Annotated in this window: 108 protein-coding genes and 2 tRNA genes (2 of these 110 cut by a window edge); 59 read left to right on the top strand and 51 right to left on the bottom strand. The window is 62.8% G+C overall.

Going from position 1 to position 113442, the window contains the following annotated elements; all coding sequences use genetic code 11:
* The 3 genes from tilS to BGO80_RS06520 all read left to right on the top strand — a co-directional run.
* Positions 1–875: the 3' portion of a tRNA lysidine(34) synthetase TilS gene (tilS, locus tag BGO80_RS06530; RefSeq protein WP_286720172.1), read on the top strand. It extends 397 nt beyond the left edge of the window; only the last 875 of its 1272 coding nucleotides appear in the window; its start codon lies beyond the left edge, outside the window; its stop codon occupies positions 873–875.
* Positions 876–1020: 145 nt separating this feature from the next.
* On the top strand, positions 1021–1923 hold the full coding sequence (gene argB, locus BGO80_RS06525) for an acetylglutamate kinase (protein WP_126149844.1): 903 nt from the start codon (positions 1021–1023) through the stop codon (positions 1921–1923).
* Between the two features lie 68 nt (positions 1924–1991).
* On the top strand, positions 1992–2771 hold the full coding sequence (locus BGO80_RS06520) for a sulfite exporter TauE/SafE family protein (RefSeq protein WP_286720168.1): 780 nt from the start codon (positions 1992–1994) through the stop codon (positions 2769–2771).
* Positions 2772–2892: 121 nt separating this feature from the next.
* On the opposite strand, the gene BGO80_RS06515 is transcribed toward BGO80_RS06520, so the two are convergent.
* Positions 2893–4383 carry an MFS transporter gene (locus BGO80_RS06515; RefSeq protein ID WP_286720166.1) on the bottom strand — a complete coding sequence of 497 codons (1491 nt, stop codon included), beginning with the start codon at positions 4381–4383 and terminating at the stop codon, positions 2893–2895.
* Between the two features lie 21 nt (positions 4384–4404).
* Entirely contained in the window at positions 4405–4998 is a 594-nt protein-coding gene (locus BGO80_RS06510) for a TetR/AcrR family transcriptional regulator (protein WP_286720164.1), read from the bottom strand.
* Positions 4999–5145: 147 nt separating this feature from the next.
* On the opposite strand from BGO80_RS06510, the gene ilvA reads away from it, so the two are divergent.
* From ilvA to BGO80_RS06490, 4 genes are all read left to right on the top strand, one after another.
* Positions 5146–6696 carry a threonine ammonia-lyase, biosynthetic gene (gene ilvA / locus BGO80_RS06505; protein ID WP_286720162.1) on the top strand — a complete coding sequence of 517 codons (1551 nt, stop codon included), beginning with the start codon at positions 5146–5148 and terminating at the stop codon, positions 6694–6696.
* A 144-nt stretch (positions 6697–6840) separates the two neighbouring features.
* Complete coding sequence (locus BGO80_RS06500) at positions 6841–8067, top strand: aq_1923 C-terminal domain (protein ID WP_286720159.1); 1227 nt, start codon at positions 6841–6843, stop codon at positions 8065–8067.
* Positions 8068–8185: 118 nt separating this feature from the next.
* Positions 8186–8890 (top strand): pyrimidine 5'-nucleotidase, encoded by a 705-nt coding sequence (locus tag BGO80_RS06495; protein WP_286720156.1) that lies wholly within the window; start codon positions 8186–8188, stop codon positions 8888–8890.
* Between the two features lie 85 nt (positions 8891–8975).
* Positions 8976–9965 (top strand): potassium channel beta subunit family protein, encoded by a 990-nt coding sequence (locus BGO80_RS06490; protein ID WP_286720153.1) that lies wholly within the window; start codon positions 8976–8978, stop codon positions 9963–9965.
* A 624-nt stretch (positions 9966–10589) separates the two neighbouring features.
* On the opposite strand, the gene BGO80_RS06485 is transcribed toward BGO80_RS06490, so the two are convergent.
* Positions 10590–11021 carry a MerR family transcriptional regulator gene (locus BGO80_RS06485; RefSeq protein ID WP_286720151.1) on the bottom strand — a complete coding sequence of 144 codons (432 nt, stop codon included), beginning with the start codon at positions 11019–11021 and terminating at the stop codon, positions 10590–10592.
* Between the two features lie 67 nt (positions 11022–11088).
* Between BGO80_RS06485 and BGO80_RS06480 the strand changes: the two genes are divergently transcribed.
* Entirely contained in the window at positions 11089–13308 is a 2220-nt protein-coding gene (locus tag BGO80_RS06480; protein ID WP_286720148.1) for a heavy metal translocating P-type ATPase, read from the top strand.
* Between the two features lie 23 nt (positions 13309–13331).
* On the opposite strand, the gene BGO80_RS06475 is transcribed toward BGO80_RS06480, so the two are convergent.
* Positions 13332–14207: a LysR family transcriptional regulator gene (locus BGO80_RS06475; protein ID WP_286720145.1), complete on the bottom strand. Its 876-nt coding sequence runs from the start codon at positions 14205–14207 to the stop codon at positions 13332–13334.
* A gap of 95 nt (positions 14208–14302) precedes the next feature.
* On the opposite strand from BGO80_RS06475, the gene BGO80_RS06470 reads away from it, so the two are divergent.
* Entirely contained in the window at positions 14303–15799 is a 1497-nt protein-coding gene (locus BGO80_RS06470) for a CoA-acylating methylmalonate-semialdehyde dehydrogenase (RefSeq protein WP_286720143.1), read from the top strand.
* A 311-nt stretch (positions 15800–16110) separates the two neighbouring features.
* On the opposite strand, the gene BGO80_RS06465 is transcribed toward BGO80_RS06470, so the two are convergent.
* Entirely contained in the window at positions 16111–16632 is a 522-nt protein-coding gene (locus tag BGO80_RS06465; RefSeq protein WP_126149855.1) for a heme-binding beta-barrel domain-containing protein, read from the bottom strand.
* Positions 16633–16879: 247 nt separating this feature from the next.
* Between BGO80_RS06465 and BGO80_RS06460 the strand changes: the two genes are divergently transcribed.
* The 3 genes from BGO80_RS06460 to BGO80_RS19450 all read left to right on the top strand — a co-directional run bounded on the left by BGO80_RS06460 (position 16880) and on the right by BGO80_RS19450 (position 20869).
* Positions 16880–17620: an ABC transporter ATP-binding protein gene (locus tag BGO80_RS06460; protein ID WP_286720138.1), complete on the top strand. Its 741-nt coding sequence runs from the start codon at positions 16880–16882 to the stop codon at positions 17618–17620.
* Complete coding sequence (locus tag BGO80_RS06455; protein WP_286720136.1) at positions 17620–20175, top strand: ABC transporter permease; 2556 nt, start codon at positions 17620–17622, stop codon at positions 20173–20175. The genes BGO80_RS06460 and BGO80_RS06455 overlap by 1 nt, the downstream gene beginning before the upstream one ends.
* A 112-nt stretch (positions 20176–20287) precedes the next feature.
* The gene (locus tag BGO80_RS19450; protein WP_502686546.1) at positions 20288–20869 is read left to right on the top strand and encodes a transglycosylase SLT domain-containing protein; all 582 of its coding nucleotides are present in this window, start codon (positions 20288–20290) and stop codon (positions 20867–20869) included.
* A 55-nt stretch (positions 20870–20924) separates the two neighbouring features.
* Here the strand turns inward: BGO80_RS19450 and BGO80_RS06445 are convergent, their stop codons facing one another.
* The gene (locus BGO80_RS06445; RefSeq protein ID WP_286720133.1) at positions 20925–21140 is read right to left on the bottom strand and encodes a hypothetical protein; all 216 of its coding nucleotides are present in this window, start codon (positions 21138–21140) and stop codon (positions 20925–20927) included.
* A gap of 509 nt (positions 21141–21649) precedes the next feature.
* Between BGO80_RS06445 and BGO80_RS06440 the strand changes: the two genes are divergently transcribed.
* The gene (locus tag BGO80_RS06440) at positions 21650–22696 is read left to right on the top strand and encodes a LacI family transcriptional regulator (RefSeq protein WP_353744196.1); all 1047 of its coding nucleotides are present in this window, start codon (positions 21650–21652) and stop codon (positions 22694–22696) included.
* A 20-nt stretch (positions 22697–22716) separates the two neighbouring features.
* Here BGO80_RS06440 and BGO80_RS06435 read toward each other — a convergent pair whose 3' ends face one another.
* Together BGO80_RS06435 and rirA are read right to left on the bottom strand one after the other, a co-directional pair.
* Positions 22717–24528: an ABC-F family ATP-binding cassette domain-containing protein gene (locus tag BGO80_RS06435; protein ID WP_286720132.1), complete on the bottom strand. Its 1812-nt coding sequence runs from the start codon at positions 24526–24528 to the stop codon at positions 22717–22719.
* A gap of 256 nt (positions 24529–24784) precedes the next feature.
* Complete coding sequence (rirA, locus tag BGO80_RS06430; protein ID WP_126149862.1) at positions 24785–25261, bottom strand: iron-responsive transcriptional regulator RirA; 477 nt, start codon at positions 25259–25261, stop codon at positions 24785–24787.
* 197 nt (positions 25262–25458) lie between these two features.
* Between rirA and BGO80_RS06425 the strand changes: the two genes are divergently transcribed.
* Positions 25459–25755, top strand: a complete 297-nt coding sequence (locus BGO80_RS06425) for an integration host factor subunit alpha (protein ID WP_286720129.1) — start codon at positions 25459–25461, stop codon at positions 25753–25755.
* A 317-nt stretch (positions 25756–26072) separates the two neighbouring features.
* Here the strand turns inward: BGO80_RS06425 and BGO80_RS06420 are convergent, their stop codons facing one another.
* Positions 26073–27065, bottom strand: coding sequence for a complex I NDUFA9 subunit family protein (locus BGO80_RS06420; protein WP_286720126.1), 993 nt, complete (start codon positions 27063–27065; stop codon positions 26073–26075).
* A 293-nt stretch (positions 27066–27358) separates the two neighbouring features.
* On the opposite strand from BGO80_RS06420, the gene BGO80_RS06415 reads away from it, so the two are divergent.
* Positions 27359–27443, top strand: a tRNA-Leu gene (locus BGO80_RS06415).
* 75 nt (positions 27444–27518) lie between these two features.
* On the opposite strand, the gene lnt is transcribed toward BGO80_RS06415, so the two are convergent.
* A complete protein-coding gene (gene lnt / locus BGO80_RS06410; RefSeq protein WP_286720124.1) occupies positions 27519–29135 on the bottom strand; it encodes an apolipoprotein N-acyltransferase in 1617 nt (538 codons plus the stop codon).
* 194 nt (positions 29136–29329) lie between these two features.
* Here lnt and tsaB point away from each other — a divergent pair, with 194 nt between their 5' ends.
* The 5 genes from tsaB to BGO80_RS06385 all read left to right on the top strand — a co-directional run bounded on the left by tsaB (position 29330) and on the right by BGO80_RS06385 (position 32060).
* A complete protein-coding gene (gene tsaB, locus BGO80_RS06405) occupies positions 29330–29956 on the top strand; it encodes a tRNA (adenosine(37)-N6)-threonylcarbamoyltransferase complex dimerization subunit type 1 TsaB (RefSeq protein WP_286720121.1) in 627 nt (208 codons plus the stop codon).
* Positions 29953–30432, top strand: coding sequence for a ribosomal protein S18-alanine N-acetyltransferase (gene rimI / locus BGO80_RS06400; protein ID WP_286720119.1), 480 nt, complete (start codon positions 29953–29955; stop codon positions 30430–30432). Before tsaB ends, rimI begins: the two co-directional genes overlap by 4 nt.
* An 88-nt stretch (positions 30433–30520) precedes the next feature.
* Positions 30521–30913, top strand: a complete 393-nt coding sequence (locus tag BGO80_RS06395) for a Fur family transcriptional regulator (RefSeq protein ID WP_286720745.1) — start codon at positions 30521–30523, stop codon at positions 30911–30913.
* A gap of 2 nt (positions 30914–30915) precedes the next feature.
* On the top strand, positions 30916–31734 hold the full coding sequence (locus BGO80_RS06390) for a lysophospholipid acyltransferase family protein (RefSeq protein ID WP_286720117.1): 819 nt from the start codon (positions 30916–30918) through the stop codon (positions 31732–31734).
* An 80-nt stretch (positions 31735–31814) separates the two neighbouring features.
* On the top strand, positions 31815–32060 hold the full coding sequence (locus BGO80_RS06385; protein WP_286720115.1) for a hypothetical protein: 246 nt from the start codon (positions 31815–31817) through the stop codon (positions 32058–32060).
* Positions 32061–32067: 7 nt separating this feature from the next.
* On the opposite strand, the gene BGO80_RS06380 is transcribed toward BGO80_RS06385, so the two are convergent.
* The 4 genes from BGO80_RS06380 to infC form a co-directional block, all read right to left on the bottom strand.
* Positions 32068–32331: a hypothetical protein gene (locus BGO80_RS06380; RefSeq protein WP_286720112.1), complete on the bottom strand. Its 264-nt coding sequence runs from the start codon at positions 32329–32331 to the stop codon at positions 32068–32070.
* 257 nt (positions 32332–32588) lie between these two features.
* The gene (gene pncB, locus BGO80_RS06375; RefSeq protein WP_286720109.1) at positions 32589–33896 is read right to left on the bottom strand and encodes a nicotinate phosphoribosyltransferase; all 1308 of its coding nucleotides are present in this window, start codon (positions 33894–33896) and stop codon (positions 32589–32591) included.
* Between the two features lie 66 nt (positions 33897–33962).
* Complete coding sequence (locus BGO80_RS06370) at positions 33963–35111, bottom strand: winged helix-turn-helix domain-containing protein (protein WP_502686548.1); 1149 nt, start codon at positions 35109–35111, stop codon at positions 33963–33965.
* Between the two features lie 119 nt (positions 35112–35230).
* Positions 35231–35767: a translation initiation factor IF-3 gene (infC, locus tag BGO80_RS06365; RefSeq protein WP_126149872.1), complete on the bottom strand. Its 537-nt coding sequence runs from the start codon at positions 35765–35767 to the stop codon at positions 35231–35233.
* A 156-nt stretch (positions 35768–35923) separates the two neighbouring features.
* On the opposite strand from infC, the gene BGO80_RS06360 reads away from it, so the two are divergent.
* Positions 35924–36688, top strand: a complete 765-nt coding sequence (locus BGO80_RS06360) for an alpha/beta hydrolase (RefSeq protein ID WP_286720103.1) — start codon at positions 35924–35926, stop codon at positions 36686–36688.
* Between the two features lie 15 nt (positions 36689–36703).
* Here BGO80_RS06360 and BGO80_RS06355 read toward each other — a convergent pair whose 3' ends face one another.
* The 4 genes from BGO80_RS06355 to BGO80_RS06340 all read right to left on the bottom strand — a co-directional run bounded on the left by BGO80_RS06355 (position 36704) and on the right by BGO80_RS06340 (position 40158).
* Positions 36704–37357, bottom strand: a complete 654-nt coding sequence (locus tag BGO80_RS06355) for a GNAT family N-acetyltransferase (protein ID WP_286720100.1) — start codon at positions 37355–37357, stop codon at positions 36704–36706.
* Positions 37354–38229 (bottom strand): SDR family oxidoreductase, encoded by an 876-nt coding sequence (locus BGO80_RS06350; protein WP_286720097.1) that lies wholly within the window; start codon positions 38227–38229, stop codon positions 37354–37356. The genes BGO80_RS06355 and BGO80_RS06350 overlap by 4 nt, the downstream gene beginning before the upstream one ends.
* The gene (gene queG / locus BGO80_RS06345) at positions 38229–39362 is read right to left on the bottom strand and encodes a tRNA epoxyqueuosine(34) reductase QueG (RefSeq protein WP_286720094.1); all 1134 of its coding nucleotides are present in this window, start codon (positions 39360–39362) and stop codon (positions 38229–38231) included. Before queG ends, BGO80_RS06350 begins: the two co-directional genes overlap by 1 nt.
* Positions 39363–39480: 118 nt before the next feature.
* Positions 39481–40158 carry a glutathione S-transferase family protein gene (locus BGO80_RS06340; protein ID WP_126149876.1) on the bottom strand — a complete coding sequence of 226 codons (678 nt, stop codon included), beginning with the start codon at positions 40156–40158 and terminating at the stop codon, positions 39481–39483.
* Positions 40159–40264: 106 nt separating this feature from the next.
* Between BGO80_RS06340 and BGO80_RS06335 the strand changes: the two genes are divergently transcribed.
* Positions 40265–41077 carry an undecaprenyl-diphosphate phosphatase gene (locus BGO80_RS06335; RefSeq protein WP_286720092.1) on the top strand — a complete coding sequence of 271 codons (813 nt, stop codon included), beginning with the start codon at positions 40265–40267 and terminating at the stop codon, positions 41075–41077.
* Between the two features lie 68 nt (positions 41078–41145).
* Here the strand turns inward: BGO80_RS06335 and BGO80_RS06330 are convergent, their stop codons facing one another.
* On the bottom strand, positions 41146–41598 hold the full coding sequence (locus BGO80_RS06330) for a DUF2852 domain-containing protein (protein ID WP_286720089.1): 453 nt from the start codon (positions 41596–41598) through the stop codon (positions 41146–41148).
* A gap of 142 nt (positions 41599–41740) precedes the next feature.
* Between BGO80_RS06330 and BGO80_RS06325 the strand changes: the two genes are divergently transcribed.
* Positions 41741–43069 carry an ActS/PrrB/RegB family redox-sensitive histidine kinase gene (locus tag BGO80_RS06325; RefSeq protein WP_286720087.1) on the top strand — a complete coding sequence of 443 codons (1329 nt, stop codon included), beginning with the start codon at positions 41741–41743 and terminating at the stop codon, positions 43067–43069.
* A gap of 26 nt (positions 43070–43095) precedes the next feature.
* On the top strand, positions 43096–43647 hold the full coding sequence (locus tag BGO80_RS06320; RefSeq protein ID WP_126149880.1) for an ActR/PrrA/RegA family redox response regulator transcription factor: 552 nt from the start codon (positions 43096–43098) through the stop codon (positions 43645–43647).
* 6 nt (positions 43648–43653) lie between these two features.
* Here BGO80_RS06320 and BGO80_RS06315 read toward each other — a convergent pair whose 3' ends face one another.
* The 9 genes from BGO80_RS06315 to BGO80_RS06275 all read right to left on the bottom strand — a co-directional run bounded on the left by BGO80_RS06315 (position 43654) and on the right by BGO80_RS06275 (position 53389).
* Complete coding sequence (locus BGO80_RS06315) at positions 43654–44907, bottom strand: TIGR03862 family flavoprotein (RefSeq protein ID WP_286720083.1); 1254 nt, start codon at positions 44905–44907, stop codon at positions 43654–43656.
* Between the two features lie 114 nt (positions 44908–45021).
* Positions 45022–45930 carry a TIM barrel protein gene (locus BGO80_RS06310; protein ID WP_286720080.1) on the bottom strand — a complete coding sequence of 303 codons (909 nt, stop codon included), beginning with the start codon at positions 45928–45930 and terminating at the stop codon, positions 45022–45024.
* A gap of 16 nt (positions 45931–45946) precedes the next feature.
* Positions 45947–47059, bottom strand: a complete 1113-nt coding sequence (locus tag BGO80_RS06305) for an ABC transporter ATP-binding protein (RefSeq protein ID WP_286720078.1) — start codon at positions 47057–47059, stop codon at positions 45947–45949.
* A gap of 7 nt (positions 47060–47066) precedes the next feature.
* Positions 47067–47984 (bottom strand): ABC transporter permease subunit, encoded by a 918-nt coding sequence (locus BGO80_RS06300; protein ID WP_126149884.1) that lies wholly within the window; start codon positions 47982–47984, stop codon positions 47067–47069.
* Positions 47985–47994: 10 nt separating this feature from the next.
* Complete coding sequence (locus tag BGO80_RS06295; RefSeq protein ID WP_286720073.1) at positions 47995–48879, bottom strand: ABC transporter permease subunit; 885 nt, start codon at positions 48877–48879, stop codon at positions 47995–47997.
* A gap of 71 nt (positions 48880–48950) precedes the next feature.
* Entirely contained in the window at positions 48951–50288 is a 1338-nt protein-coding gene (locus BGO80_RS06290; protein ID WP_286720072.1) for an extracellular solute-binding protein, read from the bottom strand.
* A gap of 165 nt (positions 50289–50453) precedes the next feature.
* Positions 50454–51239, bottom strand: a complete 786-nt coding sequence (locus tag BGO80_RS06285) for an ATP-binding cassette domain-containing protein (protein ID WP_126149887.1) — start codon at positions 51237–51239, stop codon at positions 50454–50456.
* The gene (locus tag BGO80_RS06280) at positions 51236–52294 is read right to left on the bottom strand and encodes an ABC transporter permease (protein ID WP_126149888.1); all 1059 of its coding nucleotides are present in this window, start codon (positions 52292–52294) and stop codon (positions 51236–51238) included. The genes BGO80_RS06285 and BGO80_RS06280 overlap by 4 nt, the downstream gene beginning before the upstream one ends.
* Before the next feature lie 81 nt (positions 52295–52375).
* A complete protein-coding gene (locus BGO80_RS06275; RefSeq protein WP_386849556.1) occupies positions 52376–53389 on the bottom strand; it encodes a sugar ABC transporter substrate-binding protein in 1014 nt (337 codons plus the stop codon).
* 185 nt (positions 53390–53574) lie between these two features.
* Here BGO80_RS06275 and BGO80_RS06270 point away from each other — a divergent pair, with 185 nt between their 5' ends.
* Positions 53575–54768, top strand: a complete 1194-nt coding sequence (locus tag BGO80_RS06270) for an ROK family transcriptional regulator (RefSeq protein ID WP_126149889.1) — start codon at positions 53575–53577, stop codon at positions 54766–54768.
* Between the two features lie 65 nt (positions 54769–54833).
* On the opposite strand, the gene BGO80_RS06265 is transcribed toward BGO80_RS06270, so the two are convergent.
* From BGO80_RS06265 to BGO80_RS06245, 5 genes are all read right to left on the bottom strand, one after another.
* A complete protein-coding gene (locus tag BGO80_RS06265; RefSeq protein ID WP_286720066.1) occupies positions 54834–56738 on the bottom strand; it encodes a glycoside hydrolase family 127 protein in 1905 nt (634 codons plus the stop codon).
* A 176-nt stretch (positions 56739–56914) separates the two neighbouring features.
* Positions 56915–57922, bottom strand: a complete 1008-nt coding sequence (locus BGO80_RS06260) for a LacI family DNA-binding transcriptional regulator (protein WP_286720064.1) — start codon at positions 57920–57922, stop codon at positions 56915–56917.
* A 137-nt stretch (positions 57923–58059) separates the two neighbouring features.
* A tRNA-Met gene (locus BGO80_RS06255) sits at positions 58060–58136 on the bottom strand.
* Positions 58137–58197: 61 nt separating this feature from the next.
* Positions 58198–59661: a UdgX family uracil-DNA binding protein gene (locus tag BGO80_RS06250; RefSeq protein WP_286720061.1), complete on the bottom strand. Its 1464-nt coding sequence runs from the start codon at positions 59659–59661 to the stop codon at positions 58198–58200.
* A complete protein-coding gene (locus BGO80_RS06245; protein WP_502686545.1) occupies positions 59661–60908 on the bottom strand; it encodes a putative DNA modification/repair radical SAM protein in 1248 nt (415 codons plus the stop codon). Before BGO80_RS06245 ends, BGO80_RS06250 begins: the two co-directional genes overlap by 1 nt.
* 244 nt (positions 60909–61152) lie before the next feature.
* Here BGO80_RS06245 and BGO80_RS06240 point away from each other — a divergent pair, with 244 nt between their 5' ends.
* Entirely contained in the window at positions 61153–64320 is a 3168-nt protein-coding gene (locus BGO80_RS06240; protein WP_286720058.1) for an AsmA family protein, read from the top strand.
* A 141-nt stretch (positions 64321–64461) separates the two neighbouring features.
* A complete protein-coding gene (locus tag BGO80_RS06235; RefSeq protein ID WP_286720056.1) occupies positions 64462–65412 on the top strand; it encodes a ring-cleaving dioxygenase in 951 nt (316 codons plus the stop codon).
* Between the two features lie 124 nt (positions 65413–65536).
* Here the strand turns inward: BGO80_RS06235 and BGO80_RS06230 are convergent, their stop codons facing one another.
* Together BGO80_RS06230 and BGO80_RS06225 are read right to left on the bottom strand one after the other, a co-directional pair.
* Entirely contained in the window at positions 65537–67378 is a 1842-nt protein-coding gene (locus BGO80_RS06230; RefSeq protein WP_286720052.1) for a vWA domain-containing protein, read from the bottom strand.
* A gap of 197 nt (positions 67379–67575) precedes the next feature.
* Positions 67576–68142: an RNA polymerase sigma factor gene (locus tag BGO80_RS06225; RefSeq protein WP_223214134.1), complete on the bottom strand. Its 567-nt coding sequence runs from the start codon at positions 68140–68142 to the stop codon at positions 67576–67578.
* A 98-nt stretch (positions 68143–68240) separates the two neighbouring features.
* Here BGO80_RS06225 and BGO80_RS06220 point away from each other — a divergent pair, with 98 nt between their 5' ends.
* A complete protein-coding gene (locus BGO80_RS06220; protein ID WP_126149896.1) occupies positions 68241–68426 on the top strand; it encodes a hypothetical protein in 186 nt (61 codons plus the stop codon).
* Positions 68427–68499: 73 nt separating this feature from the next.
* On the opposite strand, the gene mnmA is transcribed toward BGO80_RS06220, so the two are convergent.
* The gene (gene mnmA / locus BGO80_RS06215; RefSeq protein ID WP_286720048.1) at positions 68500–69651 is read right to left on the bottom strand and encodes a tRNA 2-thiouridine(34) synthase MnmA; all 1152 of its coding nucleotides are present in this window, start codon (positions 69649–69651) and stop codon (positions 68500–68502) included.
* A 253-nt stretch (positions 69652–69904) separates the two neighbouring features.
* On the opposite strand from mnmA, the gene BGO80_RS06210 reads away from it, so the two are divergent.
* The 14 genes from BGO80_RS06210 to BGO80_RS06145 all read left to right on the top strand — a co-directional run bounded on the left by BGO80_RS06210 (position 69905) and on the right by BGO80_RS06145 (position 85898).
* Positions 69905–71398: a flagellar hook-length control protein FliK gene (locus BGO80_RS06210; protein ID WP_286720045.1), complete on the top strand. Its 1494-nt coding sequence runs from the start codon at positions 69905–69907 to the stop codon at positions 71396–71398.
* Between the two features lie 10 nt (positions 71399–71408).
* Entirely contained in the window at positions 71409–72104 is a 696-nt protein-coding gene (locus tag BGO80_RS06205; protein ID WP_286720042.1) for a flagellar hook assembly protein FlgD, read from the top strand.
* A gap of 202 nt (positions 72105–72306) precedes the next feature.
* Positions 72307–72585 (top strand): CtrA inhibitor SciP, encoded by a 279-nt coding sequence (gene sciP / locus BGO80_RS06200; RefSeq protein WP_035085775.1) that lies wholly within the window; start codon positions 72307–72309, stop codon positions 72583–72585.
* Between the two features lie 690 nt (positions 72586–73275).
* A complete protein-coding gene (fliF, locus tag BGO80_RS06195; RefSeq protein ID WP_286720029.1) occupies positions 73276–74880 on the top strand; it encodes a flagellar basal-body MS-ring/collar protein FliF in 1605 nt (534 codons plus the stop codon).
* Positions 74881–74891: 11 nt separating this feature from the next.
* On the top strand, positions 74892–75947 hold the full coding sequence (gene fliG / locus BGO80_RS06190; protein ID WP_386849559.1) for a flagellar motor switch protein FliG: 1056 nt from the start codon (positions 74892–74894) through the stop codon (positions 75945–75947).
* Positions 75948–75949: 2 nt separating this feature from the next.
* Positions 75950–76645 carry a FliH/SctL family protein gene (locus BGO80_RS06185; RefSeq protein ID WP_286720019.1) on the top strand — a complete coding sequence of 232 codons (696 nt, stop codon included), beginning with the start codon at positions 75950–75952 and terminating at the stop codon, positions 76643–76645.
* Entirely contained in the window at positions 76642–76986 is a 345-nt protein-coding gene (fliN, locus tag BGO80_RS06180) for a flagellar motor switch protein FliN (RefSeq protein WP_126149903.1), read from the top strand. The genes BGO80_RS06185 and fliN overlap by 4 nt, the downstream gene beginning before the upstream one ends.
* A 12-nt stretch (positions 76987–76998) precedes the next feature.
* Positions 76999–78366, top strand: coding sequence for a sigma-54-dependent transcriptional regulator FlbD (gene flbD / locus BGO80_RS06175; protein ID WP_286720016.1), 1368 nt, complete (start codon positions 76999–77001; stop codon positions 78364–78366).
* 58 nt (positions 78367–78424) lie between these two features.
* Positions 78425–80578 (top strand): flagellar biosynthesis protein FlhA, encoded by a 2154-nt coding sequence (gene flhA / locus BGO80_RS06170; RefSeq protein WP_286720014.1) that lies wholly within the window; start codon positions 78425–78427, stop codon positions 80576–80578.
* Positions 80579–80615: 37 nt separating this feature from the next.
* Positions 80616–81362 carry an SDR family oxidoreductase gene (locus tag BGO80_RS06165; protein WP_126149906.1) on the top strand — a complete coding sequence of 249 codons (747 nt, stop codon included), beginning with the start codon at positions 80616–80618 and terminating at the stop codon, positions 81360–81362.
* A 137-nt stretch (positions 81363–81499) separates the two neighbouring features.
* Positions 81500–82444 (top strand): Fe2+-enterobactin ABC transporter substrate-binding protein, encoded by a 945-nt coding sequence (fepB, locus tag BGO80_RS06160; RefSeq protein WP_286720010.1) that lies wholly within the window; start codon positions 81500–81502, stop codon positions 82442–82444.
* Positions 82445–82564: 120 nt separating this feature from the next.
* A complete protein-coding gene (locus BGO80_RS06155) occupies positions 82565–83533 on the top strand; it encodes a FecCD family ABC transporter permease (RefSeq protein ID WP_286720007.1) in 969 nt (322 codons plus the stop codon).
* Positions 83530–84591, top strand: a complete 1062-nt coding sequence (locus BGO80_RS06150; RefSeq protein WP_286720004.1) for a FecCD family ABC transporter permease — start codon at positions 83530–83532, stop codon at positions 84589–84591. Before BGO80_RS06155 ends, BGO80_RS06150 begins: the two co-directional genes overlap by 4 nt.
* Before the next feature lie 8 nt (positions 84592–84599).
* Entirely contained in the window at positions 84600–85898 is a 1299-nt protein-coding gene (locus BGO80_RS06145; protein WP_286720001.1) for an NtaA/DmoA family FMN-dependent monooxygenase, read from the top strand.
* Between the two features lie 10 nt (positions 85899–85908).
* On the opposite strand, the gene BGO80_RS06140 is transcribed toward BGO80_RS06145, so the two are convergent.
* On the bottom strand, positions 85909–86595 hold the full coding sequence (locus BGO80_RS06140) for an alpha/beta hydrolase (RefSeq protein WP_286719998.1): 687 nt from the start codon (positions 86593–86595) through the stop codon (positions 85909–85911).
* Positions 86596–86780: 185 nt separating this feature from the next.
* On the opposite strand from BGO80_RS06140, the gene BGO80_RS06135 reads away from it, so the two are divergent.
* The 3 genes from BGO80_RS06135 to BGO80_RS06125 all read left to right on the top strand — a co-directional run bounded on the left by BGO80_RS06135 (position 86781) and on the right by BGO80_RS06125 (position 89699).
* Complete coding sequence (locus tag BGO80_RS06135; protein ID WP_286719996.1) at positions 86781–87884, top strand: zinc-binding metallopeptidase family protein; 1104 nt, start codon at positions 86781–86783, stop codon at positions 87882–87884.
* A 31-nt stretch (positions 87885–87915) separates the two neighbouring features.
* Positions 87916–88374 carry a GNAT family N-acetyltransferase gene (locus BGO80_RS06130; protein WP_286719993.1) on the top strand — a complete coding sequence of 153 codons (459 nt, stop codon included), beginning with the start codon at positions 87916–87918 and terminating at the stop codon, positions 88372–88374.
* Positions 88375–88724: 350 nt separating this feature from the next.
* Entirely contained in the window at positions 88725–89699 is a 975-nt protein-coding gene (locus tag BGO80_RS06125) for a PRC-barrel domain-containing protein (protein ID WP_286719991.1), read from the top strand.
* Between the two features lie 71 nt (positions 89700–89770).
* Here the strand turns inward: BGO80_RS06125 and fliJ are convergent, their stop codons facing one another.
* Positions 89771–90184 (bottom strand): flagellar export protein FliJ, encoded by a 414-nt coding sequence (gene fliJ, locus BGO80_RS06120; RefSeq protein WP_126149915.1) that lies wholly within the window; start codon positions 90182–90184, stop codon positions 89771–89773.
* A gap of 64 nt (positions 90185–90248) precedes the next feature.
* The gene (gene fliI, locus BGO80_RS06115) at positions 90249–91577 is read right to left on the bottom strand and encodes a flagellar protein export ATPase FliI (RefSeq protein ID WP_126149916.1); all 1329 of its coding nucleotides are present in this window, start codon (positions 91575–91577) and stop codon (positions 90249–90251) included.
* A gap of 452 nt (positions 91578–92029) precedes the next feature.
* Between fliI and ctrA the strand changes: the two genes are divergently transcribed.
* A complete protein-coding gene (gene ctrA, locus BGO80_RS06110) occupies positions 92030–92737 on the top strand; it encodes a response regulator transcription factor CtrA (protein WP_086470550.1) in 708 nt (235 codons plus the stop codon).
* Positions 92738–92867: 130 nt separating this feature from the next.
* Positions 92868–94142: an RNA polymerase sigma factor gene (locus BGO80_RS06105; RefSeq protein WP_286719986.1), complete on the top strand. Its 1275-nt coding sequence runs from the start codon at positions 92868–92870 to the stop codon at positions 94140–94142.
* A 58-nt stretch (positions 94143–94200) separates the two neighbouring features.
* Here BGO80_RS06105 and rpoH read toward each other — a convergent pair whose 3' ends face one another.
* The gene (rpoH, locus tag BGO80_RS06100) at positions 94201–95073 is read right to left on the bottom strand and encodes an RNA polymerase sigma factor RpoH (RefSeq protein WP_126149918.1); all 873 of its coding nucleotides are present in this window, start codon (positions 95071–95073) and stop codon (positions 94201–94203) included.
* A 261-nt stretch (positions 95074–95334) separates the two neighbouring features.
* Positions 95335–96360: an RluA family pseudouridine synthase gene (locus BGO80_RS06095; RefSeq protein ID WP_286719984.1), complete on the bottom strand. Its 1026-nt coding sequence runs from the start codon at positions 96358–96360 to the stop codon at positions 95335–95337.
* Here BGO80_RS06095 and BGO80_RS06090 point away from each other — a divergent pair.
* Entirely contained in the window at positions 96359–96709 is a 351-nt protein-coding gene (locus tag BGO80_RS06090) for a DUF6476 family protein (protein WP_126149920.1), read from the top strand. The two genes, BGO80_RS06095 and BGO80_RS06090, sit on opposite strands and share 2 nt — an antisense overlap.
* A gap of 15 nt (positions 96710–96724) precedes the next feature.
* On the opposite strand, the gene BGO80_RS06085 is transcribed toward BGO80_RS06090, so the two are convergent.
* Entirely contained in the window at positions 96725–97744 is a 1020-nt protein-coding gene (locus tag BGO80_RS06085; RefSeq protein ID WP_286719981.1) for a hypothetical protein, read from the bottom strand.
* Positions 97745–97919: 175 nt separating this feature from the next.
* Positions 97920–98489 (bottom strand): DUF1134 domain-containing protein, encoded by a 570-nt coding sequence (locus tag BGO80_RS06080; RefSeq protein ID WP_126149922.1) that lies wholly within the window; start codon positions 98487–98489, stop codon positions 97920–97922.
* A gap of 126 nt (positions 98490–98615) precedes the next feature.
* On the opposite strand from BGO80_RS06080, the gene BGO80_RS06075 reads away from it, so the two are divergent.
* The 7 genes from BGO80_RS06075 (at position 98616) to denD (ending at position 105906) form a co-directional block, all read left to right on the top strand.
* A complete protein-coding gene (locus BGO80_RS06075; protein ID WP_126149923.1) occupies positions 98616–99083 on the top strand; it encodes a YHS domain-containing (seleno)protein in 468 nt (155 codons plus the stop codon).
* A 74-nt stretch (positions 99084–99157) separates the two neighbouring features.
* Positions 99158–99847: a histidine phosphotransferase ChpT gene (gene chpT / locus BGO80_RS06070; protein ID WP_126149924.1), complete on the top strand. Its 690-nt coding sequence runs from the start codon at positions 99158–99160 to the stop codon at positions 99845–99847.
* Between the two features lie 81 nt (positions 99848–99928).
* The gene (locus tag BGO80_RS06065; RefSeq protein ID WP_126149925.1) at positions 99929–100294 is read left to right on the top strand and encodes a response regulator; all 366 of its coding nucleotides are present in this window, start codon (positions 99929–99931) and stop codon (positions 100292–100294) included.
* A gap of 159 nt (positions 100295–100453) precedes the next feature.
* Complete coding sequence (gene ftsH / locus BGO80_RS06060) at positions 100454–102385, top strand: ATP-dependent zinc metalloprotease FtsH (RefSeq protein ID WP_126149926.1); 1932 nt, start codon at positions 100454–100456, stop codon at positions 102383–102385.
* Between the two features lie 111 nt (positions 102386–102496).
* The gene (glmM, locus tag BGO80_RS06055) at positions 102497–103840 is read left to right on the top strand and encodes a phosphoglucosamine mutase (protein WP_286719973.1); all 1344 of its coding nucleotides are present in this window, start codon (positions 102497–102499) and stop codon (positions 103838–103840) included.
* Between the two features lie 151 nt (positions 103841–103991).
* Entirely contained in the window at positions 103992–104753 is a 762-nt protein-coding gene (locus BGO80_RS06050; RefSeq protein WP_286719970.1) for a hypothetical protein, read from the top strand.
* 166 nt (positions 104754–104919) lie between these two features.
* Complete coding sequence (gene denD, locus BGO80_RS06045; protein WP_126149929.1) at positions 104920–105906, top strand: D-erythronate dehydrogenase; 987 nt, start codon at positions 104920–104922, stop codon at positions 105904–105906.
* A gap of 7 nt (positions 105907–105913) precedes the next feature.
* Here denD and BGO80_RS06040 read toward each other — a convergent pair whose 3' ends face one another.
* The 6 genes from BGO80_RS06040 to BGO80_RS06015 all read right to left on the bottom strand — a co-directional run bounded on the left by BGO80_RS06040 (position 105914) and on the right by BGO80_RS06015 (position 111121).
* The gene (locus BGO80_RS06040) at positions 105914–107263 is read right to left on the bottom strand and encodes a putative bifunctional diguanylate cyclase/phosphodiesterase (protein ID WP_286719967.1); all 1350 of its coding nucleotides are present in this window, start codon (positions 107261–107263) and stop codon (positions 105914–105916) included.
* Positions 107264–107460: 197 nt separating this feature from the next.
* On the bottom strand, positions 107461–108048 hold the full coding sequence (locus BGO80_RS06035) for an SCO family protein (RefSeq protein ID WP_286719964.1): 588 nt from the start codon (positions 108046–108048) through the stop codon (positions 107461–107463).
* Between the two features lie 11 nt (positions 108049–108059).
* Positions 108060–108581, bottom strand: coding sequence for a copper chaperone PCu(A)C (locus tag BGO80_RS06030; protein WP_286719961.1), 522 nt, complete (start codon positions 108579–108581; stop codon positions 108060–108062).
* Positions 108582–108692: 111 nt separating this feature from the next.
* Positions 108693–109082, bottom strand: coding sequence for a hypothetical protein (locus tag BGO80_RS06025; RefSeq protein WP_286719959.1), 390 nt, complete (start codon positions 109080–109082; stop codon positions 108693–108695).
* 166 nt (positions 109083–109248) lie between these two features.
* The gene (locus BGO80_RS06020; RefSeq protein WP_286719957.1) at positions 109249–109983 is read right to left on the bottom strand and encodes a DUF1013 domain-containing protein; all 735 of its coding nucleotides are present in this window, start codon (positions 109981–109983) and stop codon (positions 109249–109251) included.
* A gap of 115 nt (positions 109984–110098) precedes the next feature.
* Positions 110099–111121, bottom strand: coding sequence for an NAD(P)H-quinone oxidoreductase (locus BGO80_RS06015; protein WP_286719956.1), 1023 nt, complete (start codon positions 111119–111121; stop codon positions 110099–110101).
* 106 nt (positions 111122–111227) lie between these two features.
* Here BGO80_RS06015 and BGO80_RS06010 point away from each other — a divergent pair, with 106 nt between their 5' ends.
* The 3 genes from BGO80_RS06010 to rcdA all read left to right on the top strand — a co-directional run bounded on the left by BGO80_RS06010 (position 111228) and on the right by rcdA (position 112574).
* The gene (locus BGO80_RS06010) at positions 111228–111410 is read left to right on the top strand and encodes a DUF1192 domain-containing protein (protein WP_286719953.1); all 183 of its coding nucleotides are present in this window, start codon (positions 111228–111230) and stop codon (positions 111408–111410) included.
* Between the two features lie 107 nt (positions 111411–111517).
* Complete coding sequence (locus tag BGO80_RS06005) at positions 111518–111736, top strand: hypothetical protein (protein ID WP_286719951.1); 219 nt, start codon at positions 111518–111520, stop codon at positions 111734–111736.
* Between the two features lie 313 nt (positions 111737–112049).
* A complete protein-coding gene (gene rcdA / locus BGO80_RS06000) occupies positions 112050–112574 on the top strand; it encodes a protease adaptor protein RcdA (protein ID WP_223214137.1) in 525 nt (174 codons plus the stop codon).
* 6 nt (positions 112575–112580) lie between these two features.
* On the opposite strand, the gene BGO80_RS05995 is transcribed toward rcdA, so the two are convergent.
* Entirely contained in the window at positions 112581–112901 is a 321-nt protein-coding gene (locus tag BGO80_RS05995) for a YnfA family protein (RefSeq protein WP_126149937.1), read from the bottom strand.
* Positions 112902–112967: 66 nt separating this feature from the next.
* Positions 112968–113189 (bottom strand): 50S ribosomal protein L31, encoded by a 222-nt coding sequence (rpmE, locus tag BGO80_RS05990; protein WP_126149938.1) that lies wholly within the window; start codon positions 113187–113189, stop codon positions 112968–112970.
* A gap of 213 nt (positions 113190–113402) precedes the next feature.
* On the opposite strand from rpmE, the gene BGO80_RS05985 reads away from it, so the two are divergent.
* Positions 113403–113442: the beginning of an ABC transporter ATP-binding protein gene (locus BGO80_RS05985; protein ID WP_286719945.1), read on the top strand. The gene runs 1778 nt beyond the window's last position; 40 of the gene's 1818 nt are visible here — the first part of the coding sequence; it begins with the start codon at positions 113403–113405; its stop codon lies beyond the right edge, outside the window.

Raw genomic sequence — 113442 nt, 5'->3', positions numbered from 1 at the left:
GCGCCGACCAGGCCGAAACCGTGTTGATGCGGCTCGCCCATGGCAGCGGCCTCGAAGGGCTCAAAGCCATGTCGCCGCTGTCCCGCGTCGAGGGCGTCCCCCTCTTCCGCCCGCTGCTCGATTGCGACCCGGCTTCGCTGGCCGCGCTGGTCGCCGAGGCCGGGCTCATCCCCGCCGCCGATCCCTCCAATACCGATCCGGCCTATGAGCGGGTGCGTTGGCGCCAACTGCTGCCCACGCTTGCCGCCGAGGGCCTCGACGCCGCCACCCTCTCCCGTTTCGCCACCCGCATGGCCGAGGCCGATGCGGCCCTCACCCAGATGGCCCACGCCGCCTTCGACGAACTGGTTCGCCTCGATGGCTTTGGCGCTGCCAGCCTGCCCCGCGCCGCCTTGACCGAGCTCAGTCCCGCCATTGCCCAGCGGGTGCTCTCCCGGGTGCTCAACATCGTCGGCGGCCGCCAGAAGCCGCGCGCACTCGGGCAGGTCGAGCGCCTGCATGAGCAGATCCTGGGTGGCATCAGCAAGCCGCTGACCCTGCTCGGCGCCGTCATTCGCCCGCGCGCCGAGAGCCTCGTGATCTCGCGCGAACCCGGTCGCATGCTGCCCGAAGCCCAGACCCTGCTTCCCGGCGCCGATCTGGTCTGGGACCAGCGCTTCCTGATTTCTAATCTCTCCGGCGAAGCCGGCATTCAGGCGGGACCCACCGATTTCCTGCCCCGTCATCGCCTCGAGGCCTTGCTGGGCTTCAAGGTCACCAGCCCCGCCGAGGCCATCCGCACCGCCCCCATCGTCCACGACAGCGCCGGGCAATTGCTGGCGCTGGGCGGCTGGTCCTTCGATGAGCGGGTTAAAGTGGAACTGCTGATCGACTGAGACGCTCGGCGACGCCCCTATCCAACAACTCTGCGGACAAATCCGCCCCCGCCTTGAAAATGTCGGCAAAGACGATTTCATCGCTGGTGAAAATCGACTAGACCCTTAGCCCGATTGCAGGCCTTGCCAGGGAGCCACCCCACTCATGTCGACCGACGCCTCCGCTACCGAACGGTTCAGCCACGACGCTGGCATTCTCGCCCAGGCCCTGCCCTATATGCAGCGCTATGAAGGCAAGACTGTCGTGGTCAAGTATGGTGGCCACGCCATGGGCGATCTCAAGCTCGGCCAGGCCTTTGCCCGTGACATCGCCTTGCTCAAGCAGTCCAAGGTCAATCCGATCGTGGTCCATGGCGGCGGACCCCAGATCGCCTCCATGCTGAAAAATCTCGGCATCGAATCCAAGTTTGAAGGCGGACTGCGCGTCACCGATGCCCGGACCATGGAAGTGGTCGAGATGGTGCTGGCCGGCTCCATCAACAAGGAAATCGTCGCCCTGATCAATGCCGAGGGCGAGTGGGCCATTGGCCTGTGCGGCAAGGACGGCAACATGGTCTTTGCCAAGAAGGCCGAAAAGACCGTCAAGGACCCCACCTCCAATATCGAGCGCGTGCTCGATCTCGGCTTTGTCGGCGAACCGGTAGAAGTCGACCGCACCCTGCTCGACCTCTTGGCCCGTTCGGAAATGATCCCGGTCATTGCCCCGGTGGCCCCCGGCCGCGACGGCAATACCTACAATATCAATGCCGATACCTTTGCCGGCGCCATTGCCGGCTCGCTCGGCGCCAAGCGCCTGCTGTTCCTCACCGACGTGCCCGGCGTGCTCGACAAGGACGGCAAGCTGATCCCCGAATTGAGCGTACGCGAAGCCAAGCAGCTGATCGCCGACGGCACCATTTCGGGCGGCATGATCCCCAAGGTCGAGACCTGCCTCGAAGCGCTCGACAATGGCGTCGAGGGCGTGGTCATCCTCAACGGCAAGCAGCCGCACGTGGTTCTCGTCGAACTTTTCACCGAGTTCGGTGCCGGCACGCTGATCGTCCGCTAACGGAACAAAGCGCCTTCGGGCGCTTTGTCTACTATTGGCAACGGTGCCGCACGGGGGCAGGGAACCGCTTGGGAACAGAGTTTTTCATTTTTGCGGCGATCGGTTTTTTCGCCCAGATCGTCGACGGGGCCCTGGGCATGGCCTATGGCGTCGTCAGCTCCACCATGCTGCTTTCCTTCGGTGTTTCCCCCGCCGCGGCTTCCGCCAGCGTCCATGCCGCCGAAATGTTCACCACCGCGGCCTCCGCTACCTCCCATGTCAGCCACCGCAATGTGAACTGGCGCCTGTTCTGGCGCCTCGCCCCGGCCGGCGTGCTGGGCGGCATTCTGGGCACCTATGTGCTCACCGCCATTGACGGCGCCGTGCTCCGCCCCTTCGTCACCGTCTATCTCGGCCTTTTGGGCATCTATATTCTCTATCGCGCCTTCCGCATCCGCGCCGCCTTCAAGGAACCCAAGACCGGCATGGTGCTGCCCCTGGGCGTCGCCGGTGGTTTCGTCGATGCGGCCGGCGGTGGCGGCTGGGGTCCCATCGTCACCTCCAGCCTGATCGGCTCGGGCGGCGCCCCGCGCTATGTCGTGGGCACGGTCAATACCGTCGAATTCTTCGTCACCACGGCAGTGTCGGTGGCGTTCATCACCGCCCTGCTCACCGGCCATTGGGAAGAGGCAGAGGGCATCGATCGCTATATCTGGTCGGTCGCCGGCCTCGTGGTCGGCGGCGTCCTCGCCGCGCCACTTGCGGGCTTTGTCGTGCGCATCATCCCGCCCCAGCGGCTGATGATGCTGGTCGGCGGGCTCGTGGTCTCCCTCGCCTGCTTCCAGACCTGGCAATTGTTGAGCGCATGAAAGAGGCCGCCCGAGGGCGGCCTTCAGATGTATTTGACGCGGCTTGGAACAGCGTACCAATAGGCGCGATGCGGCTCCTCCCCCTTCTTCAGGGGGAGGTTGGGAGGGGGTCTGCAGCGCGCTACACCTCCACCACCGTGGCATGCTGCGCTTGGGCAGCGGCGGGGCCGGAAGGCGACTTCTTGAACACAAAGGCCATGGCCAGGACGATGCCGAACGCCACCACCTGATACCACAGCGCCAGGGCCGCAGCTTCGGCGAAGGCGATATTGGGCGTCGCGCCGCTGGCAAAGCTGCCGGCGAGATGGGTGAAGAAGATTTCGCCGACCAGCGCGATACCGAGCGCCCCACCGACCTGCTGGAAGGCCTGCAGAGCCCCCGAACCGGCACCGGCATCGCGCGGCGGCACATTGCGCAACACCAGTTGGAACAGCGAGGAGAAGCCCAGACCCAGCCCGATGCCGGCGATCAACAGCGGCGGCAGGAAGGTCCAGCTGTCGATGGAGGTTGTGACGCCGGCAATGATGAAATGCAGCCAGCCGATACCACCGGCCAGGAGCGCCCCGGCCGCAGCCAGCCGGGCCCGCAGGTAACGTGCACCGAACCGGCCGGCAATGGCCGAGGCGATCAGCACGCCCACCGAGAACGGCGTATTGGTCAGGCCAGACTGCAGGGGCGAGAAGCCGAAGCCGGACTGCAGCAACAGCGAAATCACCATGAACATGCCCGGAATGCCCGAGGCAAACACCGTCACCACGAAGGCGCCGAACATATAGTCCTTGTTGCGCAACAGGTCATAGTTGAGCAATTGCGGCTGCCCGGCGGCGGCGCGCTTGCCCTGCCAGATATAGAACAGCCCCAACAGCACCAGGCCGGCACCGATCATGCCGAAAGCCCAGACCGGCCAGCCATAGGCGCGGCCCTCGACGATGGGAAACACCACCGCAACGATGCCGAGGCCGAACAGCCCGATGCCGACATAGTCGTTCCTGAGCTCCTTGTGGCCGGGCAGGCGGGGGATCAGCATCCAGCCGGCGATAATGGCACCAATGCCGATGGGAATGTTGACGAGGAAGATGGGCTGCCAGTCGAGCCCGAACAGCTGCGCATCGATCAGCAGCCCGCCCAGGATCGGCCCGCAGACCGAGGCAAGGCCGGCCGAAAGCCCGAACAGCGAAAAGGCCTGACCGCGCTCATGCGGGGGGAATGTCACCGTGGCGATGGCCAGGACCTGCGGCGTCATCATCGCGCCGCCAATGCCCTGCAGGACGCGGGCAAAGATCAGCATTTCGATATTATGCGCCAGGCCGCAAAGCGCCGAGGCGGCGGTGAAGGCGGCAACGCCCCAGAGGAACATCTTGGTGCGACCGACAATGTCGCCGAGCCGGCCGAAAGGCAAAAGACCCAGCGCGAAGGCCAGCACATAGGCGGCCACGACCCATTCGATCTGGTTGTCGGTGGCGCCAAGATTTTCCCGCATCGAGGGCAGCGCCACATTGACGATGGTGACGTCGATCAGATTCATGAAATTGGCGATCAGCAGGATCACCAGCGACAGCCAGCGACGCGGATCGGGCGGAGACGCGGCCTCGGCCGCATAGGTGGTAGACATTATCGGTGCCTCGGGGACGGTTTAGGGACGAGCGGTAAAAGCGCGCTCGAATTCAGAAAAAACCGCGAGCATATGCTCACGGTTCGACTTGATGCTGCGCGTGCCGGCGATCATGCCGATGAAAATATGCGCAGCGGACGCGGGGTCGATGTCGGCACGGAGCGTGCCGTCAGCGGCGCCTTGTTCAAACATTTCGGCCAGCATGCCGTGCCAGTGTGCACGCATGGGCAACATGATGGCGGCAATCGCCGGATCACGGCGGGCGCGCTCGACCAGCTCGGCCATCACAGCAATGCGCTCCGGCGCCTTCTCCTGGGATTCGAGGGCGTCTTCGAATTCCATATGCAGCAGTTCGATGCCGGTCTTTCCCTGCCGGGATCGGGCGAGACCCTGGGCGCGAAATTCGTCCTTGATGCTCTGCGCCACCAGCGCAATCAGCGCTTCCTTGCTCGGCACATGGTAATGCAGGGTCGCGATATTGATGCCGACGCGGGCCGCGATGTCTCGCGTGCGCAGGCCTTCGAGCCCTTTCTCGACAATCAGGTCGCGCGCTGCCGCGGCAATAGCGGCGCGCCTGTCATCGGTGCTTTCGCGTTTTTGACTATCCTGTTCCATGGCGCCCCAATACGCCTGTCACAGGAATTAATCAATCACTTGATTGATGAACTTTTGCGACAATCCCATCTATCGATGGCGTGCCACGCGCGGTTGACATTTGCTGTCAGCAGGCGTCCATCACCGCAGTTGTTTGTGGAGCGCACCATGACCGATTATGTCCGCAAGATCCTGACCTCTTCCGTCTATGAGGTTGCCGAGCAGACCCCGCTCGAGCCCATGGAATTGCTCACCGCCCGCCTCGGGCGCGATGTGCTGGTCAAGCGCGAGGACATGCAGCCGGTCTTTTCCTTCAAGATTCGCGGCGCCCATAACCGCATCGCCCACCTCACCGCCGAGGAGCGCGCCCGCGGCGTCATCTGCGCCTCGGCCGGCAATCACGCCCAGGGTGTCGCCCTCTCCGCTACGCGGCTGGGTATCCGCGCCGTGGTGGTCATGCCGACCACGACGCCCGCCATCAAGGTCAATGCCGTGCGTCGCCTTGGCGGCGAGGTCGTCTTGTTCGGCGACGGCTTCGACGCCGCCCGCGCCCATGCGTCGGGCCTTGCCGAACGGCATGGTTATGTCTTCGTCCACCCTTTCGATGATCCCGATGTCATTGCCGGTCAGGGCACGATCGGGCTCGAATTGCTGCGCCAGCATCCCGGCCCCATCGGCGCCATCTATGTGCCGGTCGGCGGCGGCGGCCTGGCCGCGGGAATTGCCAGCTTCGTCAAGTTCCTGCGCCCGGAAATCCGCGTCATCGGCGTCGAGCCTGAGGAAGCGGCCAGCATGAAGGCCGCCATTGCCGCCGGCCATCCGGTGGCGCTCGACCAGGTGGGGCTCTTCGCCGATGGCGTCGCCGTGCGCCAGGTCGGCGAGGAGACCTTCCGCCTCTGCCGCGACCTGCTCGACGATATCGTCACCGTCAGTGCCGACGAAATCTGCGCCGCTATCAAGGACATTTTTGACGATCACCGCGCCATCACCGAACCGGCCGGCGCCCTGGCTCTGGCCGGGCTGCGTCGCGATGTCGAGAACGGCAATGCGCCCCAGGGCGCGCTCATCGCCATCAATTCGGGCGCCAATGTCAATTTCGACCGCCTGCGCTATGTCGCCGAGCGGGCCGAGATCGGCGAACGCGCCGAGGCCCTGCTCGCCGTCACCATTCCCGAGCGCCCCGGCTCCTACCGCGCCTTCATCCGCCTCGTCGGCCAGCGCGCCATCACCGAGTTCAACTACCGCTATGCCCAGGGCAGTTCGGCCCGCATCTTCGTCGGCATCAAGCTGGCCGGTGGCGATGCGGAAAAGCGCGAAATCATCGACCTGCTCGAGCGCGCGGGCCTCGCCGTCACCGACATGACCGACAATGAAGTGGCAAAGCTGCATGTCCGCCACATGGTGGGCGGGCGCGTCGCCGGTCTGGGCGATGAAATGGTGTTTCGCTTCCAGTTCCCCGAACGGCCGGGCGCCCTGCTCAAATTCCTCGAAGGGCTCAACGACGCCTGGAACATTTCGCTGTTCCACTACCGCAATCACGGCGCCGACTATGGCCGCGTCCTGGTCGGCATCGAAGTTCCGCCAGAAACGCGCGCCGACTTCTTCGCCCATATCGACGCCATCGGCTTCCCGTACTGGGACGAAACCGAAAACCCGGCCTATCGACAGTTTCTCGATATCAACGAGACCACCCCAAAACCGGGTTCGACATCAACCTGAAATATACCGCAACTACATCGGCTGACGTATTTCCGCCCACAAGCCATTGCAATTGAACGGGCAAGGGGCGATCTGCTGCTTTCAACGCGCGAGCCGGGGTGCATCGGGCGCGCAATTCTTGAACCATATCCGAGGGATAAAAACATGATGATGAGCCTGTCCAAGACCACCAGCCTGATGCTTGCCAGCGGGCTCGCGACCCTGGCCCTGCTGCAGCCCGCCATGGCGCTGGATGCCGAGACCTTCGTCAACCGCATCGAGACCGTCTACAAGGTTATGGGCTATGACTTCAGCTTCGGCCCGGCCACGCTGGACGGCGACACCATCACCGTCGATGGCGGCACCCTGGGCATTGTCGGGCTGGGCGAAGAGCCCATGACGTTCGACACCACCCTCACCTTCTCCGGCGTTGCCGAGACCGAAGATGGCGGCTTCACCGCCGACAGCCTGACCATTCCCGACATCGACACCGACTTCTCCGCCGACCCGGTCGGCCACCTGTCCCTCACCGATATCCGCGTCGAGAACATCGTGCTGCCGCCCGAAGGCGTCACCGGTTCTGCCGCGCTGATGCAGACGGCCGGCGTCGTGGCCACCGGCCCGCTGTCGGTGACCCGCGATGGCGCCGAAGTCATCTCCATCGACAGCATGGACATGACCTCCGAGTTCACCCATGACGCTGCCGGCGCGCTGGAAAGCCTCGTCACCACCACCTCGATTGCCGGCCTCTGGGCCGATCTGTCCACCGTCAAGGACGAAGAGCCCGACGCCGGTGCCATGATCGAAGCCCTCGGCCTGACCGAAATCAATGGCGACTTCAACCAGACCATGACCTGGTCGATGGGCGATGGTCACCTCGTGCTCGAAGAGTCCAAGCTCGACCTCGCCGATGCCGGCGCCATCGACTTCAAGCTCGACGTGCTCGGCTTCACCCCGGCCATCCTCGACAAGATCTACGCCATGCAGGGCGAAGGCCTCGACGCGACCAGCGAAGAAGCCCAGGCCAAGCAGATGATGGTCGGCATGGAACTGCTCCAGGCCCTTTCCATCTCCAGCGCCTCGATCCGCTATGACGACGCTTCGCTCGCCGGCAAGCTGCTGGATGTGTTCGCCGCCCAGTCCGGCACCGACCGTGCTGCCTTCGTCGAAGGCCTCAAGGCCACCCTGCCCGGGATCGTCGCTCAAAGCGGCATTCCGGCGCTGACCGATCTGGTCGTGCCGCCGGTCTCCGCCTTCCTCGACGATCCGCAGAGCCTTGAAATCTCGGTCAAGCCGCCGCAGCCGACCAGCCTCCTGGTCCTCACTGCCGCCGCCTCCAACCCGGCCGGTCTCATCTCGGCCATCGGCCTGGCCGTTACCGCCAACCAGTAATCCAATCGCCCGAAAGGCCCCTCTCCGGAGGGGCCTTTTTATGCCTGCCCATCTCCCACCAGGAACTGTCCCCAAAAGGTGGGATGAAGCATCAACGCTTTTCTGCGATACTGCCGCCATGACCCTTGCTGCTTCGATCCCGCCGAAAAACCTCGACCACGTCACCGATTGGGTGTTCGACCTCGACAACACCCTCTATCCGCGCGAATGCAATCTCTTCGCGCAGATCGATGTGCGCATTACCCGCTATGTCATGGACGTGACGCAGCTCGAATTCGACGCCGCGCGGACCCTGCAGAAGGAATACTATCGGGATTTCGGCACCACGCTGAACGGACTGATGACGCGCCATCGCATCGATCCCGACCATTTCCTCAACACCGTGCACGCCATCGACTATAGCCCGGTGACAGCTCATCCCGAGCTGGTGGCTGCCATCCGCGACCTTCCCGGCCGCAAATTCATCCTCACCAATGGCGATACCGGCCATGCCCGCTCCGTGCTGTCCCGGCTGGGCGGCGACGACCTGTTCGAGGATGTCTACGACATCCGCGCCATGACCTATGTGCCCAAGCCGCACCGCCAGGCCTATGATGGCTTCCTCGCCCGCCAGGGCATCGATCCCGCCCGCGCCATCATGTTCGACGACCTCGAAAAGAACCTCGTCGTGCCGCATGAGATCGGCATGGCCACCGTGCAGGTGGTCGCCGCCGACGACTATAGCCATGATCAGGTCGACGCCTGGGAGCTGGGCCGCACCACCGGTCCGCATGTGCATCACATCACCGGCGACCTCGCCGGCTTCCTCCGCAACCTTCCCTGACCCCGCGCCTTTAGCTTACGGGCCTGCCCCGGGTCGGCCCCATTCTCCTGCGGCCCTGCCGCCATGCATTACGGGAATCCCAAACATGGAATATCGTCGCCTGGGCAAATCCGGCCTCAAGGTCAGCGAAGTCTCGCTCGGCAGCTGGGTCACCTTCTCCAAGCAGGTCGATCAGTCCGACGCCATTGCGCTGATGCGCCACGCTTATGACGCCGGCATCAATTTCTTTGACAATGCCGAGGGCTATGAAGCCGGCGAGTCTGAAGTCTTGATGGGCGAAGCGCTCAAAAAGCTCAATTGGGGCCGCGATACCTATTCGGTCTCCTCGAAAGTCTTCTGGGGCGGCTCCAGGCCGACGCAGAAGGGGCTTAGCCGCAAGCATGTGACCGAGGCCGCCCACGCCGCGCTCAAGCGCCTGCAGGTTGATTATCTCGATCTCTATTTCTGCCATCGCCCCGACGTCGATACCCCCATCGAGGAAACCGTCTGGGCCATGCATAACCTCGTGACCCAGGGCAAGATCCTCTATTGGGGCACTTCGGAGTGGAATGCCCAGCAGCTGACCGAGGCCTGGGGCGTCGCCCGCGCCAATCACCTCACCCCGCCCACCATGGAACAGCCGCAATACAATCTGTTCGTGCGCGAAAAGGTCGAGGCCGATTATCTGCCGGTCTATGAACTGCTCGGCTTGGGCACCACCATCTGGTCGCCGCTGGCCTCGGGCCTCTTGACCGGCAAATACAATGACGGCATCCCCGCCGACAGCCGCCTCAGCCTGCCCGGCTATGAATGGCTGCGCGACCAGTGGACCAGCGAGGCCGGCAAGGCCAAGCTCGACAAGATCCGCCAGCTCGCCACCCTTGCCGGCGATATCGGCCTGTCCATCACCCACCTGGCGTTGCTCTGGTGCCTGCGCAATCCCCATGTCTCGACGGTGATCCTCGGCGCCTCCAAGCTCGACCAGCTCAAGGACAACCTCGCCGCCCTCGAGCACAAGGACAAGCTGACCCCAGACGTGCTCGAGCAGATCGAAACCATCATGGCCAACAAACCGGCAGGTCCGCAGCGATATTAGGAGCACGAGGCCGTCCCGAACGGCCATCGCCCTTGGCACCATCCGCCCCCAAACGCGGTGCAGCTCCTCCCCCTGCTTCAGGGGGAGGCTGGGTGGGGGTGGGCAACACGCTCCCAACCATGTGCGATAACGCTGCCGCTTGATCGCCCCCCACACCCGGCTGTCATCCACCACCGGCCGTCACCCTCGGGCGAAGACCCGAGGGCTCTGCACTTGCCGACATCTCCACAAACAAGACCCCTCGGCTCAAGGCCGAGGGTGACGGCTGGTTGGTAACTGTTTCAGCTCTGCCTGCTGACACACAACCGCCCCCCACCAGCCATCCCCCTTGGCACCATCCGCCCCCAAACGCGATGCAGCTCCTCCCCCTCCTTCAGGGGGAGGCTGGGTGGGGGTGGGCACCGCGCTCCCAACCATGTGCGATAGCGCTGCCGCTTGATCACCATCCACACCGGGCCACCCCCACCCGGCAGTCACCCTCGGGCGAAGACCCGAGGGCTCTACACTTGGCGACATCTCCACAAACAAGACCCCTCGGCTCAAGGCCGAGGGTGACGGCCGGTGGGTAACTGTTTCAGCTCTGCCTGCTGACACACTACCGCCCGCCACACCAGACCCCAAAACCTAAGCCACCTCGCCGTGATATTGGCACTGGCCGTGGTCGGCGAGGATCTCGATCACCCGACAGCTTTCGACGCGGCCGTGGGAGCAGCCTTCCACCATCCGCTCCAGCTCGTGCTGCAGGGCCTGCAGGCTGGCGATCTTGGCCTTGACGGCCACCAGATGTTCCCTGGCGATACCGTCGGCCTGCTCGCAGGATTGCTCGGGCTGGTCCTGCAGTTTCAGCAGCGTCTTGATCTCGTCGATCTCGAAACCCAGCTCGCGCGAATGGCGGATGAAGGTCAGTCGCTCCATGTCCTTGCGATCATAGCTGCGGCGCCCGCCATCGGTGCGCGGCGGCACCGGCAGCAATCCGATCTGCTCGTAATAGCGGATGGTGGGCACCTTGACCCCACTGGCCTGTGACACTTTGCCGATAGCGACACCAATGCTCATTTCGCTCTTGCTCCTCTAGCCACTAGAGAATGTAGGCCTGTTTCCAGAAATACAAGGAGCAGTCGCCATGTCAGCAGAAATCGAAACCACACGTTTCCGTGTCGAGGGCATGGATTGCGCCAGTTGTGCCGGTAAGATCGACATTGCGGTGCGCCGCCTGCCTGGCGTCGAGGATGTCTCGGTCTCCGTCGTCGGCGGCACCATGACGGTCCGCCATCGCGACGCAGAAACCGAAGCCATTGCCGATAAGGTCACGAGCCTCGGCTACAGGACCGAACCGCTTGCCGCCAACGCCCCCGCACCAACCCCTGCCTCCGACCATGATCACGACCATGCCGGGCATGCCGGGCATGATCACGCCAAGTCAGGCGATGCCCTGGCCGGCATGCATGGCCACGACCATAGCTTTGAATCCGGCCCCTGGTGGCAGACGACCAAGGCCAGGCTCACGCTGCTCAGCGCGCTGGCCGTCGTCCTGGCCTTTGCCGCCGGCCAGTTTTTCCCGGCGCTGGAGCAATGGGCCTTCGTGCTGGCCATGGTGGTCGGCCTCGTGCCCATTGCCCGCCGCGCCTGGATGGGTGCGGTCAATGGCAGCCCCTTTTCCATCGAGACGCTGATGACCGTCGCGGCCATTGGCGCCGTGTTCATCAATGCCGCCGAGGAAGCCGCCATCGTCGTCCTGCTGTTCCTGATCGGCGAATTGCTCGAGGGCGTGGCCACCGGCCGGGCTCGCGCCAGTATCAAGGCGCTTGCCAATCTCGTGCCGCGCATGGCCCTGCGCGAGAGCGGCGAAACCATCATCGAAATCCCGGCCGAACAGCTGGCCGTGGGCGATATCGTCCTGGTCCGCCCCGGCGACCGCATTCCCGCTGATGGTCTGGTGGGATCGGGTGAAAGCGCCGTCGATGAAGCGCCGGTGACAGGCGAATCCGTGCCAAAGCGCAAGCAGGCCGACGATCCGGTCTTTGCCGGCACCATCAACCAGGACGGCGCTTTGCGCATCCGGGTGACTGCGGCCGCCGCCGACAATACCATTGCGCGCATCATTGCCCTGGTCGAGGAAGCCCAGGAATCCAAGGCGCCGACCGAGCGGTTCATCGACCGGTTTTCGCGCTATTACACGCCCGGCGTCATGGTGGTTGCCGCTCTCATTGCCATCCTGCCGCCGCTGCTGACGGGCCAGCCCTGGGACGAGTGGGTCTATAAGGGCCTCGCCGTGCTGCTGATCGGCTGCCCCTGCGCGCTCGTCATCTCGACGCCCGCCGCCATTGCCGCCGCGCTCTCCGCCGGTGCCCGCCGTGGCTTGTTGATGAAGGGCGGCGCCGTGCTCGAGCAATTGGGCAAGATCGACATGGTGGCGCTCGACAAGACCGGCACGCTGACCGAGGGCAAGCCAAAGGTCACCGACATCATCGCTATCGGCAAGACGGAGGCCGAAGTGCTGTCGCTTGCCGCGGCGCTCGAAACGGGCTCCAGCCACCCGCTCGCCCTCGCCATTCTCAACCGGGCCAAGGCAGACGGCATCGTGCCGCCACCGGCCGAAAACGCCGGCGCGGTTGGCGGCAAGGGCGTTGTCGGCACGGTTGCAGGCGTATCGCTCTTCCTCGGCTCGCCCAAGGCCGCCGCTGCCACGACGCCGCTTGCTCCTGAACTTTCGGCGCGAATTGCTGCCCTCAACGACGAAGGCAAGACCGTCTCGGTACTTCTGGCTGACAATGCCATTGCCGGGGTCATCGCCATGCGCGACGAGCCGCGTGACGACGCCCGGTCCGGCCTGGCCGAACTCAAGCGCCTCGGTGCCGACGTCATCATGCTCACAGGCGATAATGCCCGCACCGCCAAGGCCATCGCCGCCGATCTCGGCATTACTCCACGCGCCGAGCTGCTGCCGGAAGACAAGCAGCGCATCGTCGGCGAGCTCAAGGCCGCGGGCAAGACCGTGGCCAAGGTGGGCGATGGCATCAATGACGCGCCCGCCCTCGCCGCCGCCGATATCGGCATCGCCATGGGGGGCGGCACCGATGTGGCGCTCGAAACCGCCGATGCCGCAGTGCTGCACGGCCGAGTGGGCGATGTCGCCAATATGATCAAGCTGTCGCGCGCCACCATGGCCAATATCGGCCAGAACATCACCATCGCGCTGGGTTTGAAGGCGGTGTTCCTCGTCACCACCATTATCGGGGTTACCGGACTATGGCCGGCCATCCTCGCAGATACCGGCGCCACCGTGCTGGTCACCGCCAATGCCATGCGCCTTCTCGCCTGGAAGGGTAGCAACCAGGCCTGATCATTTTCGGCCGAGGCGCCGGGTCAGAAAAACCCGCGCGCCTCGGCCACGATCTCGGACAAAAACTCCGACACCAGCGCCACCCGGCGAATGGCCCGCAAATCCTCGTGCACCACGGTCCAGTAGCTGCGCGTCAGCTTGTGTTCCGGCAGGATCGGCACCAGCCGGTCATCGCCCTTGGCCATATAGGTGTGCAAGATACCGATCCCGGCCCCCGCCCGCACCGCCTCGGCCTGTCCCATGGCCGATGAAATGGCCAGGCTCGACCTCCACTGGCGCGAGAATTCGCCGGTATAATCGAGCCAGGGCGAAAAGATCAGGTCTTCGACATAGCCCACCAGCTGGTGCTCGCCCAATTGCTCCAGCGAAGCCGGCATGCCGCGCTCGTTAAGATAATCCCGCGCCGCATAGAGCCCCAGCTGATAATCGGTGAGCTTGCGCGCCACCAGCCGCCCCTCGCGCGGCCGCTCGATGGCCACCGCGATATCGGCCTCCCGTCGCGACAGCGAAAAGGCCCGCGGCACCGGAACCAGCTCCACCCGCAGCCCCGGATGCCGCCGCGTCAACCGCCCCAGGCGCGGCGCCAGGAACGCCACCCCGAAGCCGTCCGGCGCGCCCACCCGCACCGTGCCAGCAATCTGGCTGTCGGCGCCCGCCGCTTCCTGTGCCGCCAGCATGGCGCTTTCCATCCGCTCGGCATGGATCAGAAACCGCTCGCCCTCGCCCGACAATTCCGTGCCATTGGTGCGGCGGATGAAAAAGGTGCTGCCCAGCGCCTGTTCCAGCGCATTGAGCCGTCGCGCCACTGTCGCATGGTTGAGCCCCAGGCTCCGCGCCGCACCCAGCAATTGCCCCTGCCGCGCCACCGCCAGGAACACCCGCACGTCGTCCCAGTTCATCGGGCTATATTCTGCGCACATCGGATGCGATTTTTCTGCCGTTGCTTTGCATGGATTATAGCTGCATCTCGACAGCACAACAAGGAGGACGCCCCATGCGCACCATCGGCCATTTCATCGACGGCACTGAGACCACCGGCCAGAGCGGCCAGTTCCAGGACGTGTTCAACCCCGCCACCGGCGATGTCCAGGCCCGCGTTGCCCTCGCCGATGCCGCCGATCTCGAGGCCGCAGTGGCCTCCGCCGCCGCTGCCCAGCCGAAATGGGCGGCCACCAATCCGCAGCGTCGCGCCCGCGTCTTCTTCAATTTCGTGGCACTGATCAATCGCGACATGGACGAGCTGGCCCAATTGCTCAGCGCCGAACATGGCAAGACGGTCGAGGATTCCAAGGGCGACATTCAGCGCGGCCTCGAAGTCGCCGAATTCGTCGCCGGCGCCCCGCATCTGCTCAAGGGTGAATTCACCGATGGCGCCGGCCCGGCCATTGACATGTATTCCATGCGCCAGCCGGTGGGCATCGGCGCCGGCATCACCCCATTCAACTTCCCCGCCATGATCCCGCTCTGGATGCTCTCCCCGGCCATTGCCGCGGGCAATGCCTTCATCCTCAAGCCGTCCGAGCGCGATCCTTCAGTTCCGGTGAAACTGGCGCAGCTGGCCATCGAGGCCGGCCTGCCCAAGGGCATTCTCAACGTGGTGCATGGCGGCAAGTCGGTGGTCGACGGCATTCTCGACCATCCCGCCATTGGCGGCATCAGCTTTGTCGGCTCCACCCCGATTGCCCGCTATGTCTATGGCCGGGCTGCGGCCGAGGGCAAGCGCGTCCAGGCCTTTGGCGGCGCCAAGAACCACATGATCATCATGCCCGATGCCGACATGGACAAGGCCGCCGATGCGCTGATGGGCGCCGGCTTCGGCTCTGCCGGCGAGCGCTGCATGGCCGTGTCTGTGGCGGTGCCGGTGGGCGCCGAGACCGCCGACCGCATCATCGCCGCCCTCAAGCCGCGCATCGAAAAGCTCAAGGTCGGCCCCGCCACCGATGCGAGCTCCGAAATGGGTCCGGTGATCACCAAGGCCAGCCAGGACCGCATCAAGCACCTGATCGGCATGGGCGTCGAGCAGGGCGCCGAACTGGTGGTCGATGGCCGCGGCTTCAGCCTCCAGGGTTATGAGAACGGCTATTTCGTCGGCCCGACCCTGTTCGACCGGGTCACCGCCGAGATGGATATCTACAAGGAAGAAATTTTTGGCCCGGTGCTGAGCGTCGTGCGCAGCCAGAGCTACGAAGAGGCGCTGAAGCTGACCATGGACAACCCCTATGGCAATGGCACCGCCATCTTCACCCGCGATGGCGACGCCGCCCGCGATTTCGCCGCCCGCGTCAATGTCGGCATGGTGGGCATCAACGTGCCTGTGCCGGTACCGCTGGCCTATCACAGCTTTGGCGGCTGGAAGGCCAGTGCCTTTGGCGACCTCAACCAGCACGGCATGGACGCGATCAAGTTCTGGACCCGCACCAAGACCGTCACCGCCCGCTGGCCATCCGGCATCAAGGACGGTGCCGAATTCCAGATGCCGACGATGAAGTAACGGGCGCCGCTGCCTGCATCCAATTGCAGCCCCCCTTGAGCGAAGTGTTCACTTTTAGCGCGTTGGGAGGCGCTTAGGCTTCGCCTCCTGCTTTCCCTCCCCCTTCTCCAGGGGGAGGGAGACGGACCGGTTATTTTGACTGACTCTTACCCACAACGCGATGCGGCTCCTCCCCCTTCTTCAGGGGGAGGTTGGGAGGGGGTGTGCAGCACGCTCAAGCCCGGATGCGATAGCCCTGCCCTCAAGGGGGAGGGAGGCGAAGGAACAGAAAGTCGCAGATAATCTCAGCGCAGCAACCCGCTTGCAGCTCCCTAGCGCGCGAAGGGGACGCTGGCGGTCATGACCTTGCCGGAATCGTTGAATTCCACCTGGAACTCGACGATGATCGTGTCATCGACGAGGAAAATCTTGGAGCCGATCTGCACGTCATTGCCGCCGCGATCGCGCTGGCGCTCGGTCAGATCGAACCCGATCTGATTGCCGTTCTTGCGGCCCACGGCCAGGCCCGAAAAGCCGGCATTGGATGTCATCACCGCCTCATAGCGCGCATTGGCCTCCGAAAAGGCGATGGTGCCGCTGACCGACAGGTTCATGTTCACCAGCGTGCAGCGGCCGGTATAATTGATCTTGGACTGGTTGCCCTGGCTCACCGACAGGCGGCAGCGGAAGGGCTCCGGCTTGTCGCTGCCCACCAGCGTGCTCTCGCCGCGCCAGCTGCCGATATATTGCGCCAGCAATTGCTGTTCGGCAGGGCCGGCATAGGCCGCTCCTGCGCCCATCATGCCGATGGCAAGCGCTGCTGCCCCCAAACGCGTCAACGCACCCTTCACCACGTCAATCCACTCCTCGTTTCAGCCGGGGCGTTCCAGCGCCGCCTGCCGTCTTGTTGCTGCCGCCCTTGGCACCGGACGGAAACGGCCGATGCAGAGGCTGTGTTCCCACCAGTTTTCATTGTCGAAAACGAATTTAGGACTTCATCCAACAATGCCATCTTAATACTGAGACTCAAATATAACGCTGTCACCGATTTCGATACGCAAAAGCGGAGTTCCCGTGCTTCCTCCTGAACACATCCCCGTCATGCAGGAAAATTCCGCGCCCCGCGCCCCCCACTCCGGGGGTTCAACGCCGATTATTGGGGTCAGCGGTGTCGACTATGTCGTCGACATGGCCGGCAAGCCGCTGCAGATCCTCAAGGGTGTCGATCTCGCTGTGACGCCGGGCGAAGTGGTGGCCATTGTCGGTCCCTCCGGTAGCGGCAAGACTTCGTTGCTGATGCTGCTGGCCGGGCTCGAACGGGCAACCGCCGGCCGCATCACTATTGGCGGCACCGACATCACCAATCTCGATGAAGACGCCATGGCGGTATTCCGCCGCAAGACGCTCAGCATCGTCTTCCAGAGCTTCCACCTCATCCCCTCGCTCAGCGCCCTCGACAATGTCGGGCTGGCGCTCGAGATCGCCCAGCCCGACCTGCCGCTGGCCAAGGTGCGGGAAGCCGCCGCCGCCGCGCTCGACACCGTGGGCCTGGGCAAGCGTCTCGATCATCGCCCCGCCGCCCTCTCGGGTGGCGAGCAGCAGCGCGTCGGCCTCGCCCGTGCCCTGGTCACCAAACCGCCGCTGCTCCTGGCCGACGAGCCCACCGGCAATCTCGACCAGAACACCGGCGCGGTGGTGGTCGATCTGATGTTCGACCTGGCCCGGCGCAACAACACCACCGTGGTGCTGATCACCCATGATCCCAATCTCGCTGCCCGCGCCGATCGCAGCTTTACCATGACGCAGGGCCAGCTCAGCGAAAACACCGGCGGAGCGCATTGATGCGCGCCATGATTGCTGCAGCCCGCGTTGGGCTGATCGAAATGGCCGGCGACTGGAAGCGCTTCTGGCTGCTGATCCTGTGCCTGGCCGTCGGCACCGCGCTGATTGCCGGCGTCAGCTCGGTCAGCGGCGCCATCACCCGCGCCGTCGACCAGAATGCCGCCGTCCTGATGGGCGGCGATCTCGAACTCTCCCGCTCCGACCGCGCCGCCAATGCCGATGAACTGGCCCTGTTCGAGCGCTTCGGCCGCGTCGCCGCCCTCACCGAAACCAATCTCAGCGCTGAATCCGACACCAGCGAAGCCTTTGTCGATCTCGTCGCCGCCGGCCCCGGCTACCCCCTTCTCGGCCAGCTCGACACCAGCGCCACCGACGCCGCCACCACCCCCTTCGCCGCCCTGGGCGAGGTCGAGGACACCTTTGGCGCGCTGGTCGATCCGGTCATGCTCGACCAGTTGGGCCTCAGGACCGGCGACATCATCCGCATCGGCGGCACTAATTTCGAGGTGCGCGGCACGCTGGGCGCCCTGCCTGACGGTCCGGTGCGCGGTTTTCGCCTGGGGCTGACCGCCCTCATCAGCAGCGATGGCTTCGCCAAGATTTCCGACCGCACCTCGCCTTTGCCGGGCCTCGGCACCAATTTCCGCTATAAGCTGCTATTGAGCGAACTGGCGATCGAACCGGCCCGCGCCGAACTGATCGCCGCGCTCGACGATGCCGGCTGGGAGATCCGGTCGGCACTGGACGGACTCGGGCCGATGCTGCGCTATTATCAGCTCTTTACCGGCTTCCTCGTCGTGGTGGGCCTGGGCTCACTGCTCATCGGCGGCGTCAGCGTCTGGAGCGTCATGTCGGCCTATGTGGCGGAGCGCTCCGGCGTTATTGCCGTGCTGCGCAGCCTCGGCGCCTCGCGCGCCCGGGTCATGGTGCATTTCCTCGTCCAGGTGCTGGCTCTGGCGCTGATCGGCGTCGGTATCGGCGTCGCCATTGGTGCCGGCATCGGCTTTCTGGTGCTGCCAGTCGTCGGCGAAGCCATTGGCGTGGCGCTTGATGGCGGGCTCGATGTCGCGGCTCTGCTGGTTGCGGCGGCGGTTGGCCTGCTGACCGCCTTTGCCTTTTCCTACCTGCCGCTGGTACAGGCGCAGATGGTCAGCCCGGCAAGCCTGTTCCGCGCCCGTGGCCTCGGCGCCCCGCCCATTCGCTGGCGTCGGCTCGTCGCCTCTCCAGCGCTCTGGCCGCTGGTCATAGCTATTGCGGCCTTCTTCTGGCTGGCCGTCATCCTCACCGGCGACGTGCTGCTGGTCCTGGCCTTCGCTGCTGCCTGCCTGCTGGCGACCTTGTTGTTCCAGTTTGGCAGCCGCTTCGTCCTGCACCGTATTCCCCATACCGGCGAACCCGGCTGGATGCCGCTGCGCCAGGCCCTGCGCGCCATGTCCGGCTCGGTGCGGGCCAGCGCCGCCGTGGTCACCGCGGTGGGCCTTGCCGTCCTCATCCTGGTCGTGGTGCAGATCCTGGCCGTCAACCTGCGCAACGAGTTCCTCGGCGCCTCGGTCTTCGATGCGCCAACCCTGGTCGCATCCGATCTCTTCGAGGACGAGGCGGAAAGCCTCAATCTCCTGGTCGGCCCCGAGCACGGCATCGCCCAGGTGGTCACCACTCCGATGCTGCGCGGTGCCCTCACGGCGATCAATGACCGTCCCATCGGCCAATTGCAGGCCAATGGCCCGGAAGCTGCGTTCCTGCTCTCGGGTGAAATCCCCATGACCTATCGCAATATCCTGCCGCCTGCCTCGCGCGTCGTCGAGGGTCAGTGGTGGGGCCCGGACTATGCCGGCGAGCCCTTGGTGTCCCTGCACCAGAACTTGCGCCAGGGCCTTGGCCTCAAGCTCGGCGACACGGTGAGCTTCGACATCTTTGGCGATACCGTCACCGCGCGCATCGCCAATTTCCGCGACTATGCCTGGCAGGGCGGCATTGACTTCCTCGTCTCCTTCTCCCCCGGCACGCTCGATCTCTACCCCTCGACCCTGCTCGCGGCGGTGACGGCCGAGCGCGGACGCGAAGAGGAGGTGGAGCGTTTCCTCGCTGCCGAGTTCATCGACATCAAGTTCATCGCCATCGGCGCCACGCTCGAACGCATCACCGCCGCATTGGGCCAACTGTCCCTTGCCGTGGCCGCTGTCGGGGGCATCGCCGTCTCCAATGGCCTGCTCATTCTCATCGGCAGCCTGGCCTCCGGCCGGCGCCAGCGCGAGACCGATGCGGTGATCACGCGCGTGCTCGGCGCAAAGCGTGGCGACATCCTCGCCACGGCGCTGCTGCAATTCCTGCTGCTCGCCGCCTTTGCCGCGCTTCTCGCCATCCCGGCCGGTCTTGCCACAGCCTGGATGCTCAGCAGCATCCTGCTCAACGTCGCCTTTACCCTCGATCCCACCACCGTTCTGCTCGTGGCCCTGGGTGTCGTCGTGGTCACTGCCATTCTCGGCGCCACCACGCTGCTGCGGGTGCTGGCGCGGCGGCCGGCGCTGCTATTGCGCGAAATGCAGAGCATCTGAACACGCCTGATTCGGCACCCGGGCTTGCCAGGGCGCCGGAATTCGGCCATCAAGCCGCCGCGATTGGCGCGTAATGCGCACCAATTGCGACGGATTGGTCGGGGACGGATGCATGACGGCACGGGTGATTGGCTTATTGGCGATGGCGCTGCTGGTTTCCGGCTGCACGTTTGCCGGCGTCAAACCCCTGCCCGGCAATTCCTCCCGCGCCGCCATCCCCGCGACCGAAGCGATTGCTGCGCTTGCCCCCGAGGCCAATGAAAGCCGCGAGGGCTATGTGCCCAAGGCCTCCGCCGTGCCGACCGCGCCCAGCGCCATGCTGATGGGCTATACCGGCAGCCGCCATGGCGCGCTCGATGGGCTCATCACCCATTACGCCAATGCCTATAAGGTGCCCGAAGAACTGGTGCGCCGCATCATCGTGCGCGAAAGCAACTACAATCCCGCCGCCCGCAACGGTCCCTATTGGGGCCTGATGCAGATCAGCCACGCCACCGCCCGCGGCATGGGCTTTTCCGGCGACCCATCGGCCCTGCTCGACGCCGAAACCAATCTGCGCTTTGCCGTACGCTACCTGGCCGGCGCCTATGTCACCGCCCGCGGCAATCACGACCAGGCGGTGCAGTTCTATGCCCGCGGCTATTACTACGACGCCAAGCGCCTGGGCCTGCTGCAAAAAAGCGGCCTGCTCTAGCCGTTCCCCTCAAAATCCGGGCGTGCAAAAGCCGGTGGACCTGCCACCGGCTTTTTCAGATCGCCTGATCGCCGCGCACGGCCTGGCTGACCGCGAAATGCGCGGTCTCGATCGAGGGGAAATGCTGTCCGTCGATCGGAAAGGCCGGCAGCTTCACCGCCAGGAAGCGGTAGCCTTCGGCATCCGGCACGACGACACCCAGGGGCTCGCCGCCGACTTCGATAACGGTTGGCCGGATCTTTTCGGCCGTCTTCAAACTTGGTTCTTGCATGGTGGAAGCTCCACTTCCGCACCGAATCCGCGCGCCATGAACTCAAGGCATCTGCCTTGGCTCCGGCCTCGGTCGCTGCAGGGTTTATTGATTCTGTGAGACGGTGGTGTGACGGCGGGTCACATTCGTTTGCAGAAGCAAGTCCCTTGCCAGCGTTTGGCGCCATGCTGTCGGGTTACGAGGGTCAAACACAGGGCTTGGAAATTGAAGTGTGTCGATGTCGTCATCGTCATTCCTCTCCTGAGCGAGTGTTGGACTGGTTCGTTTCACCACGCCTTTGCGGCGCAGCAAGGGCAAGATAGGGCCGGCTCGGAGATTTTTCCAGTGCCCCATCATGCGTAAATGGCCAAAAAGACGAAAAACCCTGCTCGACTTTCGGCCTATGGCAGATAATATGAGTTTTTAGATCAGATTATAATCTCACGCGTCACCTTGAACTGGCCCCCACAATCTGGTCTTTTGATTGTCTTGGATCTGTCTCCCGTCCTCGGGAGCAAGGGGACTGTCAGGTGTCTGAAGACGAATTGCCTCCCGTCGTGCGGGGCAAGAGGGGGGCAAAGCCCTCCGGCAAGCCGACCCTCAAAACGATAGCGCAAATGACGGGGCTGGCGGTTACCACCATTTCCCGCGCGCTCAACAATGCGCCGGAACTGGCCCAGGAAACCCGTGACCGCGTGCAGAAGATCGCCGCCGAGATCGGCTACCTGCCCGATCGCGCCGCGCTGCGCCTCAAGACCGGCCGCACCAATGTCATTTCGCTGGTGCTCGAGCCGGACGAGCAGATCTACGGCTTCGGCTCCTCGCTGATGGCGGGCATCACCGAGGCCCTGCGCAACACGCCCTATCACCTGGTGATTACCCCGCTGTTCCGGGGCGTGTCGCCGATGGAGCCGATCCGCCACATCGTGCGCAATCGCATGGCCGATGGCGTCATCTTCTCCAAGACCGAGAGTTTCGACGAGCGCATCCGCTTCCTCATCGACAATGATTTTCCCTTTGTCAGCCACGGCCGCAGCCAGTACAGCGAGCCGCACCCCTCGGTGGACTTCGACAACGAGGCCTATGCCTATGCCGCAACCAGGCGTCTGGCGCAGAAAGGCTGCAAGAAGGTCAGTATCGTGCTGCCCGAAAGCGCCCTCACCTATGCCGAGCATCTGCGGGCCGGCGTGATCCGCGCCGCCAACGAGGCGGGCATCGCCTATGAGTTCTCGACCGACGTCAACAGCTTCAGCCCCTCGGATGCGCTGCGCAATTATGTGGGCAAACGCGCCCGCCGGCCGGACGGCCCCGATGGCTGGATCTGTGTGTCGGAAGTTTCGGCTCTGGCCGTACTCGGCGCCCTCAACGACGCCGGCAAGACCGTGGGCCAGGACGTGCATGTGGTGACCAAGCAGAGCTCACCCATGTTCGATGCCTTCCAGCCCAGCGCCGAAACCGTGCACGAGGATTTCGTCGATGCCGGCTTCCATCTCGGCTCGATCCTCTTGCGCCGCATTTCCGGCGCCACCGACGATCTTACCTATGTAGCTGCACCCAGGATCGGCTGGCGCGAGTGAACGGCTGGAGAGGCTGCCCCTCAGCCCTCCAGTTCCTCGCGCAGCATTTCCAGTTCCAGCCATTGTTCCTCCGCCCCCGCCTTTTTGGCTTCGGCTGCCTCCAGCGCCTTGGACTTGGCCGCAAAGCCATTGGGGTCCTTGGTGTAGAAATTGGCATCGGACAGCGCCGCATTGAGGCTGCGGATTTCGGCGTCCAGCTTGTCGATGTCCTTGGGCAGGGTCTCGAGCGCGTGCTTTTCCTTGAAGCTCAGCTTGCGCTTGGCGCTGGCCTGCGGCGCCGGCGCGTCGGCCTTGGGTTTTTCCGCCTTTGGCGCTTTTTCGACCACGCGGGCCGAAACCCCGGCGCCGCGCTGCGCTACCATGTCGGAATAGCCGCCGGCATATTCGGTCCAGCGGCCATCGCCTTCCGCCATGATTACCGAGGTCGCCACCCGATCGAGAAAATCGCGGTCATGGCTCACCACCACCACGGTGCCGGCATAATCGGACACCATTTCCTCGAGCAGATCGAGCGTTTCGAGGTCGAGATCGTTGGTCGGCTCGTCGAGCACGAGGAAATTGCTGGGCAAAGCCAAAGCCCGCGCCAGGGCCACGCGGGCCCGCTCGCCACCCGAGAGCTTGCCGATCGGGGTATTGGCCTGTTCGGGGGTGAACAGGAAGTCCTTCATATAGCCGACGACATGCTTGGATTCGCCGTTGATCTTGAGCGTATCGCTGCCCCCGCCGGTCAGCGCATCGCGCAACCGCGTCTCCGGGTCGAGCCGCGCCCGCCCCTGGTCGAGCATGGCCAGTTCCAGCGCCGAGCCCAGTTTGATGCTGCCGCTATCGGGTTCCAACAGCCCGGTCAGCATCTTGATCAACGTCGTCTTGCCGGCCCCGTTCGGCCCGACAATCCCCACCCGGTCGCCGCGCAACACGCGGGTGGAAAATTCCTTGACGATGGCCCGGCCGCCAAAGCTTTTCGAAACGTTCTCGGCCTCGGCCACCAAAGCGCCGGAGGTGCGGCCCTCGCTTACCGCCATGGTGACATTGCCGGTGGCGCGGCGTTGTTCGCGCCGGTCCTGTCTCAACCCCGCCAGCCGTTCCAGGCGCCCCACATTGCGCTTGCGCCTTGCGGTCACGCCATAGCGCAGCCAATGCTCTTCGCGCACGATCTGGCGGTCGAGCTTGTGGCGGTCTTTTTCTTCCTGCTCCAACACCTCGTCACGCCAGCCTTCAAATGCAGAAAAACCCTTCTCGATACGGCGGGTCACGCCGCGGTCGAGCCAGACGGTCGAGCGGGTGAGGTCGGCGAGGAACCGCCGATCATGGCTGATCAGCACCAGCGCCGAGCGGATCTGGCTGAGTTCATCCTGCAGCCACTCGATCACCGGCAGGTCGAGATGGTTGGTGGGCTCATCGAGCAGCAGCACGTCCGGCTGCGGCGCCAGAACCCGCGCCAGTGCAGCGCGACGCCCCTCGCCGCCCGAGAGCGTCTTGGGGTCTTCCGTGCCTGTCAGCCCCAGCGCCTCGAGCAGATATTGCGCGCGATAGGGATCGTCGCCCGGCGCCAGCCCAGCTTCCACATAGGCCAGCGTCGTGGCATGGCCGGTGAGGTCGGGCTCTTGCGGCAGATAGCGGATCGTGGCGCTTGGCTCGGCGAAGCGCACCCCGGCATCGTGCTGGATCAGCCCGGCGGCGATCTTGAGCAGTGTCGACTTGCCCGAACCGTTGCGCCCGACCAGGGCAATCCGTTGCCCCGGCGAGACGATCAGTTCCGCCGCCTCGAGCAATTGCGTGCCGCCAAAAGTCAGCTGGATATTCTGGAGCGAAAGAAGCGGGGGCGCGGCCATGCACAATCCGGGAGAAAACCTGTCCGCCGCGATAGAGCATAGCGGCCCCCGCGGATCAATCGGCAGGCCGATAAAAGAAAAAGGCCGGACAGGACGTTGAGGATCCTGGCCGGCCCGGGGAGACGGCAGCAGCAAGCCCCGTCGTTACAGCGTCCGACCCACAGGCCCCAAGGGGTCGGAAGCGCCATGACCCCTATCAACCATGACTAAACTTGATTGTCAAACTCATATTTGAGTTTTGTTGTCAGATTTTCGATCAGGCTGCGGAAATCGCCGCCACGCTCTCGCTGACCGCCTCTGCCGTGGTGATGCCCAGCCGCTCGCGGATCGAGCGCTTCTTCTTGGCCAGGTCGGCAATGGTATGGCGGCTCAACACTTCGAAGAAGGCGCCCAGCGCCTCACGCAGTGCACTATTGAGATCGCATTCCCCGATCAGCGGGCAGTCGGCCCCATCTTCGAAGCACTCGGCCAAAGCGAAGTTCTCTTCGGTCAGACGCACCGTTTCCAGCAGCGTGATCTGCTCGGCCGGCTTGCCCAGCTTGATGCCGCCATGACGTCCGCGCACGGTCTGCAGGAGCCCGTTTTCCACCAGCGGCTTGATCAGCTTGAACAGGAACAATTCGGAGATGCCATAAGCCCGCGCGATTTCGGCGACACGGCTCAGGCCCGGCTCGTTCACGGCGCAATAGACCAGCGTGCGGATGGCATAGTTGGATTGGCGGGTCAGTCTCACGAGGCAATATCCTGTTGCAGAGGGCTACGCGGCATCCGCGTTTTCGTCTTGTTGCCCTCGTAACTTATAACCATTCTAAAAAATGTCAATTAATCCTGAAGCGCCCAATCATGTTTTTCACCGCGCAAAGCGGCACACGGCACACTGGACAGCGTAATAAGTTCACAATATGAACTTATCTGGGGAGAGGTGACCAGGTGAGCAAGACGATCACGCGCGCCGATTTGAGCGAGTCGGTAGCCCAGAGGGCGGGCCTGTCGAAGGCCGAGGCAACACGGCTGACCGACCGAATGTTCGAGATCATTGGCGAGACGCTGATGCAGGGTGAAACGGTCAAGCTTACCGGCTTTGGCTCGCTTCAGGTCCGCGCCCGCGCCGAACGCATTGGCCGCAACCCGCGCACCGGCAAAGAACACACCATCTCCCCCCGCAGCACCGTCGTGCTGACCCCCGGCCAGCACCTGCGCCAGACCCTCGACGACCTCAAACGGTAAGCCCGTTCGCGTTCTTGCAGATCATTTCAACTGCGCTGGCAACAAGCACCCTGTCGCCCTCGGGCTCGACGCCAGGGCGTGTCGGCGAGCCACCACGCAGCACTGGAGTCTTTTGGGCCAGAGGAGGCGGCCATTGCCTTTGGCAGCATCGCACCGCAAACGCGATGCGGCCCCTCCCCCTCCTTCAGGGGGAGGTTGGGTGGGGGTATGCAGCGCCCTCAAGCCTAGGGACGATGGACCTCATTTCCAACGAGCCGAGCGGCTCGGTTGGAAATGATGCCACTTCACCAGCGGCGCAAATGCGCCACAGCCGGCCCTTAAGCCGTCAGGCCCGTGCCGTTCTCGGCATCGCGGTCGAACTGGCCATTGCGGCGGAAGCGCCACATATAGGTGGGCAGGACCGTGTCCATGCTCTTGGGCGCAATGCCGAAGGCCTCGATCCCGCGCTTGTCCTTGATCGCCGCTTCGGAGACGACATTGTCGACCCCGAGCAATTCGATCTGGTCGGCGGTGACAAGCGGCTTGAACGGCAGGACGCCAAGCAGTCCGGCACCGAGCTTGGCGAGCCCGGCGGGGACTGGGACCAGCGGGCGATTGCGGCCGGATTCGCGCAGCACGCGCTGCATCAACGCCTTGTGCGTTTCGACATCGGGACCACCCAGCTCGTAGACGCGTCCACCCTTGACCGCACCTTCGGCGGCCTTGGCCAAAGCTTCGGCCACGTCACCGACATAGATGGGCTGCAGCAGTGTATCGCCGCCGATCAGGGGCATGAACGGCAACACGCGGGACAGTCCGCCCATGAGATTGGTGTAGCCGTCGTCCTGCCCGAAGATCAGGCTGGGACGCAGGATGATCGCATCCGCAAAGGCTGCCAGCACGGCAGCTTCGCCATCGAGCTTGCTCTTGGCATAGGCGCTGACTTCAGCCGCCTTGTCGACGCCGAGCGCCGATAGATGCACCATTCTGGTCGCGCCGGTGGCCTTGGCGGCACGTGCAACGGCACCTGCGCCCTCGACATGCACGGCTTCGAACCGCTGCTTGCCGCTTTCATGACCGATGCCGACCAGATTGATGACGATGTCGGAACCGACAACGGCGCGCTGGATCGAGGCCTCGTTGCGCAGATTGGCCTGGATGGGCAGCACCTGGCCGACGCTGCCGAACATGCGCACGTCACCGGCCAGATCCGGACGGCGCACCGCCACCCTGACGCGATGGCCCTGGCGCGCCAGCAGCTGCACCAATTGCGTGCCGACAAATCCCGAACCACCGAAGATGGTAACCAGCTTGGGGGCGAGACGATCCATGGTGGGCTCCAGGTCATGCGGTCGATATCGCCCGCTTCTAGCGCACTGGCCGCGCCGCTGTCGAGCCTTGCCGGAAGGGGCTTCACTTATGTCGCGCGCGTCCTCATCGGACACGCATTCATCTTTCGTTCATAACGCGGTCATCTCTGCGGATTGTGCGCCGGACTGGAGGCGATATTTGGTGGCATCAGACCACTTACCCACAGGTCAATTGGTCATCGCACAAGGATTTTCACAAGACCCGCAAATCCGCATTGACATTGCGGCTATGGCCCCCTAGTTACACGGCCGTCGCCCAGATGGCGGAATTGGTAGACGCGCACGGTTCAGGTCCGTGTGCCGCAAGGCGTGAAGGTTCGAGTCCTTTTCTGGGCACCAATTTTGCAAGAAAGCCGCGCAGCCTCAATGGCTTGCGCGGCTTTCTTGTTTTTGGCCCCGCAGCGGCTCGGCGGCCTATTGCGGTAGGCGCCGCCGCCCCAGCCGCGCACCGACAAACCCGATCAGCAGCGATGCCAGCACCGCGATCAGCAATGGCCAGTGGCGCACTTGCGCGAACACCGTGGTCGCCAGCTTCTGGTGCGGCCGCACATCGAGCGCCCCCATCTGCCCCGGCACCAGCTCGGCGGTGATCCGCCCCAGCGGATCAGTGGCAAAAGTCAGCCCGGTATTCGCCGCCCGCAACAGGCTCATCCCCTCTTCCACCGCCCGCAACCGCGCGTGGTGGGCATGTTGAGCCGGCCCGATCGAACCATCGAACCAGGCGTCATTGGTGACATTGAGCAGGAATTGTGCGCCCTGCACATCGCCGAGATCGCCTGAAAAGATGATCTCGTAGCAGATCAGGACCAGCATCGCCGGGGTATTGGGCACGCTCATCAACCGCCGCTTGGCATCGCCATGCGACCACCCGTCGGCCCCCGGCACGAACTGGGTAATACCGATCTGCTTGAGCAGGTCGGCAAAGGGCAAGAATTCGCCGAACGGCACCAGATGCGCCTTGTCATAGCTGGCAATCACCTCGCCATCGGTGTTGACGGCGATCACAGCATTATAGGGCGGCTCGCGCTTGGTGCCGACCTCAAGACTATAGGGTTGGCGCGGCACGCCGGCGAGCAGCACGGTCTGTTCGGGCAGCATGCGGGCAATGCGCGCCAAGGCGTCCGGATAGGTGGAGAGGAAGAACGGCACGCTCGATTCCGGCCACACCAGATGCGTGATATCGGCCAAACCCTGGTCGTTCGGGTTCATGCGCATATCCGACAGCATCAGCAGTCGGTCGATCAGCGCTGCCGCATCGACATTGCCGAAATCTGCATGCTCATAGACCAGCGGCTGCACCAGCCGCAACGTTATGTCCTGCCGCTCCGTCGCGGTGATTCCCGCCAACCGGTTCCAGCCATAGCCAAGTTGTGCCGCAATCACCGCCAGCGCCAGGAAGAACGGCGCCAACCGCCGGCTTAGCGGCCTGTCATCGGCGGGCCACACCAAAGCAGGCGTCATGGCGAGGAGAGGCGCCAGGAATGTCAGGCCATAGACACCGATCACCGACGCCAGCTGCATCATTTCGTCGGTGCCGGTGAGCGAATAGCCCAGAAGATCGAAGGGGAAGCCGGTCAAGACATGCCCGCGCGCAAACTCGGCAACGGTGAGCCAGCCGGTCAAGGCAAAGATGCGCGCCGCGCCATGGCTCCAGGTCAGATGCGCCAGTGCCGAGGCGAGGCCCCAGAACAGCGCGATCATCGCGGCCAGCGCGGCGATGGCCGGCGGCATGGCTGCCAGGACCCAGCCGCCATCGACGAAAAAAGCCGCCCCCAACCAGTGGAAAGCCACGAGGAAATACCCCCAGCCGAAGGCAAAGCCGATGGTGAATGCCGGCCCGAACAAGCGCCGCCACCCGCGCCGCCGTTCAGCGCCGTCAAGCGCCCAGACCCAGATCGGCATGGCGATGAACAAGGCTGGCAGAATGAAGAAGGGGGGAACCGAAAGCCCGGCGACCGCCCCCGCGACGAACAGGAGCACAAAGCGGCGCCAGCCTTGGCTAAGCATGGTGAAATTGGCCAGCCAGGTCATGCGCGGATGGGGAGCGAATCAGAGGTCATGCCGCAAGGTGGTCGCGCGCGGATGAGGCGTCAAGGCGGTGGACTTGGGCCCGGTGCAGGGCTAGGAGTGCTGGACAATATCGCAGGGCTCGTGATGGGCCCGCCGGCCCTCAAGCCCCGGCCTCACGCAAAGGCCAGTCGCCGCAGGGCCAGGGAGTTTGCGCCTTGAGTGATGATGTCGTGCCGCAGCCGCTGACCCTTGCCATCGACACGGCCGCGCCGCGCCTGCAACTGGCCTTGCTGCGCTGCGACGGCCGGGTTGATACGCTGGTCGAGGACATCGCCAAAGGTCATGCCGAGCTATTGTTCGCGCGCGTCGACACGCTTCTCACGCGCAACGGCGTCATTTATGCGCAACTGCAACGCATCGCCACCACCACCGGGCCGGGCTCGTTCACCGGCCTGCGCATCGGGCTCTCGGCAGCCCGCGGCCTGGGCCTGGCCCGCGCCATTCCGGTACTTGGCATACCCAGCCTGCTTGCACTCTCGCTCGGGGCCTCCTCGGGCCCGGTGACGGTGCTGCTCGATGCCCGCCGCGACGAAGCCTATTTCGAAGCCTTCCCGGCCCCGGGCCGACGCGCCGAGGGCCCGCGCCTGCTGCCCATGGCCGAGGCGCGCGCCGCCATTGTCCCCGACTCGACGCTCATCGAGTCCCCCTTTGTCGATATCGGCGCCATGGCCCGCTTTGCGGCCACAGCCGACCCGGCCGACTATCCACCCCACGCCGCCTATGTGCGCGATGCCGATGCCAAGCCGCAGGACGCCTCGCGCATTCCGAGGCGCCAGCCATGATCAAGCTCTGGATGGCACCGGCGGGCCTGCATATCGAACCGGGGGAATCCCAAGATGCCAAGGACCTGGCACGCATCCATGCCCAGAGCTTCTTCCGCGGCTGGCCCTCCGAGGAGTTCACCCGCTTTCTCGACGACAAGGCGACGCCCATCTACATCGCCTGCGATGCCAAACGGCGTATGGCCGGCTTTGCTGTTATCCGCACCGTTCTCGATGAATCCGAGCTCTTGAGCATCGCCGTTGATCCCAAATGGCGCGGCAAGGGCCTGGGGCGAGCGTTGATGCAGGCCGTGTTCGCCGATCTCATGCTGTCACCGGCCCGGCGCATGTTCCTCGAGGTCGACGAACAGAACATGGCAGCCATCCGACTCTACGAAAAACTTGGCTTTGTGCGCATTTCAACACGCAAGGGCTATTATCCCCGTCCTGACGGGTCTGCAGCCACTGCGCTTGTCATGGCGCGCGATCTTGGGTAACCCCAAGACAAATCCTCAGACAAGGAGCGATGGCTTGAGCCGGAACCCTTCCGAACCGACGCTCGAAGAGGCCTGCGTGCAGCGCGGCATGCGCATGACCGATCAGCGCCGCGTCATTGCCCGGGTGATCGAGGACAGCTCCGATCACCCCGACGTCGAAGAACTCTATCGACGTGCTTCCAGCATCGATGCGCGCATTTCGCTGTCGACCGTCTATCGCACGGTCAACCTCTTCGAAGAGGCAGGGCTGATCACCAAGCACGATTTCAAGGATGGTCGCGCGCGGTTCGAACTGATCCCCGACGAACATCACGACCACCTGATAGACATTCGCACCGGTAAGGTCATCGAGTTCCGCAATGAGGAGATCGAGGCCATCCAGGAGCTGATTGCCAAGCGCCTGGGCTACCGGCTGATCGACCATCGCCTCGAACTTTATGCCGTACCCCTCACCGAACCGTCGGGTCCCAAGGCCGACTGAGAATGCTGTTCCGCTCGCTGTTTTTCATCTTCGTCCTCGTGCCGTTCCTGATCGTGGTAATCCCGCTTCAGGCATTGATCGTGGCGCTGCGGCTCCCTTTCTGGCCGATATTGCCGCGCCTCTTTCATAAGCTGGGCTGCAAGTTCCTCGGCCTGCGTGTGACGCTCCTCGGCGAACCCTCAACCGGGCGCCCCACGCTGCTGGTCTCCAACCACATCTCCTGGACCGACATCGTGGCCATCGGCTCGGTGGCCGATGTCACTTTCGTGGCCAAGCGCGAAGTCGGCGACTGGCCCTTTGTCGGCCTGATGGCCAATCTGCAAAAGACCATATATGTCGATCGCACGCGCCGCACCGATGCCGGGCGTACCGCCCAGGCCATGGGTGCGCATATGGCCAGCGGCAATGCGGTGCTGCTGTTTGCCGAGGGGCAGTCCGATATCGGCACCCACGTCCTGCCATTCCGCTCGGCGCTGGTCGGCGCTGCTCAGCACGCCATGATCGAGGCCGGTGCCACCGATGTGCTGATCCAGCCGCTCACCATTGCCTATACCAGGCTGCAGGGCCTGCCAGTCAGCCGCAATGAGCGTTCGCTGATCGCCTGGATCAAGTCGAAATCGGTCGGGCAGAATATCAGCGAAATCCTGGGGGGCCCGGTCAAGGACGTCACCGTTGCCTTCGGCACGCCGATGCCGCTTACCGCCGGCAGCGACCGCAAGGCCGTGACCAAGGCGGCGGAACAGCAGGTGCGCGCCATGCTTGTCGCCCTCAACCGCACCGGCACCCTGCCCGCGCCGACGGCACAATCGGAGCAAGTTTAGCGGTTAAGCCTAACAGGCGACTTCGCTTTGCCGTTAACGGTTCATTATCTATGTGTGGCTCCATCGCAATGGAGCGCAACATGACTTTTCAGCTCGTCATCATCTGGGCGTTGGTGATCTCGGTCACGGTCTGGTTCTTCCGCGACGAACGTCAACGCGCGGCCCGGCGCCTCGAAGAACGCGCGGCCCATTTCGCCTCCGCTCCGGCCTATCGCTACCACGCCCCGGTGGCGCAGACGACGTCCCCAGAGATGGCCCGCCGCACCGCCGGCCTTTCGGACACCCAACGGCGCTATTTCGAAGAACTGGCCCGCCAGGGCCAATAGGCAAGGCTCAGGCCTCGTCTTGAGGTGGCGCCAGCCGCTGCTTCAGTCGCCCAACGATATCGGCAGCCTTGACCAATAGCGCCAGGTCGACATCCTCATCGGTCATTGCTGCATTGCGGTCGGTCCACACCGGGACGAGTATTTCATGCTGCTGGTCGCGGCCGCCTATGGTTTCGCTCAGCACCGCCCTGACTTTTCCAGTGATCCGGTCCGAGAGGCTGGGGTGGGCATGGCGTTCAGCCACGGCAATATCGATGAGTTCAATAGGCATACTTGGCTCCAGTGGAGCCCCCAATGGACACAGTGGTCCGCGGAAGTTCACGGGTCGTTAACCCGCGACACCGCCAGAGGGTTCTCCACAGGCGAAAACAAAAGACAAATCAGCCCGCCCGTTTGAGCCGGCAAGGCGGGCGAAATGAGGCGCCAATCAGACTTTCCACGATCTTGGGTGCGACGAGACGCAAAAAGTCTGCCGGCTTCACCTGAAAAAAGCAGGGCGCAACGCCCTGTCGCGGCCGGCAGAACACTCTACACCCGGACGGCGTGCTCCACCCGTCCATTGTCGCCGAACACCCTGATATAGCGCTCGATTTCGGACGTGTCGCCGGTGGCCTTCGCTGGATTGTCCGAGAGCTTTACCGCCGGGCGACCATTGGCCTCACTGACCTTGGCGACAATGGAAATCGGCTTGAGGCCCGGATTGGGGCCAGGCGCACAATCCTCGAAATCATTGGTCAGATTGGTGCCCCACCCGAAACTCATCCGCACCTTGCCGTCGAAATGCAGATAGGCTTCCTCGATCATGTCGACGTCGAGCCCATCTGAAAAGATCAGCAGCTTCTCCTGCGGATCGCGACCGCGCGCCCGCCAGAAATCGATGATCTTTTCGCCGCCCTCGATGGCCGGCGCGCTGTCCGGACGGAAGCCGGTCCAGTCGGCGACCCAGTCCGGCGCGTCGCGCAGGAAGGCATCCGTGCCGAAGGCGTCGGGCAGCACGATCAGGAGATTGCCACCATAATAGCTCTTCCAGTCCTGCAATACGCGGTAGGGCGCTTCGCGCAGCTCCTCGTCTGACCGCGCCAGCGCCGCCAACACCATCGGCAGCTCATGGGCATTAGTGCCCAAGGCCTCCAGATCGGTATCCATGGCCAGCTTGACATTGGACGTGCCGGTGAAGTTCTCGCCGATCCCTTCCTTCAGAGCCTCGACGCACCAGCGTTGCCAGAGGAAGGAATGCCGCCGCCGTGTTCCGAAATCGGAAATCTTGAGGTCAGGCAGCTTTTGCAGCCTTTCCACCTTCTCCCACATCTTGGCCTTGGCGCGCGCATAGAGCACGTCGAGCGCGAAGGGACCGTAGTGCTTGAGCGCCGCGCGCGAACGCAACTCGTTGATGATCGCCAGTGCCGGAATTTCCCACATCGTCGTTTCCACCCAGAGCCCGGGGAATTCGAGGATGAACTGGCCATCGCGCTTTTCCAGCCGGTATTCGGGCAGTTGGAAATTCTCCAGCCAGCGCAGGAAGCCGGGCTGGAAGATCTGCTTGGAGCCGTAGAAGGTGTTGCCGGCCAGCCAGATCATTTCCTTCTTCGAAAAGCGCAGGCTGCGACAATGGTCGAGCTGGGCCCGCAATTCGTCGATATCGATCTCTTCGGCCAGTCGCACAGATCTGGTGCGATTGATCAGGCTGAACGTCGCTTCGACCTTGGGATAGAGCCCCCAGATCATCTGCAGCATCAACAGTTTGTAAAAATCGGTGTCGAGCAGGCTCCGCACGATCGGGTCGAGCTTGAAGGTATGGTTGTAAACCCGCCGCGCAATATCAGTATAAGTCGCCATTGCAATCCCCACGTCGCCCCGAGGTTGTAGCGCGCGCCGCCGCGCAAAGGAAAGCCGCCCCGCGCCTCAGGCGTCCAGTTGAAAGCGCTCGAAGCGGTTAAGTTCGCTATCGATGGCAATCCTGGTCTCCTGCCCGACCTCTTCGAGCCAGCTCCATTTCTGCACCAGCACCTTGCCCGCCTGCCGATCGGTCTTGAGATCGATTGCAGCAACGACGCGATCATCGACGACGACCGGCAGGGCGAAATAGCCATAGCGGCGCTTGGCCGCCGGCACATAGGCCTCGAAGATGTGGTCGTAATCGAAGAACTGCTTGAGACGCTTGCGCTGGATAATAAGCGGATCGAAGGGCGAGAGGATGTGCACGCGCCCGCTCGCCTGCAGCGGCGGCGCCTCGAGCGCCGCTGGCGTGGTCCAGTGCGACACGGTCTCGACACCGTCCAGCGACACCGCCACCAATTGCCGCCGCTTCACCCGGGCCTCGATGACTTCGCGCACTGCCGTCTTGGCGCGGGCATTGAGATGACAGATGGAATCAAGACTGACGACGCCCTGACTGCGCAGCGCCCGATCGAGCAGATAGTTTGTCACCTGCCGCTCGGTGGCCGCCTTGGGGCTCGTCTCCCAGCCGAAATGCCGCTCCACCAGGTCATAGGTCTTGAGCATGCCGTCGCGCCCCGAGATCGCCACCAGACCCTGATAGAACATCAGTTGCAGCACGCGCTTGGAGGGTTTGCGGCTGGCCCAGAGATGGGTCTTGTCGACCAGCTCGTCATCGTCGATATCGCGGATGGAAAGCGGCCCCTGCTCGCGCAGGCGCTTCTTCATCGCCGCAACCTCCGTCTTGGTCACCGAACCGAACCAGGCGCTCGGATTGGTGCGATAGGCCTTCATCGCCGGCACGAAGAACGGCAAATCCTCGACCGGCACGTAGCTCAGCGCATGCGTCCAATATTCGAAGATCGACTTTTCCGCCGATTGCAGCTGGCCCAGATCGGCGCGCGCATAGTCGGGAATGCGGGAAAACAGGATATGGTGGTGACACCGTTCGATGACGTTGATGGTGTCGATCTGCACATAGCCCAGATGCGCGATGGCCTTAAGCGTTGCCTGCGGACCCGCACCGAAGGGCGCAGCCTCGTCCAGCCTTTGCGCACGCAACCAGAGCGCACGGGCCGCAGCTTTCGACAAAACAGGCGCAGGCTTTGCCACGATTGATTCCCCTTGCAGATGCGAGAACAATAGAGGAACGGCGCTGAGACACCAACCCGGAAACAACCAATAAAAAAGCGGGCCCGCAGACCCGCTTTTTCAAAATCTGAATGCCTGGCGGCTCACTTGGGCGCCAGCACCATCACCATCTGGCGGCCTTCGGAGCGCGGCTGGCTCTCGACCTTGGCAATGGCCTCGGTCTGCTCCTTGACCTTGATCAGAAGCTGCATGCCCAAATCCTGGTGGGCCATTTCGCGGCCACGGAAACGCATGGTGACCTTGACGCGGTCGCCTTCGTCCAGAAAACGCTGCACGGCCTTCATTTTGGTCTGGTAGTCATGGTCATCGATGTTCGGCCGGAGCTGAACTTCCTTGACCTCGATCACCTTCTGCTTCTTGCGCGCTTCGGCGGCCTTCTTCTGCGCCGCATATTTGTAACGCCCAAGATCGAGCATCTTGGCCACGGGCGGATTGGAATTGGCGGCGATCAGGACAAGATCAAGACCTTGTTCCTGCGCTTCGGCCAGCGCCTCGCGGGTGCGTACGATGCCCCGGTTTTCCCCTTCAGCATCGATCAGCTGAACGTCGGGGCTGGTAATATCCTCGTTGGCAAGCGGCCCATCTTTCTGGGGCGCCACGGGTCTCATGGGACGGCGAATGGCAAGCTTTCCTTATGCTATTGTGCCAGGGGGTGAAATCGGCCTTAAAATCGTGGTAGCGGCAGCAGAAGTCAACTGGCGCAATCAGCGATTTTCTGAGGTCTTGCGCCCCTTATACCCTGTCTTGCTTCGCAAGGGAAATGTCACGCGCTCCTCATGAGTTCCATCAAGCGATTTTCCATAGAATTGGGCAGTGGACTGGCGGCGCGCAGCATTGCCGTAGAACAACGCCTGGGCGCGACGCCTGGCCTCTTCTGGCTCAATGGCTTCCGCTCGGTCATGGGTGGCGCCAAGGCCAAGGCGCTCGATGCTCTGGGGGCGGAACGGGGTCTTGCCGTCACCCGCTTCGACTATTCCGGCCATGGGGCGTCGGGCGGCGCCTTCGATGACGGCACCATCAGCCGCTGGCTGGAAGAAGCAGAGGCCGTGTTCGCAACGACTGCGGGCCCGCAGATCGTCTGCGGTTCATCCATGGGCGGCTGGATCGCGCTACTCCTCGCCCGCCGGCAATTGGCGCGCGGCACCCCACTCAAGGGCCTGGTGCTGATCGCCCCGGCCGTTGACGCCACATCGACCCTGATCCCTGCCCGCATGTCCGCAAAGCAGCAGGCCGATTTCGAGCAAGTGGGCTATTTTGACCGAGAAAGTGCCTATGGCGACGGCCCCTATCGCTACACCGCCGGACTGATCGCCGATGGCGCCAACCACAGCCTTTTCGGCAGCGTCATCGAAACCGGCTGTCCCATCCACATCCTGCAGGGCGGCAAGGACCCGGACGTTCCGCCTGCCCATGCCGAAAAGCTCCTGACCCATCTGCTGCACGATCCTGCCACACTCACCCGCATCCCAGATGGCGACCACCGTCTGAGCCGCGAGGAAGACCTTGCAGTGTTGCGCAAAGCGGTCCTGGAGCTGGTTTAGCAGCGCAATAGCGGCCTATTGCCTTATCGCCAGCTTGGTCTTCTGCTGCCCCGCTGCGTCAAAATTCTCTGGCGATAGCCAGCGCTCATATTCGGCGCGCAGTGCGGGCCATTCGCCATCCAGGATGGAGAACCATGCCGTGTCGCGGCTCTCGCCCTTGAGGATCATATCCTGGCGGAAAATGCCCTCGAACACGAAGCCGAAACGCGTCGCCGCCGCCTTGGACGGTTCGTTGCGGACATTGCATTTCCACTCGAACCGGCGATAGCCGAGATCATCGAAGGCGTGACGCGCAAACAGATACAGCGCTTCGGTGGCCATGCGGGTGCGTGACATTGGCAGGCCCCAATAGACCCCGCCGATTTCGATCGAGCCATGTTCGGGACGAATACGCATCCAGGCCTGCTGGCCCACAGCCTTGCCGCTGGACTTGTCGATGATGGCCACGAACCGGTCCGCCCCGGCATTGACCTGTTCGATCCGCGCCTTCATCTCGGCCAGGGATGCCGGGGCGTCGCTAAAAAGCCAGCGATAGCGCTCCGGCCCACCCGGCAGGCTCGAGACGGCATAAAGATCGGCGGCGTGCCGATCCTCGATGGGTTCCAGCCGCACATAGCGACCATCCAGCACGACGCGCTGGGGTGCTGATTTGGCGGGCGTGAGGCTCATTGTTCACTCTCCAGTATCTGGGCAAGGCCGGCGCGATAGTTGGGATAGAGCATTTCAATGCCCAGGGCCGTCTTGATGGCGCGGTTGGAAACCCGCTTATTGTCGCGGTAAAAGCTCTTCTGCATCGGCGTCATCTCCGCCGTCTCGAAGGGCAGGTCGGGCGGCACATCCATCCCGATCAAGTCGGCAGCATAGGCGATTACGTCCTGGGGCGGCGCCGGTTCGTCATCGGCCATGTTGAAAGTTCCAGCGAGGTGCTTCTGCGCTGCCAGCATGGTGACGCGGGCGATATCCTCGACATGGATGCGGTTGAACACCTGTCCCGGCTTGATGATCCGCCGCGCCGTTCGGTCTCGAAGCTTGTCGAAGCTCGAGCGCCCCGGTCCGTAAATCCCTGCCAAACGCAGGATGCAAAGCGGCACACCGCGTTCGGCGGCATAGTCACGCCACTGCTGCTCGGCCACGACACGATAATCCGAGCGCATATTGCGCGGCACCAGTTCAGCACTCTCGTCGATCCACGCGCCGCCAAAATCGCCATAGACCCCGACCGTCGAATAATAGCAGAGCCATTCCAGCGCGCTATCCGCATCGAGATCGGCGCGATGCTCGCGCAACACGGGATCGCCATCGGCATCGGGCGCGATGGAGAGCACCACATGACCAACCGTGCCGCCCCGCAATACCTCACTCACCTCACGCGAGGCCTGGGTGCCATCGAACACCAGCCCGGTGACCCCTTCCCCGGTCAGCGCTATGGCTTTTTCCGGTGTCCGCACCGTGCCGTAGATCGGCGCGAAACCGCCAGAAGCGCGCATGGCTCTGGCGCTGGCCTGCGAGGAAAAACCAAGGCCGAAAAACAAGGTCGCCATCACACCGCTCCGTTCCATTCTTCGCGCACGTCGGCGTCGCTTTCCTGCGCCAACCGCTCCTGCCTTACCGCATCGGCCCCTTGCGGGTCGAGCCGGCGCAGTGCCCAGATCGCGGCACCCCGTACCAGGGGCGAAGCATCGTCCATCCGCGTGAGAATGGCAGGCAAATGCGCGGCATTGTCCGAATTGCCGAGGCAGATCAGCACATTGCGCAGGAACCGGGCGTGACCGATGCGCTTGACCGGCGAGCCCGAAAACAGCTCGCGAAAGCCGGCATCGTCCAGCAGCACCAGATCGGCAAGTGCTGGTCGTTCGAATTCGGCCCGGCTGCGCAATTTGGCTTCGCGGCTGACGCTGGCAAATTTGTTCCATGGGCATACGGCCAGACAATCATCGCAACCATAAACACGATTGCCCATGGCCACACGAAATTCACGCGGAATGGGCCCTTTGTGCTCGACCGAATAATAGGCGAGGCACTTTCGCGCATCCAGCCGGAAGGGAGCGGGAAAGGCATCGGTTGGGCAGATATCGAGGCAACGCGTGCAAGAGCCGCAGCTTTCGGCGCCAGGCGTGTCAGGGGGCAGTTCTGCATCGGTCAGAATGGCGCCCAGAAACAGCCAGGAACCGAACTGCCGGCTGACCAGCACGGAATGCTTGCCCTGCCAGCCCAGCCCCGCGGCCTCTGCGAGAGGCTTTTCCATCAGCGGCGCGGTATCGACGAACACTTTGACATCGGAACCCAGACGCCGCGCCATCAGCCCGGCGAGCTCCTTGAGCCGACCCTTGATGATGTCATGATAGTCGCGATTGCGGGCATAGGCCGAAATGATGCCGATATTCTTTTCCGCAAGCAGCGCCATCGGGTCAGTTTCTGGCCCATAATTGACGCCCAGAAGGATCACCGAGCGCGCTTCCGCCCAAAGTCGACGCGGGTCGCCGCGCCTTTCCTCGGTCTCGGCCATCCATTCCATGTCGGCGTGCCAGCCCTCGGCCAGCGCATGAGCAAGTTTCTCCGGCAGATCGGGCCGGGCATCGGCGCGCGCAATGCCGAAGGCGTCAAAGCCCAAGGCTTCGGCACGGGCCCTGACCTCGGCGATCAGTTTTTGCGGATCAAGCAAGGGAACGCGCAACCTTCACACTCCCAGATCGTCATTCTCAGGCTTGGCCGGAAGGCTTTTCCATCATCGCAAACGCCCTCGGGTCAGGCCCGAGGGTGACGAGCCGGTGTAGGGGACATATTGCAGACGATCAGAAATCCAGGTCTGCATAGCCCTTGGACGGCGGCATGGCTACGACGCGGTCGTTGAGCAGGGTGCGAAAGGCCGGGCGCGACTTGAGCCGGGCATACCAGTCCCGGCTCTCCGGCGACTTTGACCAGTCGATATCACCCATATAGTCCAGCGTCGAAAGATGGGCGGCAAGCGCAAAATCGGCGAGGCTCATATCGTCACCCGCCAGCCAGTTGCGACTGGCGAGGAGCCAGTTGAAATAGAGCATGTGCTCGCCCAGATTGGCCTTGGCCGCGCGCAGCACCGACGGCTCCGGGGTGGCGCCGCGCTGGTCGCGCTTGGCAATCTTTTCCTCGAGCAGATAGCGCGTCACTTCATCATTGAGCTTGATCAGCACCCATTCGACCAGCCGCCACATCTCGGCGCGCACATAGGGGTCGGCGGGGAACAGGCCCTGCACGGCAGTCGGCGTGTAAAAATCTTCCACCGCATGGATCGAGGCCATGATCCCTACTATCGGCGTGTCGGCGTCGCCGAACAGGATCGGCAAGGTCGCGGCCGGATTGAGCTCCAGCAGATTTTCGTCGCGCAACCAGGGACGCACCTCCTCGACATCCAGGGGCACGCCATATTCGGCACACATCAGCCGAATGAGGCGAGACGCCGGATCAAGGGGATAATGCACGAGTGTTGGCATGAAATGACGCTCTGCTGGCTGTTGATCGCCGCCGCCTTGGCGCCCATTGCGAACAGGACTAAGAGCAGGTGGCAATGCGATCCGAAAAAACGAGTTAGGGGATCAGATGAACGTCGATCAAGGTCTTTTTGTGCCGCTGGTGCTGGGAATTATCGAAGGGCTTACCGAATTCCTTCCAGTCAGCTCCACCGGGCACCTGCTGCTGGCCGGTCATTTCTTCGGCCTCAGCCAGCCGGCCACCTTTATCGTGCTGATCCAGCTTGGGGCGATCCTGGCGGTTCTGACCATCTATTTCGCCAAATTGGGCGTGCTGATCCGCGACGCGCTGACCGGCAAAGCCTATGCCTGGCACTTTGCGGTCGCGGTAATCATCGCCTGTATTCCTGCGGTAATCATCGGCGTTCTGTTCCGCGAATACATCCAGCAGGTGATCTATGAATCGCCCTTGGTGATCTGCATTTCCCTCTTGATCGGCGGCATCGTTCTTCTCGCGGTGGACCGCATGCCCAAGACGGTGCGCTACGACGATATCTATCAGTTCCCATGGTATCTGGCGCTGGTCGTCGGCCTGTTTCAGGTGCTCAGCCTCATCCCAGGCGTGTCGCGCTCCGGCTCCACCGTCGTGGGCGCCATGCTATTCGGCGCCTCCAAACGTTCGGCGGCCGAGTTCACCTTCTTTGTCGCCCTGCCGATCATGATCGGCGCCTTCGGCTATGATCTCTATAAAAGCCGCGAGCTGATCGACATGAGCCTAGGGCTCAACATCGCCATCGGCTTCGCCGCCTCCTTCGTGGTCGGCGCCCTGGTAGTCAAATACCTGCTCGATTTCGTGTCACGACATGGCTTCGCCCCCTTCGCCTGGTGGCGCATCCTGGTGGGTGGCGCCGGGCTCATCGCCATCCTGGTTTTCGGCCTCTGACAAAAAAGGCGCCCCTTTTGGGGGCGCCAGTCATTCGTCAGGAGGAGGTCGGAGAAATTGGGGCCGGCTTAGCCGTTATGGCCCCAATTGTTGTTCTGCTCGCCATTGTCGCCATAACCCTGGCGATTGCCGCGACGCTCGCTCATGAAGCGGTCGAACTCTTCACGATCCTTGGCCTTGTTGAGGTTGGCCATATATTCGTGGAAGGCGTCGATTTCGGCATCGAGCCGCGCACGCTCTTCCTCGAGACGACGCATCTGTTCGGCGCGGTAGTCGTCGAACGCGGCATTGCCGGACGAGGTGTGGCGCGTCGGGCCGAAGCCCTGGTGCTTGTTGTTGCGCATATAGCTGCATCCCTTGTTCCAGTAGGCCTGCGCCTTTTCGGCAGAGCCACCAAATTTCTCGCCCCACAGGATGTAGGCGAGCATTGCCAAGCCCAGCGGCCAGAACAGGATGAAGCCGATGACCATAAGAGCGATGGTCAGAGGGGACCATTGCGGTTTGATAAGTGCTGTGTTCATGTCGTTTCGTCTCCCAGTCACGATGCTTGATAGGTGGTTCTCAAGGGGGTGGGATCAAGCCTGTGCCTATGGAGTTTTTTGACTTGAAATGGGCCCCGGCATTTCCTATGCGCCGGCCCGTTGAGCCGAGTGGGAGGCCATATTGACCGATCAACCCGATCTCGCCCGCCCGCCCGGCTGGCGTCCCCTACGGTTGCAATCGCTGGTGCTGCTGCGTTGGCTGGCTGTCGCCGGGCAAACCATCGGCGTGCTATTCGTGCAATGGGGCCTGGGCTTTCCATTGCCTCTCTGGCAGTGCCTGGCGCTGATCGCCCTCTCGGCCGCACTCAATATTGGTTTAGTGCTGCGCCATGGCAATTCGCTGCGCCTCTCCGCGCGCTTCGCCGCCCTGTTGCTGGCCTTCGACCTCTGCCAACTCGGTGGCCTTCTGGCGCTGACCGGGGGTCTACAAAATCCATTCTCGCTGCTGCTGCTGGCGCCGGTTTCAGTTTCGGCGACAACACTGCCGCAACGCCAGGCACTGCTGATCGCCGTCCTCGCGGCGACCATTGCCTCCCTTATATCGGTGCTGCACCTGCCCCTGCCCTGGGCTCCCGGCGAGATCATCGTCTTCAACCGCATCTATGTCATCGGCATCTGGGTGTCGATCATCTGCGGCGTGGTCTTCATCTCCGCCTATACCAATCGCGTGGCCCATGATTCGCGCCAGATCGCCGACGCGCTAGCGGCCACCGAACTGGCGCTGTCGCGCAAGGAGCAGCTTTCGGCCCTCGATGGCCTCGCTGCCGCCGCAGCACATGAACTGGGCACGCCGCTTTCCACCATTGCGCTGGCTGCCAAGGAAATGCGCGCCGAAGCCGAGGAAGGCAGCCCGCTGGCCGAGGACGTCGAACTCATCATCGCACAGACCGCGCGCTGCCGCGCCATTCTCGCCAAGCTGCGCAATCTGGGCAGCGACCCGGCCGACCCCTTTGCCGAGGCACCCTTGACCGATATCCTGGCCGAAGTGGCGCGCCCGCATGAGGGGCGCGGCAAGGTCATTCTCTTTTATTCGGAAAAGGCCGCCGGCCTGCCACCGGTGCTGCCGCGCAGCGTCGGCTTGCTCTATGGACTGGGAAATCTCATCGAGAACGCCACCGATTTCGCCCGCCAGACGGTCCGCATCGAAAGTGGCTGGGACCAGAGCACTATCAGCGTCTCGATCACCGACGATGGTCCGGGCTTTGCCCCCGAGCTTATCGCGCGGCTGGGCGAGCCCTATCTCACCAGCCGCCCACGCGACCCGGCGGGCAGCGATTCTCACAAGCCCGGCGGCCTGGGGCTCGGCATCTTCATCGCCAAAACTCTGCTCGAGCGCACCGGCGCGCGGCTCAAATTCGACAATGACCAGCCCGCGGGCCATGCGCGGGTAACCATCACCTGGCCCCGCAGCGCTTTTGCCGCACAATCCGACAGTCGCGTTTTGACGTAGAGCCGGCAACAGCATATGGAGAAGCCATGAGTACGATCGAAGATCTTCTGGCTGCCGATCCGAGCCTCCTGCTCGTCGACGACGACGCGGCCTTTCTGACCCGCCTCGAGCGCGCCATGGCGCGCCGCGGCTTTGAAGTGCGTATCGCCGGCACAGTGGCGGCAGGCTTGGCGGCCGTCAGCGAACGTCCCCCTGCTTATGCGGTGGTGGATCTGCGCCTGGAAGACGGCAATGGCCTCGACGTGGTCTCGGCCCTGCACCAGAAGCGCCCCGAGGCGCGCGCCGTTGTCCTCACCGGCTATGGCAACATCGCCACCGCGGTGACCGCAGTCAAGCTGGGCGCCATGGATTATCTCAGCAAGCCAGCTGACGCCGACGACGTCATCAACGCGCTGCTGGCCACGGGCGAAGACAAGCCGGAGCCGCCGGAAAATCCGATGTCGGCCGACCGGGTCCGCTGGGAGCATATCCAGCGCGTCTACGAACTTTGTGACCGCAATGTTTCGGAAACCGCGCGCCGGCTCAACATGCACCGCCGCACCCTGCAGCGCATTCTGGCCAAGCGCGCGCCGCGCTGACACCGTTCACTTCTGCCCTCGGCACGTCCGAGGGCTGGCGCCCGAACAGCGCCAACCTTGAGCATAGCGCGCCGCCGCCAGCCCTGCCGCGCGGCCGGTGGCGAAGCACGCCGTGAGCAGATAGCCGCCGGTCGGCGCTTCCCAATCCAGCATTTCCCCGGCGACGAACACGCCCGGCATTTGTCGAAGCATGAAATTTTCGTCGATACCGGCAAGGTCGACGCCGCCAGCAACGGAAATCGCCTCTTCCATCGGCCGTGTCGACGCCAGCACCAGCGGCAGCGCTTTGATCAGGTTGGCCAGGGCCTCGGGCGGCAGGCTGGCTGCCTCAGGCGCCACTTCGCGCAAGAGGCCAGCCTTGACAGCATCAAGCCCCGCCCCCTTGCGCAAGCGGTTGGCAAAGCTGGCCTTGGCGGGCTGTCGGGAAAGATCACGCGCCAGTCGCTCGACATCGCGCCCCGGCACCAGATCGAGTGTCAGGGTCGCAGCGCCGTCCCACGCGATAGCATCGCGCAGCGCCGCCGCATGGGCATAGACGAGGCTGCCCTCGACGCCCCAGCGGCTGATCACGAATTCCCCCGGCACGCTGCCGATGGCGCTGGTGGCGACCACCGGCTTGATCGGCTCCCCGGCAAAACGCTCAATGAAAATCGAGCTCCAAGCGCGCTCGAAGGCGCAATTGGCGGGGCGGAACGGCGTCAGCGACACGCCACTGTCGGCGAGAATGCCGGTCCAGCGTCCATCTGAGCCCAGTCGCGGCCAACTCGCGCCGCCCAGTGCCAGGACCAGCGCATCAAAGCGCTCGACCTGCCGCCCTTCGGACGTTTCGAAGACAACGGCATCGCCGTCGAACCCCACCCAACGATGCCGGGATCTGAAGCTCACGCCCTGCCCCGCCAGCCTGGCCAGCCACCCCCGCAACAGCGGCGACGCCTTCATCACCTCGGGAAACACCCGCCCTGATGATCCGACAAAAGTCTTGATCCCCAGCCCCTCACACCAGACGCGCAAGGCGGGGCCGCCGAACGCCGCAAGCGCCGTCGACAGCCGCGCACTGGCGGCACCATAGCGGCCGGTGAATGCCGGTTCGGCCTCGGAATGGGTGATGTTGAGACCCGACTTGCCGGCCATCAGCAGCTTGCGACCAAGGGTCGGCATCGCGTCGAACACCACCACCTCGGCGCCCTGCTCGGCCGCGGCCTCCGCCGCCATCAGCCCGGCCGGGCCGCCTCCGATAATGCCGATTCTGGCGCCTGCCATGCTGCGTCCCGTGCGTGGATCTATTCACGCCTCTCTTGGCACAGCGGACAGGAAAGGCAAAGGGCGGGCCGCGTCAGCAGCCTGCCCCCGCACTGAGATCGTAAAACGCAGCGGTTACTGCGCCGCCTGCATCATTGGCTGCAGACCGGCCAGGGCCCGGGCGCGCTCAAGGCTTGCCGGCTGTTCGGCACGATAGCGGCGGCCGATTTCCATCATCAGCACCGTATCGGGCAAGAAGGTGAGTTCGGAGAAAATGCGCTCCCAATCGATATCACCCCATCCCAGCGGCATATGCAGATCGCCAATGCCCAGCGCGGTGTTTTCCTGCACGTGGTAGCCGCGGAAGAACCCCTGCGGACGACCGAAGCTGTCGTGAACATGCAGATGTCCGGTGACCGGAGCCATGGCGGCAATCTCGGCGAAGAAATCGAGGCCGCGATAGGTGCTTTCGATATAGGCGTGGCTGAAGTCGATCAGCGCCACCACATTGGGGTGGTTGACGGCCTTGACCGTCTCGGCCACCTGCGCCGGGGTCTGGCGATACTGGCCCGGCTCGGTGGTAAAGATGTTCTCGAGCGCAATATGTACGCCATAGGGACGAGCAAATTCGGCCAGTTCGGTCAGCGCTTCGCGTTCCCGCGCATCCGCGCCGGCACGTTCGTCGATCTGGTCGGCGCGCAGGTTGCCGCCATGCTGCACCAGCACTCGGGCGCCGACGCGGTCGCAGAGTTCAACCAGCGCCTTGGCAGCGTCGAGCTGGTAACGCTGCGTCACCGGGTCCATGAAGTTGGAAGAGACCAGGCCATGGACAGTGTAGCGGAAATCGAACTGGCTGGTGCTGGAAAGCAGACGCTGCATGCGTTCGGGAATGATGCGACCGCCGGCCATGATGTCGACGCCGGTGATGCCGAGCTCGACGGTGTCGACGCCTATCTCCGCCAGCGCCCGCAGATCTTCGTGCATGCTCTCGATTTCGCCATCAGCCGACGACACGTTGAAACCGGTTCCGATGATATTGCCCATGTTTGGGGCTCCTTAGTCAGGCATTGAGGGGAATGTGTAGGGACTGGGTCTGGCGCGGCGCATCGATGCGGCGGCCGGTATCGTGGCTGAAGACGTGAATGTCGTCCTCGGCAAAGGCGAGGTGCACCGGCATGCCGGTGGTGAGCGGATCCTTCGCGGCATCGACGGCGATGATCGGGCTGCCATCGGCGCGGGCATAGATCAGGCGGGATGCGCCGAGCTCCTCGGTATAGTCCACAACTGCCGAAATGGCGTCCTTGTGGCCGGCATCGACGCGACGCACCAGTTCGGGGCGGATGCCGATCGAGACTTCCCGGCTCACATGATGTGGCGCCAGGGTCGGCAGGCGGATCATGCCCGCCTGGCCATGGCGGAAATAGCCGTCCGCGCCGAAAAATCCCCGGATCAGGTTCATGGCAGGCGAACCGATGAAGTCGGCGACGAACAGGCTTGCCGGACGGTGATAGACCTCCGAAGGCGTGCCAACCTGTTCGACAATACCCGCATTCATGACGATCAGCCGGTCGGCCAGGGTCATGGCCTCCGTCTGGTCGTGGGTGACGAAGACCGAGGTAACGCCCAGGCTCCGGTGCAGGCTGCGCACTTCCGCCCGCATGGCGACGCGCAGCTTGGCATCGAGGTTGGAGAAGGGCTCGTCGAACAGGAACACCTTGGGCTCGCGCACCATGGCGCGGGCCATGGCGACACGCTGGCGCTGCCCGCCGGACAATTCGCCCGGCTTGCGGTCGAGATAGGGCTCCAGACTCACCGACTTGGCGACCTTGAGCACCTTGGCGTCCCGCTCGGCGCGTTTCATGCCAGCGACCTTGAGCGCATAGCCGATATTCTGGCGCACGCTCATATGCGGATAAAGCGCATAGTTCTGGAACACCATGGCGCAGCCACGTTCGCGCGGCTCGAGCGCGTTGACCACCCGGCCATCAATGGCGATGGTTCCCGCGGAGATCGCCTCGAGCCCCGCGATCATCCGCAGCAGGGTGGACTTGCCGCAACCCGAAGGGCCGAGGATGACGACGAATTCGCCGGTTTCGATCTCCACATTCACGCCATGGATCACGTCGTTTTTCTGATAGCGCTTGCGCACATCGGTGAAGCTGATGGCAGCCATGGGATACTCACTTGTCTCGGGTAATGAGGCCGCGCACGAACCAGCGCTGCATGAAAGCAACGACCAGAAGCGGCGGCAGCATGATGATGAGGGCGCCGGCCATGGTGACATTCCAGTCCGGCGTGCCGTTTTGGGCTGGGATCAGCGCCTTGAGCTGCATGACCACGGTGCCGTAGGTGGCACGATCGGTGGTGATCAGCAGTGGCCAGAGATACTGGTTCCAGCTCGACACGAACATGATGGTGGCCAGCGCCAGCATATTGGTGCGGCTCAAGGGCAGCAGCACATCGAAGAAGAAGCGGACGGGGCTGGCACCGTCCATCTTGGAGGCCTCGACCAGCTCATCTGGAATGGTCATGAAGAACTGGCGATAGAGGAAGGTGCCGGTGGCTGTGGCGACCAGCGGCAGGATGAGGCCGGTATATGAATTGAGCAGGTTCCATTCGAGGCTGATGCGCACGCTCGACACCGCCTCGACCAGCCCGGTGATGCCAAGCGTATCGAGGATCACCTGGAACGGCAGGAAGGCGTTCGCAGCGATGGCATAGGTGGGCACGATACGCACTTCGAGCGGCAGCATCAGGGTGATGAAGATCAGCCAGAAACTGATCATCCGCCCGCGGAAGTTGAAGAAGACGATGGCAAAGGCCGAGAGCGAGGCCAGCACGATCTTGCCTACCGTCACCCCGACGGCGACGATGAAGCTGTTGATCATCTTGGGCCCGAGATCGGCCCGCGCCCAGGCCACCTGCAAATTCTCCCAGAGGTGGGACGATGGCAGCAGGTTGATGGGCACCTGGCTCACTTCCTGCAGCGACTGGCTGCCGGCGACCAGCGTGATCCAGAACGGCACGACCACGAGAAAGGCCCCGATGGCCATGGCCAGGTAAGTGACGGCGTCGAAAATGGGGGAGCGTTCGATCATCTCTGACGCCTCAATTGTAATGGACGCGCCGTTCGACCCATTTGAACTGGACGAAGGTCAGCGCGATGACGATGAGCATGAGGACGATCGACTGAGCCGCAGCGCCGGAGTAATCGAGCGTTTTGAAGCCGTCGAAATAGATCTTGTAGACCATCACCTCGGTCTGCCCGAACGGACCGCCTTCAGTCATCACGTCGATGAGCCCGAAACTGTCGGTGAAGCTCGAGATCAGGTTCATGATCATGAGGAAAAAGACGGTCGGCGCGATCAGCGGCAGCTGCAGGTCCAAAAGGCGCCGCACCGGTCGTGCACCATCCATGGCCCCGGCCTCGCTGATCGAGCGCGGGATCATCTGCAGGGCGGCGAGGAAGAAGATGAAGTTGTAGCCGATACCGAGCCAGGCATGGCACACCATGACCATCAGCAGCGCCTGGCCGCCATTGATCGCCGGATTCCAAAGGCCCGGCCAGATGGTGTTGAGCGCGCCGATCAGCCCGGATTCGGGGGCAAAGATAAAGCGGAAGGCGACCCCGGCCGCCGGCGCTGCAATGGCATAGGGCCAGACATAGACGGACTGGAAGAACTTCGTGCCCTTGAGCGAGCGGTCGACAAACGACGCCAGCACCAGCGCAATGGACATGGAAATGCCCGTCGTCACCGCCGCATAAAGGCCCGAGCGCAGCACGGTGGACCAATAGGACTTGTCGCCGAAAATGCTGATGAAGTTTTGCAACCCCACCCAGCTATTGCCACCACCCCAGGGCTGTTCGAGGGTGAAGGCCCAATAAAGCGCCTGCGATGTCGGCCAGTAGAAGAACACCAGCACCAGGGTCAGCTGCGGGGCCAGGAGCAGCCAGGGCAGCACCCGGTTGCGGTAATAGGCGGATCGTTCCAACTGAAGTCTCCTGAAAGATCGGAACAGGACTGCGGGCGGCCAAAGCCGCCCGCATGCAAGCGTTCAAGCGATCACGGGAGCGTCTTGCCGGCGTAGGTCTGCTCGAAGCGGCGCAGCATTTCATTGCCCTTGGCGTCGAAATCGGCCAGCGCCTCGGGAACCGGGGTATTGTTGAACAGCACCGACTGGATGGTCTTGACCATTTCGGCGCGGATCGAGGCATAGCCGCCCAGACGAATGCCGCGGGTGTTTTCACCGGCCGGCATGGTCAGGGATTCGATAGCCAGTTCACGGCCCTTATAGGGAGCGGCGTCATAGAAACCGGCGGCCTTCATGGCCTCGAAACCGGAATTGGTGACCGGGATATAGCCGGTAACGGTCGACCACCACTGGGTCTGCTCGGGGGTGGCGAGGAAGTTGTAGAAGGCGGCAGCGCCCTTATATTCCTCGGCCGACTTGCCCTTGAGGGTCCAGAGCGAAGCCCCGCCCACGAAGGAGTTATGGCGCTCGAAGCCTTCCAGCATCGGCAGCATGGCGACGGTCCAGTGCACGCCTTCGGCGGCCTGCTTGCCAAAGGTGCCGTGATCGGCGATCGAGGACGAGGTGATCTGGCACTTGCCGTTAACGAAGGCGTCGTTGGCGGTCTCGCCGGTATCCTTGGACTTGAGGACGAACAGACCTTCGTCATACATCGCCTTGATCCAGGTCAGCTGGTCGACGAACTTGCCCTTGGACACGGCCATTTCGGCATTGAGGCCACCAAAGCCATTGCCCAAAGTGGCGATCGGCTGGTCGTGAATGGCGGAGAACTGCTCGAACCACTGCCAGGCACCGGCCGGGTCGAACGCGACCGGGCAGTCATAGCCGGCGGCCTTCATCTTGCGCGCGACGTCTTCGACCTCAGTCCAGGTCGAGGGTGTGCCCTCAAAGCCGACCTTGGCCAGCGCATCGGTATTGTAATAGATCACCGCGGTTGAGGAATTGAAGGGCATCGACAGCAGTTCGCCGGTCGAAGTGGAATAATAGGAACCGACACCGGCGAAATAATTCGACCAATCGATGTCGTAGCCGTTTTCTTCCATCAGCTGACGCACCGGCACATAGGCCTCGGACAACATCAGGTCGAGCGTGCCGGCGTCGAAGATCTGGGTGACGGTCGGCTGCTTGTTGGCGCGGAACGCGGCAATCGTGTTCTGCAGGTTGTTGTCGTAATTGTCCTGGCTGACGCAGACGATCTCATAGTCCGACTGGGACTCGTTGAAGGTCTTGCACATGTCCTGGATACGCTCGCTGAGATCGCCGGACAGGCCGTACCAGAACTCGAACTTGGTCTGGGCCATGGCAGGGGCGGTAACGAGCGCAAGCGCGGTAAGGGTGGTCGCTGCGCCGAGCAGCCGGGTACGTGTCATTTGAGCGTCTCTCCGATGGGTCGCCTTGAGGCGCGAGACATCTAGGAGCGCAAAATGACAGCCGGTTTTCGATGCAGTGACCTTTACCCGACAATTCGATGACGAAATGACGAAATCCGAAAACGAAACGAACGGCGGGACCAGCCCAGCCGTTCGTTTCGCGGATCAGGCAGCGCTGGCCGCTGTAGCACCGGGAGCGAGCTTGGCCCCGGTCATGAAGGCCACCGCGTCGGACATGGTGTAGTCCTTGGGATCGATGACGCAGAGGCGGCGGCCCAGCCGATGCACATGGATGCGGTTGGCCACTTCGAACACGTGCGGCATGTTGTGGCTGATGAGGATGATCGGAATGCCGCGGGCGCGCACATCCTGAATCAGGTCGAGCACGCGGCGGGATTCCTTGACGCCCAATGCAGCGGTGGGCTCATCAAGGATGATGACCTTGGAGCCGAAAGCCGCCGCCCGCGCCACCGCCACGCCCTGCCGCTGACCACCCGAGAGGGTTTCGACCGCCTGGTTGATGTTCTGAATGGTCATCAGACCCAGTTCGGTCAGCTTTTCGCGCGCAATGCGCTCCATGGCCGGCCGATCGAGCTGGCGCAGCACAGTGCCCATGAAGCCGGGCTTGCGCAATTCGCGCCCCATGAACATGTTGTCGGCGATCGACAGGGCCGGCGACATGGCCAGCGTCTGGTACACCGTCTCCACCCCGGCATTGCGGGCATCGATGGGCGAGGTGAACGCCACCTTCTCTCCCTCGAGGAAGATATCGCCGCTGTCCGGAGTGATGGCACCGGACAGCGCCTTGATCAGCGACGACTTGCCCGCACCATTGTCCCCGATCACCGCCAGGATTTCGCCCGGCATCAGATCGAAGTCGCAATTGTCGAGCGCGGTCACCCGCCCATAGCGCTTGTTGAGGCCGCGGGCCGAAAGAATAGGATTGGTCATGCCGACACCTTTCTGATCCACTGGTCCACCGCAACGGCACCGATGATGAGCACGCCGATCAGCAGATAGGTCCACTGTGCATCCGCGCCGAGGAGGCGCAGTCCGAGCGAGAACACGCCAACGATCAGCGCCCCGAAGAACATGCCCAGGATCGAGCCCCGGCCGCCGAACAGCGAGATGCCCCCGATCACCACGGCGGTGATGGATTCGATATTGGCCGATTGCCCGGAGGTGGGCGACACCGAACCGATGCGCCCGATCAGCACCCAGCCGGCAAAGGCGCAGATGAGGCCGGAGAGCATGTAGACGGAAATCAGGATGCGCTTGGTGTTGACGCCGGAAAGCTCGGCGGCATCCGGATCGTCGCCCACCGCATAGACGTGCCGGCCCCAGGCGGTGTGGCGCAACACATAGGCCAGCACCAGGACCAGCAGGATGAAGAAGATCACCCCATAGGTGAAAACCGCCCCACCCAGGGTAAAGGACTTGCCGAAGAACTGCAGCAGCGGCGCCAGGGTCTCGATCTCCTGAGCCCGGATGGTCTCGTTGCCGGAATAGAGGAAGTTACTGGCGAGCGCGATCTGCCAGATGCCCAGCGTCACGATGAAGGGCGGCAGCTTTACCCGCGCGATCAGCCAGCCATTGATAAAACCGATAAAGGTGCCGACCACCAGCCCGCAGGCGATGGCGACGGCAGGGGGCATGCCCAGCTTGAAGGTAAACTGCCCCATGATCACCGAGCTCAGCACCATGATGGCGCCGACCGACAGGTCGATGCCGGCGGTGAGGATGACCAGCGACTGCGCCGCCCCCACGATGCCAACGATCGCCACCTGTTGCAGGATCAGCGTCATGGCGAAGGACGAGAAAAACTTGCCTCCCAAAAGGGCGCCGAAGACAATCACTGACAGCACCAGCACAATCAACGGAACAAGCGCCGGATTGGAATGCAGCGCATGCTGGATGCGCGAGAGCAGCGTCACTTGATGCTCGAAGCTGGCAACGCTTTCGGTGCGTTTGACAAGGCCCTGTTCGGCCTCGGACGGGTTCGACATGGGCCTACCTCCCCGGTTCCCAATCGATGGCAGGGTCGGGTACGTGCCCGACCCTGCCATCAGTATAGACGAAAAGGCCGATCAGCCCCAGCAGAGTTCGGCACCCTTGGTGGTGTCGATGGAGTCGAGACCAGCCACCGGCTCGTCGGTCACCAGCGTCACGCCGGTATCGAAGAAGTCCTTGCCTTCGGTCGGGGTCGGCTTGGTGCCGCCATCAGCCCAGGCCTTGATTGCCTCGACGCCGAGAGCGGCCATCTGCAGCGGATATTGCTGAGAGGTGGCACCGATGACGCCATCCTTCACATTGGCCACGCCCGGGCAGCCGCCGTCGACGGAAACGATCAGCACGTCCTTTTCACGGCCGAAGGATTTCAGCGCCTCATAGGCACCGGCGGCGGAGGGCTCGTTGATCGTGTAGACGACGTTGATAGCCGGATCCTTGGTCAGGAGGTTCTCCATGGCCTTGCGGCCGCCTTCCTCGTTACCAGCGGTCACGTCCTGCCCGACAATGCGCGGATCGGTCTCGTCACCCCACTTGTTCGGATCGCCTAGTTCGATCCCGAAACCCTGGAGGAAGCCCTGATTGCGCAGCACGTCGACTGTAGGCTGGCTGATACCCAGATTGAGCATGGCGATCTTGGCATTGGCGGCATCGGCACCCAGCTTGCCGGCCGCCCATTTGCCGATCAGCTCGCCGGCAACGAAGTTGTCGGTGGCAAAGGTGGCGTCGGCCGCGTCGGTCGGGGTGAGCGGGGTATCGAGCGCGATAACGACAAGACCGGCATCACGGGCCTGCTGCACCGACTGCACGATGGCCGAAGTGTCCGAGGCAGTGATCAGGATGCCCTTGGCGCCATCGGCGATACAGGTTTCGATGGCCGCAACCTGCGTTTCATGGTCGCCGTCGACCTTGCCGGCATAGGCCTTGAGGGTCACGCCCAGTTCTGCAGCCTTGGCTTCGGCGCCTTCCTTCATCTTGACGAAGAATGGGTTGGTATCGGTCTTAGTGATGAGGCAGGCGGTGACGTCCTGAGCGAGCGCGGCGGACGACATTGCGGCAAGGCACACGGCCGTGCCAATCAGCAGCTTCTTCACGATGGTTCTCCCTTTTCCGATCCCGCCGCAGCGGCTCCTCCACGCGACTTGGACCGGTTGTGTGTGCTTTCACCCTGTTATCGTGGCGAGTTCCAAACCGCCCGTCAATATGTAAATCACTTTTATTTATTTATTCGATTGTACCCATCTTCCGCTTCCTCATGCCACCCACTATGGTGCCGGCCATGAGTTCGGCAATCATCAGAACCGTCAGTACCGGTGTGAACCAAAGTGGAGTTCGTGATCACAACGAACGCCTGCTTTTGACGCTTCTGCAACGCCATGGCGCCATGGCCGGCAGCGATCTCGCACGCCTGGCCAACCTCTCGCCGCAGACCGTCTCGATCATTCTGCGCGAGATGGAAGCGGAGGGCCTGTTGTCACGCGGCAAGCCCGTCAAGGGCAAGGTCGGCAAGCCATCGATCCCGATGAGCCTGGCTGATGGCGGGGTTTTGTCCCTCGGCTGCAAGATCGGCCGCCGCAGCGCCGTATTGCTGCTCGCCGACTTCCGCGGCGTCGTCCGCCAACAACTGCAGATCACGTACAAATATCCTCTGCCCGAACCGATCTTCGCCTTCCTCAAGCAGGGCATTGAAACCATCCTCGCCCAATGCTCGGCCCGTGACCGGCAGCGTGTCTGCGGCATCGGCATCGGCGTACCCTTCGAGCTCTGGCGCTGGAACGAACTGGTCGGCGCTCCCTCTCAAGCGTTCGCCGCCTGGAAGGATATGGACTTCGCCCGAGAACTGGCTGGGATCACCGATCTACCGGTCAGCGTCGTCAACGACGCAACCGCCGGTTGCCAGGCCGAGCACGTCTATGGCCGGGGCAAGGAGTTCCAGGACTACGCCTACTTCTTCATCGGTGCCTTTATTGGTGGCGGCATCGTGCTCAATCACGCTGTCTACCAGGGCCACAAGGGCAATGCCGGGGCGCTGGGATCGCTGCGCAGTTTTGGCCCGCAGGGCGAAAGCCAGCAATTGATCGATACCGCCTCGATTCACCTGCTCGAAGCGCGCCTCCTCGAACATGGCCACGATCCGCAGGAATTATGGGACCTGCCACAGGACTGGAGCCGCTTCTCGCGCTTCGTCGAACCCTGGATCGGCCGCACCGCCCAAGAACTGGCGCGCGCCAGTCTCTCGGTCTGCGCGGTTATCGATTTCGAGGCCATTCTGATCGACGGCGCCTTCCCCGATACGATCAAGCACGAACTGGTGGAACGCACGCGGCGCTATCTCGTCAACCAGGACATCCGCGGTCTGATCGCGCCGCGGATCGAGGCCGGCACGGTGGGCTTCAATGCCCGCGCCATCGGCGCCGCCACCAGCCCGCTCTTCGAGCGCTATTTCATGAACGGCGCCACGCGCTGGCAATAGCCCCTCAACACAAAGAGGCCGCCCAGCGGGCGACCTCGATAGCGCGAGCCACTAACAGGTCCGCATCAGGCCTGACGCATCCAGACCAGCATTTCCCCCGGCGCCCGGTTGTCCCAAAGGTGGTAGGGCACCAGCCGCGCCGTATCTTCCCGAACGGCGGGCGCCCGGTCGGCATAGAGCGCATCGCCCCATTCCTCGGCCAGTTCGCGCAGTACAGGCAGCTCGATGGCGATCGCCCCGCGCAGATCCGGCACCGGCGCCGTCTGCGCTGCACCCAGCCCCGTCTTGAGCAGAATGGAATTGAGCCCGGCCCCATTGTCGACGCCTTCGAGGCAATAGACCAGCGGACCGCGCATGATCGCCGTTCGCCCGGCATCCTGCCGAACCTTGGGATGCGCCCGCACCGCCCGGGGTTCGAGCGGCAATGACAGGGCCAGGCGGTCGCCCGGAGCCCAATCCCGCTCCAGCCTTATGTAACCGCCCTCCAGAGCCTCAAGCGGCACCTGCATTCCGTTAAGGCTGAGTGTCGCTCCACGCGCCCAGGCTGGAATACGCAGCGACACGGCGAAACGCGCAGATTGCTCCGGGGAAACGCTGATGGCGACATCGCCGCTCCAGGGATAATCGGTTTCCTGCCGCAGCGTGAACCTGGCGCCATTGGCCAGCTCCACCCGCGCCTCGCTTTGCGCATAGAGATGGACGGCAATCTCGTCATCGGCGACCCCATAGATATAGGAGCCGAGGGAAGTCACGAGCCGCGCAATATTGGGTGGGCAACAGGGACAGGCATGCCAGGTCCAGCGGTGGTGCTTGCCGGTGCTTTCAAGCGGATTGTCGTAAAAGAAGGTCTTGCCGTCGGTCGACAGGCCAGTGATGGCCCCATTATAGAGCGCCTGCTCCATGATATCGGCATATTCGCGATCCGGACGCCGCCCCAGCATGCGCGAGGCCCAGAACACCAGGCCAACCGAAGCGCAGGTTTCGGCATAGGCGCTGTCATTGGGCAGGTCGTAATAGTCGGTAAAGCCTTCATTGGCTTCCGCCGGGCCGATGCCGCCAGTCACATACATCTGCTTGCGCGTGAGATCCGCCCAGAGCGTTTCCAGCGCTCCGGTCAACGTGTCGTCATTGTATTCGGTGGCCAGGTCGGCCATCGCCGAATAGAGATACATCGCCCGCACCGCATGGCCGACCACCTTGGTTTGCTCGCGGACCGGAAGATGGGACTGATTGTATTCGAAGGTCTTTTTCTGCACGCCGCCGGGGCTGCGATTGTGCGCAATAGCCTCTTCAACGAAGAAGTTGGGCGCCTGACCCCGCTCATCAATGAAGAACTTGGCAAGCTCCATATAGTCCTGGTTGCCGGTGACACGAGCCAGCCGCACCAGCGCCAATTCGATCTCCTCATGGCCGCAATAGCCGCGCATCTGCCCCGGGCCGCGCCCGAATTTACGCACGCAGTAATCGGCCATACGGCACATGACGTCGAGAAATTTGCGCTTTCCGGTCGCCTGATAATAGGCCACCGCCCCCTCGATCATGTGGCCGGCGCAATATAGCTCGTGAAAATCGCGCAGATTGGTCCATTTCCATTCGGGACGGATGCGCTGGAAGAAGGAATTGAGATAGCCATCCGCGTCTTGCAGACGCGCATACATGTCGATGATGGCATCGGCCCTCGCCTCGAGCGCGGGATTGGGCTTGCGATAGAGCGAATAGGCAATGGTCTCGATGCTCTTGCCCAGATCGCTGTCCCAGAACATCTGCGGCGTGCCCAGCCAATGGATGATGGGAATGACGATTCCCGGGCTCGGCGCCTCCGGATTGATCTGCTCGATCATCCCGGCCTCGACGCAACGATCGAGAAGAATGGCGGCGGTATGGTCGCACACCGCGTCCTGCCAGTCGCCCCAATAGCCGGAAACACTGACGGAAGGCACGGGAAGCGGTCTAAATTGGCGCTTGGTCATGACGGTCACTCATAAAGGCGAAAATTCAACGCATACGAGCGCAAGCAAAAATGCGGGGCGCAGTGCGATCGGGATTGGCGGCAGCGTTCAAAAAGGCGGCCTCAAGGCGGCGCCGCATTGGACACGATCATCGTCCAGTCCTCCCTCGGGCCAAGCCTCAATAAGGCCAATTTCATCTACGTGACGCCGCCGCCGCAGGATTGGCGCACCACCAACTGGCAGGCCAGCTTGCGCAGGCCGGGCGTCACCGCCTCCCCGCGCGCCAGCGCCAGGACCAGCCGCCCAGCCTCCCGCCCCAGCTGCTTGAGATTCATGTCGACCGTGGTCAAAGGCGGGCGTGTCGCCGCTGCCACGATCTCCCAATTGTCGAATCCGACCACGGAAACCTCCGCGGGCACGCTGACGCCCCGCTCGCGCAGCGCATCGCAGACGCCTCGGGCAATCTGGTCATTGCCGCAAAATATCGCGTTCGGCTGGCTGGCGCTGGCTTGCCACAGGCGCCGGACCGCCTCATGCCCCCAAGCCTCGGACCAGTCTCCAAACAGCACCTGGCCATCGGGCCCAACGACCTCGCGAAAAGCCCCTGCCCGCTCCTGCACGGAAGCGAAGCTGCCCGGCCCCGTCACATGCACAATGCGCCGACGGCCCAGACCACGCAGCCACTGCACCGCCTCGCGCGCACCCTGCGCATCGTCCGAGACCAAACGCACCGCATCATCAGGTCCTTCGGTGAAGGCATAGACCACCGGGATACTGAGATTGGTCAGATCCACCTGCAGGCGCCGATCGATTCTTTTGCCCGAGGCGATAATGCCATCGACCTGTTTGTCGAGCAGCGCATCGACATGAACGCGCGCCAATTGGGGATCGTCCTCGATAGTGCACAAAAACACCGAGACTCCCTCATCCACCAGTGCTTCCGACACGCCCGCCATCAGCGGCAGCGTAAAACGCCCATAGGTATCATTGGTCAAAAGCCCGATCGTAAAACTGCGCTTGCTCAAAAGCGCCCGCGCCATGGCATTGGGCCGAAAACCCAGCTCCGCCGCCACTTGGCGAACGCGCTGCCGCGTTTCCTCCGCCATGCGGCCGGTATCGTTCAATGCCTTCGAAGCGGTCGCAATACTGACCCCGGCAGCCTGCGCCACATCATAAATCCGCACCCGAGCAGGAGACAAAGCCATTTGAGAAAACCTTTTCTCATTTTGGGTAAAGCTTTTCTCCGCTTCCGTCAATGGTTAGCAGATGTGTCCGATCGAATGGGGCGACAAAAAACCATGCCAAGAAGGCCGACCCGTGAAAGCAATGTTTTGGAAAAGACTGGTAGCGGAGGAGGGATTTGAACCCCCGACACACGGATTATGATTCCGCTGCTCTAACCAACTGAGCTACTCCGCCCCAAGGGCTTGTCGATCAGACGACCGATGCGGGCCTTACTAAGTTTATGCGCCTTGCCCTGTCAAGCGCCATGCACGGCGCGAGCTGAATTTTCCAGCGCTTCGATCATCTCGCGCACCACGGCGAGATCGGCTTCGAACTTGGCACGTTCGCGCTGGCGACCTTCCACGTCTGGGATGCGCAGGAGATAGGAAGGGTGATTGGTGATAAAGAGAACGGAGCCATCCGGCAAAGTCATGGGCTGGCCGCGCATCTTGCTGACGGTGACGCTGGCCTTGCCCAGCAGGCTCTGCGCCGCAGTGGCGCCCAATGCCACAATCACCTTGGGGCGCACAAAGTCTCGCTCGAGATTGAGCCAGAATTTGCAGGCCTGCACTTCCCCACCGTCGGGGCGCTGGTGGATGCGCCGCTTGCCGCGCGGCTCGAACTTGAAGTGCTTTACGGCATTGGTGACATAAACCTTGTTGCGATCGATCCCGACTTTTTCGATGACATCGTCGAGCACCTGACCCGCCGGGCCCACAAACGGCCTGCCCTGCAAATCCTCCTGGTCGCCGGGCTGTTCGCCGACAAACATCACCTCGGCACGCTCCGGACCTTGGCCGAACACCGCCTGGGTGGCATGTTCATAAAGTGGGCAACGCTTGCATGCCTGGACGGCTGCCCCAGCATCGCCCAGCGAATGCACACTATCCACTGGCTCGACAGTTTCGAGCTTGCGGCGCAGGTGTCGGGCAGGCGGCTGGGTGGCGGCGCGGGCGATCATCTCCTCCTCCATCGCCTTGGCGTTGCGGACGAGAGGTTCAATGAGCGCCGCTTCGGGAAGGTTGCTCCAATATTTCACCGGCATTTCGCTCTTCATCATCGCGACCTTGAGCCGGGCCGGGTTGAAAATCGAGGCATAATAGGTCTTCCAATCCTCTTCGACCGCATCTTCGGCCGGCACGTCAGTCTTCGTGCCACCCGGCCCGAAAGCGAGCCTGTCGGTATCCCACCAGGCGCTGGCATAGGGTGTGACAATGCCCCAATGCATGCCGGCAAAACGCCGGGCGAAAAATGGTGCGGTTGCCTCCAGCACATAGTGATCGGGCTCGAACCAGGCGACGAAACGCTCGGCGCCGGCATCATTGCGCAGTTCGCGGAAGCGCACGAAAGCCTTCATCTTGTGGGCATCGCGACGCACTGCCGACGCCATGCGGGACAGGGCGCTGATATCCCGATCAGCGGCATCGGCCAGCAATTGCGGTGCTGACTGCAGTCGCCAGAGCAGGCGGTAGAGCAGCGCAAACCGCTCGGGCTCAGCATGCTGTAACACCGAGGAAGCCAGCTCGATAAAGCCCCGTGGCACCGTCCCCACCGCACCTTCGGCCACCGCCGGCAACGCGTCGTCACCGAACAGTTCGCCCACCGCGTCGCCCTGTTGCCAGACCACCTCTTCCGGCGCGACACCTGCCGCGAGGAGGCGCCGGGCGTGGCTACGCCATTCCCCGAGATCATTGGGGCGCTCAAGCCGGACGCGATACATCAGAACAACACCAATTGCTCGGGCGGCGGCGCCAGTTTCTGGCGCAGCTTGGCGTCGTCGGTGAGCCCGCCGGGTGACCAATCGGCAGCGGCGATGAAGGGGCGCACCTTTTCGATCGACGCAGTCAGCCGCGCCACATCATCGAGCCGCAGGCGATGGTGGCGGCGAGAAGCAACGATGCGATTGACCGCATTGATACCAAGGCCGGGTACTCGCAGCAGCAGTTCTCGGTCGGCGCGATTGACGTCCACCGGAAAACTCTGGCGGTGCTTCAAAGCCCAGGCCAATTTCGGATCGATGACCAGATCGAGATCGCCACCCTCGCCTCCCGCCACGATTTCGGGCACATCGAAACCGTAAAAGCGGATCAACCAATCGGCCTGATAGAGCCGATGTTCTCGCATCAGTGGCGGCGGCTTCAAGGGCAGACGCGAGGATGCATCGGGAATGGGCGAAAAGGCGGAGTAGTAGACGCGCTTGAGTTGATAGCCGGAATAGAGCCCCGCCGCACGTGTCAGGATCGCGGCGTCATTGGCGCCATCGGCACCGACGATCATCTGCGTCGATTGCCCCGCGGGCGCAAATTTCGCCTTCTTGGCCCGTGCCTGTTTCTTCTCGGGCGCCGCCTCGTCGAGCTTGCCGCGCAACCGAGCCATGGCGGTGCGGATTTCGGAAGGGCGCTTTTCCGGCGCAAAGCTCTCCAACGCAGAGTCGGTTGGCAATTCGATATTGGTGGAGAGTCGATCAGCCCATCGCCCGGCCTCGGTCAACAGCTCCGGCGCGGCATTGGGAATGACCTTGAGGTGGATATAGCCCGCAAACAGATGCGTCTCTCGCAACGTCCGCGCCACGCGGATCATCTCTTCCATCGTATGATCGGGCGATTTTATGATCCCTGAGGACAGGAACAGCCCCTCGATATAATTGCGGCGGTAAAAATCCAGCGTCAGCCGCACCACCTCCTCGACGCTAAACCGGGCACGCTGCACATTGGATGAGGAGCGATTGATGCAATAAGCACAATCATAGATGCAGAAATTGGTCAGCAGCAGCTTGAGCAGGCTGATGCAGCGCCCATCCGGCGCATAGGAATGACAGATGCCACTACCCTCGGTGGAGCCAATCCCCTTGGTTCCGGCAGAGTTGCGCTTCTCACTGCCAGAGGAGGCACAGGATGCGTCATATTTGGCAGCATCGGCCAGAATGGCAAGTTTGCGGGTAAGCGTCAGGGCAACCATTGCGTTCATCCTTTGTTCCGGATGAATAGAGGAAAAACCCTGCCTTGGCATTTCAAAAAGACACCCTGCGCCGATTTGTGATGTCCGATGCCGCCTAAGCATCGAAGCCGCCCATGCCTTGCTGGCGAAATTCGGTCGGCAAAGCATGGTTAACGAGTTGGATGCTCAACTGGCCCTAAGCAAAGGCTTGGTCATGATTCGCATGAATGAGTGAGCGGGGCTCGTCTCGCCCGCTCAAGGCCGGAGGCAGAGCATGAGAAAAGCCATTTTGATCGGGGCAATCTGTCTCGCGGCACTGGCAGGCCTGGTGTTTCTGGCGCCCATCGCGGTCAATTCTGCCGGGCTCAGGACGGCGCTCTCCGATCAGCTGTCACGGGTTTCCGGCGCCCGTATCGCGCTGAATGGCCCCATCCATTTTTCGATTTTGCCTGATTTCGGCGTGGTGGTCGAAGATTTCGGCTATTCCAGCGGCGACGGCGCTTTTGAAGTAACGTCCCAACGTTCCGTGGCTTCGGTGGGCCTTTGGGCGCTGTTCACCGGCCAGATTCAGATCACGGGCATCGAGCTCAGAAACCCACGCATCCAGATCGCTGAAAGTACGGCCGCCACCGAGGCCAGCCCCGCTACCACCCAATCGGACGATATATTCCGCCTTGTCGCGGGTTACCTCGAAAATGTCTCTATCGACCACATCACCATCTCCGATGGCGAGGTGGCCACCAGCCGCAACGGTGTGCTGAAGCCGATGGCCAGCGACATCGATATGCGCCTTTCCATCCCCGGCATTGCCGCGCCGGCTTCGCTCTCGGTGTCGGCCCTGGTCGGCACCGACCATATCGAATTCGGTGCCGAGATCGGCTCGCTGCGTGATCTGCTGTCGCGCCAACCGGCGCACTTCTCTCTCTCCGCCAAGACCGACCATCCGCCGCACCCGGCGCTGGCCGACATAAGTGCCTCGGGCAGCATCCAATTGGCCGAGGACGGCAGCTATCGCATCGCTGGCGGTGAAATCGCCAGCATCGGGCAGAAAATGCTGCTCGACGCCAACTATGTGCCGGGAGAGCGACCCTTCGTCGTCGCCCGGATCAAGGCCGGTAGCCTCGCCTATGCCGACTTCGCCCCGCCCCCCGCCGACGCCGCCGCAATAACCGCCACGGCGCCAGCCGCGCTCGATCTCTCGCCGCTCAAGGCGCTGAATGCCGATATCGAGCTTTATGCCGAAGCGGTCTCGGTGGGCGACGCCACTGCCCGCGATATCGTTCTGTCCGCCAAGCTGGACGATGGCCGTCTGATCGCAACCGTCGATTCCACCAGCATCGCGGGCGGCAGCCTCGTCGCCAGCATGGCGCTCGACGCCAACAATATGCCCACCGTTTCCAGCGGCTCGCTCAACCTTACATCCATCGATATCCAGCAACTCCTGGCGCTTGCCGGCCAGGATGCGCCGCTGACCGGCGCGCTGTCGTCCGAGTTGCAATATGCCTTCAAGGGTATGGACGCCGTCTCCATCCGCAACTCGCTCAATTTGCGCGGCAAGGCGTCCGTCGCCCAGGGCCGGGTTGACATTCCCCAGCTTGCAAGCATTGCCGGCCAGAACGCCGGCACCGTCGACGCCCTGGCGGCCAGCATTGCCATTGAAGACATGTTGAAGCCGATGTCCGTCACCGGCTCGGCAATCTGGAATGGCGAGAAGGTGGATTTTTCCACCGCCTTCACCGCGACTGATGTGCTTTGGGGCAAAACCGGCATCATCACGCTCGATCTCAAATCCGGGCCGCTCAATGCCGGTTTCTCCGGCACGGTCAGCCCGGCCGGCCAGCTTTCGGGCAAAGCCGATATATCCGCTCCGTCGCTGACGCGCGCTCTGGGCTGGGTTGGGCAGTCCATTGCGACACCACTTGGGCGCTTTGCCTTCTCGGGCGGTGTCTCGGTTGATGGCAGCCAGTTTGCAGTCGCCAACTCCACCATCCAGCTCGACGACATCGCGGCCAAGGGCTCGCTGTCTCTGGCCATGGCCGGCAAGCCCAGCATAATCGCCAACCTTTCGGTCGATACGCTGGATTTCGGCGCGTTGCTGGCTGGCGGTGGCAGCGCCCAGGCGGCGGCATCGAGCGGCCCCGCCCCGATCGACCTGACCGTATTGCGCCTGTTCAATGCCGACATTTCCCTTGAGGCCAACCAGCTGGGCTATGGCAAGGTCAGGATGGGACCAGCCACTGCCAAACTGAGTGTGGTCGACGGCGTTGCCAAGCTGAGTGTGCCGCAAGCCGGGTTCTACGAGGGCGTCATCTCCGCCGAGATCACCGCCAATGGTGCCGGCGCAACGCCGGCACTGGCCGTGGTCGCAGCTATGGACAATGTGCAATCCCTGCCTCTCTTGCGCGACGCCGCAGGCTTCGAACATCTCGAAGGCCGCCTCAGGGCCAGCATGCAAGTGTCAGGAACCGGAAGCGACAGCCAGGCTTTCGCCAAGTCGCTCAATGGCCCGATGAGCCTTGTCGTGTCCGATGGCGCCATCCGCGGCATCGACGTGGCCGGGCTCGTGCGCAATGTCCGTTCGCTTATCGGGGCAGGCTATGCGCAGGACGCCAATGCCCGCACGGAATTTTCCGAACTCTCGATCCCGGTCACCATCACCAATGGCGTGGCGCGCGCCGAGGATATTCGCGTGCTCGGCCCCTTCATTCGCATGAGCGGGTCGGGAAGTGTCGATCTTGCCGCCCAGACCATCGACATGCGGCTCGATCCGCGCGTCGTCGCCTCCCTCGATGGTCAGGGCGGGGATTTCGACGTCTCGGGGCTGGGCATGCCGATCATGATTACCGGCCCGCTATCGGGGCCGCGCATCTATCCCGACCTCTCCAGCCTGCTCGCCGACCCAAGCCGCGCCCTGCAGGCACTGACCCAATTGGGCGGTGGCGTGGGCGATCTCGCCGGCAATGCCTCTGGACTGATCGAGGGGCTGGGCACGACGCTCGGCACCGATACCGGTGCCTTGGGCAATACAGTCTTGAACGATGCCATTGGCCAAATGCTCGGCAATCAGGGACAGTCGACCAATCAAGGCGCGACGCCGGATGGGCAGAATGCGCTCAATTCGGTGATCGGCAATGCGCTCGGCCAGCAATTTCCGGGCCTTGCACCGCCCACGGCAGCGCCTCAACAGCAGCCGACGACAACGGACGTCAGCGCGCCTGCAGCGGCGACGGCGAATGTCCCCCTGCCCCGCCCCGATCCCCGGGGCCCATCACCGTTGCCGTCCTTCCCCAGTCAGCCGCAACCAACGCCCGCCGCCCCGCCGGCAACACCGACGCAGCAGGTTATTGACCTCATCGCCCCGCAACAGACCCAGCCGCCGGATGGGACTGCGACAACCGGCGATGATCCATTGCAGGGCCTCTTTAACCAGCTCGGTTTCTGACCCCATACAGCAGTGAAAGAGTGTCAATCGTTCAATAATCGACACCAATCCGTTGCGATTGGCATTCTTTGCAACGCCGCTCGGGGCTCATACATTCCCTCTCGAACACGGCGCATCGGCGCCGCATGAGGAGACATGCAAATGACACTCGAACTTGGCGGCATCCACCACCTGACGGCCGTGACCGCCGACGCGCCTAAGAACCTGCAATTCTACACCCAGACCCTGGGTATGCGCCTGATCAAGAAGACCGTGAACCAGGATGACACCTCGGCCTACCACCTCTTCTATGGCGACGGTGTTGCCTCGCCAGGCGCGGACCTGACCTTTTTTGATTTCAACACCCTGCGCGAGCAGCGCGGCAACCACACCGTGGGCCGCACCGGATTGCGCGTCGACAGCGAAGAGACGCTGAAATGGTGGAAGGAGCATCTGGAAGCCAACCAGGTCTCGACCTCCGGCATCAAGGAACGGTTTGGCCACACCTCGCTCGACTTCGAGGATTTCGAAGGCCAGCGCTTCCGGCTGGTGGTCGATGGCAAGAACACGGTGATCCCTTGGGCCAAGTCGCCGGTTCCATCAGACAAGCAGATCATCGGTCTTGGTCCGATCACCCTCTCGGTGCCCAAGCTCGAACCCACCGATGCCATGCTGACCCGCGTCATGAATATGCGGCAGGTCCGACACTATCCGGCACGCGAGCGCAGCGGCGAAGTCTTTGTCTATGAAATGGGCCCGGGCGGTCCGGCGGCCGAACTGCATGTGTCGGTCGACCCTAGCCTGCCCCGCGCCCGGCCGGGTGCCGGTGGTGTGCATCACGTCGCCTTCCGCACCCCGGATCAGGACAGCCTGCGCGAATGGATCGAGCGCGTGAACAGTTTTGGCATTCGTTCCTCGGGCGAAGTGGAACGCTTCTATTTCACCTCGCTCTATTTCCGCGAGCCGAACGGCATCCTGTTCGAAATCGCCACCGACGTTCCCGGCTTTGCGGCGGACGAACCGATGGAAAGCCTGGGCGAAACGCTGAGCCTGCCGCCCTTTCTCGAAGGTCAGCGCGCCCAGATCGAAGCGGGGTTGAAGCCACTGGTGTAACACTGGCGCCGGATGGGGCACCCCCCATCCGGCGCATTTCTCACGCTCGGCCCCCATTCCTCTCCCCCTCGGGGAGAGGTAGCTCGGCAAAGCCGAGTCGGTGACGGGGATGCTTCAAACTCGCTCAGCGCGAAGTCGTGTTGTCCGGCTTCAACAAGGCCGCCATGTCGACCAGCCGGATGAACTCTGCTCGATAGCCGCCGTCATCCACGCCACGCCCGGCCTGGGCGAGAGCCTTGATCTCCGCCCAACTCATGGCCGAGCCATAGGCGCTCGACTTGATCTTCTGGCCAAAGGCGGCCACCGCCGCGGCAAATTGGGCATTGACGCCCGCATCGGCAATATCCCCATAGACCAGATCGGCCGTGACAGGCACTTCGATCAACTGGCTCACCGCGCTATCGGGCATCTTGTAGCGCATCTTGAGGAAGGCGATCTCATCGCTGCCCTGAGGGCTCTCAGTGCTCCCATAGCGCAAGGGATCGACCTGCCCAGCGCCAACCGGGGTGATTTCGTAAAGCGCCGTGACCGTTGTCCCAGCCCCGACATCGCCGGCATCGACGGCATCATTGTTGAAATCCTCGCGGTTGAGGTGGCGGGTTTCATACCCGATCAGCCGGTATTCCGAGACCACCGCCGGATTGAACTCGACCTGCACCTTCACATCCTTGGCGATGGTGTGGAGCGTGCCGCCGATCTCCTCGACCAGCACTTTCTTGGCCTCGGCAAAGCTTGAGATATAGCTGGCATTGCCATTGCCGTTCTGTGCCAGGGCCTGCATGGTCGCGTCATCGAGATTGCCGCGTCCAAAGCCCAACACCGAGAGGCTTATGCCGCTGCCGCGCTTGTCGGCGATGAAGTCCTTGAGCGCGTCGGGGTCATCGATGCCGACATTGAAATCGCCATCGGTGGCCAGGATCACGCGGTTGGTGCCGCCGTCGATCTTGGCCTGCTCGGCCAACCGATAGGCCAGCTCGATCCCCTGTGCGCCCGCCGTGCTGCCGCCGGCCGCGAGCTGATCGAGGGCAGCCATGATCTTGGCTTTCTCCGCCGCCGAGGTCGGCTCCAGCGCCACACCGGCCGAACCGGCATAGGTGACGATCGAAACCGTATCATTGTCCGAAAGCTGGTCCAGCAGCAGGCCAAAGGCCCGTTTCAGCAGCGGCAGCTTGTCGGGGGAGTCCATGGAGCCGGACGTGTCGATGAGGAACACCAGATTGCTCTTGGTGTCGGCCAGCACCGGCTCAAACCCCTTGATACCGATCTCCAGCAATTGCGTCTTGGCGTTCCAAGGCGTCGGGAACACCGCGATTGTCGGGCGGAACGGCACCTCGGCGCTTTCGGCGGCGGGATAATCATAAGGGAAATAGTTGATCAGCTCTTCGATCCGCACGGCATCGCGCTCGGGCACATAGCCATCCTCGAGCATGCGCCGCACATAGGCATAGCTGGCCGTATCAACATCAAGCGAGAAGGTCGAGACCGGCTCTTCGGCAGCCACCTTCAGCCGCTGCTCCTCAAAGGCCTCGAAGCTGTCACCGCTGGGCATGCCGGCCTGGCTTGGAGGCATGGCATTATAGCTGTCGGTCAACTGAGCACCTGCCGGCGCCATGGACTGCTGCATCAGCGTCGGATTGGCCGCCATGCGCTGCGTCAACATCGGGCTCGGCGCGGGCGGTGGCGCCATCTCGGCCATTGGCACAGGCGCGACGCTGGGCGCGACAGGCGCCACTTCTGTCAAAGCATCGGTCTGCACTGCAACTTCCTCGGCCGGCTGCGGCACAACCACAGAGCGGTCCGCATCGGGCGTGGCGTCAGGCTTTACCGGTTGGCTCTCTTTGGGCGCCTCCAGGGGAACCACATCGCCACCAGTGGGCGTCAGCGCAGTCGAATTGTAAAGTTGCAGCCCCAAGGGCAGCATCAACAGTGCAATGGCAGCAGTACCGATCGGCAAACGCATATCCATGATCGAAATCCTTCTCAGGGAAGTGAAGATGGACATGAGACGGCCACCCGCCGGATTTCCTTTGGGCATCGGCGCGGTTTTTTTCGCCTGTTCTGCTTCAAAGGCAGCGCGGGCAGCCAGAACGGCTTTGCTGCGGGCAGCGCTGCTCGGCGCAGGGGCCGCGCCTTTGAGGGTGTCGAAGGGATCGTGGGGATGGCTCATAGCAGAACCCTCAGTGTCTTGCGGGCCTCATGCACATGGAAGGATACGGTCGCCTCCTTGATGCCCATGATATCGGCAGCTTCAGCGTGGGTGAGTTCCTCGGCATAGACGAGCAGCACCGCATCGCGCTGTTTCTCCGGCAGGCGGCGCACCGCCTCCCAGAGTTGGCTATTGGTGGCTGCCTGCTCTTGGTCGGCAGCTTGCTCGACAGGAGAAATCTCAGCATAGGCATCGACATTCCTGCCGCGCCTCTTGCCTGCCCTTTGCCAGTCGCGCACGGCGTTGAGCGTGATGCGATAGACCCAGGACGAGAAGGCACTGCGCCCATCGAACCCGGCAATGGCCTGGCCAAGTTTGACGCAGACCTCCTGGGCGATGTCTTCGGCATCATGACGATTGCCGCACCAGCGCCAGGCGGTGCGAAAGATCGCGTCATACTGCCCCTCGACCAGCTCGGCAAAGGCATCTGGATCGCCATTGCGGGCACGTGCCACCAGCGCTTGGACAAGCGTGGCAAAATCAGTGGGGGGTGCGGCGGTCAGTCCCATTATCTCAGCATGCACTCGCTGCCTCTCCGCGCTATTCTAGAGCGTAAGACGCCGCAGCCGGAGAAATCCTTTGGGGCGTTGCAGAGATTCTTTCGATTTGCGAAGGCGCCAGCATGAGCGACGACAAACCGGGGCCCTTCGGCCTCAACCGCACCCGCATTTTCCTGCTCGGCATGGGCGCCTTGGTGCTTGTGATCACCATCTCGATGATGATGGGTGGCCTCGGCTCCTACAACGCGCTCAAGGAAGCAGCCAATGCCGCCAAGGAACCAACGGCAGAGCAGTTGAGCGGGAACTGAACTGGCGCTTTTGCCTTCTCCCGCTGCCGGGAGAAGATGGATCGTGCAAAGCAATGTCCTCAGCGGGACTGTTCTAAGCCACCAGGGCCTGGGGCACCGCCTCGGCAATGAAACCGCCGCCCAGCACTTCGCTGGTCGTGCCGTCGTCGGCGTAGAACACACAGGCCTGGCCCGGCGAAATGCCGTATTCCCCTGAGACCAGAGTGACATAAACCGCGCCGTCGCGCATCTGGATCACCGCTGGCTGCGGGCCGCGCGTCGAGCGCACCTTGACCTCGACCGGCGCGCCATTGCCGGCGCTGGCTTCCGCCAGCGGCAGACCGCCCAGCCAGTTTACATCGCGCAACCGCACCGTATGGGTCTTCAGCGCCTCGCGCGGGCCGACGATGACGCGGCCGCTGCGATGGTCGAGCTTGACCACGTAAAGCGGCTCTCCGGCGGCAACGCCGAGCCCCTTGCGCTGGCCGATAGTGTAATTGACGATGCCATTGTGCTCGCCGAGGACGCGCCCATCCAGATGCACGATATCGCCCTTGGCCATGGCTTCTGGATGTATCTTGGCGATGATATCGGCATATTTGCCCTGCGGCACGAAGCAGATGTCCTGGCTATCATGCTTTTCGGCAATCTCGAGCCCGAATTCCCGCGCCAATTCACGCACCGCCGCCTTGCTCATGCCACCCAAAGGAAAGCGCAGGAAATCCAGCTGCGCCTGGGTTGTGGCAAAGAGGAAATAGGACTGGTCGCGATCGCTGTCGACGGGCCGGAAGAGGTGGCGTCGTCCGTCCTCGCCGAGCCGGGTCTGCACATAATGGCCGGTAGCCAACACGTCGGCCCCCAGATCCTGCGCCACCTGCATCAGATCGACAAACTTGACCGACTGGTTGCAGGCAATGCAGGGCACCGGTGTTTCACCCTGCTGATAGGCATTGGCGAAGGGCTCGATGACGGCGTTTTTGAAGCGCTCTTCATAGTCGAGCACGTAATGGGGAATCCCCAGCTTGGCGGCCACGCGGCGGGCGTCATGGATATCTTGCCCGGCGCAGCATGCGCCCTTGCGGTGAATGGCTTCGCCATGATCGTAAAGCTGTAGCGTCACGCCGACGACGTCATAGCCCTCTCGAGCCAGCAAACCGGCAACAACCGACGAATCCACGCCTCCGGACATGGCGACGACGACGCGCGTGTCCTCCGGGCGCTTGGCAATATCAAGCGAGTTCAGCATCTTTCCTTCGTTCCGGTTGGGTTCAAGGGCCAGCGGAAACTGTGGGCGGCCTTTTACGCCGGACGGCGCCCTCTGTCCATTCACGCCCGGCAGCTTTTGCCGGTCTATGGGCCTTTCCAACCTAGAGGCCCAAGCGTCGCTGCTATTCAGGCTCCATCTAACATATTGTTTTCGTTGATTTTCCCTGCAAAACACCGACTGGCAAGGCAATTGCATTGTCTCTTCCGGATATGACTTTGCGCGGGGATCGCACATGGCATCGGCAACAAATCTTCTGGGGGCAGCAATCGGTGCCATTGCCGACAAAGCCTTGGGCAAGACAACTGCCAAGGTCGAGCTCAATGGCAGCTCCTTCCGCTCGATACTGGAACGCTCGAGCCCGCCGCAGGACAACGCCGCCCACCGCACCGAGCGCAGTAGCCAGTCACAGCTCGAGGTGACCATCGATCGGTCGACACCGCGCCGTGACCTGCACAGCGCCAAATCGGACGACGCTGCCCCTGTTACCAATGACACCGAAAAGGACGCGGAAACCGCCGAGGCGCCCAAGGAGATGTTGGCGCTGGTCAATGCACTGTCGGCTATCAAGACCAGCCTCGACGCCGGCCAGTCCATCGATCCAGCACTCCTCGACCAGGTAGAGACGGCGCTGCAGGATCTGGCCGCCATGCTCGGCATCGACCTCTCAGCGCAGCTGCAGCAGCAAGACCTGAGCGCAGCAGACGGACCGATGGCTGGCCTGGTGCAGATGATGAACCAGCTCGCCCAGCCCGATGCCACGCCCGAGATCGCCCAGCGCCTGGCGGGCCTGCAAGATAAACTTGGGGCACTGCTCACCCAACTGCTGGGCGAGGATGTCCCACCCGATCTTCTGGCCAAGGCCGGTTTCGACGCCACCAAGGCTATCGATCCAGACCTCGAAGCCGCCCTTCAGCGCCTAACCGCCACGACAGTCCCCGATGAGCCAAAACTGGCGACCCCGGAGCTGAAGCTGCCGGAAGTTGCACTCACTGGCAAGCCAGCTATAGACAAATCCTCGGAGGCGCCCGTTCAGGCCGAGACGACGACCGAGCCCAAGCCAAAACTTGAAGCAAGTGCATCAGCAGCCGCTGCTTCGGATACGACAGACGGTGACAAACTCAATGAAGATCGTCCTTCTCACGCAGCACGACGCGACACGCATGCGACGCCGCCTCCGGCCATCGACGCATCTGGCAATGTGGCTCCGTCCCAGCCGGGCCAGCAGGAACCCATCCGCCTTGATGCCGCCGCCAACCCGCGCATCATCCAGACCGGCTACCAGACCAGCCAGCAGCAGCTCAACCTGCCGCAGATCGCCTTCGAAATGGCCCGCCAGGTCGGCGATGGCAATACGCGCTTCCAGATCCGCCTCGACCCACCCGAACTTGGGCGCATCGACGTGCGGCTGGAAATCGACAAGGGTGGCCAGGTGCTTGCGCGGCTGACCGTCGAGAAATCCGAGACTCTCGACCTGATGCAGCGTGATCAGCGCGCCTTGCAACAGGCACTGCAGCAGGCGGGTCTCGACAGCAGCAAGACCAATCTTGAATTTTCGCTGAAGCAGAACCCATTTGCCGGTGGACAGCCAGGCGATGGGCGCCAGGATGGCCGGCAGCACGCGGATGCTGATGGTGCGGTCCGCAGCGATGAGCCCGAAGACACTCTGCCCGCCGTCAATCTCTACCGTGGGGCCCTCCAGGCCAGCGGTCTCAACATCATAGCCTGAGGAGGCGTTCATGGCCGTCAGTGGCGTTTCCGGCAGCAATGGTGCCTCGACCCTAGCAGGGTCGCGCTCGACCATTGCGCAGAACTTCGACACCTTTCTCAGCATTCTCACCACCCAACTGAAGAACCAGAACCCTCTGGATCCGTTGGATACCAACCAGTTTACCCAGCAACTGGTGCAGTTCACCGGCGTGGAGCAGCAGCTCAAGACCAACCAGTTCCTCGAGGCGCTGCTGCTCAACACGCAGAACGCCTCGCGCTCCGATACCGTATCCTATATCGGCAAGCAGGTTTCGGCCTCCGGCAAGACCTCCGAACTCAAGAGCGGCAGCGCCGGCTGGAACTACAATGCCTCGGCCCAGGTCGCCAATGCCTCGGTCACCATCAAAAATGCGGCAGGCAATGTGGTTTACACCCAGCAGGGCTCGCTCAATGCCGGACCCGGCTCTTTCGTCTGGGATGGCGTCGGCAGTGACGGCACGCAATATCCCGAAGGCCTTTACAGTCTGGAGATCGTCGGCACCAATCTCTCGGGCAACCCGGTCAAGGTATCCACTGCCTCCGTCGGAGTGGTCACGGCTGTCGACTTCTCCGGCAGCGAGCCGGTGCTTACCGTGGGCCGCTACAAGGTCGCGCTCAAGGATGTCACCGATGTCAGCCTGGTGCCCACCACCACTCCGCCTCCCACCGACGACAAGGACGATTAAGGTGTCTTTCGCCGCCGCGCCCCGCACCGCAGCCACGCTATCGAATTGCTCCCAGCCGGACCCCAACCAAGTCCGGCTGGCTTTGTTTCAATTGCTTGAAACAGAATAGCTTTCTTAACCTGTTGTAAGTTTCCCCTTAGGGGTATTTTAAGGCCGCTGCCCTACTCTTGCCTACATATGGTCAGGTTGAGTAGAGAGTAAAATGACCGTACAGATGCGTCCACGCGTAAAGTACGTTATTGGGCCGGATGGCAGTCCGCTGACGATCGCCGACCTGCCTCCCGCCAATACCCGCCGTTGGGTCATTCGGCGTAAAGCCGAAGTTGTTGCTGCAGTGCGCGGCGGCCTGCTCAGCCTTGAAGAAGCCTGCGAACGCTACACTTTGAGCGTTGACGAGTTTCTGAATTGGCAGGCAGCGATCGACAAGCATGGTCTGGCTGGTTTGCGAACCACCTGGATTCAGCACTACCGCGAAGGCTGATCGGACTTACGATCACCAAGCGCCACGGCGGCGCAAGACACGAACTAAAGCCCGTCGGGTCCGCCCGGCGGGCTCGAACGCGTCGAATTGCCTTTCATTAGGGCGTCCCCGGTCGCACCCACCTCGCGCCTGCGGAATGCTGCGCATCCCCCGACAATAATTCCAGGCTGCCAGCATAATCAGCTTTGCCGCCAGGCAGAAGCGGCATCAGCGAGAAGGCAAAATCGCCGATTCAGACGCCAGCCGGCGTCTACAGCGATGTGCGCGTCAAAATCTCCATTCGAACCGCCCGGTTTCCCAAAATCCGTTACCGTCAACGGACAAAGTCTTTCTCCATCAGCCTTGGGATTAAGTGCCAGGCGGTCCGCAACCTGGGGTGCTTTACGGGTAGGAACAATTCTCGCGCTCATGGGCGATACCCAGTTCCACTGGCGCCTGAATGGCATTGCGGACGTCGATTGCGGTCACCTGGCCCCTTACAGGCCGTATTTCATTCACCAAATCTCCACCTTAACCCGGCATTTTCTGCCCAATTTCGCAAGCTGCAACAGCTGGTTAATAACTTATTTACCATCCGGTAGGTAATTTTTGCCCAGCGGTCGACGGGGGCTCCGATGGTCGCGCTGGAAGGCATCGAGTGGCGGCGTGGAAAGTCTAACCAACCTTATTAACCGGATCGGACTGCCGCGAATGGCCGCAATGGCCATGGTGGCAGTGCTGATGCTCGGCTTTTTCGCCTTCCTGATTCTGCGGGCCCAGACCCCCAATCTCGCCCCGCTCTATTCCGGCCTCAGCCTCGAAGATTCGTCCTCGATCATCAGCGAGCTGCAGACCTCCAACGTTGCCTATGAACTGCGCGGCGAAGGCGACACCATCCTTGTGCCACGCGACCAGATCACCACCCTGCGCATGCAGCTGGCCGGCAAGGGGCTGCCGACCCGTGGCCAGGTCGGCTATGAAATCTTCGACCAGCAGTCGACACTGGGCGCCACCAGCTTCGTGCAGAACATCAACAATGTCCGCGCGCTCGAAGGCGAATTGGCCCGCACCATTTCCTCGCTGAACCGCATCAAGAGCGCGCGTGTGCATCTGGTGCTGCCCGAGCGCGAATTGTTTCGCCGCGAACGCAAGGACCCGTCAGCATCCATCGTTCTGGGCGTGCGTGGCGAATTGAGCGCCGGCGAAATTCGCGCCATCCAGCATCTGGTTGCCTCCGCCATCGAGGGCCTGTCCCCCGGCCGCGTGTCCATCGTCGACGATCAGGGCAATCTGCTGGCTTCTGGGACAGAACAGGACGAGGCCGGTTTGATCTCCGGCCAGGCCGCCGAGCGGACACTGGGCTTCGAGAACCGTCTGCGCACCCGCGTCGAGGACATGCTGGCCAATGTGGTGGGCATGGGTCGGGCGCGCGTCGAGGTAACTGCCGAGCTCGATTTCAATCGGTCCACCACCACGCAGGAAACCTTCGATCCCGAAGGCCAGGTGGTTCGCTCGACCCAGACCCGCGAGCAGCAGAACGTGGCCGGTGCCAATAACGGCCAGGTCACCGTTGCCAACGAACTGCCCGGTGCCAGCCCAGCGGCCGCAAATGGTGGCGCGACCGAACAGGGCAGCTCCACCGAAGAAATCGTCAATTTCGAGATTTCCAAGACCACCCAGACCGCCGTCACCGAAGCCGGCTCCATCAAGCGACTGTCCGTTGCCGTGGTGGTCGATGGCGCCTATGCCGACGACGGCCAGGGCAATCTTGTCTATACCCCGCGCAGCGCCGACGAGATCACCCAGATCCAGACCCTGGTGCGCTCCGCCGTCGGCTATTCCGTGGAGCGCGGCGACAGCGTCGAAGTGGTCAATATGCAGTTTGCAGAGCGCCCGAGCCTGGGCAGCGATGGCACCAATGCCGATGCAGGCCTGTTCGACTTCACCCGTGATGACATCATGAACGGCGCCGAAATGGCCGTGACCCTGCTGATCGCGCTGGCTCTGGTCTTCTTCGTCATGCGTCCGCTGCTCAAGAAAGTCATCACCCCCGAGCAGCCGCCGCTGGCCTTGCCGCAGGCCGCTGATCTCGCTCATAACGGCGTTCTGACCGCCGACGGCCAGGTGGTCGGCAAGGATCTCGCGGCCATCGAAGAGCCGCAGGAGCCGGGCGACAAGACCCCTGATTGGGTCGCCAATGCCAAGTCGATGGGCGAAACCCAATTGCAGACGCTCAAAACCGTTGGTTCGCTCGTGGAAGAGAACCCGCAGCAGGCCGCCCTCATTGTCCGTGACTGGCTGGGGAGCGCTGCGTAACCGCCATGGCCATGATTTCCCAATCCAACAATGGCGGTGGCAAGCTACAGGTCGGCGGAAGCGCCGAGGAGCGTGTGCTGCGTGGCGACGAGAAGGCCGCCGTGCTACTGCTCGCCCTTGGCCCGGATTATGGCCGGCCCATCTTCCAGGAGCTGGACGAGATCGAAATCCGCCAGCTTTCCCGCGCCATGTCGCGCCTGGGTCCCATCACCCAGAAAATGCTCGACGACCTGATGGTCGAGTTCGTGACCACCATTTCATCCAACGGCTCGCTGGCCGGAAATACCGACTCCACCGAACGGCTGCTGCTGAGCTTCCTGCCGCAGGATCGCGTCAACGCCATCATGGAAGAAATCCGCGGCCCCGCCGGCCGTAACATGTGGGAAAAGCTCGCCAATGTGCAGGCCGACGTGCTGGCGGCCTATCTCAAGAACGAATACCCGCAAACCATCGCCGTGGTGCTCTCCAAGATCGATACGGCTCACGCCTCCCAGGTGCTCGCTGCCTTGCCCGAGGAGCTGGCAATGGACGTGGTGCAGCGCATGCTGGGCCTCGACCCGGTACAGAAGGAAATTCTCGAAAAGATCGAGATGACCTTGCGCACCGAGTTCATGTCGACGCTCAACCACGCCAAGCGGCGCGACAGCCACGAACAGATGGCCGAGATCTTCAACTCCTTCGATCGCCAGACCGAAGCGCGCTTCATCACCAACCTCGAGGAGATGAACCGAGAGGATGCCGAGCGCATCAAGGCGCTGATGTTCACCTTCGAAGATCTGGGCCGACTCGATGCCTCCGCCATCCAGACCCTGCTGTCGCGCCTCGACAAGCGCGACCTGGCTCTTGGCCTCAAGGGCGCCAGCGACGGGGTCAAGGAATTCTTCTTCAACAACATGTCGGGCCGCGCCGCCAAGATGCTGCAGGACGAAATGGGCGATATGGGCCCGGTCCGTCTCAAAGACGTCGACGAGGCCCAAACGCGCATGGTCGCAACTGCCAAGGACCTGGCCGCCAAGGGTGAGATCATCATCCTCAAGACCAAGTCCGACGACCAGATGGTGGCCTAGCCATGGTCAGCCTCGCCCGCTTCACCTTCGATCTCGACCTTGAACCCCGTGCCACCCGCGTGCTGCGCGCAGAGCCGTCCCATCAGGCCTCCGAGCCGGCGCCGCCCCCATTGCCAGCTGGCATTCCCGAAGATGTCGTGGCTCAACTGGTGCAGGCCGCGCGCGAAGAAGCCTATGCCGAAGGCCTGGCAGCAGGCAGCCAGCAGGCCGACGCCCTGGCTGCCCAGACCATCGCCGCAGCGGCCGGCACCATCGCGACCAAGACCGCGCAGATGAGCGCAGCGCTCGACCACGCCATTGCCGCCAACAAGCTCGAGGCCATCGAACTGGCAGCCAGTGTCGGTCGCAAGCTGGCCCTGCATCTGGTCGCCCGCCACCCCCTGACCGAATTGCAGGCGCTGATCGCCGAGTGCCTCGAAAGCCTTGATGGCGTGCCGCACCTGGTGATCCGCTGCCATCCTGATCTGGCCGACATGGTGCGCGAAGCCGCCACCGCGCAGATGACCACCTCCGGTTTTGCCGGGCGCCTGGTGGTCATGGGCGACCCCGAAATCCGCCTGGGCGATGGGCGCCTGGAATGGGTCGATGGCGGCCTCGTGCGCGACATTGCCGCCACCTCTGCCCAGATCGATCGACACATAGCCGCCTATCTCGCCGCACACGGCCAGACCGACAAAGCCATGGAGCATGGTGCATGAGCGAACCCGAACCCGATATCAGCGCAGACGCCTTTAGCCTCGATGAGATGGCTGCACCCGAGGCGCGCGAAAAAGAAATGGACCTCCATATCGAGCGGACCGCTGCCGACCTCGAAGCCGTGTTCGATGTTCCGGTGCGCGTCTCGGTCGTGCTGGGCCGTACCAAAATGCCGGTCTCCAACCTGCTCCGGCTCGATACCGGCACGGTGATCGAACTCGACCGTCAGGTCGGCGAAGCCGTCGAAATCTTCATCAATGATCGCCTGGTGGCCAGGGGTGAAATCGTGCTGGTCGAAGACCGGCTCGGCGTCACCATGACCGAAATCATCAAGCCTCAATAAGGGAACGGCCAAATGCGTCTCCTCATCATCGGAGCTCTCGAAGGCCAGTTGAGCACGGCCACCAAGATGGCCATGGATGGCGGGGCCAAGGTGGCGCATGCGCCCTCCATCGACATCGCCATGGCTTCGCTGCGCGCCGGTCGCGGCGCCGACCTGTTGCTGGTCGACGTGATGATGGATATTGCCGGGCTGATCGCGGCGCTCGAAGCCGAGCGCATCGCCCTGCCGGTCGTTGCCTGCGGGGTCGAGACCAACGCTGCCGCTGCCGTCAACGCCATTCGCGCCGGGGCCAAGGAATATATCCCCCTGCCCCCCGATGCGGCGCTTATCGCTGCCGTCATCGCCGCCGTGGCGCGCGAAACCTCGGACTTCCTCTATCGCGATCCGGCCATGGATCGCATCGTGCGCATGGCCGATCAGGTCGCCGGCTCCGATGCCTCGATCCTGATCACCGGCGAGAGCGGCACCGGCAAGGAAGTCATTGCCAAATATGTGCACGGCCGTTCGCGTCGCGCTGGCAAGCCCTTCATCTCGGTCAACTGTGCCGCCATTCCCGAGGCCCTGCTCGAGTCCGAATTGTTCGGGCACGAAAAAGGCGCCTTCACCGGGGCCGTTGCCCGCCGCATCGGCAAGTTCGAGGAAGCCTCGGGTGGTACGCTGCTGCTCGACGAAATCTCGGAAATGGACGTGCGCCTGCAGGCCAAGCTCCTGCGCGCCATTCAGGAACGGGTCATCGACCGCGTCGGCGGTACCAAGCCGGTGCCGGTCGATATCCGCATCCTTGCCACCTCCAACCGCAATCTCAACGAAGCAGTCCGCGAAGGCAGCTTCCGCGAGGACCTGATGTTCCGCCTCAACGTCGTCAACCTCAAGCTGCCGCCGCTGCGCGACCGCCCGGGCGACATTCTGGCCCTGTCCGAACATTTCGTCGCCAAATATGCCAAGGCCAACGGCCTGCCGCCACGCCAGCTTTCCGTGGAGGCGCGCGAGGCGCTGGTCAAGGCGCCCTGGCCGGGCAATGTGCGCGAGCTGGAAAATACCCTGCATCGCGCCGTTCTGCTCTCCTCCGGCGAAGTCGTCGGACCCGACGCCATCGTGCTGCCGGATGGCATGGGCCTCGCCGAAGCTGCCCGCGCCAGCTCGCCCGCCCAGATGGCCGCCCAGACCGCCGAGGCCATGAGCCGCGCCCTGGTTGGCCGCACCGTCGCCGATGTGGAACGCGGCTTGATCCTCGATACGCTCGACCACACATTCGGCAACCGCACCCACGCAGCCAATATTCTGGGTATCTCGATCCGCACTCTGCGCAACAAGCTCAACCAATATGCCGACGAGGGCGTCTTCGTGCCCGAACCGGGCGAGAAGCGCGGGGCCGCGTGATGGAACAGCAGCACGCTTCTACCTCTCCCTTTGGGCGAGAGGCTCGGTGGAATAATCGATGACCGATATCCCAGCCACACCCGGGTCGCGCTTTGGCCTTCCGTCGATCCAGCAGGTCCTGACCACCCTGCGGTCGGGCGATATCGCGCTGGCCGCCGGCGTGATGGGGCTCATCGTCATCCTCATCGTGCCCATGCCGCCGCTTTTGGTGGACATGCTACTGGCCATTTCCATCGTCTTCTCGGTCATGATCCTCATGACCTCGCTCTTCATTCAGAAGCCGCTTGAGTTCTCGTCCTTCCCCACGGTGCTGCTGATCGCCACCATGCTGCGGCTGGGCCTTTCCATCGCCACGACACGCCTCATTCTTTCCGACGGTCACACCGGCACCGCCGCCGCCGGCCACGTGGTCGAGGCCTTCGGCAATTTCGTGACCCGCGGCAATTTCATCATCGGTACGGTGATTTTCATCATCCTCGTGATCGTGAACTTCATCGTCATCACCAAGGGTTCCGGCCGTATCGCCGAAGTGGCCGCCCGCTTCAGCCTCGACGCCATGCCGGGCAAGCAGATGGCCATTGACGCCGACCTTTCGGCAGGCCTGATCGACGAAGACACTGCCAAGAAGCGCCGCGCCGAACTCGAGGGCGAAAGCGCCTTCTTCGGTAATATGGACGGTGCCTCCAAATTCGTGCGCGGCGACGCCATTGCCGGCCTGATCATCACCTTCATCAACATCGCTGCCGGCATGCTGATCGGGGTGATGCAGGAGGGGCTGTCCTTCCAGGAAGCGGGCAATATCTACACCCTGCTGACCATCGGCGACGGCCTCACCAGTCAGATCCCGGCACTGATCGTGTCGACCGCTGCTGGTATCCTGGTGTCAAAATCTGGTGTGACAGGCGCGGCCGACAAGGCGCTTTCCAATCAGTTCTCCGGCTATCCGCGCGCCCTGGGCATGTCGTCAGCAGTCATGGCGCTGCTGGCCCTGCTGCCCGGCATGCCGATCGTGCCCTTCCTCGCCCTTGCCAGCGGCGTCGGTTATGCCGCCCTGCGCGCCACCCGATCCAAGGCCGCCCGCGAGGTCGAGGAAAAGGCCAAGGCTGCCTTGAAGGCCGCTGCACCCGGCCCCGGAGGCCAGCCGGCTGGTCTGCCCGGAGGGCCGCCACCCGAGGCGCCGATCTCGGATACGCTCAAGATCGATGATCTCAAGCTCGAACTGGGCTATGGCCTCCTCAGCTTGGTCAAGGAAGACGAGACTGGCACCGATCGGCTGACCGAACAGATCAAGGCGCTGCGCCGCCAGCTGGCGCTGGAACTCGGCTTCGTTATGCCGCCGGTGCGCATTCTCGACAACATGCAGCTCGAGCCCAACGACTACAAGATCCGCATCAAGGAAGTGGAAGCCGGCGCCGGCCAGATCTTTGCCAATCAGCTCATGGTCATGGACCCCTATGGCAACCAGATCGATCTGCCGGGCACCCACACTACCGAGCCAACCTTCGGCCTGCCCGCGACCTGGATCGAGCCGGCCCTGCGCGACGAGGCCGAACTGCGCGGTCTCTCCATCATCGATCCTTCGACGGTGATCTCGACGCATCTGACCGAAGTGCTCAAGGCCAATGTCTCCGAGCTGTTGAGCTACGCCAATGTGCAATCGCTGCTTTCCGGCCTCCCCAAGGATCAACAGAAGCTGGTCGAGGACCTGATCCCCAGCCAGATTTCCGTCTCCGGCATCCAGCGTGTGCTCCAGGCGCTGCTTGGTGAACGCATCTCGATCCGCGATCTCTCGACCATTCTCGAGGCCATCGCCGAAATCGCCGCACCCGGTCGTTCGCTCCAGGCCGTGACTGAACATGTTCGCGCGCGCCTGGCGCGCCAGCTCTGCGCCGCGCATCTGGGTCCGGACGGCAACCTGCCGCTGCTGACGCTGTCGCCGCAATGGGAACGCGATTTTGCCGAGGCCATGGTAGGCGAAGGCGACAACCAGCACCTGGCCATGGCCCCCAGCCGTCTGCAGCAATTCATCGGCGCCATTCAGGGCGCCTATGAGCGCGCTGCCCAGCAGGGCGAGCTGCCGGTGCTCATCACCTCGCCCTCCATTCGCCCACATGTCCGCGCCATCATCGAGCGCTTCCGCCCCCACACGGTGGTAATGAGCCAGAACGAGGTGCATCCACGCGTGCGCCTCAAGACCGTAGGCAGCGTCTAAAGTCCGCCAAGCAACACCTGCCCTGAGGGAACCACCGATGAGCCATGACAAGATCGCCCTGGTGACGGGCGCCACCTCGGGCATCGGCCGGGCGACGGCGCTCGGCCTTGCAGATGCGGGTTATCGGGTCGCCATTCTCGGCCGCCGGCAGAAGGAGCTCGAAGCGGTAGCGGCCCAGCACGAGCGGATCGTGTTCCAGGCTCCGTGCGACGTCACCGACGCCAACGCGGTGAAGAACTATTTCGAAGCCATGCTCGCAGCCCTGGGCCGGATCGATGTCCTTTTCAACAATGCCGGTCGCTCCGCCCCGGGTGCTAATTTCGGCGATGTTGATGTCGAGGACTGGAACGCGGTGGTCAATGTCAACCTCAACGGCGCCTTCTACGTTGCCCATGCCGCCTTCCGCGCCATGCGCGACCAGGCCCCGCAAGGCGGACGCATCATCAACAATGGGTCGATCTCGGCACATGTGCCCAGGCCCCATTCTGCAGCCTATGCAGCCACCAAGCACGCCATTACCGGCCTGACCCGCGCTATCTCGCTCGATGGCCGCCCCTATTCGATCGCTTGCGGCCAACTCGATATCGGCAATGTCGCCACAGACATGACCGCCGCCATGACTCAGGGTGTGTTGCAGGCCGATGGCCGCCTCGCCCCTGAGCCCACTTTCGCGCTGCGGCATGCGGTCAAGGCGGTGGTCACCATGGCCGATCTGCCGCTCGATACCAACATCCAGTTCATGACCATCATGGCCACCGACATGCCCTATATCGGTCGTGGCTAACGGGTGAACTGTCTCACCTGCGACAAAAAGATGATAGTTACTATCATAATTATCTAGTCCCTCACTGCAGACGATGCTAAGCGAGATAAAGGCCGGCCTCGGGCTGGCTGATCTCCACGTTTGGGATGAGAGAGAAGATGACACCTCTTGCGCATAATCGCCGCAGCGTAATGCTCGCCAGCCTGGCTTTCGTGCTGCTGGGCTCCAGCGCCATGGCTGCTGATGGCTGGCCGCGCAGCTTCACCAATGCCGACGGCACCACCACCGAGATCGCCGCCCAACCGCAGCGCATTCTCTCCACCTCGGTGACCATTACCGGAACGCTCCTTGCCATCGATGCTCCCGTCGTCGCCAGTGGTTCGGCCGGCAATGGCAAGTTCTTCGCCCAGTGGGCGCCGGTTGCCGAAGAGCGCAGCGTCACCAATGCCTGGCCGGCCGGCAGCGTCGATATCGAGGCGGTCTATGCCGCCCAGCCTGACCTCATCGTGGTCTCGGTGACCGGCGCCGACTCCGCGCTTGACCAGCTGGCAGAATTTCAGGCCATCGCCCCCACCATCGTACTGAACTATGGCAGCCAGACCTGGCAGGAACTGGCCGGTCATCTGGGCGATGCGACAGGACTGGAAGAAGCCGCTGCAGTCAAGGTGGCGGGATTTGACGCCTATGTGGCCGATGCTGCTGCCAAGATCACGGTTCCTGAAGGCACCGCCGATATCATCAGCTTCAACGGCGCCGGTCAGGATAATCCAATCGCCCGCGCTGGCGGGGTGCATGCCGCCCTCCTGCAGTCGCTCGGCTTTACGGTTGAAGATCCCAATCCCGAATGGCACAGCCAGCCCAACCAGCGCGCCGACTTCGTGTGGGCGCCCTATGAAAAGCTCGTGGACCTGACCTCGGCCACCACCTTCATCCTGTCGCGCGACAATGAAGGCGCCAAGGCCTTCCTCGAAGATCCGGTGCTGGCCAATCTTCCCTCGGTCAAGGCCGGTCAGGTCTATGGCCTGGGTGCCAATTCCTTCCGCATCGACTTCTACAGTGCCACCGAAATCGTCGACGGCATTGTCGAGAATTTTTCAAAGTAAGCCGAAAGACGGGCCGTCGGCAGCATGCCGACGGCTCATTCCCCCATGCCTGAACCGCGTTCCGCCGTGCTCCCGCACGCCCCAAAAGCCTTGCTCCTCCGGCGTCTCACCGGACTGGCCGTGCTCGCCTTGATCTTGATAGTGCTGGTGCCGCTCAGCCTCGTGGTCGGGTCGCAATCCATCGCGCCCGAAACCGTCTGGAGCGCCATAACGGCCTTCGACGCGACCGACAGCGCTCATCTCCTGGTCACCCATCTGCGCATTCCCCGAACGCTTCTGGCCATCATTATCGGATCGGGGCTGGGGGTGGCCGGCGCGGTGATGCAGGCCATGACCCGCAACCCCCTTGCCGATCCGGGAATTTTCGGTGTCAATGCCGGGGCGGCCGCGGCCGTCGCGGGAGCCATTGCCCTGTTCGGCGCCATCAATGTCACCGCCTATATGGCTTTCGGGCTCGTGGGTGCCTCTCTAGCCGGCGTGGCCATCTATGTGCTGGGCGATCTGGGGCGCAATGCCAGCCCGGTGCGGGTGTTGCTGGCCGGCGCCGCCATTTCGGTCGTGCTGCTGTCGCTGACCCAGATCATTCTCATCAACAGCGAGGAACAGGTTTTCGACCAGTTCCGTCACTGGACCGTGGGCTCGCTGCAGGGCCGTGGCGCGGCCGTGCTCGGGCCGGTATCGCTGCTGACCGCGATTGGGCTTGCTCTGGCGTTGGCCCTTGCCCGCCCGCTCGATGCCGCCGCGCTCGGCCAGGACCTGTCCCGCTCCATGGGTGTCGATCCCAAGCGCATCTGGAGCCTCGCCGCCCTTGTCGTCATCATCCTTTCAGGCGCGGCTACTGCCGCCGCCGGGCCAATCGCCTTTATCGGCCTCACAGCGCCCCACCTGGCGCGCTTCATCACCGGCCCCAGCCATCGTTGGCTGTTGCCCTATGTGATGCTGGTTTCAGCAGTGCTCATGCTGAGCGCCGACATTGTGGGGCGTATCATTGCGCCCCCCGGCGAAATCGGCGTTGGCATCATGGTGGCCCTGCTGGGTGGACCATTCTTCGTCGTCATGGTGCGCCGCAAGCGGATTGCCCAGCTATGAGATTGTCCCGCCGCACCACCCTCGACGGTCGCACAGCCATCGCGATAGCGGCCGGGCCGCTGTCCCTATCCATAGAAACTCGCCCGACCCTGATAACACTCGCGCTGCTGTTGCTGGCCGCGGCGCTGGCCGTTGTTGCCATGACCATCGGCCGCATTCCGCTGGCGACAGGCGATGTGCTCGCCATCATCTTTGGCCAGGGCCCTGGTGGCAGTGTCGAGCAGGTGGTGCTCAATGTGCGCCTGCCGCGCATGCTGACCGGGCTTTTCGTTGGCGCAGCCCTTGGCGCGTCGGGCGCGGTATTCCAGTCCATTTCACGCAATGCGCTGGGGTCGCCCGACATCATCGGCTTCACCACCGGCAGTGCCACCGGCGCTCTGGCGCAGATCGTGGTTTTCGGTGGCAGCGGGCTGCTGGTGGCGGCATCGGCCATGGGTGGTGGTGTGATCACGGCGCTTGTCGTCTATACCCTTTCTGTCAAGGGCGGCAGCACCAGCAGCTATCGCCTGGTGCTAATCGGCATTGGCGTCGGCGCGGTGCTGACCGCACTCAACGGCCTGATGCTGGTAAAGGGCAATCTCGATGACGCCATCGCCGCCAATCAGTGGATGGCGGGCTCGCTCAATGCGCGCACCTGGATTCACGCCTGGCCGGTCACGATCGGCACGCTGACCATTCTACCGATACTGGCGTTGCTCGCGCGGCCCTTGGCGCTGATGGAGATGGGCGACGACGTGGCGCGGCAACTGGGCGTCAATGTCGAGTTGGTGCGCGTTTCAGCGATGATCCTGGCCGTATTGCTCGCCAGTCTCGCCACCGGTTCGGCCGGCCCCGTGGCATTTGTGGCGCTCGCTGCCCCGCAACTGGTGCGCCGCCTTATCGGCCACGGACAGCTTGCCATCATCGGCTCGGCGGCAATGGGCGCACTGCTGCTGGTCCTGGCCGACCTCGTCTCTCAACTCGCGCCCCTTGGCATCGTCGTGCCCATCGGGCGCATGACCGGCCTGGTGGGCGGGCTCTATCTCGTCTGGCTGCTGACCCGTACCAAAAGTCTTTAGAGAGCGCGATGTCCCGCAAGCTTCATATCGGCCTCTCCCTGTCTCCCACCTGGCTGCGCGGCTCCGCCTGGCGCGACACGGATAGCGGCGTCGAGCACCTGCTGTCGCCACGCTTTGCCATCGAACTGGCCCAGCACGCTGAGCGGGCCAAACTGGACTTCCTGTTCAAGCCGGACTCGTTGTTCATCGAACCGAAGGGGCTTGAGCACGCCCCGGGAATGACCAGCCTCGATCCCATCGTGCAACTGGCCGGACTTGCCCAGTCCACCAGTCATATCGGGCTCGTCGCAACCGCCTCCACCACCTTCGTTCCGCCCTTTATCGTCGCGCGCCAGTTGCAGTCCCTGCATTGGCTGAGCGATGGACGGGCCGGCTGGAATATCGTCACCGCGCTGGATGGCGAGCGCAATTTCGGCATCCCCGCCATGCCCAGCGCCGAGTGGCGCTATGAACGCGCGGCCGAATTTGTCGAAGTCGTGCAAAAGCTCTGGCGGAGCTATCCAGCCGACGCGATCAAAAGGGAGCGTGAGGCAGGCCAATTTGCCGACAGCCAGACTGTCAGCGCAATCAACCACCACGGCAAACACTTTACCGTCGAGGGACCCCTCACCCTTCCGATGCATTCCGCAGGTCCACCGCCACTGTTCCAGGCCGGCGCTTCACCGACAGGCCGCGACTTTGCTGCCTCCCTCGCCACCGGCATTTTCGCCTCGACGCCCGACAAGGCCGCCGCCATTGCCCTGCGACAGGACTTGCGCGAACGTGCCCAGCGTTTCGGCCGCCTGCCATCGCATATCAAGCTCATGCCCGGCCTTGGCCTGCTGCTGTCCAAAAACCGAAGTGAGGCCCAGGATCGGTTCCGCGAGCGCCAATGCGGCCTCGATCTGGAACCGCGCTATCGCTTCATCGAAAACAGCCTCGGCGTCGATATCAGAGCTCTGCCGCTGAATGCCCCAATCCCCGAGCGCCTCGTGACCGGCATCAACCCCAATGCCCGAAGCCGCACCCATGCCGCGCTATTGCTGAGGCTGATTCAGATGGAAAACCCAACCATTGCACAACTGCTGGCGCGTCCAGAGGCCAGCGGCTCCAGCCACTGGCAGGTGGTCGGCACTCCGCTCGATGCTGCCGACGCCATTTGCGACTGGTTTGCCGCCGGCGCACTGGATGGCATCATCGCCCTGCCTGCCTCCCTACCCTCACTGCGGCTGTTTCTCGACGAGACAGTTCCCGTGCTGGTCGAGCGCGACATCTTCCGCAAGGACTATACCGGCACCACGCTCGCCCAGCATCTGGGCCTCAGATGAGACAGTCTGCTCAGCTCCTTGCAATGGCCTCTGCGAGCGACAGCGCGAATGTGTCTCCGTGACTGGCACCAGGAAAAATCTGTGTGTGCACGCGCAAACCCTGCCGCCCCTCGAGGCGCGCCGCCAGGCGCTCAAGGCGTTCTGGCGTTGTCAGCACTTCGCCATTGCGGCTGACTTCACTATCGCCCATGCTGAGATCAAGCGCTCGCACGCCTCCCGCCAGAGGTTCATTATCCACCAAATGGTGCTCCAACGCATAATCGCCCCACCAGAGCGAAGGGCTCGCGGCGTGCAGCAACGACACACCATGTCCGCTCCGGGTGAGCATCCAAAGGGCAAAGAGCCCCCCATAGGAATGGCCCCATAGGGCACGAGACGGCGCCACAAGGCCGAACCGCGCCTCGGCCTGCGGCATCAGGTCCTGCGTGAGAAAAGCCAGGAAATCCGCGGCGCCACCATGGGGCCGTTCCAGTGCCAGGCGCACCCCGCCATCCCATTCCAGCGGCGGTGGCGGCGTATAATCGCGCGACCGATGCTCAAGATGAAATCGGCTTGCTCCAGCATAGCCGATCAGCACCAGAGCCAGCCCCGGACGCGCGGCCAGCCAGTCTGGCTTCAACATGGAGAGTGCCGCATTGCCATCGAGCGCGTAAAGCACGCGCTCCGGCGCGCTGGTCACCGGGTGCACCAGCACCATGTCCCGCTCTCCCAGGCCGATGCGCTCCTGCGAAAGTTCGGCAGAAAATTCTCCGGTCCGTCCTGCATCAGTTCGCCCTCTCTTGCCGTCTCGATTGCCTTGGCGTCCTGACATAAGCTCATGCGCCAGGCGATGGAACGCATCGGCCCCGGCCGGCATTGTCGCTGCATTCTCGGGGCCCCATCATGAAGCTCTTCTCCTGCGACCATTGCGGCAACACTGTTTACTTCGAAAACGCGGTGTGCGAGCGCTGCGGCCATGCCCTCGGCTATCTGCCGCAAGAAAATGCGCTGGTGTCGCTGGAGGCGGATAATGGCGCCTTCACCACTCCGGCGCTGCCGGGCAAGCGCTTCATCTATTGCGCCAATGCCGCGCATGCGGCCTGCAACTGGCTGGTCGAGGAACAACCAGGCGGCGATGTCTTCTGCGCCGCCTGCCGGCATAACGAGACCATCCCCCCAATCGACGACCCGATCAATCTTGCCCGCTGGCAAACCATCGAGCGGGCCAAAAAGCGCCTGTTCTATTCCCTGCTTCGCCTCGCGCTCCCCCTGGCAACACGGGCGGAAGATCCCGAGCATGGCCTGGCTTTCCGTTTCCTCGCCGATGGACTGGCCACCGAGCCGGTAATGACCGGCCATGAGAACGGCATCATCACCATTTCACTGGCGGAAGCCGACGATGCCGAGCGCGAAAGTCGCCGCACCGCCATGGGTGAACCCTACCGCACCCTGCTGGGCCATTTCCGTCACGAAATAGCGCATCACTATTGGGATTTGCTGGTCGCCGGGCAGCCCGCGGAAACTGGCTTCCGCGCGCTTTTCGGCGACGAAACCCAGGATTATGGCCAGGCTCTGACCACTTACTACGCCAATGGCGCGCCGCAAGGCTGGTACCAGACTCACATCAGCGCCTATGCCACTGCCCATCCATGGGAAGATTTCGCCGAAACCTTCGCGCACTATCTGCATATCGTGGATACCGTGGAGATGGCGGCGGCCTTCGGCGTTCGCGCCAGGCCGCGCACCCAGGACCCCAATCTCGTCGTCCCGCCCGTCAGCTTCGACCCCTATATGGCTCCCGACATGGCGGCTATTATCGACAACTGGATTCCACTGGCCCTGCTGCTCAACAATCTCAACCGTGCCGTCGGTCAGCCCGATGCCTATCCCTTCATCCTGACGCCTGTCGTCATCGACAAGCTCAGCTTCATCAATGACCTCGTGCATCAGGCACCGGTCCTCAGCCAATTGGCCGCCCTGGACCAGGACACCATTCCGGCGGCTTGAGGCGACGCCGCGGGGGCGCTAGAACGAAGCCATGAACGCGCTCACCATCCTGCCAGTCCCTGCTTTTTCTACCCTCTGCAACGCGGCCTTCACGCTGCGGCGCGAGGTCTTCGTCTGGGAGCAGAAGGTTCCCGAGGAAGAGGAACACGATGGGGACGATCTCACCGCCACCCATTTCGTCGCCATTGCCCAAGGCGAAGTTGTGGGCACGCTGCGCCTGATCAAACGCCCCGAGCATACCAAGATCGGGCGCGTCGCAGTGCGCGGCAGTTTTCGCGGACAGGGGATTGCGCGCTCTATGATCGAGGCGGCGATGCTCCAGGCCCGCGCTGCTGGTGAACAGCGCTTCTACCTCACCGCCCAGTCGGACAAGCTTGGCTTTTACGAAAAGCTTGGTTTCGTGGCGTTCGGACCCGAATTCATGGACGGCGGCATGCCACACCGGGCCATGCGCGACTATGACAAGGACAGTGCGGTTCTACTCGATTAAGGTTTTGTTGACGCATTAACCCGAGCTGCACTGGTCTGCCTCACCCAATCCACTAATCTGTGGCCCATCGGTCGTGCTGCGTCTCATGCCGCAGCGCGCCGCCAATCGGTAACGCGGGCGAGAGCCATGACGGGCCCAAGAACATAACCCCTTATGGGGAGGCGAAAAGGCCGGCGCTGCACCGCAGTCGCCGGCCTTTCAATTGGTTCCGGAAGATTGCGGCAATTAACTGCGGAACGGCTCGCGGAGTCGATGCGTTGAGCAGGCATGAAGGGTCGCACGGTACGTCACCGGAAAGTTTTGCACCGTGCGACCCTGTTCACCGCAACGATGAACCCGAGGACCTTACTATGATCCGCACTCTGCTGACCACTACTGCTGTTGCCGTTCTGATGAGCACCGGCGCCTTCGCCCAGACCACCACAACCCCCGCTCCGGCCACCGAAGCCCCGGCCATGGAAGCTCCCGTGACCGGCACCAATGTGGATAGCGGCGCTGTGCAGACCACCGATGTGCATCAGCCATGGGACATGTCTGCCGGCTATGTCGCCGCTGACACCGACAATCTCGGCTCGCGCCTGATTGGCCAGCCGGTCTATTCCGGCACCGGCGATGACGCCGAAGAGATCGGCAATATCAGCGATATCGTTTTCTCTGCCGACGGTGAAATTACCGCTGTCGTGATCGGCGTCGGCGGCTTCCTGGGCATTGGCGAAAAGTCGGTTGCCGTTGATTTCGGCTCGCTCGAATTCACCCTTGCTGCCGACAATACCGAGCGCTGGGTTCTCCCCACCACTGCCGAGGCTCTGACCAACGCGCCCGAATTCGTATGGGCTGAAGATGAGCCGGTTGATGCAGCAGCACCGGGCGGCGCCATGGCCCCCGTCGACACGATGGCACCTGCTGCCACCGATAGCATGGCTCCGGCCGCTCCGGTCGCCACCGACAACATGGCTGCCAATCCTGGCGCTATGACTCCGCGCGAAGGCTACGCACCGATCCAGCGCGATGCCCTCACGGCCGATAACCTCACTGGTGCCACCGTGATTGGCCCGAACAATGAGGACATTGCACAGGTCGGCGACCTCTTGCTCAACCAGTCCGGCCAGATCGATGCCATGCTGATCGACTTTGGCGGTTTCCTGGGCATCGGCCAGAAGCGCGTTGCCGTTGGTCTCGACAATATCGAGTTCGGCTCCAACGAAAATGGTGATGTGGTCGTTTACACCAATTTCACCCGCGAACAGCTCGAGGCTATTCCTGAGTATAACGAGGAAACCTACGCGACCGACCCGTCGCAGCGCCTGAACACCACCGCCATGTAAGTCTGGCGGCTGGCTAGAAACAACGAAAGCCGACCTTCGGGTCGGCTTTCTTGCATTTGCGCAATGGTGACTTACTGCCCGCGGAAGCGCAGGCGCGCCACTTCGTCATAATCCTGCTGTTCGAGCTTGTTCTGCTCGTCCCGTTCGCGCTGATGTTCGCGCTGATCGAGCAATTCCACTTTCTTGAGATCTTCGAGCGCTTCAGCCAGCGCATCCTGCGCCGCTTCCAGCTTGCTCTTCATGTCATTGGCCGACGCCAGCAGGTTGTCCCGGCGCTGCAAAGCCGCCTTGGCAAAGGTGGAATAGGCGAAATGGGCGACATCGGAAATGCCGGTCTTGGTATGCTCGATCTCGATCTGCTGGTCGAGTTCGGACGCCATGCGCTCGAAATCGGCAATCATCATCTCGATCTGCGCGACCTGACGGCGCTTTTCGTCCACCTGGAACTTCTTGAGCCGAATGAGGCTCTCGCTGCGCGATTTCAAGACCTGTACTCCTTACACATCAAGTCAGTCCTGGGCGGCCCTTCCTAACACTGGCACCGTCCCATCAACCCAGCGCGTCCGCTTCCGCCACGATCTGCGCCAGAAGGCGATAGCCTTCGGCGATCGAGGTGACATCTTCCCGTTTCTGGCTGAGGAACCCCTCCAGCGCCGGGTTGATCGCGATCGCAAGGTCCACTTTTGGATCTGACCCTTTCCGGTAAGCCCCCAGCCGGATCAGTTCCTCCATGTCGGCATAGAGCGACATGAGTTCCCGCGCCCGCGCCAGAACCGGCCGGACATCGTCCGGAACGCAGCCTGGCATGGTCCGCGAGATGGACCGGAGCACGTTCACCGCCGGGTAGCGACCCCGCTCGGCAATGCCGCGCTCCATCACGATGTGCCCATCAAGAATGCCACGCACGGCATCCGCAATGGGCTCATTGTGATCATCACCTTCCACCAAAACGGTAAAGAGACCGGTAACGGAACCCGAATTGGGCGTCCCTGGGCCGGCGCGTTCGAGCAATCGTGGCAATTCTGTGAAAACCGTCGGCGGATAACCCTTGGCCGTGGGCGGCTCGCCGATGGCCAGGCCGATCTCGCGCTGGGCCATGGCAAAGCGCGTCAGGCTGTCCATCATGCAGAGCACGCGCCGTCCCTGATCGCGAAAAAACTCGCTTACCGCCATCGAGATATAGCAGGCCTGTCGCCGCATCAGCGCCGCCTCGTCGGAGGTGGCCACCACCACCACGGCCCGCTTGAGACCCTCTTCACCCAGATATTCCTGGATGAACTCGTGCACCTCGCGCCCGCGCTCGCCGATCAACCCGATGACCGAGACATCCACATCAGTATTGCGCGCCAGCATCGACATCAGCACAGACTTGCCCACGCCCGAGCCGGCAAAGATGCCCATGCGCTGGCCTTCGCACATGGTGGTAAAGGTATTGAGGCACCGCACACCCAGATCAACCGGATCGCCCACACGCGTTCGGTCATGTGCGGCCAGAGGAGATTGGCGCAGTGGATAGGCGCGCGCGCCCTGCGGCAGCGGCCCCAGCCCATCAATTGGCTCCCCCATGGCGTTGATCACCCGGCCCAGCCAGCCGGTCGATGGCGTAACCGACCCATCATGGCGGCGGAACACCGCCTTGCAGCCGAGCCGCACCCCGCTCAACTCGCCAAAAGGCAGGCAGAGCGCCCGGCCATTGCGAAAACCGATGATCTCGGCCGCCAGGTCCTGCCCGTCACTGCCTGCGATCATCACCCGCCCACCCACGCGCAATTCGCGCACCGGCCCGACAATCTCGATAAGCAGACCCTGCACGGATTTGACCCGGCCGAACACCTCAACATCGTCGATGGCGTCAATCGCCGAGATCAGGGCCTTCATGGCGGTGCACATCCAGTCTAGACTAGGCCGGCTATCCCGAATGCGGCGGAGCCTATGGTTTCCGCCAAGGGTCGAATCGCGCCGACATTGCGAATCGGAGCGTAACCGATCGTTAACCGAAAAGCGCTAACCAGAGAGTACAAGCGCTAATTGCGTCCCATGGCTGGACCGTGCGCAAACCCCCGTCAGTGGCAACGATTGCTTGAGTCTGCAGAGTCTCTTGGCTTGCAAACTTAATGTTTTACCTTAAGAAAAATTCACCAAATTTATGTTGCAATTTCAATGGCTTAAACTAATTTTGTCTTACCAAGCTTTGCGTATTGCCGAAGCGAATTAAACTTTGTTAACTAATTGAGCTTAGGCTTCAGTCATATCCAGTAGGGTTGGAGCGGGAAGGGCGCAAGGCCTTCATCCCGCATGTTCCAGCAGGAACGAATGACAAGGGGAATATAATGCGGGTACTCCTTATTGAGGACGACAGCGCGACCGCGCAGAGCATCGAACTGATGCTGAAGTCCGAAAGTTTTAACGTCTACACCACCGATCTCGGTGAGGAAGGCGTCGACCTCGGTAAGCTATACGATTACGACATCATTCTTCTGGACCTCAATCTGCCAGATATGAGCGGCTATGAGGTGCTGCGCACCCTTCGCGTCGCCAAGGTTCAGACACCTATACTCATCCTGTCGGGCCTCGCCGGCATCGAGGACAAGGTTCGTGGTCTCGGCTTCGGCGCCGACGACTACATGACCAAGCCCTTCCATAAGGACGAACTCGTGGCCCGCATCCACGCTATCGTCCGCCGTTCCAAGGGCCATGCCCAGTCGGTCATTTCGACGGGCGACCTCATGGTCAACCTCGACACCAAGACCGTCGAGGTCCAGGGCGCACGCGTGCACCTGACCGGCAAGGAATACCAGATGCTCGAGCTGCTCTCGCTGCGCAAGGGCACCACCCTCACCAAGGAAATGTTCCTCAACCACCTCTATGGCGGTATGGACGAGCCGGAACTGAAGATCATCGACGTCTTCATCTGTAAGCTGCGCAAAAAGCTCAGCGTTGCCACCGGCGGCAAGAATTACATCGAGACCGTCTGGGGTCGCGGCTATGTGCTGCGCGAGCCCGACGAGAACGAGGTCTATAGCGAGAACGTGGCCTGATCCGCATCGGCTGCTGTTCGCTTTAAGATCAAACCCCGTGCCCCAGGCGCGGGGTTTTCTGTTTTCGGGGTGGCGTCGAAATCTGCTAATCTCGCGCGTCGGGGAGGTATGAGACGATGCGCAACGAATTATGGACATGAGCGACCGGCGGGAAACCGACCGCGCCATCAATGCCGTGTGGCGCCTCGAGCAGGCGCGGGTCATTGCCGGGCTCACCCGCATGGTGCGGGATATCTCTCTTGCCGAGGAACTGGCGCAGGACGCGCTGATGGCCGCTCTTCGCACCTGGCCGGAAACCGGGGTTCCCAACAATCCCGGCGCCTGGCTGATGCAAGCCGGCAAGCGCAAGGCCATCGACCTATTTCGCCATCGCAAGATGGCCAGCACCAAGCTGGAGCAAGTCGGTCGCCTCCTGGAGGACGAGGTGCCTGACACCGAAACCGCCCTTCATGAGCAGCTGGACGACGATGTCGGCGATGACTTGTTGCGGCTGATCTTCACATCCTGTCATCCCGTGCTTCCCGCCGAAAGCCGTGTAGCGCTCACCCTGCGCCTGATCGGCGGCCTGACTACCGAGGAAATCGCCCGCGCCTTTCTTGCCAACGACACCACCATCGGCCAGCGCATCGTGCGCGCCAAGCGCACCATTGCCGAGGCCGGCGTGCCCTTCGAAGTGCCGCGCGGCGAGGAACGGCAGGACCGGCTCGCCTCGGTGCTGGGCGTGCTCTACCTCATCTTCAACGAAGGGTATTCGGCCACTGCCGGGGAAGACTGGATGCGCCCGCAGCTCTGTGAAGAGGCGATGCGCATGGGCCGCATTCTGGCGGGTTTGATGCCCGAAGAGCCAGAGGTCCATGGTCTCTTGGCACTGATGGAATTGCAGCATTCCCGCGCCGGCGCCCGCACCAATGCCAAGGGCGAGCCCATCCTGCTGCCCGACCAGAACCGGGCGATGTGGGACCAACTGATGATCCGGCGCGGACTCGAGGGCCTGCTGCGCGCCCAACGGCTCGATCGTGGCCTGGGTCCCTACACCATCCAGGCTTCCATTGCCGCCTGCCACGCCCGCGCGCGCCAAGCCGAGGATACCGACTGGGCCGAGATCGCCGCGCTTTACGGACTGCTCAGTCGCGCCACCCCCTCCCCGGTGATCGAACTCAATCGCGCCGTCGCCATCTCGATGGCGCAGGGCCCCGCCTTCGCGCTGCCGCTGGTCGACGCCATCCGCGAGGAGCCCGCGCTCAAGAACTATCACCTGCTTTATGGCGTGCGCGGCGATCTCCTGCGCAAGCTCGGCCGCCACGCCGAAGCCAGTGCCGAATTTCGTATGGCCGCGGGTTTGACTCGCAACTCCAGAGAACGAGCTTTTCTTCTGGCTCGGGCGGACGAGCCAAGCGACAGTTGAAACAAAAAAACGCCCCAGCCGAGGCCGGGGCGTGAAATTCATCTGACGGCCAAGTCGATCAGGCGTCGGCGCGGGCAGCGCCGCGGACGGCTTCCTGCACCTTTTCGAAGGCACGCACCTCGATCTGGCGAATGCGCTCGCGGCTGACGTCATATTGCTGGGCCAGCTCTTCCAGCGTTGCCGGATTTTCCTTCAAGCGGCGGGCCTGGAAAATTGCCCGCTCACGCTCGTTGAGCACATCCATGGCATTGGTGAGCAACGACATGCGCTCATCATGCTGCTGGCTGTCGCCCAGGCTGGTTTCGGCATCAGGCGTATCGTCCACCAGCCAATCCTGCCATTCGGACGAGCCCTCATCCGCCCGCATAGGCGAATTGAGCGAAGCGTCGCCGGACAGGCGTGCATTCATCTCCACCACGTCGTTTTCAGTGACCTTGAGAGTGGTGGCGATCTGCTTGATCTGGTCGGGATGCAGCGCACCGTCCTCGAGTGCCGCAATCTGGCCCTTCACCTTGCGCAGGTTGAAGAACAGACGCTTCTGCGCCGCCGTGGTGCCGATCTTTACAAGGCTCCAGCTGCGCAGCACATATTCCTGAATGGCGGCACGTATCCACCACATGGCGTAAGTCGCCAGTCGGAAGCCCTTTTCAGGCTCGAAGCGCTTGACCGCATGCATGAGGCCGACATTGCCTTCCGAGATCACTTCGGAGATCGGCAGGCCATAGCCGCGATACCCCATGGCAATCTTCGCCACGAGGCGCAGATGGCTGGTGATGAGCTTTTGCGCCGCGCCGGGATCGCCATGTTCCTTATAGCGCTTGGCCAGCATATATTCTTCATCCGGTTCCAGCATGGGGAACTTGCGGATTTCCTGAAGATAGCGGCTAAGCCCTCCCTCGGCGGAGAGGACAGGAAGATTGGTTTGGGCCATTGACGCACCCCCTTTCGACATCCCCCGCATTGCGCGGGCGGAACGCCATCTCCTGTCCGGCAGGCACAAGAGACAGCACATTTTCTATATAGGTCGCACTTTGGCGATTTTAAGGGCGGGCAATTGCAAGAAACGTTACAAATTGGAGAGGTTCGTTTCCGACCTGCGCGGCCGCCGCTCTATTCATCGGCATAATACGATAAAGCGGCGCAAAGTTCAAACACGTTGACGTGACGCCGACGCAATCGCGGTCAGGCGCACCTAAGCGACCGAGTGATCATAGGCGTCCAGCGCATCCTGCAGGGCCTGCAGATCCTCGGGCAAATCCGCCTCGAACAGCATTTCCTCGCCAGTGGCAGGATGCTCGAAACCAAGTTCTGCGGCATGCAGCGCCTGTCGGCCCAGATTGCGCACGATATCGGCCAGGTCCTCAGGGAGCTTGTTCACCTTGGTCACAAACCCCGACGCATAAAGCGCATCGGCGACAAGTGGGTGGCCGATATGAGCCATATGGACGCGGATTTGATGCGTGCGGCCGGTTTCGAGTTGGCATTGAATGCGAGTGACGTCCCAGCCATCGCCACCATAGCGGCCTTCTACGGCATAGTGCGTAATCGCTTCGCGACCATGGCGCAGCACCGCCTGCTTCAACCGATTGCCGGGGTCGCGCCCCAGAGGCGCGTCGACCGTGCCGACACCCGACTGCGTCGTGCCCCAGGCAAAGGCAATATATGCGCGATGCAATGGACCGGTGCGTCCGTGATCAGCAAATTGGGCCGAGAGATGCTTATGCGCCTTTTCGGTCTTGGCGGCGACCATCACCCCGGATGTGTCCTTGTCGAGGCGATGCACGATCCCCGGTCGCTTGACCCCGCCAATGCCCTTGAGGCTGTCGCCGCAATGAAAGATCAGTGCATTGACCAGCGTGCCATTGGGCGAGCCGGGTGCGGGATGCACCACCATGCCGACCGGCTTGTTGATGACGATCAGATGGTCGTCCTCATAAAGGATATCGAGCGGAATGTCCTCGGCCTGCGGCTCGGGATCTTCCGGGGGCGGGGCAAGAAGGGTGATTGTCTCCCCGGCCTTCAGTCTATATTTGGGTTCGCTGACACCAGCCCCGTCGACGCTGACGGCGCCACCAAGGATTAGGTCCTTGATGCGGCTGCGGCTCAAAACGTCGTGGGCTTTGGCCAGCACGGCATCCAGCCTGCCGCCGGCCATGTCGGCATCGACGACAACCTCAATGGGCTCGCCCTCGAACTCGAAATCGGTATCTTCTGCCATGAGCAATCCTGAACAACCGCAAGCCAACGCCGAAACGGACGAGAAGCTCTCGCCTGAAGCGCTGGCCCTGTTGGGAAAAGCGCGCCGATCCTTCGGGATTTCGATCGGCATCCTGTTGCTGGGCTTTATGGCGATTGGCTTTGCGCTTGTCTATCGCGTCATGCGCGACAGCCCGCCGCCGGCCATTGCCGACACGATCAGCATTCCCGCCGGCGCCCAGGTGGTTTCCGCGCTCAACACCGACGGCACCATCCAGGTAACTTATCAGGTGGGCGGCGCGACCATTTTGAGCATTTTCGATGCGGCCACCGGCGCGCTGCAGCGCACCGTACAGATCGGCAGCGAATAAGGAGACAGGGACGTTTCAGCGTCCCTGGATTTCCCGGAGCGCGGCCAGCCGGTCCGAAACCGATCCCCGCTGTGCCCCGCTCGGGGTCGGCAACATGTCCTCGCTTTCCCCATCCTCGGCAAAGCGCTGCACTCGATCAAAGAGGCTTTCTTCCGGCAGCGCGTTGGAGCGCTGCTCATTGTCCACCGCATAGACCAAGCGACTGACGCTGGCGGCGATGTCATTGAGCCTGTTCCGCAAATGCCCTTCGTCCACTCGCTCGCTTTGCCAGTCGGCCACGATCGAGCGTTCGACATCCCCCACCTGGCGACGCAGACTGTCGAGCTCGTCTTCCATAGACAATTTGTCGGCCAGCAATTGCTCGGGGCGCCCATCGCTGGGGTCCATGGCCTGGCTGGTTTCGGCCAAGAGTGCATTGAGCCGGCTTTCGGCGCTGGCAAAGCGCGCCTCGGCATCGACCAGATCCTCGGCATCATCCTCAGGACGCTGAGCCTTTGTGGCCGGGACGGATTGTGCATCATCGCGACCAGTTGAAGTCAGGCCGCCCACTGGGCGACCTTCGGCGCCAAGCGACTGCCGAAGCGCTGCGATTTCACCGTCGCGGGTTTCGAGATCGCGATCGCGCATCCGCAGGCGCTGCGCCAGATCGGTGCTTTCCTTTTCGAGCTGTGCCACCCGGGCCCGCAATTCGGCCTCGCGCTCTTCGAGCTCGTTTACCACCGAAAGATGCTGCTCGCGTTCGGCCTTGAGCGCACCAAGATCGGTGCGCTTCTGGTTCACATCGCCCAATTGCTCGGCCAGGCGCTTGCGCAGCGTCTCGACATTCATCTCCAGCCGACGGGTCGAGAGCGCAAATTCGGCACGCAACTGATCCTTGTCCGCACGGAATTCGGCCATGGTAATGGGCGTGGCGGCCTCGATGCGGCGCTTGGTCAGACGCACTGCGCGCTTCCACACTGCCGGCAGGATGACGAGCGCCACCAGCCCCGCCACCAGCAGGCCCAGCGCGAAATACATCATGTTCTCGATCAGCATCGAGCAAGTCTCCGACGCGGGCGGCACTACGGGACGGGCAAGGCCATTATCGGCCTATGTGACAGCAAAGCCGGCCATCTGCCATCTGGGGCAAGGATTAACCCTAATGGCTTTGGCCGGCGCCGTCACGCCTTGGACTGCGGTTTGTCGCCTCTGCGACCCGGACACAATTGCGTCAGAAGGGGTTCCAGGTCGGCTGGTTGGTAAAATTGAGGTAGCCCACATTGATCCCCAGCCGCGCTCCCACACCGGAACGGATGGGCACCACGACCACCGGACCGCGCTTGGTCACGGTCATGCCGAGCCCACCCACGATATAGGCAGACCCATCTACGCCGGGGAATCGCCCGAGCACGTCCTGGATGGCCGAAAGGTTATAGACCAGCATCATGACCTTGGAGCCATCGCCACCGATGTCGAAACCGATGCTCGGTCCCTGCCAATAGATCGAGTACTGCCCGGCATTGCGGGTATAGAGCGTGCCCTCGCCATACTTGGCGCCCACGATCAGCGCCCCGCCGGCTTCTTCGCCCAGAATATAGCCATTGGGCTGGCCGAACTGACCCACCGCGCGCTCGACCAGCGAGGCCAGGCCTTGCGCCGCGGAGCCGAAGAACTCACGGCCACTTTCGACCAGTTCGTCACCCGAATAGCTGTCGCTGAGCGACCCTTGGGCAAAAACGGGCGCGGCAGGCAGCAACAGGGCGAGCAGCAGGGTCGCAGTCTGGACAAGGCGCTTGAGCATGGCAGGTCTCCCGTGGCGAAGCGGCCAGCGGTTACGAGGCTCTTAACGACTATGCGTCAGAGTCGACGGGCCGGCGAGCCGATCATTGGGCGGATCATGACGCAAACCTCTAAACAAATCTTAACCATGATCGCCTTGCTTCTGCCGCTGTTCGGGCCAGTTCCGGCCATGATTACTGCGGCACAGGCGCAGTCAGTGGTTTCAATCATCGTCACCGATCCGCTGACCGGCTACGCCATCGGCGGCATGGACCCGGTATCCTATTTTACCGAGCCGGGCCCCCTGGCCGGCAGGCCGGAGCTCGAATTGAAATGGAAGGGCGTGCCCTGGCTCTTCGCCAGTGCCGCCAATATGGAAATTTTCAAGCGCAATCCTGAGCTCTACTCGCCCCAATATGGTGGCTATGGCGCCATGAGCATGGCGCGCGGCTTTCTCTCGGAAGCCAACCCGTCCATCTACACAGTCTATAAACAGCGGCTGTTCCTGTTCTACTCCGCCTCCAACCGCGAGGCCTTCCTGCTTTCGCCCGACGCCGCGGCGCTGCGCGGTGAAGAGAACTGGCAGGCGCTGTCCAAAACGCTGACGACCCGGTAGTAGGCACCGGGTTCGCACTCTATTGTCCCCTAATTGATTCCCCGCCGACCGGCGGCCGCACGGAGAGAACCACCATGGCCGAAATCATCGAGCTCAAGGCAACCGATCTGGCTGCGATGCTCTGCTCACGGGTTTGCCATGACCTCATCAATCCCATCGGCGCCATCGGCAATGGTCTTGAAGTTCTGACCGACCCGGGCCAGACCGAAATGGCCGAAGGCGCACGCGACCTGATCGCCAGCGCCGCCAAGCAGAGCCGCGCCAAGCTGGAGTTCGCCCGCCTCGCTTATGGCGCCTCCTCGACGTCAGGCACCGATATCGACACGCGCGAATGCGAGCGCGTCGCGCGCATCCTGTTCGAGATCGAAAAGGCCGACCTCGAATGGAATGTGCCGCTCATCCTTTTGCCCAAGCACAAGGCCAAGCTGTTCATGAACATGCTGCTGATCGCGGCTGGTTCGGTGCCGCGCGGCGGCCAGGTTACGGCCTCGATCACCGGACCTGCCGGCGAGGAAAAGTTCGAGTTCACCTCCAAGAGCGATCCCGAAAAACGCCAGAAGACGCTGATCCCGTCCGGCTCGGCCGGGCTTCTCTCCGGCATCCCCGATGAAGGCTTCGTCGACGCGCGCGGCATCCAGCCCTTCTATACCGGCGTTCTCGCCCGCATGACCGACATGGAGATCGCGATCGGTATCGAGAATGACCAGTTCTTCTTCACCGCCACCCCGAAACCGGCAGAAAAGACTGAGGAAGCGGCAGAGTAGTTGCGGCAACGCTAACTATTCACCAACCACTTCGCCTCCATAATTGCGGGCATTGTGCACACTGTTCCCGGACCAATGCTCATGCGGAGCTGCCTGATCGTCGATGATTCCAGCGTGGTGCGCAAAGTGGCGCGCCGCCTTCTGGAAGATCTGGACTATGTCGTCGACGAGGCCGAAGACGGTCAGGAAGCGATCGACAAATGTCGTCAGGCCATGCCCGATGCCATTCTGCTCGACTGGAACATGCCGATCATGAGCGGCCTCGAATTTATCAAGCTACTGCGCACCTATATTGGCGGCGAGAAACCGCGCGTCATTTACTGCACCACAGAGAACGATGTCGGCGCCATTGCCATGGCGCTCCGGGCCGGGGCCGACGACTATATGCTAAAGCCTTTCGACCGCACTATTCTTGAGTCCAAGTTCGACGTCGCCCAGGCTGCGTGACGCTGCAGCGGCATGACAGCTCATTAACCCGTCGCGACAATATGACTGGACGGCAAGGCCGGAACGCTAGAGGTCTTGCCCTTGTAACGCCCCATTGGGGGACTTACATTCGCCCCAAATGCCGCCGCATGGCGTGTCGGCCCCTCCGGGACAGGATTGATGAACGGAAATTTCCGCAACTTTGCCATCTGGCTGGTTATTCTCTTTATGCTGATGGGCCTGTTCCAGGTCTTTCAGTCGTCCACGCGCTCCGTTTCGGTCGCAGACAAGAGTTACAGCCAGTTCGTGACCGATATTGAATCGGGCCGCGTCTCCAACGTGACCATTACTAATAATGTCGTCTCCGGCGTGCTCAATGACGGCAGCCGTTTCGAGACCATTATTCCCGATGGCGCCGACGTCATAACCAAGCTCGAAGACCGCAATGTGAACATCACGGCGCGCGCCCCCGAATCGAGCCCGTTCTGGTCCATCCTGCTCTCCAGCTGGCTGCCCTTCCTCGTCATCATCGGCGTGTGGTTCTTCTTCATCCGCCAGATGCAGGGCGGCGGTCGTGGCGGCGCCATGGGCTTCGGCAAGTCGCGCGCCAAGCTGCTGACGGAAACTCAGGGCAAGGTAACCTTCGAGGACGTCGCCGGCGTCGACGAAGCCAAGCAGGACCTTGAGGAAATCGTCGAATTCCTGCGCGATCCCGGCAAGTTCCAGCGCTTGGGCGGTCGTATTCCGCGTGGCGTGCTGCTGGTCGGCCCTCCGGGTACCGGTAAGACGCTGCTCGCCCGTTCGGTCGCCGGCGAAGCCAATGTGCCCTTCTTCACCATTTCCGGTTCTGACTTTGTGGAAATGTTCGTCGGTGTCGGCGCGTCCCGCGTCCGCGACATGTTCGAGCAGGCCAAGAAGAACGCGCCCTGCATCATCTTCATCGACGAAATCGACGCCGTCGGTCGCCAGCGTGGTGCCGGTCTCGGCGGCGGTAACGACGAACGCGAGCAGACGCTCAACCAGCTTCTGGTCGAGATGGATGGCTTTGAAGCCAATGAAGGCATCATTCTGATCGCCGCGACCAACCGCCCCGACGTGCTTGATCCCGCTCTGCTGCGTCCCGGCCGTTTCGACCGCCAGGTCGTCGTTCCGAACCCGGACGTGGCCGGCCGCGAAAAGGTGCTCAAGGTTCACGTCCGCAAGGTTCCGCTTGCGCCCGACGTCGATCTCAAGGTTCTGGCCCGTGGTACCCCCGGTTTCTCCGGCGCCGACCTGATGAACCTCGTCAACGAAGCGGCCCTGATGGCGGCGCGGCGCAACAAGCGCTTCGTCACCCACCAGGAGTTCGAAGACGCCAAGGACAAGATCATGATGGGCGCAGAGCGCCGCACCATGGCCATGACCGACGACGAGAAGAAGCTGACCGCCTATCACGAAGCCGGTCACGCCATCATCGCGCTCAAGGTTGCCGGCATCGATCCGATCCACAAGGCCACCATCATCCCGCGCGGACGCGCCTTGGGCATGGTGATGACCCTGCCCGAGACGGACAGCTATTCGTTCAGCCGTGAGAAGGCTCTGGCCCGTCTCACCATGCTGTTCGGTGGCCGCGAAGCCGAGATTATCAAGTTCGGTCCGGAAAAGGTCACCTCGGGCGCCTCTGGCGATATCCAGATGGCCACGAGTCTTGCCCGCTCCATGGTGATGGAATGGGGTATGAGCGAAAAGCTCGGCCGCGTCCGCTACAAGAGCAACGACCAGGAAGTGTTCCTTGGTCACTCGGTGACGCAGTCCACCAATATGAGCGACGACACCGCGCGCATCATCGACCAGGAAGTGCGCAAGCTGATCGAGGATGGCGAAGCTTCGGCCCGCGATATCCTGACCACCTACCACGACCAGTGGGAGGCGATCGCCCAGGCCCTGCTCGAATACGAGACGCTGACCGGCGACGAATTGCGCGCCCTGATGGATGGCAAGCAGCCCGTGCGTCCTGACGACAACGGCCCGGCATCGCCCAAGGCGACCGGCGTCCCCTCTGCGGGCAAGGCGGGCAAGAAGCGTCCCGATGCCCCGCCCGAGCCCGGCATGGAACCCCAGCCAGAAAGCTGACGCATCACACATTAAGGGTCACCTCACGGTGGCCCTTTCTCTTTGCCGCCATCTCCGCTATTCCGCCCCAAAGTGGTATTAGCGCAAGCAGACCTTTTGCGGGGACGAATCATGGCCAGGAAATATTTCGGCACCGACGGCATTCGCGGGCTCGCCAATGGCGACAAGCTCACCCCCGAACTGGCGATGAAGGTCGGCATGGCCGCCGGCACCAAGTTCGTCCGCGGCGAACATCGCAACCGCGTGGTTATCGGCAAGGACACACGCCGTTCCGGCTATATGCTGGAAAGTGCACTGGGCGCCGGCTTCACCGCCGTGGGCATGGATGTCTACTTCCTCGGGCCGATGCCGACGCCAGCTGTCGCTATGCTCACCCGCTCGCTGCGCGCCGATCTCGGCGTGATGATCTCCGCCTCGCACAATCCCTATGACGATAACGGCATCAAGTTCTTCCGTCCGGACGGCTACAAGCTCTCCGACGAGGTTGAAGCCGAGATCGAACAGCTGATCGATTCCGACAGCGCCAAGCTTCTCGCCCATGGCATGAGCATCGGCCGCGCCCATCGCGATGAGGAAGCCCGCACGCGCTATGTCGAATATGCCAAGCGCACACTGCCGCGGAATGTCGACCTCTCGGGCCTGCGCATCGTGCTCGATTGCGCCAATGGCGCGGCCTATAAGGTCGCCCCGCTGGCGCTATGGGAACTGGGCGCCGATGTCGTGACCATCGGCGTCACGCCCGACGGCTACAACATCAACCACAAGGTCGGCTCCACCGCCCCAGACGCCGTTGCCGCCAAGGTGAAGGAAGTGCGCGCCGATATCGGCATTGCGCTCGATGGCGATGCCGATCGGGTGATCATCATCGACGAAAAGGGCAATGTCGTCGACGGCGACCAGTTCATGGCCGTAATCGCCCAGAGCTGGCTGGAACGGGAAATGCTTCAGGGCGGCGGTATTGTCGCCACCATCATGAGCAATCTCGGCCTCGAACGCTATCTCGGCGGTCTTGGGCTGACGCTGGAGCGCACCCAGGTGGGCGACCGCTATGTGCTCGAGGCCATGCGTGCCAAGGGCTTCAATGTCGGCGGCGAGCAGTCCGGCCACATCATCCTCTCAGATTTTACCACCACCGGCGACGGTCTGGTCGCGGCCCTGCAATTGCTGGCTGTGCTCAAGCAGCAGGACCGACCGGTCTCCGAAATCTGCGCCCGCTTCGACAAGGTGCCGCAACTGCTGCGCAATGTCCGCTTCAAGTCCGGCAAGCCGTTGGAGCACAAGCTGGTGCGTCAGGCCATCGCCGACGCCGAGGCAACGCTGGGGACCACCGGTCGCATGGTGGTGCGTCCCTCCGGCACCGAGCCGGTGATCCGCATCATGGGCGAAGCCGACGACGCCACGATGGTCGAGACCGTCGTGCGCCAGGTTGAAGCGGCAATCATCGACGTCGCCTGACCCGACTTGCTTGCCCCAGGGCAATGATCGGTGCATCTCGCACAGATTATCTTGGTCCGTTAGGGTTAAGTCTTAGGGTTAAGCTAGATTTAAGAAATCTGGGCCATATTGCCGGAGACCAAGGGTGTCGAGGCAATCAAAGGACCCAATCATGCGCAAGCTTTTCGCTGCGATCATGGCGGCAGGCGCCGCCGCTTTCGCCGGCCCTGTGGTGGCCGCCGATCTTCCCTTCTATCCGCCGGTGATCGAAGTTCCCGATGTGGACTATGGCGTGTCCGGCGCCTTCTATCTGCGCGGCAGCGCCGCCGGCAACATGCTGTGGAGCAAGGAAGCCAACGCCTATGAGTGCCTTGCCCCCTGTGGCGGCCTCGTGGTGACACAGTTCCCCTTCGTCAACATGGGCTACGGCTATAGCGTCGGCGCCGGCTTCGGTTATGAAACCGGCACTGGCCTGCGCTTCGACGCCACCGTCGATTACCTGGCCAATAATGGCCTCAAGGTCACCAAGGGCCCGGCCTATGGTGCCCGCGCCGGTGACTACACGGTCAACCTGCGTTCCACCCTGGCCCTGGCCAACGTCTACTACGACTTCTCGCTGGAAGGCGGTCAGTACGGTTATGGTGCCGCCGGCGGTGCCTTCGGCTATGTCGGCGCCGGCGCCGGCCTCGCCTACAACCAGGTTGACGTTTCCGCTCCAGCTGGCGTCGTCGTTCCCTCGGGCAGCAATACCAGCTTCGCAGCGGCGGGCATGGTCGGCGTCGGCTATGATTTCGGCTCCGTCGTTGCCGATGTCGGCTATCGCGGCGTCTACATCGCCCAGCTCAGCAACAGCGCTGCCGTACCCAACCACGTCTGGGCCGACAACAACTGGGTCCACGAAGTACGCGGCACGCTCCGCTACCGCTTCAACTAAGGACGGCGGCGCAAGGCGCCACCACCCTCTCAGTCTTTGGATCGGCGCTCCCTTGGGGCGCCGATCTTGTTTCTGCATGCTTGCAAGCCTTGGCCATCACTGGACATTGCCCATCGCAGCATGATCATCTTATTCCCGCATGGCCGACGGCAATTTGGGGGTTCGAATGCATATTCTGATTATCGGCGCTGCGGGCATGATTGGGCAGAAGCTCGCCACGGCATTGGTGGCTAATGAAAATGTCGGCGGCCATCCCATCGACCGCCTGACGCTTGCCGATATCGTGCCACCGCCCACAATTGCCGGCCCGGTCTCCCAACAATCGCTGGCAGTCGATCTTTCCCAGCCCGGAACCGCAGACACGCTTCTCGCCGACCACCCCGACCTGATCTTTCACCTGGCCGCCGTCGTTTCGGGCGAAGCTGAGGCCGATTTCGACAAGGGCTATCGCATCAATCTCGATGGCACGCGCCACTTGCTTGAAGCCATTCGAAGGGCTGGACGCCAACAGCCATATTGCCCTCGCCTCGTCTTCACCTCGTCCATCGCTGTCTTCGGCGAACCGCTGCCGCCGGCCATTCCGGATGATCAGATCCACACCCCTCTGACGAGCTACGGCACCCAAAAAGCGATCTGCGAATTGCTGCTGGCTGACTATTCGCGCCGCGGTTTTCTTGACGGCGTCGGCATTCGCTTGCCCACCATCACCGTGCGACCCGGCAAGCCCAACAAGGCCGCCTCCGGCTTTTTCTCGGGCATTTTGCGCGAACCGCTCAATGGCCAGGAGGCGATCCTCCCGGTCGATGACAATGTGCGGCACTGGTTTGCCAGCCCGCGCGCCGCTATCGGCTTCCTCCTGCACGCCGCCGAGATCGACACGGGCCCTCTGGGCCAGCGCCGCAACTTGACCATGCCGGGCCTCAGCGCCACTGTGGCAGACGAAATCGCCGCGCTTGAGCGCATTGCCGGCCCACGTGCCACTGCCTTAATTCGTCGCCAGCCCGACGAGACTATCGCGCGCATGGTAGCGGGCTGGCCGCAGAATTTTGACGCACGACGTGCCAGCGAACTCGGCTTTACCGCCGATATCGGCTTCGACGACATCGTCAGGGCGCATGTCGAGGATGAGTTGAACGGCGTCTTACCATTCTGAGGAGGATTCAGCCGGCCGCCTGGCGTACCTGTTCACTGAGGGCGGCCTCGAATCCTTCGATCGGCATCGGTTTGCCGAAGAGATAGCCCTGATATTCGTCGCAGCCGCCATCGTCGAGCCATTGCAATTGCTCGCGCGTTTCAACCCCCTCGGCCAGGATAGTCAGGTCGAGGTCGCGACCGATCTGGATGATGCTGCGCACCAGCGCCGCGTTGCGCTCGCCCTCGGTGACGTCCTGAACGAAGCTGCGGTCGATCTTGAGTTGGGTCAGGGGTAGTCGTCTCAGATAGCCCAGGGATGAATAGCCGGTACCAAAATCGTCCAGCGCCATGCCGATGCCGGCGGCGCGCAACACATGCATCTTGGCCACCACCTGCTCGGTATTGGCCACCATAACGCTCTCGGTCAGTTCGATCTTGAGCTTGGTCGCATCGATGTCGAAGGTCGACACCAGATTGAGCACAGACTGCTCGAACTCGTCCTCCAGGAACTGGCTGGCGCTGACATTGACCGACAAGGTGAGTTCGGCGGTTTCCGGATGTCGCTGCCAATCCGCCAGGGTCCGGCAGGCCTGCTGCAGCACCCAATAGCCGATTTTCCCCATCAGCCCGGCATGTTCGGCAATGGGGATGAACTCGTTTGGCGGCACCAGACCACGCTCGGCATGCTGCCAGCGCAACAGCGCCTCTGCACCGATGATCGTGCCGTCGATGCTCACCTGTGGCTGAAAATAGAGCCTGAGATCGCCACTCCACAGTGCCGCCTCCAGGTCCCGCACCACCTGATCGTCACGCCGCACCTCTGCCTGAAAGACATAGGTGCCCGTCGCCAGGATACCGGTGGCGATCATGCTGTTGATCCAGGCACCATAGACCCGAATACTATCGGGAATAGGCTCCGCGAAGGGCAAAGCATGCGCGCTGGACGAGAAGACGACAAAGGTCGCCAGACTGGTCGCGATCATTGCCAACTGCAGCCTGGAGCGCTGGCGCTTGTAGTTGATATAGCCGACCAGAGCGACGCCGAGCAGGAAAATGTGGGACACACGCGGCACCTCAGCGCTTGGCACGTCATAGACGAGGCAAAGCACCACCAGCATGATAAAGAACACGGCCTGCGACATCAGCAGCGCCGGGGACAGATGCCCCCTGTCGGCAAGGCGCCAGCCATAAAGGCATACGAGAGCAAGGAAGAACTGGCCCAGGGCCAGAGGCCAGGTGCCCATCCAGGCAAATATCAGTGACCAGATGAAAGCCAGAAAGACGACGGCAAGGATCGGCAGCTTGTAGAGAAAATTCAACCGCGCCGAATATTGCGGATCGTCTTTTCGCGTCTTGCTGCTGCCGGCCAAAGTCACACGCAATCCATCCCAGGCATCGATCGGCGGATAGACGATCCGCTCTGCTCATCAGGAGGATTATGTAAGCAAACAAGGCTTAAAACAACGTATCGCGACGCAGCAGCGACGATAGCCCCCGGCGCCGATCGCCGGAGGCCATGTCTGTTTCGTCAATGAGCGCCCGCGGACAAGCTGAGCGCGCGGGACCGTCTCCCTCAGCCGAGCAGCTTGCGCAGCTTTTCCAGAGCGACCTTGGAGTCCTCGCGATAGGCAATGGTGCCCTGGAAGTCGCCCTTGGCATCGAGCAGGAACACAGAGGCAGTGTGATCCATGGTGTAGTCACCCCCCTCGATCGGCACCTTCTCATAATAGACCGCCCAGGCGCGGGCCGCCTTCTCCACCTCGGAAAGCGAGCCCGTGACACCGGTCACATGGCCGGTCCAGGCGACATAGTCGCCGACGATTTCGGCGGTGTCGCGCTCCGGGTCGACGGTGACGAAATAGGCCTTCAGATCCTTGGCTTCGTCACCGAGCGCCTCATACCAGGAGGTGATCTCGGCCAGCGTCGTCGGACACACATCCGGGCAATGGGTGAAGCCGAAAAAGACCAGTGACGGGCTGCCATTGAGGCTTTCGCGCGTAAACGGCGTGCCCGAAGCGGTGACTAGTTGGTAGTCGCCTGAGCCGAGCCCACCGGTCGGCTGCGGGCGGGTATTGGCGTAGACATAGAGGCCCGTGGCGGAAAGAGCGGCCACCACAACCAGTGTCCACAGCACAGTGCGCAGATGCGCCAGATAGGTCATGATTGGGCCTTTCAATGGGCGTGCGACATTGCGGGCGCGCTGGCAGCGCTGCCGGCGGCGATGAAGTCGACCGTCACGCTGCCGGCCTTTTCGAACACCAGCGTCACCGGCACCGCTTCGCCCTCGGCGATGGCCGCCGAAAGGCCCATGAACATCAGGTGGAAACCACCGGGCTCGAGGACGACGGTCTCGCCGGCCGGAATCACCAGTCCATCGGCAAGCTGGCGCATCTTCATGACATCACCGGACATGGCCATTTCGTGGATCTGGCTTTCCTTGGCAATATCGGTGCTGACGCTGACCAGCCGATCATCCTCGCTTCCCTTATTGGTGATGGTCAGAAAGCCGCCGCCGACAGGAGCATTGGGCAGGGTCGCGCGGGTGAAGGGATTTTCGATCTTGAGCGTGCCGACAGTGATGGCGGCCTCATGATGATGCGCTGCAGGCGGCTGGGCGTCTTCGGCCAGGCTCGGGGCAATCGGAACAAGCGTCAGAAGCAGAGCGGCAGCAAAAGCGGGAATACGGGTAAGCATGGGTCAATCCTGTTCGATACGAATGTGCTGAAGGCGTCCCTAGGATGCGGGGACGCAGAACACTTGGAGTTGGTCGGAAACGAGCGGCGCAGCAGCCGCGAAGATCGTCGATCAGGCGAGAACGGGTGGCGCCCGGGATCGCCCCGCCCGGTTTTCGGGGCCCGAGGCGAGGTGCGGCGCATCCATAAACGCCAGCACGACGGCTGTATCGAGCCGCGGCGCGATCACAATGGCAGCCGGCAGAACCGCCAAGAGCTCGTTCTTGCCCACGCCAGAAGCCGGACACTTGACCTGCACCAGCGCGCGAGGGCTGCCCTCGCCGTCATCCACGAGGGGTGCGCAGACCGACCAGCTACCTTGGGTTTCATAGCCGAGCGCGGCGAGATCGCGTTGCAAGCCGGCAGCCTGGTGCAGCGGCGCCAGCAGCGTCAGAACATAGACCGCCAGCACCGCAAGGGCGGTGCCGAACTCTCTGGTCAGCGTTCTCGGCCGGCTGGACATGGCATTCTCCTGTCCCGCATCTAGTCCGAAAACGCCTCTCGCTCAAGCGGCCCTATTGTCGCGACACTCTTCCGAGGGCGATTTCTGCCGCCGGACTTGCGCCACCGCAAACAAAAATCCCCGCCACGAGGCGGGGATTTCATCTCTTTGCCTGCGAAAGCGCGGCCTATTCTTCGTCGGCAGCGTCGGTCTTGAGCGACTTGAGCTTGGCAAACACCGAGTCGGCGTCGAAATCGTCCTGACGACGATCATGCGAAGGCTCGAAGCCATCCCCGCCGTCCTCGGACATGTGCTCATGCCCACGGCCACCGGCGCGTGCCAGCGCTTCTTCGGCGGTGAGCAGCGTCGTGCCTTCATTGAGCTCGGCCTGGGCCGGCGCATCCTTGCTGGCGCGCTTCACTTCGAGATCGAGATCGATCTGGCTGCAAAGGCCCAGCGTCACCGGGTCCATGGCAGTGAGATTGGCAGCGTTCCAGTGCGAATTCTCCCGCACTGATTCAATGGTCGACTTGGTGGTGCCCACCAGCCGCATGATCTGCGCATCCTTGAGTTCGGGATGGTTGCGCACCAGCCACTTGATGGCATTGGGGCGCTCGTTGCGGCGCGAAATCGGCGTATAGCGCGGACCCTTGCGCTTGACGGCAGCCACGCGCACCTTCGGCTCGCTCAGCTTCATGCGGTAATTCGGATTGCCTTCGGCCTTTTCGATCTCTTCCTTGGTCAGCTGACCGTTCTGGATCGGGTTGGCACCCATAATGCCGCTGGCGACGTCACCATCGGCAATGCCCTGCACCTCCAGCGGGTGCAGCGTGCAGAAGGCAGCAATCTGTTCGAACGACAGGGCCGTATTGTCCACCAGCCAGACGGCGGTTGCCTTGGGCATCAGAAGGGTCTGGGACATGGTTAAATTTCTCCTGCTGGCGCGGCCGGTTTTCCTCCGGACCGCTCCGCCTCTTGGCCAAATGCTGAGGGGGAACTGCGCACAATATAAGGTTTTGCGGGTCGATCCGCAATGTTTATATCGCGTTTTCCGTCATGCCGAAGGCCGTGAGCAGCACCAGTTTGCCGCGATGCCCGCGCCCTTCCATAACCCAATGCGCTTCGGACGCTGCCTCGAGCGGGAAGGTGGTGACAGCCGGGCGGACGCCGGCGCCGCTGCCAAGCCTGGGCAGCAGGTCGCTGGCAAGACGGGTCGCAATAGCCGCCTTCACCGCAGCGCTTTGCGGCCGCAAGGTCGAGCCGGAAAGCGTCAGGTCCTTGGCCATCATCTGCCGCAAAGGCACATTGGCCGCCCCCCCTTCCAGCGTCGATATCTGCACGATATGGCCACCGCGCGCCGCCGCCGCGACATTGACCGCTGCCATGTCTCCGCCAACTATATCGACTATGCGGTCGGCCCCGTGCCCGCCCGTTATCGCCTTCACCCGCTCGACAATGTCGTCAGCGGTGCGATCGATCACCGCGATTGCCCCTAACCCCAGGCAATAGTCGAACTTGGCGGAGTCCGACACCACCGCAATGGCCTTGGCGCCCAGGAGCGTCACTATCTGGATGGCGGCGCCGCCAATGCCGCCTGCGCCGCCATGGACCAGAACGAACATGCCAGGCGCGACGCCGGCCCGCATTACCAGGGTCTGGGTCACCGTAAACCAGGTCTCGGGTAGCGCCGCCGCCTCCGCATAGCGCCAGCCGGCCGGCACAGGCAGCACCTGGCCCTGCGGCACCGCCACATATTCGGCATAGCCTCCGCCATTGGTGAGAGCCATCACCCGGTCGCCGATCGACCAGCCTTTGACCGCCGCGCCCGACGCCACGACATCTCCAGCCACTTCAAGGCCGGGAATCGGGGAAGCACCGGGCGGCGGCGCATATTGGCCGCGCCGCTGCGCCAGGTCCGGACCATTGACGCCGGCAGCGGCGATCCGGATCAGCACTGCCTCTGCGCCGACCTCAGGCAGGGTGGTGCGCTGCGGCACCAAGACCTCCGGACCACCTGATGTGGAGATGTCGATATAGGTCATGTCGTGAGGAAGGATCATGTGAACCAGAATCGTCCAAGGCGGCTTGTTCGACAAGCCCGCTCGGCTAAGCTGAGACAAGTTGTCTGCCCCAAATGCGACAGCCCCAGAACGAATGGAGCGGCCCATGCTAGATGAAGATCCGAAACCCAGGAAGACCCATGAGATCGGCATGCTGCTCGACGCCCTGTCCGTGGAAGAACTCGACGACCGCATCGGTTTGCTTGAAACCGAGATCGAGCGCCTGCGCCAGGCCATCGCCGCCAAGGACAAGAGCCGCCAGGCCGCTGAAGCCGCCTTCAAGTTTTAGTCCGGCGCAGTTAACCAGCACCGTTAGTCTTAACGACTGGTAAACCTTCGCTTGTTGTCGCCACGGCCTTAGTGGGTGAGACTTCAGGCATCGGGGGGCGTCGCCACATGGAATGGAATCTGTTTGCCATAGCGGCGCTGCTGTTGCTGTCGGGGTTCTACGTCCTCACCGCCGAACTTGAAGCTGCGCCCGAGCGTGAGGCAATCCATCATCCGCTGCGGGCGCCGCGCGATGTCCTGGAACAGGCCTGGCACAGCGAGCCGGTCCTGCTGTTCATGCGGCAGGTTCTGGCCATGCGACGCCGTCGACAACAGGCATGGCTCTGAACAGTGCCGGTCCTTACCTCACCCCGATTTTCCGCGATCAGGCATCAGGGTTAAGAGATCGCTTCACGTTAAGCTCCAATTAAGCTTTTCGCGGTAAGGTCATGGTATTCAGATTTTCTGAATTTTGCAGAGTGGTTTCTCCCTCTGTTTGACGCCTCCCTGTTAACTTCGAGAGCCGTAAATTTTGCGGCTCTTTTTCTTTTTTGGCCTTTGGGTTGGCGGCCAATCTTAAACCAGATTTTTAGAATACTGAGTGGCAACGGATGACGCGGGCGGGCTTTGCGCATAGCATGGCCCCAACACTGGAGGTCACGTGGCCGAGTTCGGGGATACACGACAGGCAGTTTCGATCGGTCCGCGCATTGTGGCGTCGGGCGGGTTCGACATGCTCTATCGCGAAGGCATGGCCTTGATCGAAACGGTCGCTGCCTATCTTGACGCGGAGGGACGGGCCGAAAGCCGCATCCTGCCGCGCGAGGCCGGCTTCCTCTACGCCACCGAATCCATGCGCCTCACTACCCGTCTCATGCAGCTGGCCTCCTGGCTGCTGCTGCAGCGCGCCGTCAACGAAGGCGAGATCAGCCGCGAAAATGCCCGCTCCGAAAAGGAGAAGGTCAAGTTCTCGGCCACGCCGTCGCAGCGCGGCGGCCCGGGCTATGACCTCCTGCCTGAACGCCTGCGCGACTATATCGACCGCGGCGACCGGCTCTTTGCCCGGGTGATGCAGCTCGATGCGCTGGAACGCGGCGACGTGCCCGAACAGACCGGCCCCAACAATGCCAATGGCATTGCCGACCAGCTCGCTCGCCTCAAGGCCGCCTTCAACCGCGTCGACTGATCCCCGTCACGCCCCGCGCGGCGCGAGGAAGATCACGGCGGCACCGGCAATGGCGAGACCGGCGCCGATCATGTCCCAGCGATCCGGCCTGATCCCCTCCACGCCCATCATGAAGAGCACCGAAGCCAGGATGTAGATGCCGCCATAAAGCGCGAAAGCGCGTCCGGCGCTGTCCATGCCGCTCAGGGCCAGCAACAGACCGAAAAATCCAAGGGCCGCAAGCGCCGGTACCCACATCCAGAGCTGCCCTTGGCGCACCGCGAGCCAGATCAGATAGCAGCCGATGATTTCAAAGACGGCCGCCCCCAGAAAAATGACGAAGGCCATGGCACCCGCTCCAACAAAAAAGCCCGGCGCAATGGCCGGGCTTTTGTAATAGATTGTCCAGATGCCTTAGAGGCCCAGGCCCTTGAAGCGCTCCTTGAAGCGCGAGACACGGCCACCGCGGTCCATCAGCTGGCCCGTGCCGCCGGTCCAGGCGGGATGAGTCTTCGGGTCGATATCGAGCTGCAGCGTTTCGCCTTCCTTACCCCAAGTGGACTTGGTCTGGTAGGTGGTGCCGTCAGTCATGACCACGTTGATCATGTGGTAGTCGGGATGGATGTCACTCTTCATGGCGCGCCTCAAATCAAACGGGCGCCGCAGCGCCCGGAGAGCAGAAATCTGGTATTGGCGGGCTTCCTACAACAAGCAGGCCCCGACCGCAAGGGCATGGGAGCGGCAATTTTACCGCGCCCCGCGCAGTTGCCCGCCCCGATCGCAACACCTATATGGTGACGATCGCCGGCAGCCCGCCGGGCCCAGCAACAAATACGGCGCAATCCCAGCATGACAGACCAGGCCGTGTCGGCCACGTCCGACCCCGAAA

The sequence above is a fragment of the Devosia sp. 63-57 genome (genome assembly GCF_001899045.1).
Lineage (GTDB): Bacteria > Pseudomonadota > Alphaproteobacteria > Rhizobiales > Devosiaceae > Devosia > Devosia equisanguinis.
This window is presented reverse-complemented; position numbering and strand designations above follow the sequence as displayed.

What these genes read in the sequence shown, in the direction of transcription:
- argB (WP_126149844.1), top strand. Translation starts at nt 1,021, where the DNA reads ATGTCGACCGACGCCTCCGCTACCGAACGGTTCAGCCACGACGCTGGC.
- BGO80_RS06515 (WP_286720166.1), bottom strand. Translation starts at nt 4,383, where the DNA reads ATGTCTACCACCTATGCGGCCGAGGCCGCGTCTCCGCCCGATCCGCGT.
- BGO80_RS06510 (WP_286720164.1), bottom strand. Translation starts at nt 4,998, where the DNA reads ATGGAACAGGATAGTCAAAAACGCGAAAGCACCGATGACAGGCGCGCC.
- ilvA (WP_286720162.1), top strand. Translation starts at nt 5,146, where the DNA reads ATGACCGATTATGTCCGCAAGATCCTGACCTCTTCCGTCTATGAGGTT.
- BGO80_RS06500 (WP_286720159.1), top strand. Translation starts at nt 6,841, where the DNA reads ATGATGATGAGCCTGTCCAAGACCACCAGCCTGATGCTTGCCAGCGGG.
- BGO80_RS06495 (WP_286720156.1), top strand. Translation starts at nt 8,186, where the DNA reads ATGACCCTTGCTGCTTCGATCCCGCCGAAAAACCTCGACCACGTCACC.
- BGO80_RS06490 (WP_286720153.1), top strand. Translation starts at nt 8,976, where the DNA reads ATGGAATATCGTCGCCTGGGCAAATCCGGCCTCAAGGTCAGCGAAGTC.
- BGO80_RS06485 (WP_286720151.1), bottom strand. Translation starts at nt 11,021, where the DNA reads ATGAGCATTGGTGTCGCTATCGGCAAAGTGTCACAGGCCAGTGGGGTC.
- BGO80_RS06480 (WP_286720148.1), top strand. Translation starts at nt 11,089, where the DNA reads ATGTCAGCAGAAATCGAAACCACACGTTTCCGTGTCGAGGGCATGGAT.
- BGO80_RS06475 (WP_286720145.1), bottom strand. Translation starts at nt 14,207, where the DNA reads ATGAACTGGGACGACGTGCGGGTGTTCCTGGCGGTGGCGCGGCAGGGG.
- BGO80_RS06470 (WP_286720143.1), top strand. Translation starts at nt 14,303, where the DNA reads ATGCGCACCATCGGCCATTTCATCGACGGCACTGAGACCACCGGCCAG.
- BGO80_RS06460 (WP_286720138.1), top strand. Translation starts at nt 16,880, where the DNA reads ATGCAGGAAAATTCCGCGCCCCGCGCCCCCCACTCCGGGGGTTCAACG.
- BGO80_RS06455 (WP_286720136.1), top strand. Translation starts at nt 17,620, where the DNA reads ATGCGCGCCATGATTGCTGCAGCCCGCGTTGGGCTGATCGAAATGGCC.
- BGO80_RS19450 (WP_502686546.1), top strand. Translation starts at nt 20,288, where the DNA reads ATGACGGCACGGGTGATTGGCTTATTGGCGATGGCGCTGCTGGTTTCC.
- BGO80_RS06445 (WP_286720133.1), bottom strand. Translation starts at nt 21,140, where the DNA reads ATGCAAGAACCAAGTTTGAAGACGGCCGAAAAGATCCGGCCAACCGTT.
- BGO80_RS06435 (WP_286720132.1), bottom strand. Translation starts at nt 24,528, where the DNA reads ATGGCCGCGCCCCCGCTTCTTTCGCTCCAGAATATCCAGCTGACTTTT.
- BGO80_RS06420 (WP_286720126.1), bottom strand. Translation starts at nt 27,065, where the DNA reads ATGGATCGTCTCGCCCCCAAGCTGGTTACCATCTTCGGTGGTTCGGGA.
- lnt (WP_286720124.1), bottom strand. Translation starts at nt 29,135, where the DNA reads ATGACCTGGCTGGCCAATTTCACCATGCTTAGCCAAGGCTGGCGCCGC.
- rimI (WP_286720119.1), top strand. Translation starts at nt 29,953, where the DNA reads ATGATCAAGCTCTGGATGGCACCGGCGGGCCTGCATATCGAACCGGGG.
- BGO80_RS06395 (WP_286720745.1), top strand. Translation starts at nt 30,521, where the DNA reads ATGCGCATGACCGATCAGCGCCGCGTCATTGCCCGGGTGATCGAGGAC.
- BGO80_RS06390 (WP_286720117.1), top strand. Translation starts at nt 30,916, where the DNA reads ATGCTGTTCCGCTCGCTGTTTTTCATCTTCGTCCTCGTGCCGTTCCTG.
- BGO80_RS06385 (WP_286720115.1), top strand. Translation starts at nt 31,815, where the DNA reads ATGACTTTTCAGCTCGTCATCATCTGGGCGTTGGTGATCTCGGTCACG.
- BGO80_RS06380 (WP_286720112.1), bottom strand. Translation starts at nt 32,331, where the DNA reads ATGCCTATTGAACTCATCGATATTGCCGTGGCTGAACGCCATGCCCAC.
- pncB (WP_286720109.1), bottom strand. Translation starts at nt 33,896, where the DNA reads ATGGCGACTTATACTGATATTGCGCGGCGGGTTTACAACCATACCTTC.
- BGO80_RS06360 (WP_286720103.1), top strand. Translation starts at nt 35,924, where the DNA reads ATGAGTTCCATCAAGCGATTTTCCATAGAATTGGGCAGTGGACTGGCG.
- BGO80_RS06355 (WP_286720100.1), bottom strand. Translation starts at nt 37,357, where the DNA reads ATGAGCCTCACGCCCGCCAAATCAGCACCCCAGCGCGTCGTGCTGGAT.
- BGO80_RS06350 (WP_286720097.1), bottom strand. Translation starts at nt 38,229, where the DNA reads ATGGCGACCTTGTTTTTCGGCCTTGGTTTTTCCTCGCAGGCCAGCGCC.
- BGO80_RS06340 (WP_126149876.1), bottom strand. Translation starts at nt 40,158, where the DNA reads ATGCCAACACTCGTGCATTATCCCCTTGATCCGGCGTCTCGCCTCATT.
- BGO80_RS06335 (WP_286720092.1), top strand. Translation starts at nt 40,265, where the DNA reads ATGAACGTCGATCAAGGTCTTTTTGTGCCGCTGGTGCTGGGAATTATC.
- BGO80_RS06330 (WP_286720089.1), bottom strand. Translation starts at nt 41,598, where the DNA reads ATGAACACAGCACTTATCAAACCGCAATGGTCCCCTCTGACCATCGCT.
- BGO80_RS06320 (WP_126149880.1), top strand. Translation starts at nt 43,096, where the DNA reads ATGAGTACGATCGAAGATCTTCTGGCTGCCGATCCGAGCCTCCTGCTC.
- BGO80_RS06315 (WP_286720083.1), bottom strand. Translation starts at nt 44,907, where the DNA reads ATGGCAGGCGCCAGAATCGGCATTATCGGAGGCGGCCCGGCCGGGCTG.
- BGO80_RS06310 (WP_286720080.1), bottom strand. Translation starts at nt 45,930, where the DNA reads ATGGGCAATATCATCGGAACCGGTTTCAACGTGTCGTCGGCTGATGGC.
- BGO80_RS06305 (WP_286720078.1), bottom strand. Translation starts at nt 47,059, where the DNA reads ATGGCTGCCATCAGCTTCACCGATGTGCGCAAGCGCTATCAGAAAAAC.
- BGO80_RS06300 (WP_126149884.1), bottom strand. Translation starts at nt 47,984, where the DNA reads ATGATCGAACGCTCCCCCATTTTCGACGCCGTCACTTACCTGGCCATG.
- BGO80_RS06290 (WP_286720072.1), bottom strand. Translation starts at nt 50,288, where the DNA reads ATGACACGTACCCGGCTGCTCGGCGCAGCGACCACCCTTACCGCGCTT.
- BGO80_RS06285 (WP_126149887.1), bottom strand. Translation starts at nt 51,239, where the DNA reads ATGACCAATCCTATTCTTTCGGCCCGCGGCCTCAACAAGCGCTATGGG.
- BGO80_RS06280 (WP_126149888.1), bottom strand. Translation starts at nt 52,294, where the DNA reads ATGTCGAACCCGTCCGAGGCCGAACAGGGCCTTGTCAAACGCACCGAA.
- BGO80_RS06270 (WP_126149889.1), top strand. Translation starts at nt 53,575, where the DNA reads ATGAGTTCGGCAATCATCAGAACCGTCAGTACCGGTGTGAACCAAAGT.
- BGO80_RS06265 (WP_286720066.1), bottom strand. Translation starts at nt 56,738, where the DNA reads ATGACCAAGCGCCAATTTAGACCGCTTCCCGTGCCTTCCGTCAGTGTT.
- BGO80_RS06260 (WP_286720064.1), bottom strand. Translation starts at nt 57,922, where the DNA reads ATGGCTTTGTCTCCTGCTCGGGTGCGGATTTATGATGTGGCGCAGGCT.
- BGO80_RS06250 (WP_286720061.1), bottom strand. Translation starts at nt 59,661, where the DNA reads ATGTATCGCGTCCGGCTTGAGCGCCCCAATGATCTCGGGGAATGGCGT.
- BGO80_RS06245 (WP_502686545.1), bottom strand. Translation starts at nt 60,908, where the DNA reads ATGAACGCAATGGTTGCCCTGACGCTTACCCGCAAACTTGCCATTCTG.
- BGO80_RS06240 (WP_286720058.1), top strand. Translation starts at nt 61,153, where the DNA reads ATGAGAAAAGCCATTTTGATCGGGGCAATCTGTCTCGCGGCACTGGCA.
- BGO80_RS06235 (WP_286720056.1), top strand. Translation starts at nt 64,462, where the DNA reads ATGACACTCGAACTTGGCGGCATCCACCACCTGACGGCCGTGACCGCC.
- BGO80_RS06230 (WP_286720052.1), bottom strand. Translation starts at nt 67,378, where the DNA reads ATGGATATGCGTTTGCCGATCGGTACTGCTGCCATTGCACTGTTGATG.
- BGO80_RS06220 (WP_126149896.1), top strand. Translation starts at nt 68,241, where the DNA reads ATGAGCGACGACAAACCGGGGCCCTTCGGCCTCAACCGCACCCGCATT.
- mnmA (WP_286720048.1), bottom strand. Translation starts at nt 69,651, where the DNA reads ATGCTGAACTCGCTTGATATTGCCAAGCGCCCGGAGGACACGCGCGTC.
- BGO80_RS06210 (WP_286720045.1), top strand. Translation starts at nt 69,905, where the DNA reads ATGGCATCGGCAACAAATCTTCTGGGGGCAGCAATCGGTGCCATTGCC.
- BGO80_RS06205 (WP_286720042.1), top strand. Translation starts at nt 71,409, where the DNA reads ATGGCCGTCAGTGGCGTTTCCGGCAGCAATGGTGCCTCGACCCTAGCA.
- sciP (WP_035085775.1), top strand. Translation starts at nt 72,307, where the DNA reads ATGACCGTACAGATGCGTCCACGCGTAAAGTACGTTATTGGGCCGGAT.
- fliF (WP_286720029.1), top strand. Translation starts at nt 73,276, where the DNA reads ATGGCCGCAATGGCCATGGTGGCAGTGCTGATGCTCGGCTTTTTCGCC.
- fliG (WP_386849559.1), top strand. Translation starts at nt 74,892, where the DNA reads ATGATTTCCCAATCCAACAATGGCGGTGGCAAGCTACAGGTCGGCGGA.
- BGO80_RS06185 (WP_286720019.1), top strand. Translation starts at nt 75,950, where the DNA reads ATGGTCAGCCTCGCCCGCTTCACCTTCGATCTCGACCTTGAACCCCGT.
- fliN (WP_126149903.1), top strand. Translation starts at nt 76,642, where the DNA reads ATGAGCGAACCCGAACCCGATATCAGCGCAGACGCCTTTAGCCTCGAT.
- flbD (WP_286720016.1), top strand. Translation starts at nt 76,999, where the DNA reads ATGCGTCTCCTCATCATCGGAGCTCTCGAAGGCCAGTTGAGCACGGCC.
- flhA (WP_286720014.1), top strand. Translation starts at nt 78,425, where the DNA reads ATGACCGATATCCCAGCCACACCCGGGTCGCGCTTTGGCCTTCCGTCG.
- BGO80_RS06165 (WP_126149906.1), top strand. Translation starts at nt 80,616, where the DNA reads ATGAGCCATGACAAGATCGCCCTGGTGACGGGCGCCACCTCGGGCATC.
- fepB (WP_286720010.1), top strand. Translation starts at nt 81,500, where the DNA reads ATGACACCTCTTGCGCATAATCGCCGCAGCGTAATGCTCGCCAGCCTG.
- BGO80_RS06150 (WP_286720004.1), top strand. Translation starts at nt 83,530, where the DNA reads ATGAGATTGTCCCGCCGCACCACCCTCGACGGTCGCACAGCCATCGCG.
- BGO80_RS06145 (WP_286720001.1), top strand. Translation starts at nt 84,600, where the DNA reads ATGTCCCGCAAGCTTCATATCGGCCTCTCCCTGTCTCCCACCTGGCTG.
- BGO80_RS06140 (WP_286719998.1), bottom strand. Translation starts at nt 86,595, where the DNA reads ATGGTGCTGGTGCACCCGGTGACCAGCGCGCCGGAGCGCGTGCTTTAC.
- BGO80_RS06135 (WP_286719996.1), top strand. Translation starts at nt 86,781, where the DNA reads ATGAAGCTCTTCTCCTGCGACCATTGCGGCAACACTGTTTACTTCGAA.
- BGO80_RS06130 (WP_286719993.1), top strand. Translation starts at nt 87,916, where the DNA reads ATGAACGCGCTCACCATCCTGCCAGTCCCTGCTTTTTCTACCCTCTGC.
- BGO80_RS06125 (WP_286719991.1), top strand. Translation starts at nt 88,725, where the DNA reads ATGATCCGCACTCTGCTGACCACTACTGCTGTTGCCGTTCTGATGAGC.
- fliI (WP_126149916.1), bottom strand. Translation starts at nt 91,577, where the DNA reads ATGAAGGCCCTGATCTCGGCGATTGACGCCATCGACGATGTTGAGGTG.
- ctrA (WP_086470550.1), top strand. Translation starts at nt 92,030, where the DNA reads ATGCGGGTACTCCTTATTGAGGACGACAGCGCGACCGCGCAGAGCATC.
- BGO80_RS06105 (WP_286719986.1), top strand. Translation starts at nt 92,868, where the DNA reads ATGGACATGAGCGACCGGCGGGAAACCGACCGCGCCATCAATGCCGTG.
- rpoH (WP_126149918.1), bottom strand. Translation starts at nt 95,073, where the DNA reads ATGGCCCAAACCAATCTTCCTGTCCTCTCCGCCGAGGGAGGGCTTAGC.
- BGO80_RS06090 (WP_126149920.1), top strand. Translation starts at nt 96,359, where the DNA reads ATGAGCAATCCTGAACAACCGCAAGCCAACGCCGAAACGGACGAGAAG.
- BGO80_RS06095 (WP_286719984.1), bottom strand. Translation starts at nt 96,360, where the DNA reads ATGGCAGAAGATACCGATTTCGAGTTCGAGGGCGAGCCCATTGAGGTT.
- BGO80_RS06085 (WP_286719981.1), bottom strand. Translation starts at nt 97,744, where the DNA reads ATGCTGATCGAGAACATGATGTATTTCGCGCTGGGCCTGCTGGTGGCG.
- BGO80_RS06080 (WP_126149922.1), bottom strand. Translation starts at nt 98,489, where the DNA reads ATGCTCAAGCGCCTTGTCCAGACTGCGACCCTGCTGCTCGCCCTGTTG.
- BGO80_RS06075 (WP_126149923.1), top strand. Translation starts at nt 98,616, where the DNA reads ATGATCGCCTTGCTTCTGCCGCTGTTCGGGCCAGTTCCGGCCATGATT.
- chpT (WP_126149924.1), top strand. Translation starts at nt 99,158, where the DNA reads ATGGCCGAAATCATCGAGCTCAAGGCAACCGATCTGGCTGCGATGCTC.
- BGO80_RS06065 (WP_126149925.1), top strand. Translation starts at nt 99,929, where the DNA reads ATGCGGAGCTGCCTGATCGTCGATGATTCCAGCGTGGTGCGCAAAGTG.
- ftsH (WP_126149926.1), top strand. Translation starts at nt 100,454, where the DNA reads ATGAACGGAAATTTCCGCAACTTTGCCATCTGGCTGGTTATTCTCTTT.
- glmM (WP_286719973.1), top strand. Translation starts at nt 102,497, where the DNA reads ATGGCCAGGAAATATTTCGGCACCGACGGCATTCGCGGGCTCGCCAAT.
- BGO80_RS06050 (WP_286719970.1), top strand. Translation starts at nt 103,992, where the DNA reads ATGCGCAAGCTTTTCGCTGCGATCATGGCGGCAGGCGCCGCCGCTTTC.
- denD (WP_126149929.1), top strand. Translation starts at nt 104,920, where the DNA reads ATGCATATTCTGATTATCGGCGCTGCGGGCATGATTGGGCAGAAGCTC.
- BGO80_RS06035 (WP_286719964.1), bottom strand. Translation starts at nt 108,048, where the DNA reads ATGACCTATCTGGCGCATCTGCGCACTGTGCTGTGGACACTGGTTGTG.
- BGO80_RS06030 (WP_286719961.1), bottom strand. Translation starts at nt 108,581, where the DNA reads ATGCTTACCCGTATTCCCGCTTTTGCTGCCGCTCTGCTTCTGACGCTT.
- BGO80_RS06025 (WP_286719959.1), bottom strand. Translation starts at nt 109,082, where the DNA reads ATGTCCAGCCGGCCGAGAACGCTGACCAGAGAGTTCGGCACCGCCCTT.
- BGO80_RS06020 (WP_286719957.1), bottom strand. Translation starts at nt 109,983, where the DNA reads ATGTCCCAGACCCTTCTGATGCCCAAGGCAACCGCCGTCTGGCTGGTG.
- BGO80_RS06015 (WP_286719956.1), bottom strand. Translation starts at nt 111,121, where the DNA reads ATGATCCTTCCTCACGACATGACCTATATCGACATCTCCACATCAGGT.
- BGO80_RS06010 (WP_286719953.1), top strand. Translation starts at nt 111,228, where the DNA reads ATGCTAGATGAAGATCCGAAACCCAGGAAGACCCATGAGATCGGCATG.
- BGO80_RS06005 (WP_286719951.1), top strand. Translation starts at nt 111,518, where the DNA reads ATGGAATGGAATCTGTTTGCCATAGCGGCGCTGCTGTTGCTGTCGGGG.
- BGO80_RS05995 (WP_126149937.1), bottom strand. Translation starts at nt 112,901, where the DNA reads ATGGCCTTCGTCATTTTTCTGGGGGCGGCCGTCTTTGAAATCATCGGC.
- rpmE (WP_126149938.1), bottom strand. Translation starts at nt 113,189, where the DNA reads ATGAAGAGTGACATCCATCCCGACTACCACATGATCAACGTGGTCATG.